Source organism: Rhizobium sp. YJ-22 (assembly GCF_029601685.1).
In the GTDB taxonomy this organism is placed as follows: Bacteria; Pseudomonadota; Alphaproteobacteria; order Rhizobiales; family Rhizobiaceae; genus Metarhizobium.
Window position 1 is genome coordinate 118,438 of the sequence record NZ_JARRIR010000006.1, and the last position, 112,442, is coordinate 230,879.

Annotated in this window: 104 protein-coding genes, 3 pseudogenes and 3 riboswitches (1 of these 110 running past the window's edge); of the genes and pseudogenes, 54 read left to right on the forward strand and 53 right to left on the reverse strand. The window is 64.3% G+C overall.

The genetic code is table 11. The annotated features are described in order from the left end of the window. Positions 1–146 precede the first annotated feature (146 nt). The 11 genes and pseudogenes from P7F60_RS15520 (at position 147) to P7F60_RS15570 (ending at position 9,794) form a co-directional block, all read left to right on the forward strand. On the forward strand, positions 147–1,181 hold the full coding sequence (locus P7F60_RS15520; protein ID WP_277918644.1) for an ABC transporter substrate-binding protein: 1,035 nt from the start codon (positions 147–149) through the stop codon (positions 1,179–1,181). Then, positions 1,178–2,206: an iron ABC transporter permease gene (locus tag P7F60_RS15525; RefSeq protein WP_277918645.1), complete on the forward strand. Its 1,029-nt coding sequence runs from the start codon at positions 1,178–1,180 to the stop codon at positions 2,204–2,206. The genes P7F60_RS15520 and P7F60_RS15525 overlap by 4 nt, the downstream gene beginning before the upstream one ends. Next, positions 2,203–2,907 (forward strand): annotated as a pseudogene (locus P7F60_RS15530) (ABC transporter ATP-binding protein); the annotation flags it as partial. The gene P7F60_RS15525 and the pseudogene P7F60_RS15530, both read left to right, overlap by 4 nt. Positions 2,908–2,983: 76 nt before the next feature. After that, positions 2,984–3,424 carry a pseudoazurin gene (locus tag P7F60_RS15535; protein ID WP_277918646.1) on the forward strand — a complete coding sequence of 147 codons (441 nt, stop codon included), beginning with the start codon at positions 2,984–2,986 and terminating at the stop codon, positions 3,422–3,424. Beyond that, positions 3,421–4,200: a class I SAM-dependent methyltransferase gene (locus P7F60_RS15540; RefSeq protein WP_277918647.1), complete on the forward strand. Its 780-nt coding sequence runs from the start codon at positions 3,421–3,423 to the stop codon at positions 4,198–4,200. The genes P7F60_RS15535 and P7F60_RS15540 overlap by 4 nt, the downstream gene beginning before the upstream one ends. A 39-nt stretch (positions 4,201–4,239) precedes the next feature. Further along, a complete protein-coding gene (locus P7F60_RS15545) occupies positions 4,240–4,734 on the forward strand; it encodes a hypothetical protein (protein WP_277918648.1) in 495 nt (164 codons plus the stop codon). A 58-nt stretch (positions 4,735–4,792) separates the two neighbouring features. Next, positions 4,793–5,296, forward strand: coding sequence for a copper chaperone PCu(A)C (locus tag P7F60_RS15550; protein WP_277918649.1), 504 nt, complete (start codon positions 4,793–4,795; stop codon positions 5,294–5,296). 209 nt (positions 5,297–5,505) lie between these two features. Next, positions 5,506–6,060 carry a cysteine hydrolase family protein gene (locus P7F60_RS15555; protein ID WP_277918650.1) on the forward strand — a complete coding sequence of 185 codons (555 nt, stop codon included), beginning with the start codon at positions 5,506–5,508 and terminating at the stop codon, positions 6,058–6,060. 79 nt (positions 6,061–6,139) lie between these two features. Further along, on the forward strand, positions 6,140–7,063 hold the full coding sequence (locus tag P7F60_RS15560) for a cation transporter (protein WP_277918651.1): 924 nt from the start codon (positions 6,140–6,142) through the stop codon (positions 7,061–7,063). Positions 7,064–7,157: 94 nt separating this feature from the next. Further along, a riboswitch (cobalamin riboswitch) is annotated at positions 7,158–7,361 on the forward strand. 101 nt (positions 7,362–7,462) lie between these two features. Next, positions 7,463–8,707: an aromatic ring-hydroxylating dioxygenase subunit alpha gene (locus P7F60_RS15565; RefSeq protein ID WP_277918652.1), complete on the forward strand. Its 1,245-nt coding sequence runs from the start codon at positions 7,463–7,465 to the stop codon at positions 8,705–8,707. Between the two features lies 1 nt (position 8,708). Continuing rightward, complete coding sequence (locus P7F60_RS15570) at positions 8,709–9,794, forward strand: hybrid-cluster NAD(P)-dependent oxidoreductase (RefSeq protein WP_277918653.1); 1,086 nt, start codon at positions 8,709–8,711, stop codon at positions 9,792–9,794. A 58-nt stretch (positions 9,795–9,852) separates the two neighbouring features. On the opposite strand, the gene P7F60_RS15575 is transcribed toward P7F60_RS15570, so the two are convergent. The 4 genes from P7F60_RS15575 to P7F60_RS15590 all read right to left on the reverse strand — a co-directional run bounded on the left by P7F60_RS15575 (position 9,853) and on the right by P7F60_RS15590 (position 19,452). Continuing rightward, the gene (locus P7F60_RS15575) at positions 9,853–10,107 is read right to left on the reverse strand and encodes a hypothetical protein (RefSeq protein ID WP_277918654.1); all 255 of its coding nucleotides are present in this window, start codon (positions 10,105–10,107) and stop codon (positions 9,853–9,855) included. Between the two features lie 126 nt (positions 10,108–10,233). Further along, a riboswitch (cobalamin riboswitch) is annotated at positions 10,234–10,444 on the reverse strand. 62 nt (positions 10,445–10,506) lie between these two features. Next, positions 10,507–14,280 (reverse strand): methionine synthase, encoded by a 3,774-nt coding sequence (gene metH / locus P7F60_RS15580; RefSeq protein WP_277918655.1) that lies wholly within the window; start codon positions 14,278–14,280, stop codon positions 10,507–10,509. Between the two features lie 136 nt (positions 14,281–14,416). Then, positions 14,417–18,442: a PAS domain S-box protein gene (locus P7F60_RS15585; RefSeq protein ID WP_277918656.1), complete on the reverse strand. Its 4,026-nt coding sequence runs from the start codon at positions 18,440–18,442 to the stop codon at positions 14,417–14,419. 128 nt (positions 18,443–18,570) lie between these two features. Next, positions 18,571–19,452: a LysR family transcriptional regulator gene (locus P7F60_RS15590; protein ID WP_277918657.1), complete on the reverse strand. Its 882-nt coding sequence runs from the start codon at positions 19,450–19,452 to the stop codon at positions 18,571–18,573. Positions 19,453–19,554: 102 nt separating this feature from the next. On the opposite strand from P7F60_RS15590, the gene P7F60_RS15595 reads away from it, so the two are divergent. Beyond that, on the forward strand, positions 19,555–20,688 hold the full coding sequence (locus tag P7F60_RS15595; protein ID WP_277918658.1) for a TDT family transporter: 1,134 nt from the start codon (positions 19,555–19,557) through the stop codon (positions 20,686–20,688). Here P7F60_RS15595 and P7F60_RS15600 read toward each other — a convergent pair. Together P7F60_RS15600 and P7F60_RS15605 are read right to left on the reverse strand one after the other, a co-directional pair. Then, positions 20,674–22,458 carry a chloride channel protein gene (locus tag P7F60_RS15600; protein WP_277918659.1) on the reverse strand — a complete coding sequence of 595 codons (1,785 nt, stop codon included), beginning with the start codon at positions 22,456–22,458 and terminating at the stop codon, positions 20,674–20,676. The genes P7F60_RS15595 and P7F60_RS15600 overlap by 15 nt on opposite strands. A 212-nt stretch (positions 22,459–22,670) precedes the next feature. Then, positions 22,671–24,254, reverse strand: a complete 1,584-nt coding sequence (locus tag P7F60_RS15605; RefSeq protein ID WP_277918660.1) for a peptide chain release factor 3 — start codon at positions 24,252–24,254, stop codon at positions 22,671–22,673. A gap of 90 nt (positions 24,255–24,344) precedes the next feature. Between P7F60_RS15605 and dut the strand changes: the two genes are divergently transcribed. Beyond that, positions 24,345–24,809, forward strand: a complete 465-nt coding sequence (gene dut, locus P7F60_RS15610; protein ID WP_277918661.1) for a dUTP diphosphatase — start codon at positions 24,345–24,347, stop codon at positions 24,807–24,809. After that, positions 24,806–25,705 carry a GNAT family N-acetyltransferase gene (locus P7F60_RS15615; protein ID WP_277918662.1) on the forward strand — a complete coding sequence of 300 codons (900 nt, stop codon included), beginning with the start codon at positions 24,806–24,808 and terminating at the stop codon, positions 25,703–25,705. Before dut ends, P7F60_RS15615 begins: the two co-directional genes overlap by 4 nt. A 369-nt stretch (positions 25,706–26,074) precedes the next feature. Here P7F60_RS15615 and P7F60_RS15620 read toward each other — a convergent pair whose 3' ends face one another. The 11 genes and pseudogenes from P7F60_RS15620 to P7F60_RS15670 form a co-directional block, all read right to left on the reverse strand. After that, positions 26,075–26,221 (reverse strand): DUF1127 domain-containing protein, encoded by a 147-nt coding sequence (locus P7F60_RS15620; RefSeq protein WP_277918663.1) that lies wholly within the window; start codon positions 26,219–26,221, stop codon positions 26,075–26,077. A gap of 208 nt (positions 26,222–26,429) precedes the next feature. Beyond that, the gene (locus P7F60_RS15625) at positions 26,430–26,588 is read right to left on the reverse strand and encodes a DUF2934 domain-containing protein (RefSeq protein WP_277918855.1); all 159 of its coding nucleotides are present in this window, start codon (positions 26,586–26,588) and stop codon (positions 26,430–26,432) included. Between the two features lie 27 nt (positions 26,589–26,615). After that, positions 26,616–26,813: pseudogene (locus tag P7F60_RS15630) on the reverse strand (hypothetical protein); the annotation flags it as partial. Between the two features lie 51 nt (positions 26,814–26,864). Next, positions 26,865–27,758 (reverse strand): 3-hydroxyisobutyrate dehydrogenase, encoded by an 894-nt coding sequence (gene mmsB, locus P7F60_RS15635; protein WP_277918664.1) that lies wholly within the window; start codon positions 27,756–27,758, stop codon positions 26,865–26,867. Positions 27,759–27,775: 17 nt separating this feature from the next. Beyond that, positions 27,776–28,840, reverse strand: coding sequence for an enoyl-CoA hydratase/isomerase family protein (locus P7F60_RS15640; RefSeq protein WP_277918665.1), 1,065 nt, complete (start codon positions 28,838–28,840; stop codon positions 27,776–27,778). Next, a pseudogene (gene lpdA / locus P7F60_RS15645) lies at positions 28,824–30,213 on the reverse strand (dihydrolipoyl dehydrogenase). The gene P7F60_RS15640 and the pseudogene lpdA overlap by 17 nt, the downstream one beginning before the upstream one ends. A 9-nt stretch (positions 30,214–30,222) precedes the next feature. Then, entirely contained in the window at positions 30,223–31,479 is a 1,257-nt protein-coding gene (locus P7F60_RS15650; protein WP_277918666.1) for a dihydrolipoamide acetyltransferase family protein, read from the reverse strand. A 2-nt stretch (positions 31,480–31,481) separates the two neighbouring features. Next, positions 31,482–32,495, reverse strand: coding sequence for an alpha-ketoacid dehydrogenase subunit beta (locus P7F60_RS15655; protein WP_277918667.1), 1,014 nt, complete (start codon positions 32,493–32,495; stop codon positions 31,482–31,484). 2 nt (positions 32,496–32,497) lie between these two features. After that, a complete protein-coding gene (locus P7F60_RS15660; RefSeq protein ID WP_277918668.1) occupies positions 32,498–33,730 on the reverse strand; it encodes a 3-methyl-2-oxobutanoate dehydrogenase (2-methylpropanoyl-transferring) subunit alpha in 1,233 nt (410 codons plus the stop codon). Positions 33,731–33,760: 30 nt separating this feature from the next. Then, positions 33,761–34,888, reverse strand: a complete 1,128-nt coding sequence (locus tag P7F60_RS15665) for an acyl-CoA dehydrogenase family protein (RefSeq protein WP_277918669.1) — start codon at positions 34,886–34,888, stop codon at positions 33,761–33,763. After that, positions 34,885–36,066 (reverse strand): acetyl-CoA C-acyltransferase, encoded by a 1,182-nt coding sequence (locus P7F60_RS15670; RefSeq protein WP_277918670.1) that lies wholly within the window; start codon positions 36,064–36,066, stop codon positions 34,885–34,887. Before P7F60_RS15670 ends, P7F60_RS15665 begins: the two co-directional genes overlap by 4 nt. 221 nt (positions 36,067–36,287) lie before the next feature. Between P7F60_RS15670 and P7F60_RS15675 the strand changes: the two genes are divergently transcribed. The 7 genes from P7F60_RS15675 to P7F60_RS15705 all read left to right on the forward strand — a co-directional run bounded on the left by P7F60_RS15675 (position 36,288) and on the right by P7F60_RS15705 (position 44,946). Then, entirely contained in the window at positions 36,288–36,761 is a 474-nt protein-coding gene (locus tag P7F60_RS15675; protein ID WP_277918671.1) for an Lrp/AsnC family transcriptional regulator, read from the forward strand. A 131-nt stretch (positions 36,762–36,892) separates the two neighbouring features. Further along, positions 36,893–38,077, forward strand: a complete 1,185-nt coding sequence (locus P7F60_RS15680) for an isovaleryl-CoA dehydrogenase (protein WP_277918672.1) — start codon at positions 36,893–36,895, stop codon at positions 38,075–38,077. Next, positions 38,074–39,675, forward strand: coding sequence for a carboxyl transferase domain-containing protein (locus P7F60_RS15685; protein WP_277918673.1), 1,602 nt, complete (start codon positions 38,074–38,076; stop codon positions 39,673–39,675). Before P7F60_RS15680 ends, P7F60_RS15685 begins: the two co-directional genes overlap by 4 nt. Before the next feature lie 10 nt (positions 39,676–39,685). Beyond that, positions 39,686–41,683 carry an acetyl/propionyl/methylcrotonyl-CoA carboxylase subunit alpha gene (locus tag P7F60_RS15690; RefSeq protein WP_277918674.1) on the forward strand — a complete coding sequence of 666 codons (1,998 nt, stop codon included), beginning with the start codon at positions 39,686–39,688 and terminating at the stop codon, positions 41,681–41,683. 1 nt (position 41,684) lies between these two features. Continuing rightward, entirely contained in the window at positions 41,685–42,605 is a 921-nt protein-coding gene (locus P7F60_RS15695) for a hydroxymethylglutaryl-CoA lyase (protein WP_277918856.1), read from the forward strand. Continuing rightward, positions 42,602–43,372: an enoyl-CoA hydratase-related protein gene (locus tag P7F60_RS15700; protein ID WP_277918675.1), complete on the forward strand. Its 771-nt coding sequence runs from the start codon at positions 42,602–42,604 to the stop codon at positions 43,370–43,372. Before P7F60_RS15695 ends, P7F60_RS15700 begins: the two co-directional genes overlap by 4 nt. Positions 43,373–43,488: 116 nt before the next feature. Further along, positions 43,489–44,946, forward strand: coding sequence for a sensor domain-containing diguanylate cyclase (locus P7F60_RS15705; RefSeq protein ID WP_277918676.1), 1,458 nt, complete (start codon positions 43,489–43,491; stop codon positions 44,944–44,946). 6 nt (positions 44,947–44,952) lie between these two features. Here the strand turns inward: P7F60_RS15705 and P7F60_RS15710 are convergent, their stop codons facing one another. The 7 genes from P7F60_RS15710 to pobA form a co-directional block, all read right to left on the reverse strand. Next, positions 44,953–45,345 carry a RidA family protein gene (locus tag P7F60_RS15710; RefSeq protein ID WP_277918677.1) on the reverse strand — a complete coding sequence of 131 codons (393 nt, stop codon included), beginning with the start codon at positions 45,343–45,345 and terminating at the stop codon, positions 44,953–44,955. A 99-nt stretch (positions 45,346–45,444) separates the two neighbouring features. Continuing rightward, complete coding sequence (locus P7F60_RS15715; protein WP_277918678.1) at positions 45,445–46,491, reverse strand: 3-carboxy-cis,cis-muconate cycloisomerase; 1,047 nt, start codon at positions 46,489–46,491, stop codon at positions 45,445–45,447. A gap of 8 nt (positions 46,492–46,499) precedes the next feature. Next, the gene (pcaG, locus tag P7F60_RS15720) at positions 46,500–47,120 is read right to left on the reverse strand and encodes a protocatechuate 3,4-dioxygenase subunit alpha (RefSeq protein ID WP_277918679.1); all 621 of its coding nucleotides are present in this window, start codon (positions 47,118–47,120) and stop codon (positions 46,500–46,502) included. Next, entirely contained in the window at positions 47,120–47,860 is a 741-nt protein-coding gene (gene pcaH, locus P7F60_RS15725) for a protocatechuate 3,4-dioxygenase subunit beta (protein WP_347276871.1), read from the reverse strand. The genes pcaG and pcaH overlap by 1 nt, the downstream gene beginning before the upstream one ends. Continuing rightward, complete coding sequence (gene pcaC, locus P7F60_RS15735; RefSeq protein ID WP_277918680.1) at positions 47,857–48,309, reverse strand: 4-carboxymuconolactone decarboxylase; 453 nt, start codon at positions 48,307–48,309, stop codon at positions 47,857–47,859. The genes pcaH and pcaC overlap by 4 nt, the downstream gene beginning before the upstream one ends. After that, positions 48,266–49,060, reverse strand: coding sequence for a 3-oxoadipate enol-lactonase (gene pcaD / locus P7F60_RS15740; protein ID WP_277918681.1), 795 nt, complete (start codon positions 49,058–49,060; stop codon positions 48,266–48,268). The genes pcaC and pcaD overlap by 44 nt, the downstream gene beginning before the upstream one ends. Before the next feature lie 46 nt (positions 49,061–49,106). Further along, complete coding sequence (pobA, locus tag P7F60_RS15745; protein WP_277918682.1) at positions 49,107–50,276, reverse strand: 4-hydroxybenzoate 3-monooxygenase; 1,170 nt, start codon at positions 50,274–50,276, stop codon at positions 49,107–49,109. A 116-nt stretch (positions 50,277–50,392) separates the two neighbouring features. Here pobA and P7F60_RS15750 point away from each other — a divergent pair, with 116 nt between their 5' ends. Further along, positions 50,393–51,271 carry a helix-turn-helix domain-containing protein gene (locus P7F60_RS15750; RefSeq protein WP_277918683.1) on the forward strand — a complete coding sequence of 293 codons (879 nt, stop codon included), beginning with the start codon at positions 50,393–50,395 and terminating at the stop codon, positions 51,269–51,271. 58 nt (positions 51,272–51,329) lie between these two features. Here P7F60_RS15750 and P7F60_RS15755 read toward each other — a convergent pair whose 3' ends face one another. From P7F60_RS15755 to P7F60_RS15790, 8 genes are read right to left on the reverse strand one after another with little or no spacing between them, the layout of a single operon-like run. Then, complete coding sequence (locus P7F60_RS15755; protein ID WP_277918684.1) at positions 51,330–52,094, reverse strand: SDR family oxidoreductase; 765 nt, start codon at positions 52,092–52,094, stop codon at positions 51,330–51,332. A 3-nt stretch (positions 52,095–52,097) separates the two neighbouring features. After that, positions 52,098–53,369 (reverse strand): L-fuconate dehydratase, encoded by a 1,272-nt coding sequence (locus P7F60_RS15760; RefSeq protein WP_277918685.1) that lies wholly within the window; start codon positions 53,367–53,369, stop codon positions 52,098–52,100. Further along, positions 53,366–54,208, reverse strand: coding sequence for an ureidoglycolate lyase (locus P7F60_RS15765; RefSeq protein ID WP_277918686.1), 843 nt, complete (start codon positions 54,206–54,208; stop codon positions 53,366–53,368). Before P7F60_RS15765 ends, P7F60_RS15760 begins: the two co-directional genes overlap by 4 nt. A gap of 53 nt (positions 54,209–54,261) precedes the next feature. After that, entirely contained in the window at positions 54,262–55,206 is a 945-nt protein-coding gene (locus P7F60_RS15770; RefSeq protein WP_277918687.1) for an ABC transporter substrate-binding protein, read from the reverse strand. Positions 55,207–55,249: 43 nt separating this feature from the next. Next, the gene (locus P7F60_RS15775; RefSeq protein WP_277918688.1) at positions 55,250–56,263 is read right to left on the reverse strand and encodes an ABC transporter permease; all 1,014 of its coding nucleotides are present in this window, start codon (positions 56,261–56,263) and stop codon (positions 55,250–55,252) included. Positions 56,264–56,288: 25 nt separating this feature from the next. Then, positions 56,289–57,794 (reverse strand): sugar ABC transporter ATP-binding protein, encoded by a 1,506-nt coding sequence (locus P7F60_RS15780; RefSeq protein WP_277918689.1) that lies wholly within the window; start codon positions 57,792–57,794, stop codon positions 56,289–56,291. Further along, entirely contained in the window at positions 57,791–58,621 is an 831-nt protein-coding gene (locus tag P7F60_RS15785) for an amidohydrolase family protein (protein WP_277918690.1), read from the reverse strand. The genes P7F60_RS15780 and P7F60_RS15785 overlap by 4 nt, the downstream gene beginning before the upstream one ends. Before the next feature lie 34 nt (positions 58,622–58,655). Further along, complete coding sequence (locus tag P7F60_RS15790) at positions 58,656–59,393, reverse strand: SDR family oxidoreductase (protein ID WP_277918858.1); 738 nt, start codon at positions 59,391–59,393, stop codon at positions 58,656–58,658. Between the two features lie 132 nt (positions 59,394–59,525). Between P7F60_RS15790 and P7F60_RS15795 the strand changes: the two genes are divergently transcribed. The 8 genes from P7F60_RS15795 (at position 59,526) to P7F60_RS15830 (ending at position 66,799) form a co-directional block, all read left to right on the forward strand. Beyond that, positions 59,526–60,353, forward strand: coding sequence for an IclR family transcriptional regulator (locus P7F60_RS15795; protein ID WP_277918691.1), 828 nt, complete (start codon positions 59,526–59,528; stop codon positions 60,351–60,353). A 54-nt stretch (positions 60,354–60,407) separates the two neighbouring features. Further along, the gene (locus tag P7F60_RS15800) at positions 60,408–60,632 is read left to right on the forward strand and encodes a hypothetical protein (protein ID WP_277918692.1); all 225 of its coding nucleotides are present in this window, start codon (positions 60,408–60,410) and stop codon (positions 60,630–60,632) included. A gap of 61 nt (positions 60,633–60,693) precedes the next feature. Next, a riboswitch (TPP riboswitch) is annotated at positions 60,694–60,806 on the forward strand. Beyond that, positions 60,799–61,407, forward strand: coding sequence for a YkoF family thiamine/hydroxymethylpyrimidine-binding protein (locus P7F60_RS15805; RefSeq protein WP_277918693.1), 609 nt, complete (start codon positions 60,799–60,801; stop codon positions 61,405–61,407). Its footprint overlaps the riboswitch before it by 8 nt. Positions 61,408–61,437: 30 nt before the next feature. Next, positions 61,438–62,247: an ABC transporter permease gene (locus tag P7F60_RS15810; RefSeq protein ID WP_277918694.1), complete on the forward strand. Its 810-nt coding sequence runs from the start codon at positions 61,438–61,440 to the stop codon at positions 62,245–62,247. Further along, on the forward strand, positions 62,244–63,002 hold the full coding sequence (locus P7F60_RS15815; protein WP_277918696.1) for an ABC transporter ATP-binding protein: 759 nt from the start codon (positions 62,244–62,246) through the stop codon (positions 63,000–63,002). Before P7F60_RS15810 ends, P7F60_RS15815 begins: the two co-directional genes overlap by 4 nt. After that, positions 63,002–64,012: an ABC transporter substrate-binding protein gene (locus P7F60_RS15820; protein ID WP_277918697.1), complete on the forward strand. Its 1,011-nt coding sequence runs from the start codon at positions 63,002–63,004 to the stop codon at positions 64,010–64,012. The genes P7F60_RS15815 and P7F60_RS15820 overlap by 1 nt, the downstream gene beginning before the upstream one ends. Positions 64,013–64,083: 71 nt before the next feature. Beyond that, positions 64,084–64,260 carry a hypothetical protein gene (locus P7F60_RS15825; protein WP_277918698.1) on the forward strand — a complete coding sequence of 59 codons (177 nt, stop codon included), beginning with the start codon at positions 64,084–64,086 and terminating at the stop codon, positions 64,258–64,260. Positions 64,261–64,450: 190 nt separating this feature from the next. Next, positions 64,451–66,799: a glucose/quinate/shikimate family membrane-bound PQQ-dependent dehydrogenase gene (locus P7F60_RS15830; RefSeq protein WP_277918699.1), complete on the forward strand. Its 2,349-nt coding sequence runs from the start codon at positions 64,451–64,453 to the stop codon at positions 66,797–66,799. A 246-nt stretch (positions 66,800–67,045) separates the two neighbouring features. Here P7F60_RS15830 and P7F60_RS15835 read toward each other — a convergent pair whose 3' ends face one another. Beyond that, the gene (locus P7F60_RS15835; protein ID WP_277918700.1) at positions 67,046–67,504 is read right to left on the reverse strand and encodes a hypothetical protein; all 459 of its coding nucleotides are present in this window, start codon (positions 67,502–67,504) and stop codon (positions 67,046–67,048) included. A gap of 42 nt (positions 67,505–67,546) precedes the next feature. After that, entirely contained in the window at positions 67,547–67,897 is a 351-nt protein-coding gene (locus tag P7F60_RS15840) for a YidB family protein (protein WP_277918701.1), read from the reverse strand. Positions 67,898–68,084: 187 nt separating this feature from the next. On the opposite strand from P7F60_RS15840, the gene P7F60_RS15845 reads away from it, so the two are divergent. Both P7F60_RS15845 and P7F60_RS15850 read left to right on the forward strand, forming a co-directional pair. Further along, a complete protein-coding gene (locus P7F60_RS15845; RefSeq protein WP_277918702.1) occupies positions 68,085–68,780 on the forward strand; it encodes a GntR family transcriptional regulator in 696 nt (231 codons plus the stop codon). 117 nt (positions 68,781–68,897) lie between these two features. Further along, positions 68,898–69,860 (forward strand): dihydrodipicolinate synthase family protein, encoded by a 963-nt coding sequence (locus P7F60_RS15850; RefSeq protein ID WP_277918703.1) that lies wholly within the window; start codon positions 68,898–68,900, stop codon positions 69,858–69,860. 139 nt (positions 69,861–69,999) lie between these two features. Here P7F60_RS15850 and P7F60_RS15855 read toward each other — a convergent pair whose 3' ends face one another. Beyond that, entirely contained in the window at positions 70,000–70,290 is a 291-nt protein-coding gene (locus P7F60_RS15855) for a hypothetical protein (protein WP_277918704.1), read from the reverse strand. Between the two features lie 247 nt (positions 70,291–70,537). Here P7F60_RS15855 and P7F60_RS15860 point away from each other — a divergent pair, with 247 nt between their 5' ends. Continuing rightward, on the forward strand, positions 70,538–71,704 hold the full coding sequence (locus P7F60_RS15860) for a hypothetical protein (protein ID WP_277918705.1): 1,167 nt from the start codon (positions 70,538–70,540) through the stop codon (positions 71,702–71,704). Positions 71,705–71,746: 42 nt separating this feature from the next. On the opposite strand, the gene P7F60_RS15865 is transcribed toward P7F60_RS15860, so the two are convergent. After that, positions 71,747–72,787 (reverse strand): Ldh family oxidoreductase, encoded by a 1,041-nt coding sequence (locus tag P7F60_RS15865; protein WP_277918706.1) that lies wholly within the window; start codon positions 72,785–72,787, stop codon positions 71,747–71,749. A gap of 144 nt (positions 72,788–72,931) precedes the next feature. Here P7F60_RS15865 and P7F60_RS15870 point away from each other — a divergent pair, with 144 nt between their 5' ends. From P7F60_RS15870 to P7F60_RS15900, 7 genes are all read left to right on the forward strand, one after another. After that, the gene (locus tag P7F60_RS15870) at positions 72,932–74,449 is read left to right on the forward strand and encodes an aldehyde dehydrogenase (NADP(+)) (RefSeq protein ID WP_277918707.1); all 1,518 of its coding nucleotides are present in this window, start codon (positions 72,932–72,934) and stop codon (positions 74,447–74,449) included. A gap of 176 nt (positions 74,450–74,625) precedes the next feature. Continuing rightward, positions 74,626–75,435 carry a transporter substrate-binding domain-containing protein gene (locus P7F60_RS15875; protein WP_277918708.1) on the forward strand — a complete coding sequence of 270 codons (810 nt, stop codon included), beginning with the start codon at positions 74,626–74,628 and terminating at the stop codon, positions 75,433–75,435. Between the two features lie 73 nt (positions 75,436–75,508). Then, positions 75,509–76,174, forward strand: coding sequence for an amino acid ABC transporter permease (locus P7F60_RS15880; RefSeq protein WP_277918709.1), 666 nt, complete (start codon positions 75,509–75,511; stop codon positions 76,172–76,174). A 13-nt stretch (positions 76,175–76,187) separates the two neighbouring features. Further along, positions 76,188–76,838, forward strand: coding sequence for an amino acid ABC transporter permease (locus tag P7F60_RS15885; RefSeq protein WP_277918710.1), 651 nt, complete (start codon positions 76,188–76,190; stop codon positions 76,836–76,838). Further along, positions 76,831–77,553: an amino acid ABC transporter ATP-binding protein gene (locus P7F60_RS15890; RefSeq protein WP_277918711.1), complete on the forward strand. Its 723-nt coding sequence runs from the start codon at positions 76,831–76,833 to the stop codon at positions 77,551–77,553. The genes P7F60_RS15885 and P7F60_RS15890 overlap by 8 nt, the downstream gene beginning before the upstream one ends. Before the next feature lie 7 nt (positions 77,554–77,560). After that, positions 77,561–78,811, forward strand: coding sequence for an FAD-dependent oxidoreductase (locus P7F60_RS15895; RefSeq protein WP_277918859.1), 1,251 nt, complete (start codon positions 77,561–77,563; stop codon positions 78,809–78,811). Positions 78,812–78,827: 16 nt separating this feature from the next. Next, positions 78,828–80,522 (forward strand): aconitase X, encoded by a 1,695-nt coding sequence (locus P7F60_RS15900; protein WP_277918712.1) that lies wholly within the window; start codon positions 78,828–78,830, stop codon positions 80,520–80,522. A 37-nt stretch (positions 80,523–80,559) separates the two neighbouring features. On the opposite strand, the gene P7F60_RS15905 is transcribed toward P7F60_RS15900, so the two are convergent. Together P7F60_RS15905 and P7F60_RS15910 are read right to left on the reverse strand one after the other, a co-directional pair. Beyond that, a complete protein-coding gene (locus tag P7F60_RS15905; RefSeq protein ID WP_277918713.1) occupies positions 80,560–80,985 on the reverse strand; it encodes a glyoxalase superfamily protein in 426 nt (141 codons plus the stop codon). After that, the gene (locus tag P7F60_RS15910) at positions 80,982–82,373 is read right to left on the reverse strand and encodes an MATE family efflux transporter (RefSeq protein ID WP_277918714.1); all 1,392 of its coding nucleotides are present in this window, start codon (positions 82,371–82,373) and stop codon (positions 80,982–80,984) included. Before P7F60_RS15910 ends, P7F60_RS15905 begins: the two co-directional genes overlap by 4 nt. A 254-nt stretch (positions 82,374–82,627) precedes the next feature. Between P7F60_RS15910 and P7F60_RS15915 the strand changes: the two genes are divergently transcribed. Continuing rightward, positions 82,628–83,380 (forward strand): SDR family oxidoreductase, encoded by a 753-nt coding sequence (locus P7F60_RS15915; protein WP_277918715.1) that lies wholly within the window; start codon positions 82,628–82,630, stop codon positions 83,378–83,380. 56 nt (positions 83,381–83,436) lie between these two features. On the opposite strand, the gene P7F60_RS15920 is transcribed toward P7F60_RS15915, so the two are convergent. The 4 genes from P7F60_RS15920 to P7F60_RS15935 all read right to left on the reverse strand — a co-directional run bounded on the left by P7F60_RS15920 (position 83,437) and on the right by P7F60_RS15935 (position 87,105). Next, a complete protein-coding gene (locus P7F60_RS15920; protein WP_277918860.1) occupies positions 83,437–84,360 on the reverse strand; it encodes a sugar-binding protein in 924 nt (307 codons plus the stop codon). Between the two features lie 110 nt (positions 84,361–84,470). Continuing rightward, complete coding sequence (locus P7F60_RS15925) at positions 84,471–85,499, reverse strand: ABC transporter permease (RefSeq protein ID WP_277918716.1); 1,029 nt, start codon at positions 85,497–85,499, stop codon at positions 84,471–84,473. Continuing rightward, entirely contained in the window at positions 85,496–86,236 is a 741-nt protein-coding gene (locus P7F60_RS15930; RefSeq protein WP_277918717.1) for an ATP-binding cassette domain-containing protein, read from the reverse strand. The genes P7F60_RS15925 and P7F60_RS15930 overlap by 4 nt, the downstream gene beginning before the upstream one ends. A 116-nt stretch (positions 86,237–86,352) precedes the next feature. Next, positions 86,353–87,105, reverse strand: a complete 753-nt coding sequence (locus P7F60_RS15935; protein WP_277918718.1) for an FCD domain-containing protein — start codon at positions 87,103–87,105, stop codon at positions 86,353–86,355. Positions 87,106–87,281: 176 nt separating this feature from the next. On the opposite strand from P7F60_RS15935, the gene P7F60_RS15940 reads away from it, so the two are divergent. The 3 genes from P7F60_RS15940 to xylA all read left to right on the forward strand — a co-directional run bounded on the left by P7F60_RS15940 (position 87,282) and on the right by xylA (position 91,288). Beyond that, entirely contained in the window at positions 87,282–88,304 is a 1,023-nt protein-coding gene (locus P7F60_RS15940; protein WP_277918719.1) for a LacI family DNA-binding transcriptional regulator, read from the forward strand. Positions 88,305–88,332: 28 nt separating this feature from the next. After that, positions 88,333–89,787, forward strand: a complete 1,455-nt coding sequence (gene xylB / locus P7F60_RS15945; RefSeq protein ID WP_277918720.1) for a xylulokinase — start codon at positions 88,333–88,335, stop codon at positions 89,785–89,787. Between the two features lie 190 nt (positions 89,788–89,977). Then, positions 89,978–91,288 (forward strand): xylose isomerase, encoded by a 1,311-nt coding sequence (gene xylA / locus P7F60_RS15950; RefSeq protein WP_277918721.1) that lies wholly within the window; start codon positions 89,978–89,980, stop codon positions 91,286–91,288. Positions 91,289–91,319: 31 nt separating this feature from the next. On the opposite strand, the gene P7F60_RS15955 is transcribed toward xylA, so the two are convergent. Then, entirely contained in the window at positions 91,320–92,351 is a 1,032-nt protein-coding gene (locus P7F60_RS15955) for a LacI family DNA-binding transcriptional regulator (protein ID WP_277918861.1), read from the reverse strand. A 171-nt stretch (positions 92,352–92,522) separates the two neighbouring features. Here P7F60_RS15955 and P7F60_RS15960 point away from each other — a divergent pair, with 171 nt between their 5' ends. From P7F60_RS15960 to P7F60_RS15980, 5 genes are all read left to right on the forward strand, one after another. After that, a complete protein-coding gene (locus tag P7F60_RS15960) occupies positions 92,523–94,046 on the forward strand; it encodes a sugar ABC transporter ATP-binding protein (protein ID WP_277918722.1) in 1,524 nt (507 codons plus the stop codon). A gap of 62 nt (positions 94,047–94,108) precedes the next feature. Beyond that, positions 94,109–95,107: an ABC transporter permease gene (locus P7F60_RS15965; protein WP_277918723.1), complete on the forward strand. Its 999-nt coding sequence runs from the start codon at positions 94,109–94,111 to the stop codon at positions 95,105–95,107. Between the two features lie 75 nt (positions 95,108–95,182). Beyond that, on the forward strand, positions 95,183–96,130 hold the full coding sequence (locus P7F60_RS15970) for a substrate-binding domain-containing protein (RefSeq protein ID WP_277918724.1): 948 nt from the start codon (positions 95,183–95,185) through the stop codon (positions 96,128–96,130). A 142-nt stretch (positions 96,131–96,272) separates the two neighbouring features. Beyond that, positions 96,273–97,325: a sugar phosphate isomerase/epimerase gene (locus tag P7F60_RS15975; protein ID WP_277918725.1), complete on the forward strand. Its 1,053-nt coding sequence runs from the start codon at positions 96,273–96,275 to the stop codon at positions 97,323–97,325. A 27-nt stretch (positions 97,326–97,352) separates the two neighbouring features. Beyond that, positions 97,353–98,543 (forward strand): Gfo/Idh/MocA family oxidoreductase, encoded by a 1,191-nt coding sequence (locus P7F60_RS15980; protein WP_277918726.1) that lies wholly within the window; start codon positions 97,353–97,355, stop codon positions 98,541–98,543. 77 nt (positions 98,544–98,620) lie between these two features. Here the strand turns inward: P7F60_RS15980 and P7F60_RS15985 are convergent, their stop codons facing one another. From P7F60_RS15985 to P7F60_RS16015, 7 genes are all read right to left on the reverse strand, one after another. After that, positions 98,621–100,489, reverse strand: coding sequence for a methyl-accepting chemotaxis protein (locus tag P7F60_RS15985; RefSeq protein WP_277918727.1), 1,869 nt, complete (start codon positions 100,487–100,489; stop codon positions 98,621–98,623). Between the two features lie 283 nt (positions 100,490–100,772). Beyond that, positions 100,773–101,837 carry a class II fructose-bisphosphate aldolase gene (gene fba / locus P7F60_RS15990; RefSeq protein WP_277918728.1) on the reverse strand — a complete coding sequence of 355 codons (1,065 nt, stop codon included), beginning with the start codon at positions 101,835–101,837 and terminating at the stop codon, positions 100,773–100,775. Between the two features lie 247 nt (positions 101,838–102,084). Beyond that, positions 102,085–102,345 carry a cell division topological specificity factor MinE gene (gene minE, locus P7F60_RS15995; protein ID WP_277918729.1) on the reverse strand — a complete coding sequence of 87 codons (261 nt, stop codon included), beginning with the start codon at positions 102,343–102,345 and terminating at the stop codon, positions 102,085–102,087. Beyond that, on the reverse strand, positions 102,342–103,157 hold the full coding sequence (minD, locus tag P7F60_RS16000) for a septum site-determining protein MinD (protein ID WP_277918730.1): 816 nt from the start codon (positions 103,155–103,157) through the stop codon (positions 102,342–102,344). The genes minE and minD overlap by 4 nt, the downstream gene beginning before the upstream one ends. Positions 103,158–103,190: 33 nt before the next feature. Next, positions 103,191–103,946 carry a septum site-determining protein MinC gene (minC, locus tag P7F60_RS16005; protein WP_277918731.1) on the reverse strand — a complete coding sequence of 252 codons (756 nt, stop codon included), beginning with the start codon at positions 103,944–103,946 and terminating at the stop codon, positions 103,191–103,193. Between the two features lie 311 nt (positions 103,947–104,257). Next, complete coding sequence (locus P7F60_RS16010) at positions 104,258–104,632, reverse strand: NUDIX domain-containing protein (protein WP_277918732.1); 375 nt, start codon at positions 104,630–104,632, stop codon at positions 104,258–104,260. Positions 104,633–104,874: 242 nt separating this feature from the next. Further along, entirely contained in the window at positions 104,875–105,423 is a 549-nt protein-coding gene (locus tag P7F60_RS16015; protein WP_277918733.1) for a cupin domain-containing protein, read from the reverse strand. 150 nt (positions 105,424–105,573) lie between these two features. On the opposite strand from P7F60_RS16015, the gene P7F60_RS16020 reads away from it, so the two are divergent. Then, positions 105,574–106,908, forward strand: coding sequence for an aspartate aminotransferase family protein (locus P7F60_RS16020; protein WP_277918734.1), 1,335 nt, complete (start codon positions 105,574–105,576; stop codon positions 106,906–106,908). A 245-nt stretch (positions 106,909–107,153) separates the two neighbouring features. Here the strand turns inward: P7F60_RS16020 and P7F60_RS16025 are convergent, their stop codons facing one another. Continuing rightward, positions 107,154–107,618 carry an Lrp/AsnC family transcriptional regulator gene (locus P7F60_RS16025; RefSeq protein ID WP_277918735.1) on the reverse strand — a complete coding sequence of 155 codons (465 nt, stop codon included), beginning with the start codon at positions 107,616–107,618 and terminating at the stop codon, positions 107,154–107,156. A 124-nt stretch (positions 107,619–107,742) separates the two neighbouring features. Here P7F60_RS16025 and alr point away from each other — a divergent pair, with 124 nt between their 5' ends. Beyond that, positions 107,743–108,876, forward strand: a complete 1,134-nt coding sequence (alr, locus tag P7F60_RS16030; protein ID WP_277918736.1) for an alanine racemase — start codon at positions 107,743–107,745, stop codon at positions 108,874–108,876. Between the two features lie 66 nt (positions 108,877–108,942). Continuing rightward, entirely contained in the window at positions 108,943–110,193 is a 1,251-nt protein-coding gene (locus tag P7F60_RS16035) for a D-amino acid dehydrogenase (RefSeq protein ID WP_277918737.1), read from the forward strand. Positions 110,194–110,264: 71 nt separating this feature from the next. On the opposite strand, the gene P7F60_RS16040 is transcribed toward P7F60_RS16035, so the two are convergent. After that, positions 110,265–110,696 (reverse strand): organic hydroperoxide resistance protein, encoded by a 432-nt coding sequence (locus P7F60_RS16040; protein ID WP_277918738.1) that lies wholly within the window; start codon positions 110,694–110,696, stop codon positions 110,265–110,267. 216 nt (positions 110,697–110,912) lie between these two features. Here P7F60_RS16040 and P7F60_RS16045 point away from each other — a divergent pair, with 216 nt between their 5' ends. Both P7F60_RS16045 and P7F60_RS16050 read left to right on the forward strand, forming a co-directional pair. After that, positions 110,913–111,392 carry a pyridoxamine 5'-phosphate oxidase family protein gene (locus tag P7F60_RS16045; protein WP_277918739.1) on the forward strand — a complete coding sequence of 160 codons (480 nt, stop codon included), beginning with the start codon at positions 110,913–110,915 and terminating at the stop codon, positions 111,390–111,392. A gap of 13 nt (positions 111,393–111,405) precedes the next feature. Further along, the gene (locus tag P7F60_RS16050) at positions 111,406–112,263 is read left to right on the forward strand and encodes a glucose 1-dehydrogenase (protein ID WP_277918740.1); all 858 of its coding nucleotides are present in this window, start codon (positions 111,406–111,408) and stop codon (positions 112,261–112,263) included. A gap of 32 nt (positions 112,264–112,295) precedes the next feature. On the opposite strand, the gene P7F60_RS16055 is transcribed toward P7F60_RS16050, so the two are convergent. Continuing rightward, a protein-coding gene (locus tag P7F60_RS16055; RefSeq protein WP_277918741.1) for a zinc-dependent alcohol dehydrogenase family protein crosses the window boundary here: on the reverse strand, positions 112,296–112,442 show its 3' portion. The gene runs 876 nt beyond the window's last position; the window shows 147 of its 1,023 coding nt (coding positions 877–1,023); the start codon falls outside the window, past its right edge; the stop codon is at positions 112,296–112,298.

Here is a 112,442-nt window from a genome sequence, read left to right on the forward strand (position 1 = left end):
AGCCACGCCATGTCTACGCCTCATGCGAGGATATCCTCCTTTTCGCACCCGATTCCCGTCGTGTCCGCGTCGTTGACCGATCCGCGCCCGCTGCCGGCCTGATCGCCGCCTCATCTCATCTCCGAACGAACCGAACGGAATCGTCCATGACCCTTTCCCTTGCATCCACCTTGCGCGCGGGCTTCTGCGCCATCGCGCTCGCCGCCAGCGGCCTTGCCGGCCAGGCAGCCTCCGCCGAGACCAGCTATCCGCTGACGCTGACCAATTGCGGCCGGCAGGTGACATTCACCAAGGCGCCGACCCGCACCGTCTCCATCGGCCAGAGCAGCACCGAGATTCTTTATCTGCTTGGCCTTTCAGACAAGGTGGTCGGCACCGCCGTCTGGCTTGGCCCGGTGCTGAAGGGTTATGAAGAGGTCAACGCCAAAATCGACCGCCTTGCCGACAACGATCCCAGCTTCGAAAGCGTCGTCGCCAAGAAGCCGGATCTGGTGACCGCCCAGTTCCAGTGGCATGTCGGCCCTGAAGGCGTGGTCGCCAAGCCCGGCCAGTTCGAAGAACTCGGCATTCCCGTCTACACCTCGCCCGCCGATTGCATCGGCAAGGACAATACCGGCGGCGGCGACGGCGTGCGCCATTCGGTGTTCACCATGGACCTGATCTACCAGGAAATCCGCGATCTCGCCGCCATCTTCAACGTGCAGGATCGCGGCGAAGCCGTCGTTGCCGATCTGAAGAAGCGCGAAGAGGCCGCCAAGGCAAAAATCGCTTCGGCCGATGGCAAGCTTTCAGCCGTCTTCTGGTTCTCCAGTGCGGAGCTGGACATCGATCCTTATGTCGCCGGCAAAAACGGGGCGCCCGGCTACATCATGTCGGCGCTCGGCATCCGCAACGTGATCGACAGTGAGGAAGAATGGCCGACGGTCGGCTGGGAAACCATCGCCAAGGCCAACCCGACCATGATCGTCGCCGGCAAGATGGAGCGCCGCCGCTTCCCCGCCGATGACATCGCCGTCAAGCATAAGTTCCTCCAGACCGACCCGGTCGCCAGCCTGATGCCTGCCGTCAAGGAGAAGCATGTCTTCGAGATGGACGCACAGGCGATGAACCCGACGATTCGCACGATCGAGGGCATCGAGGCGCTGGCGGATGCGGTTTCCGCCACCGGCCTGGCGAAGTGAACCGGACGCTGACCCGATATGCCGTGCCGGGCGCCGCCTTCGCGGCGCTCGGTATCGTCGTCTTGGCGCTCATGGCGGGCGCCGCGATCGGCGAGACGGCGATCCCCTTCGATGTGGTCGCCAAGACCGTCGCCAACCGTCTGTTCGGCGCGGCCTATGCGCTGGAGCCGCTGGACGAAGGCATCGTCTGGAGCTACCGGCTCAGCCGCGCCGTCGTCGCCGCCTGCTGCGGCGCGGCACTCGCGCTTTCCGGCACGGTGCTGCAGGCGCTGCTGCGCAACCCGCTGGCCGATCCCTATATCCTCGGCATTTCCGCCGGCGCCTCGACCGGCGCAGTCGCGGTCGCCATTCTCGGAATCGGCGCCGGGCTATTCACGCTGCCGGCCGGCGCCTTCGTCGGCGCGCTCGTCGCCTTCGCGCTGGTGACGCTGCTTGCCGCCCGCGCCGGGCGCGGCAACAGCGCCATCATTCTCGCCGGCATCGCCGGTTCGCAGCTCTTCAATGCGATGACATCCTTTATCGTCACCAAGGCGGCCAATGCCGAGCAGGCGCGCGGCATCATGTTCTGGCTGCTCGGCAATCTCTCCGGCATCCGGTGGCCGGATGTCTGGCTGGCGCTGCCGGCGATGCTGGCAGGCCTCGGCGTCTGCCTGTGGTATGCCCGCGCCCTCGACGCCTTCGCCTTCGGCGCGGAATCCGCCGCGGCGCTCGGCATTCCGGTGCGCCGCGTCTATGTCGTGCTGATCGGCACCTGCGCCATGATGACGGCGGCGATGGTGTCGCTGGTCGGCTCCATCGGTTTCATCGGCCTTGTCATTCCGCACGCGGCGCGCATGCTCGTCGGTGTCCGCCACAGCTTGCTGTTGCCGGTCGCAGCGCTCGTCGGCGCCGTCTTCATGATCGGGGCGGATATTCTCTCACGCATCGTCGTGCCGGGCCAGGTATTGCCGATCGGCGTCATCACCGCGCTGTTCGGGGCGCCGGCATTTGCCCTGCTTCTGGGGCAGAAAGGAGCGCGGCCATGAGGATTTCGGCACGCGATCTCGCCTGGTCGGTCGGCGGCATCTCCATCGTCCGCGATATCTCGCTGGAGATTGCCAGCGGCGAATTCATCGGCATCATCGGCCCGAACGGATCGGGCAAGAGTACGCTGCTCTCGATGCTCGCCGGTCTCCGGCGGCCCGACGGGGGCGCGGTGACCATCGACGACGTGGCCCTCGCCACCCTTAGCCGCCGGGCGCTGGCGCAGAAACTCGCCTTCGTCGAGCAGCAGGCGGAAACCACCGAGCGCATGACCGCCCGTCAGGTGGTCGAACTCGGCCGCACGCCCTATCTGGGCCCACTCTCGCCCTGGGCGGCCCATGACGACGCCATGGTGCGAAACGCGCTCGAAAACGTCGACATGGCCGACAAGGCCGGCCGCTTCTGGCATAGCCTTTCCGGCGGCGAGCGCCAGCGGCTGCACATCGCTCGCGCCTTGGCGCAGGAGCCGCGCCTGCTGCTGCTCGACGAACCGACCAACCATCTCGACATCGGCCACCAGATCGGCCTGCTCGATCTGGTGCGCCGCCAGGGCCTGACGGTCATCGCCGCCCTGCACGATCTCAACCACGCCGCCATGTTCTGCGACCGCATCGCCGTGCTCGATCGCGGCCGGCTGGTCGCCATCGGCACACCCGCCGACGTGCTCACGCCCGATTGCATCCGCGCCGTCTTCGGCGTCGAGGCCGCGGTTTCCGCTGACGAGGTCGGGCGCTGCCACATCCGTTTCCTGCCGCCCTCCCATCCGATCAAGGACCGACATGACAATCAGAATCGCTTTCCCGACGATAGCCGCCTGCCTGCTGCTGAGCGTTCCGGCGCTGGCCGAGACCTTCGAGGTGAAGATGCTCAATCGTGGGGAGAAGGGAACGATGGTGTTCGAGCCAGACTATCTCGAACTTGAGCCTGGCGACCGCATCCGCTTCATACCCACTCACAAGAGCCACAATGCCGCGACCATCGATGGCATGATCCCGGACGGCGCCGCCGGCTTCAAGAGCAAGATCAACGAGCCCTTCGAGACCGGCTTCGACAAGGACGGCTTCTACGGCATCAAATGCTCGCCGCATTACGGCATGGGCATGGTGATGCTGGTCAAGGTCGGCAAGGCGAGCCTGCCGGAAAGCTACCGCGCCGTCGACATGCCCGCCCGCGCCAAGCCGCGCCTCGAAGAGCTGTTCCAGCGCGCGTCAAACCCGTGACCGCGAACTACACGCTTAAGGAAGATATCCGTGACTACTGGTCGCGGCGCTCGTTGACCTTCGACCTCGCCTTCGGCCATCGCATTCCGCCCGGGCCGGAGCTCGAGGCCTGGGGCGACGCGGTGACGCGGGCGCTGGGGGACAGGCCACTCTCGGTTCTCGAACTCGCCTGCGGCACCGGCGAGGTCTCGAACGTGTTGATGTCGCGCGGCCATAGGGTGACTGCGCTGGATTTCTCCGAGGCGATGCTGAGTGTCGCCCGCGCCAAGCATGCCGGCCGTGACCAGGTGCGTTTCATCCTTGCCGATGCCGAAAACACCATGGAGCCGGATGGACTTTACGACGCCGTCGTCTGCCGGCATCTGGTCTGGACACTCACCCGGCCGGAAGAGGCCTTCGCCGACTGGTTCCGGGTGCTGAAGCCCGGCGGCAGGCTGCTGGTCTTCGACGGCGACTGGGCCAACCCGACACGCCTTGGCCGCTTGGCCGGCATGACCATCAAGATCATAGACCGCCTCAAAGGCGAAGACCCGCATTATGACGGCGCAATGGGCGACCGCCACCGAAGCATCATGTCGCGGTTGCCCTTCGGCCATGGCCTGACGGCCGGCGAACTGGCGGCGCTTCTTCGCCGCACGGGTTTCGTCGGGCTCGACATCGCCTCGCACGCACCGATCGCCGCCGCGCAGCGCAGAACGGCGGATCTGCGCAACTGCCTGCGCACCCTGCTTTATCGCCGTTTCATTCTCTCCTGCCGCAAGCCGGATGCGGGCTGATGCAGATCGGTGAAAATTCCTTGAGGACCACCGGCAAAATTGCGCCAGGACAAAGAGGTATTCTCGCAAATAGCGAAAAACTCCTCCCCAGGCGGCCGCTTTGCAAGCCGGCCACCGGCTGATAAGACGACGCAAACGAAAGGCAGCAAAATGCATCGAACGGCGGGAAACAGACGGATCGGCGTGGCGCTTGCCGCCGCGATCGTCCTGTTCCTGCAAGGCCTGTTCGGTGCCTATGCCAACGCCGCATTCGTCGCCACCGCGCCGCTGGATGTCTTCGGCAATCCGCTCTGCGTCACGATGCCGGACGAAACCGGCCTGCCCGGCAAGCATGATCCCGCAGCCATGCCCGGCTGCTGCACGCTGGCCTGCCAACCCGCCGCGTCGCTGCTTCCAACGGAACCGGCCGGAGAGATGCTCGCCGTCTCCGGGGCGTGGATTGCCATCGGCCCGCTACTGCCGCGCGCGCTCGCGCTTCCCCGCCATGCCAGCCATGCACCCGGGAATCCCCGCGCGCCGCCGCTTTGCGCATGAAACAGGCCGTCATGGCCATCATTCCATTTTCATGCAGACCATTTTCGGGGAGTTACCCATGTCCATTCCGTTCGTCCGTTCCGCCGCCCTGCGTGGCGCCATTGCCGGCCTTGCGCTGATCGCCGCCATGCCGGCCGCCATCGCTCATGAATTCAAGGTCGGCGATATCGAGATCGTCCATCCGTGGTCGCGCGCCACCCCGCCCGGCGCAAAGGTCGCGGCCGGCTATGCCACCATCACCAACAACGGCTCGATGCCGGACAAGCTGGTCGCCGTCACCGGCGAGATCAGCGAAAAGGGCGAAATCCACGAGATGGCCGTCGACGGTAATGGCGTCATGACCATGCGCCCGGTCGAGGGCGGCATAGAGATTCCCGCCGGCGGCACCGTCGAATTGAAGCCCGGCGCCTTCCACATCATGTTCAAGGAACTCAAGCGCCTGCCCAAGCAAGGTGAAAAATTCAAGGGCACCATGACCTTCGAAAAGGCCGGCGAGGTTGCCGTCGAATATGCCGTCGACAAGATGGGCGGCGACAACAGCCATAACGACCATAAGAACTGATCGCCGCGTTCGCGCGGTCAGTTGCCGATGGTTCTGGCGCATCGAGGCTTTCGAACGGCGCCTCGACATTGATTGAGGAAACGACGGCTGTAACAGAAAATTGCAGCCGTCATCTCGCAATCACCTTGCATCGATCGCGAAAATTGGATGATCTCCAGAGCATCCAGACCGGCGTGAACGGCATGCCGGTCTTCTTTTATGGAGCGAACATGCGCAAGACGGCCCTGATCATCGTCGACCTGCAGAACGATTATTTCGATGGCGGCAAGTTTCCGCTGGTCGGCACGGCGGCAGCAGCCGGCAACGCGGCGCGCCTTCTCGACGCCGCCCGCGCGCGCGGCGATCTCGTCGTGCATATACGCCACGAATCGGCGGAGGCAGATGCTCCGTTCTTCGCTCCCGGGACGGAAGGGGCCGCAATCAATGCGGCCGTCGCCCCCGCGCCTGGCGAGACGGTTGTCGTCAAGAAGGCGATCAATGCCTTCCAGGGCACCGGCCTCAAGGACGTCCTCGATGCCAACGGCGTCAGCGACGTCGCCATCGCCGGCGCGATGAGCCATATGTGTATCGACGCCGTCACCCGTGCTGCCGTCGACTACGGCTATCCGGCGACCGTCGTTCACGATGCGGTCGCCACCCGCGATCTCGAATTCGGCGGCAGGATCGTTGCCGCCGCCGATGTCCACGCCGCCTTCATGTCGGCGCTGGCCTTCGGATACGCCAATCTCGTCTCCACGGACGACTATCTCCAGGGCAGCGCCTGACGGGCGGCGGCGATGGCGTTTTCCGCAGGGATCTGCGACAGTCGCGCCGATCGAACGGAAAACGCCTGCCGGACCCCGCATGACCGAGCAATTCGTCCTGAAATTCTCCATCGTCGCCACCGTCCTGCTCGCGGTCTTCGGCATCGTTATCGGCCTCGTTTCCGGCTCCTTCGCCATTGTTTTCGACGGTTTCTATTCGCTGACCGATGCCTTCATGACCGTGCTGGCACTGCTGGTCTCGCGGCTGATCGCCAGTTCGGCAACGGTGCCGCCCGTCAAGGGGCGGCTGATCGAACGCTTCACCATGGGCTTCTGGCATCTGGAGCCGATGGTGCTCGGTCTCAATGGCACGCTGTTGATGGGAGCGGCGATCTATGCCTTCATCAATGCCGTCGACAGCCTGCTGACCGGCGGACGGCCGGTGGAATTCGGTCCGGCCATCGCCTTCACGCTGGTGACGATGTCGGTCGCCTGCGGCATGGCGGTGTTCGCGCAGCGGGCGAACCGGACGATCCGCTCCAATTTCATCGCACTCGACGCCAAGGCCTGGATGATGTCGGCAGCGCTGACCTCGGCGCTGCTGATCGCATTCCTGATCGGCTACGGCGTCGAGGGCACGCGCTTCGCCTGGACCGCGCCCTATATCGACCCGGCCGTGCTCGCCGCCATCTGCCTGTTCATCGTTCCCGCACCGCTCGCCAACGTCAAGCAGGCGCTGGCCGATATCCTGCTGGTCACGCCGGCCGAGTTGAAGAGCCATGTCGATGCCGTGGCGAGCGACGTCGTCTCCCGATTCGGCTTTCTTTCCTATCGCTCCTATGTCGCCCGCGTCGGGCGCGGCAAGCAGATCGAGCTGTTCTTCATCGTCCCCCGCGACTGGCCGGCCAAGCGCCTGGAAGAATGGGACGCGCTGCGAGACGAGATCGGCGAGGCGCTGGGCGACGAAGGCCCGGATCGCTGGCTGACCATCGTCTTCACCACCGATCCCGAATGGGCCGACTGAACCCCCTGACACCGCCTGTTTCATCAACGCCACAATGTTCCGTTTGCGCCGCAGGAATGTCGCAGGTCAAGAGCCGCGAAACAGAGGTTTCTCCTAGTGTAAGTCCATCCTTGGTGCTGCATCGCGCGGATTGCGATGCGGATAATTGGGAAGCCGGTCAAAGTCCGGCGCTGCCCCCGCAACGGTAGCGGAGCCAAACCGTCGACAACAGGCCACTGGATTATTCCGGGAAGGCGTCGACGAAGTCCGAAAGGACGGCTCCGGAGCCCGGAAACCAGCCTGGGATGGAACGAAACGACTGATTGCGGTGGGCGATCGGGCGACGGGACCATCGCGGAAGAGCCGCGCTGGCCTGCGCGCGACGCATCTCTCCCCAATCCCATCAAAGGGATAATGAGAATGAACGTTCGTGGTGACATGCTTCGCCAGCTTCAGGCCCGCAGGGACGGCTTCAGCCTGCAGCAACCCTTCTACATCGACCCAGACTATTTCCGGGTCGACATGGAGGAAATCTGGTATCGCGACTGGCTGTTCATCGGCCATGATTGCGAAATCCCCCGCGCCGGCAATTACTTCACCGCCCAGATCGGCGATTATCCGCTCGTTGTCGTGCGCGGCCGCGACGGCGTCATCCGCGCCTTCCACAACACCTGCCGCCATCGCGGCCACCGCGTTTGCACGCAGGAGCGCGGCGCCGCCGCCAAGCTCGTCTGCCCCTATCACCAGTGGACCTACGATCTCGACGGCTCGCTGGTCTTCGCCCGCCAGATGGGGGCCGAATTCGACAAGGCGGATTTCGGCATGAAGCCGGTGCCCTGCGAGACCGTCGCCGGTTACATCTTCATCTGCCTCGCCGCCGAGCCCGCCGATTTCGCGCCCATGCGCGCCTCGATCGAGCCCTATATGAAGCCGCACCGGCTCTCCGAGGCCAAGGTCGCGCATCGCACCACGATCATCGAGAAGGGCAACTGGAAGCTGGTCTGGGAAAATAACCGCGAATGTTATCACTGTGCCGGCAACCATCCCGAACTCTGCCGCACCTATCCGGAAGCGCCGACCGCGACCGGCGTGCAGGGCGCAAAGGACGATCCGGTCATCGTCGAACACTGGCAGCATTGCGAGGCGGCCGGCTTGCCCAGTGAATTCCGCATGGATCCCTCCGGCCAGTTCCGCGTCGCCCGCATGCCGCTGATCCAGGGCGCCGAAAGCTACACGATGACCGGCCAGCCGGCGGTGCGCAAGCCGCTTTCGCCCGATGTCGCCACCTCGCAGATCGGGACGCTGCTGCTGTTCCATTATCCGACGACCTGGAACCACATCCTGATCGACCATGCGATATCCTTCCGCGTGCTGCCGCTCGGGCCGGAGGAAACGGCCGTCACCACCACCTGGCTGGTCAACAAGGATGCGGTCGAGGGCGTCGACTACGATGTCGAAGAACTGACGCATGTCTGGAACATGACCAACGACCAGGACCGGGCCATTGTCGAGGAAAATGCCTTCGGCATCCGCTCGCCCGTCTATGAGCCCGGCCCTTATTCGGTCGAGCACGAGGGCGGCGTCATGCAGTTCGTCGAATGGTATGCGAATTTCATGACCGGCCGCCTCAAGGGCGAACCGATGCCGCTGTCGGCGGTGGCCTGAGATGAGCGCCGCCTCGCCCGCCTATCGCCATGTCGACGAGATGCGTCCGTGGTCCGACCGGGAGCATCGCCTCGAATGCGTCGCCGTCACGCCGGAAGCCCCCGACGTGATGACCTTCACCTTTCGGCCGGATAATCCCGGCCACTGGTTCCGCTATCTGCCCGGCCAGTTCGTGACGCTGGAAATTCCCGCGACCCCGGAGCCGGTGATGCGCACCTATACACTGTCGTCGAGCCCGTCGCGGCCTTATACGGTGGCGGTCACCGTCAAGGCGCAGGCGGGCTCGATCGGCACGCGCTGGATGTTCGACAACCTGCGCCCCGGCATGCGGCTCAAGGCGATCGGTCCGCTCGGGGATTTTTCCTATGCCAGGCATCCCGGCCGGAAATACCTGTTCATCTCGGCCGGCTCCGGCATCACCCCGATGATGTCGATGACGCGTGACATGAGCGACCGCACACCGGATAGCGACATCACCTTCATCCATTGCGCCCGCTCGCCCGACGACATCATCTTCCGCTGGGAGTTGGAGGCGCGCGCCCGCGAGATGGCGAATTTCACGCTCGGCTTCATCATCGAGGAGATCGGCCGCGGCCAGCTCTGGGCCGGTTTGCGCGGCCGCATCGACAAGGCCAAGATCGCCCTGCTCGCCCATGATTTCCTGGAGCGCACCGTGTTCTGCTGCGGGCCGGAGCCGTTTATGGCGACGGTGCGCGACACCCTGTCGGGTGCCGGTTTCGACATGGCGAATTATCATGAAGAGGCCTTCCAGCCGCGTGCGCCGGAACTGCCGGTGGTGGTCGCCGATCACTCCGACGGCGCGAAAGCAACCAAGGTCATCTTTACGATGTCCGGCAAGACCGGCCTGTGCGAGCCCGGCCACACCGTGCTGCAGGCGGCGCGCGCCAGCGGCGTGCGCATCGGCGCGGCCTGCGAATCCGGGCTGTGCGGCACATGCAAGGTGATGAAACTCGCTGGCGACGTCGAGATGGAACACAATGGCGGCATCCTCGACGAGGAAATCGACGAGGGCTATATCCTCGCCTGCTGCTCCCGCCCTAAGGGCGAAATCGAGATCGAGGCCTGAAACCACGTCCTCTCGAAACAAGGGCTTCCGGCCGCCAAGCCGGGAGCCCTTTCGCGTTTCAGTGGCGGATACGGCGCTGGCGGCGCATGGCCGGTTGCAGCGAGCCGGCGGTGACCTGCTGGAACAGGCGGCGCAGATGCAGAAGCCTGGAGCAATCGCGGCCGGCGCCGTCGATGCGGGCGATCTCGGCGCGCGCCGCCCGCGGCAGGTCTGCGCCGGCGGGCAGGTTCAGCATCCAGGCGAAAAACACGTCCTCGGGGGACGGCAGACGCCCGGCCATATCGGCGGCAGCGGCAGAAAGGTAGAATTCCATGGTCGGTCCTCGTGGCTGCAAGGACTGGGCATGGTGGATCGAGGGAAACGCCGGAGATGGTGCCGCAAGCGTCATGACGCCGCCGCGGCCAGCCCGGAACGCCTCTTGATCGCCCACCGCGATCAGTCGAGTTCATCGATCCGTGGCTGGTTTCCGGGCTCCAGAGCCATCCGGTTTTCCGGATCGGGCGACACCTTCCCAGGCCGTCCGGCCCAGTGGTTCTCGTCACCCGTTTCGCTCTGCTACCGTTGCGGGGGCAGCGCCGGCTTCAAACCGGCTTCCCAATTCTCCGACCGATTCTTTCGAAACGGCCGGCACCTCGGACAGGCAGATATGACCACAGCCCGCCGCCCCGCACAACCCGATTCGTGGCGGCGCCTGAGGGAAATCACCGCTTTTTCAGGCGGCCGCTTCCGATCGCGGCACGTAGTTGAGCACCGGGCCGAGCCAGCGCTCGACCTCGGAAACCGCCATGTCCTTGCGCCGGGCATAATCCTCGACCTGATCGCGCTCCACCTTGGCGACGCCGAAATAATAGCTTTCGGGCGAGGCGATATAGAGGCCAGAGACGGAAGAGCCGGGCCACATGGCATAGCTCTCGGTCAAGGTCACGCCGATTTCCTTTTCCGCGTCGAGCAGGCGAAACAGCGTCGTCTTTTCGGTATGATCCGGCTGGGCCGGGTAACCGGGCGCGGGGCGGATGCCGGCATAGGGCTCGCCGATCAGGTCGGTCGGGCCGAAGGTCTCGTCGGGCGCGTACCCCCAGAGTTCGCGGCGCACATATTCATGCATGCGCTCGGCGAATGCTTCGGCGAAACGATCGGCCAGCGCCTTGACGAGGATTGAGGAATAATCGTCGTTTGCCCGCTCGAAACGCTCGGCAATGGCGATTTCACCGATGCCGGCGGTGACCACGAAGCCGCCGAGATAATCCCGCTTGCCGCTTTCCAGCGGCGCGACGAAATCCGAGAGCGCCACATTGGGCCGGCCGTCGCGCTTGGAAAGCTGCTGGCGCAACGTGAAGAACGTCGCGAGTTCGCCATCGCGCGCCTCGTCGGTGAACAGGCGGATGTCATCCCCCACCGCGCTCGCCGGCCAGAAACCGACAACCGCCTTCGGCATGAACCATTTCTCGGCGATGATTTTTTCCAGCATCGCCTGCGCATCGGCAAAGAGCTGGCGGGCGGCCTCGCCCTGCTTCTCGTCCTCGAGGATTTTCGGATAGACGCCCTTCAACTCCCAAGTCTGGAAGAAAGGAGTCCAGTCGATGTAGCGGGCGAGTTCGGCCAGATCCCAATCCTGCCAGACGCGGGTGCCGAGGAAGGATGGCTTCTTCGGCCGATAGGCGGACCAGTCGGCCTTGTAGGCGTTTTCGCGCGCCTTGCCGATCGGCAGACGCTGCTTTTCGGCCTCGCTGCGGGCATGGGCGTCGGCGACCTTGCGGTATTCCGCCCTCACCGTCTCGATATAACCGGGCTTCATCTCCGGGCTCAGCAGGCTGGAAACGACACCGACGGCGCGGCTGGCATCGGTCACGTAGATCGCCTGTCCCGCCTCGTAGCGCGGATGAATTTTCACCGCCGTGTGGACGCGCGAGGTGGTGGCGCCGCCGATCAGCAACGGGATATCGAAACCCTGACGCTCCATCTCGGAGGCCACATGCACCATCTCGTCCAACGACGGGGTGATCAGGCCGGAGAGGCCGATGATATCGACATTTTCGGCGCGCGCGGTTTCGAGGATCTTCGTCGCCGGCACCATGACGCCGAGATCGATGATCTCGTAATTGTTGCAGGCGAGCACCACGCCGACGATGTTCTTGCCGATGTCGTGGACATCGCCCTTGACCGTCGCCATCAGGATCTTGCCGGCCGCCTGCCGCGTGCCGGCCTCGCCATTGGCGCGCTTTTCAGCCTCCATGTGGGGCAGCAGCACGGCGACCGCCTGCTTCATCACGCGGGCGGACTTCACAACTTGCGGCAGGAACATCTTGCCGGCGCCAAAGAGGTCGCCGACCACGTTCATGCCGGCCATCAGCGGCCCTTCGATGACATGCAGCGGCCGTTCGGCGCTCTGGCGCGCCTCCTCCGTGTCGGCCTCGACGAATTCGGTGATGCCGTTGACGAGGGCGTGTTCGAGGCGCTTTTCCACCGGCCAGTCGCGCCAGGCGAGATCGCGCTCCCTGGCCTCCTTGGCGCCGGCGCCCTTGAAGCGTTCGGCGATTTCCAGCATGCGCTCTGTGGCAGTGCCGCCGGCCTTCGGCGCACGGTTCAGCACCACGTCCTCGCAGGCCTCGCGCAGCTCCGGCTCGATCGTATCGTAAACGGCGAGCTGGCCGGCATTGACGATGCCCATGTCCATGCCCGCCTGGATGGCATGGTAGAGGAAGACGGCGTGCATCGCCTCGCGCACCGGCTCGTTGCCGCGGAAGGAGAAGGACAGGTTGGAGACGCCGCCGGAAATATGGACGTGCGGCAGCGTCGCGGTGATCTCGCGCGTCGCCTCGATGAAATCGACGCCGTAATTGTCATGCTCCTCGATACCGGTGGCGACCGCGAAGATGTTGGGATCGAAGACGATATCCTCGGGCGCGAGGCCCGCGACTTCGGTCAGCAGCTTGTAGGCGCGGGTGCAGATTTCCACCTTGCGCGCCCTGGTATCGGCCTGGCCGGTCTCGTCAAAGGCCATGACGACGACGGCCGCGCCATAGGCGCGCACTAATTTCGCATGATGAAGGAAGGCCTCTTCGCCTTCCTTCAGCGAAATGGAATTGACCAGCGGCTTGCCCTGCACGCATTTCAGGCCCGCCTCGATCACCTCCCATTTGGAGCTGTCGATCATCACGGGCACGCGGGCGATATCCGGCTCGGCGGCGATGAGGTTGAGGTATTCCACCATCGCCTTGGCCGAGTCGATCAGGCCCTCGTCCATGTTGATATCGATGACCTGCGCGCCGTTCGCCACCTGGTCGCGGGCGACGTCGAGGGCGGCCGCATAATCGCCCGCGGTGATCAGCTTGCGGAATTTCGCTGAGCCGGTGACGTTGGTGCGCTCGCCGACGTTGACGAAGGGAATGGTCTCGGTCAGCGTGAAGGGCTCGAGGCCGCAGAGTCGCATGTGACGCGGGATATCCGGGATTTCCCGTGGACGATGGCGGGCGGCTGCATCGGCGATAGCGCGGATATGCTCCGGCGTCGAGCCGCAGCAGCCGCCGACGATGTTGACGAGGCCATCACGCATGAAGCCCTCGATCTGCGCGGCCATCTCCTCCGGGGTCTCGTCATACTGACCGAAGGCGTTCGGCAAGCCGGCATTGGGATAGGCGCAGACGAAGGCCTGCGCGACGGAGGAGATTTCCGCCAGATGCGCGCGCATGGCATTGGCGCCCAGCGCGCAATTGAGGCCGATGGAGAAGGGATCGGCGTGGCGCACCGAATTCCAGAACGCCTCCGGTGTCTGGCCGGAGAGCGTGCGGCCGGAAAGGTCGGTGATCGTGCCCGAGATCATGATCGGCAGGTCGACGCCCTTTTCCTCGAACACCTCGCGGGTGGCGAAGATCGCCGCCTTGGCGTTGAGCGTATCGAAGATGGTTTCGATCAGGATGATGTCGGAGCCGCCATCGATCAAGCCGCGCACCTGCTCGGCATAGGCAATCCGCAGATCGTCGAAGGTGACGGCGCGGTAGCCGGGATTGTTGACATCGGGGGAAATCGAGGCGGTGCGGTTGGTCGGCCCGAGCGCACCGGCGACGAAACGGCGCTTGCCGTCGATCGCCTCGGCACGGCGCAGCGCCCGCTTGGCGAGGCGCGCGCCGTCGCGGTTCAGCTCATAGACCATGTCTTCCATGGCATAGTCGGCCTGGGCGATGGAGGTCGAGGAGAAGGTATTCGTCTCGACGATATCGGCGCCGGCCATGGCATAGCGAAAATGGATTTCCTCGATCGCCGCCGGCTGGGTCAGGGTCAGCAGGTCGTTGTTGCCCTGCTGGTGGCAGGCGCAGCCGCCGAAACGGTCGCCGCGAAAATGATCCTCCCCGAAGCCGAGCCCCTGGATCTGCGTGCCCATGGCCCCATCGAGGATGAGGATACGCTGACGCGCCGCCTCCATCAGCGCCGCGCGCGGCGACGCAGGGTCGGGCTGGACGGCACCGAAGAGCCGGTCGAAAGCATTCATCGCACTACTTCCATAATCGCATAAAGATATCTTTATATTGTAATGCGGTTGAGAACGTAATGCAAGCGAGGAACAACACCGTTCGAGCCCTGCGGCTCGAACGGTCCGTGTGTCTGCGAACGGCGGGACGGGATCGTCAGTTCACGTCGGCGGGGCTGCGCGGCCGGTCTGCGACGCGGCGCAGCGCGGCATCGAGTTCGGTAACGCCGAAGGGTTTTCCGAGCCAGGTGGCTGGCGACGGGCCGGGCAGGGTCGGCGCGGCGTCGCTGCCGGTGGCGAAGACGATGGCGACTGCCGGCCATGTCTGCCGCACCTGCCGGGCCAAAGTCTCGCCATCCATGCCGGGCAGGCCTAAATCGGTCAGCAACACGTCGACGCTGTTGCTTTCCAGAAGCTTCAGCGCCTCGTCGCCCGAAGCGGCCTCAAGACAGGCATGGCCGAGATCGGCCAGCATGTCGGCGGTGTTCATGCGGATCAGCGCATCGTCCTCGACGACCAGCACCCGCAGGCCCGAGACTGGCGGCGGCCCCGCCTGCTCAGGCGCTGGCGGCTTCGGTTTGGCCAATCTCTGCTTGTTGGCATCGAGCACATGGCGGATCTTGCGCGCCAGGGCCTCACGCGTGTAGGGCTTGGAGAGGAGCTGCACATCCGGGTCCAGCCGCCCGCCATGGACGATGGAATTTTCCGTATAGCCCGAGGTGAACAGCACCGCCATCTGCGGCTGGCGCTCCCGCGCCTTGCGGGCAAGGTCGGCGCTCTTCAGGCTGCCGGGCATGACGACGTCGGTGAACAGCAGGTCGATGGTCAGGCCGCTCTCGACGATGCTGAGCGCGGCGGCCGCATCCGATGCCTTCAAAACCCGGTAGCCCAGATCCTGCAGCATCTCGACGACGGTGGCGCGCACGCCGGCATCGTCCTCCGCCACCAGGATGATCTCGGCGCCGCCTTCGATCGGCGCATCCAGCCGCTGCACTTCGACGTCCTCCACCTGCAGCGAGCGCGGCAGGTAGATCTTTACGGTCGTCCCATGGCCAACTTCGCTGTAGAGTTTGACATGGCCGCCGGATTGCTTGACGAAGCCATAGACCATCGACAGGCCGAGCCCGGTGCCCTTGCCTTCCGGCTTGGTGGAGAAGAACGGCTCGAACACCTTTTCGACAATATCGGCCGACATGCCGCTGCCGGTATCGGTCACCGACAGCACGACATACTGACCGGGTTGGACATCGTCGTTCAACCGCGCATAAGCGTCGTCGAGATAGGCATTGCCGGCCTCGATGGTCAGCTTGCCGAAACCGTCCATGGCGTCACGGGCGTTGATCGCCAAGTTTAGCAGGGCGTTTTCGAGTTGCATCGGGTCGATCAGCGTGTTCCACAGGCCGCCGGAGACGATGGTTTCGATTTCGACACCTTCGCCGATGGTCCGACGCAGCATCTCGTCCATGCCGCGGATGAGGCGGCCGATGCTGACGACGCGCGGATCGAGCGCCTGGCGCCGGCCGAAGGCCAGCAGTTGCGCCGCCAGTTTCGAACCGCGACTGACGCCTTCCAGCGCGCTCGTGATGCGCCGCGCCGCCCGCTCGTTACCGGAGACGTCCTTCGACAGGAGTTGCAGATTGCCGGCTATGACCTGCAGCAAATTGTTGAAATCATGGGCGACACCGCCGGTCAGGTTGCCGATGGCTTCCATCTTCTGCGCCTGCTGCAGCGCCGCTTCCGTGCGGCGCAGGGTTTCGGCCGCCGCCCGCTCCTCCGTCACATCGCGGCCGACGGCGTGAATGAAACCTTCGTCCGGCACGGCTGTCCAGGAAATCATCCGATAGCTGCCGTCCTTGCAGCGATAACGGTTTTCGAACAGAAAGGTCGTCAGGCCACTGCCGAGCTTTGAAACTTCGTGCAACGTCGCCTGGTAGTCGTCGGGATGAATCATGTCCATGAAGGACTGACCGATAAGATCGCCCTCCTCCCAGCCGAGCACGGCTTTCCAGGCCGGATTGATGGCGGTGATGCGCGAATCGAAGGCGGCGACCAGCATGATATCGGTGGAGAGCCGCCACATGCGGTCGCGATCGGCCGTGCGTTCGGCCACCCGCTGCTCCAGCGTCCGGTTCAGCGCCTCCAGCTTTTCGCGCGTGGCGCGCAATTCGCCGATATCGGTGTTGGTGCCGATCCAGCGGACGATGCGGCCCTCCTCGGCACGAATCGGCACGGCGCGCGCGATATGCCAGCGATAGCCGCCATGGCGGTCCCGCAGGCGAAATTCCGCCTGGTAGACCTCGCCGGAGCGCAGGCAGGCCTGCCAACGCTCCTCCGCCGCCGCGCTATCGTCGGGGTGCATGACGCGAGCCCAGCCATCCTCGATCAGTTCTTCCGCCTTGCAGCCGGTGTAATTGTAGACACGCTCGTTGAACCAATCGGCCTTGCCGTCGGGCCGGGCGGTCCAGACATGGTTGGGGATCGCCTGGGTCAGGGCGCGAAACCGCGCCTCGCTCTCGCGCAACTCCTGCTGGGCGCGGCGCTGCTCGGTGACGTCCTGCACGACGCCGACGAAACGTACCAGATTTCCCTGCTCGTCCCGTTCGAATTCGCCCTTGCGGGCGATGACGCGCTTCTGGCCGTTATCGGCGCGGCGGATGCGGTATTCGACGTTGAGTGGCGAGTGGCCGTCGCGTCGGCTGTCGCTGTTGGAGGCAATGTCGCGGTCACTGGGAAAAACCAGTTCCTCGATGACCGAAATCGGCAGGGCTTCGGCATAGGGCACACCGTAGATCTTGCAGAATTCCGGCGTGGGAACGAGGATGCTGGTTTCGAGGTTTAGCGAAAACAGACCGACGCCGCCCGCCTCCTGCGCCCGCCGCAACCGGGCCTCCAGCTCACGCATGGCGCTGGCGGCGAGATGTTCGGCGGTATGATCGCGCAACACCTTCACGAGACCGATCGGCTTGCCGGCGCCGTCCAGGATCGGGCTGATCTCGCCGCTCGCCCAGAAGGCTTCGCCGTTCTTGCGCAGATGCCAGCGTTCGTGATGGGCGGTGCCGAGCCGCATGGCGGCGTCCATCGCCTCCTGGGGCTTGCCGCTCAACCGATCCTCCGGCGTGAACAGCATTTCCCAGTGGCGACCGAGAACATCCTCCTCGGCCCAGCCGAAGATGCGATGCGCACCCTCGTTCCAGCGCAGCACGATGCCATCGAGCGACAGCGCGAGAATGACGTAGTCGACGGCGCCATCGAGAATCTGGCGGCTCTGCTGCTCGCTGGCGCGCAACGCCTCCTCGGCCGCGACCCGCTCCGTGACGTCGGTGCCCTGCACGAAGATGCCGATGACCACGCCGTCCTGATCGGTGACCGGCTGGTAGACGAGATCGACGAATTTGGTTTCCGTCGGCCCACCGGAAGCCGGCGCCAGATGAACCGGCATGGCGATGGCGGAATGGGGCTCGCCGCTGGCATAGACCCGGTCGAGCAGCTCGTAGAAATCCTGACCGCGCAAATCCGACAGCGCCTCGCGCACAGGCTTGCCGATGACCTCGCGGTGCTCGACGAGTTGCAGATAGGCCTGGTTGACGAGGTCGAAGACATGGTCGGGGCCACGCATCATGGCGATGAAGCCCGGCGCCTGCTCGAACATCTGGCGCAGGCGCTCCTGCTCGCCCTTGCGCCATCTTTCAGCCCGCACCTTGCCGGTGGTTTCGACGACGATGGCCATGACGCCGACCGGCCTGCCGTCCGCCCCCATGATCGGCGAATAATCGAGATTGAGCCAGGCCTGATGCGACCGCCCTTCGCGATAAAGCGTCAACTCCTGGTCGCGATAGGCGAGCGTTCCACCGGCGAGCCCGACGCGCATGACATTGTCGTTGAAATCCGCGACCTCTTCCCAGCCCTCGCGCACCTTGGAACCGAGAAGCGCGGGATGCCGCGCACCGGCGAATTCCGAATAGGCATCGTTATAGAGCATGATGCCGTCCTCGCCCCAGAGCGTGACGATCGGCACCGGCGACTGCAGGATGAGTGCGATGGTGGATTTCAAAACCTGCGGCCATTGCGCCGGAACCCCCAAGGGGGTCCCCGACCAGTCGAACGCCGCGATCAGGCGGGCCATTTCGCCGCGGTGCGCCAGAAAGTCGAAATTGGAGGGTGTCACGCCATCTCGCGGTGTCATGGAGCCGAAGCCCTCGCAGCAAAAATCATGGTCAGCGAAAAAGTCATTCGATCAATCATTTGAGGCCGGAACCGCCGGGAATGGCAATCCGCGCGCAAACCGCGGATCTGAGGGAGAAAGATGGCAGGTCATGCCTTATTTTCAAGGAGTCGTTCAAAGGCTTCCGCCGATTTGCTGCGATAACGCTCCGGGTGCCGCAGCAGGAAATAGGGACGCGGTAGCGGAGCGACTGGCGCAAGCGCCAGGCGGCCGTATTGCAGCGGCGCCGCGACCACGCTGCGCGACACCAGAGTGGCGGTCAATCCATTCTCAACGGCACCGATCACCGCCTCGTTTCCGGGCAGTTCCAGCTCGATATCGATGGCATCGAGCGATAGCCCGGCGGCCTCGAGCAGCCGCACAAACGCCTGTCGCGTGCCCGATCCCGCCTCGCGCAGGATCCAGGCGCTGTCGCGAAGATCGTCGACGACCGCGCCCGGCCGCGCCCAGGGATGGAGGGGCGAGACGACGACGATCATCTCGTCCTCGGCGATCTGTCGCGAAAGGAGGCCGCGGGGCGCGTCCGTGCCTTCGGTGAGGCCGAGTTCGGCGCGGCCTTCCAGAACGGCCTGCGTCACCTCCGTGGTATTGCCGAGCGACACTTGCAGGCGGATGCCGGGAAACCGCTGGCGGAAAGCCGCAAGGCACCCCGGAAGCCAGTAGGCGCCAACCGTCTGGCTCGCCATGATCGTCAGCGCGCCACGCCCGAGGCCGGAAAGATCGTTCAGCACCGCCTCCGCCGCTTGCGCCGCCGCCAGCACTTTTTGCGCCTCCTCGAGAAATTGCTGGCCGGCCCCGTTGAGCAGGATGGAGCGGCCGATGCGGTCGAAAAGCTTGACGCCGTGACGGACTTCCAGCGCCGCAATGGCCGCGCTCACCGCCGATTGCGTCATGTTCAGGCGTTCCGCTGCCCGCGTGACGTGCTGGCAGGCGGCGACGGCGGTGAAAATCCGGAGCTGCTCCAGCGTCATGACAGCCTTCAATCGTTCGTTTTTATCGATTATTTTGACCTATATTATTCGTTGGAACTTGTCATTGGCAAGGCATAACCAGATTGGCGAAGGAGTTTTGCCATGCCTGCCGTTCCCCGCACTGCCGCCCGTCGCCTCGCCGCTCAGGCGAAAAACCATCCGCTACTCCATTTCACGCCCAACTGGTTTGCCATGACCATGGGCACGGGCATCGTCGCCATCGCTCTCGGCCAGTTTTCACAGGCCCCGCTTCTGCATGAAGCCGGGGCGATGCTGTGGCTCTTCAATATCGGGCTGTTCGGCCTCTGCACATTCGCTTATGTGGCCAAGTGGGTGCTGTATCCGCGCGCCGCACGGGCGCTTTTCTCACATCCGGTCGCGTCGATGTTCCTCGGTTGCATCCCGATGGGGCTGGCGACGATCGTCAATGGGCTGCTGTCCTATGGCATGGTACTGTTCGGGCCGGGCGCCGTCTCGCTCGCCATATATGTGTGGATCGTCGATGCGCTGCTTTCGGTGGTGATCGGTCTCGCCGTACCGTTCATGATGTTTACGCGACAGGACCATGTCATCCAGGAGATGAGCGCGGTCTGGTTGCTGCCAGTGGTCGCCTGCGAGGTCGCGGCCGTCAGCGCCTGTCTTTTGATGCCGCATGTGGCGGATGCGGGAACGCAGCTTTGCCTGCTGGTCGCCGGCATGGTGCTCTGGGCCTGCTCCGTGCCGTTGGCGCTCGGTATTCTGGTCATCCTGTTCCTGCGCCTCGTGCTGCACAAGCTGCCGCCGTCCGGCATGGCCGCCACCAGCTGGCTGGCGCTGGGTCCGATCGGCACGGGGGCGCTCGCTCTGGCGCTGATGGCCGGCGAGGCCGAGGCCGTGCTGGCCGCCAATGGCCTTTCGGCCTATGGCAACGGTCTGGCCGCCGGCAGCCTGCTCGGCGCCATCCTGCTCTGGGGCTATGGCCTGTGGTGGATGGCAATGGCTATCGCCTTGACCTTGCGTTACCTGCGCCAGGGGATGCCCTTCAACATGAGCTGGTGGGGCTTCACTTTCCCGCTCGGCGTCTACACCGTCGCAACGTTGAAGCTTGCCGCCCTGCTCGGCCTGGCCCCGCTTGCCCGCTTCGGCGAAGGCCTGACGGTGGCGCTGGTGCTGATCTGGATGCTGGTCATTGTCCGCACCCTGCGCGGCGCTTTCAGCCTGACCCTATTCGAAGACCCGTCGCTAAAGCTCGCCTGAAAGCTCCCGCCTGCTCTTGTCCAGCTCTTCGCTGTAACGCCGCAAGGTATGGGCTTCGCTGAGCTGGCCGATCACGCGGCGCTCGATGAGATCGCTGACCACGGCCAGCGCTTCGCTTTCGGTCGCATCGAACAGGGCGGCGGCCTGCCGGGCATTCATCGTCGGCAACAAGACGTCGTTCTCATAGCGGCGGAAGGCGAGGACGCCCTTTTCGTCCTCCGGCGTTTCGACGGCCGCGCCATAGACTTCCGGCACCAGCACCAGCCCGGCATAACGGCCGTTCGTATCGGTGAGAATGACGCGCTGGGCCGAACCGATCGGGAATTTCTTCTTGAAATCCTCAAGGCTGATATCCGCCCAGGCGGTGCGCACGTCAGCACGCATCATCTTGTCGACCGTCAGGTTGCGGATCCAGCCGACGTCATGGGCGCTGCGGATGGTTTCGCCGCGCAAATGGAAACGCCAAGTGGCGAAGGAATAACCGAAGGTCGAACGCACGAAAAAGGAAGACGCGATCACGGCCGCCAGCACCAGCACCGTAATCGGAAAATCGCCGGTCGTCTCCAGCGCCAGGAAGGTCATGGTCAAGGGGCCACCGATGACGGCGACCGCCAGCGAACTCATGCCGACGACCGCGTAGATGACCGGCGTCAGCGTCGCATCGCCGAAATAGGGAGCGCTATAGGCAAAAATCTTGCCGAGCAGCGCCCCCATGAACAGCGAGGCGAAAAACAAGCCGCCGCGGAAGCCCGAGCCGATGGAAATCGCCGAGGCCACGGCCTTGAGCAGCAGAATGGTCACGAGGCCGGAGATCGTCACCTCGGTCGCCAGGTTGAGATGCATCGCGCCGTGCCCGCCCGATAGTACCTGCGGCGAGACGAAAGCCAGCAGCCCGACGGCGATGCCCCCCAGCAGCGGCCGCACGGTCGGCGCGATTGCGCTCTGGCGCGCCACCTCCTCGATGAAGGCGACGCCCTTCATGAGCAGGATGCCCGCGCCGCCGCAGACAAGGCCGAGCGCCAGCGCCGGTATGTAATCCGCCGGCACGACCGCGCCGAAATGCCCGACATCGATCTCGAAGCTGCTGGCCGAAAACAGCCGTGCGACGAGATTGGCGATCAGCGCCGAGACGACGACCGGCGTCAGCGAGGCGATGGTATAGGCCCCGACGATCAGCTCGAAGGCATAGAAGGCGCCGGTCAGCGGCGCATTGAAGGCGGCGGCGATGGCGCCCGACGCGCCGCAGCCGACGAGGATGCGCATGTCCGAACGGCGCAGGTTGAGCTTGACGCCGAGTTTCGAGGCAAGGCCTGCCGCAAGCTGCGTATAGCCGGCCTCCATGCCGACCGACGCCCCGAACCCGTTCGACAGGATGTTCTGCACCGCGACGAGAATGCTGTCGGTCAGCGACAACCGGCCGCCATGCAGGGCATTGGCCTCGATCGGGTCGATCAGCGGCCGCTTGCGCCGGCGCGCCAGGACGAGCAGCAACAGCCCCAGCAACGCCCCACCGCAGACCGGCGCCGAAAGCAGCACAAGCTTGTCCTCGATCAACGAGGCGCTAAGGCGTTCGGACGGATCGATCTTGAACACCGCCTGGTGCATGGCCGCGGCGATCATGCTCATCGCCGTCACCGTCAGGCCGGCGGCGACGCCTACCAGCATGGCGGCAAGCACGAGTCCCAGTTCGCTGCGCCGCGTCAGCAGCCGGAAGCCGGCCGGCGAAAACAGGCCGCGAAGGGAACGCAACTCGACGGGCAGGACGTTCATTCGCCCGAAAAATTTAGGAAATTGCATATCTGACGCGCCAGAAACTGCAGCAGCCCATCGGGCCTTTAAAACGGCCCGCCACGGATGGCATAGCCGCAATGCGAGCGCAAGCCTAAACCATGTGCCTCGCGCCCATCCGTCCGCCCGCGCCACCTGCGCCCTTCAAGGCGACGCACGGGGCAGACGGGAGGGGCAGCATGCCCCTCACCCGCTCACGCCGCCTTGACGACGTGATACTCCTTGATGGCGACCATCTTGATCGCCGGATAGCGCTCCGCCTCGTAGCGCAGCGAAAACGCATCCTGCGCCAGGAACACAGGGTCGCCATCGAGATCGCGGGCGATGTCGCCACGGCGCTGGGTGACGAATTTTTCGAGATCCGCCGGCTGATCGGCGGAAATCCAGCGGCAGACCGAGAAGCGCGACATTTCGAAGGAGACCGGCAGGCCGTATTCGGCCATCAGCCGCTCCTTCAACACGTCGAGCTGCAGCGCGCCGACGACGCCGACGATGGCCGGCGAGCCGTCTTCCGGCGAGAAGAGCTGCACGACGCCCTCTTCCGCCATCTGGTGCAGGGCTTCCTTCAGCTTCTTCGCCTTCATCGCATCCTCCAGCCGCACGCGGCGCAGGATTTCCGGCGAGAAGTTCGGCACGCCCTGGAAGACCAGCGCCTCTCCCTCGGTCAGCGTATCGCCGATGCGCAGCGTGCCGTGGTTGGGAATGCCAACCACGTCGCCGGCATAGGCGGTATCGGCCAACTGGCGCTGCGAGGCGAAGAAGAATTGCGGCGCCGTCAGGCCCATCTGCTTGCCGGTGCGCGCCAGCCGGGCCTTCATGCCGCGCTCCAGCTTGCCGGAGCAAACGCGGGCAAAGGCGATGCGGTCGCGATGGTTCGGATCCATGTTGGCCTGGATCTTGAAGACGAAGGCGGTCATCTTGTCTTCGGCGGCATGGACGGTGCGGATATCCGCCACCTGGTCACGCGGCGGCGGCGCGAAATCGCCGAGCGCATTGATGAGGTCGCGGACCCCGAAATTGCGCAGCGCCGAGCCGAAGAACACCGGCGTCATATGGCCTTCGAGGAAGGCCTTGCGGTTGAACGGGCGGCAGGCCTCGATGGCGAGCGACGTTTCCTCGATGAAATCGGCGCGCTCGTTTTCCGGCAAGCGGTTGGAGGCGCTTTCCGGACCGTTGACCGGCGTGCGCTTCTCCTCGGTGTCCGACCCGCGCACCGAATTGCTGGCAAGGTGATAGGAGCCGCAAAACGTCTTCGAACGGCCGATCGGCCAGGTGATCGGCGCAGTGTCCAGCGCCAGCTTTTCCTCGACCTCATCCAGGATCTCGAAGGGGTCGCGGCTTTCGCGGTCCATCTTGTTGATGAAGGTGATGATCGGGATGTCGCGCATGCGGCAGACTTCGAACAGTTTCAGCGTCCGCGGCTCGATACCCTTGGCGGCGTCGATGACCATGACGGCGGCATCGACCGCTGTCAGCGTGCGATAGGTGTCGTCGGCGAAGTCTTCGTGACCGGGCGTATCGAGGATGTTGAAGACATGGCCGTCATATTCGAAGGTCATCACCGAGGTGACGACCGAGATGCCGCGTTCGCGCTCGATCTTCATCCAGTCCGAGCGGGTCTGCATGCGGTCCTTCTTCGCCTTGACTTCGCCGGCGAGCTGGATGGCGCCGCCGAACAGCAGCAGCTTTTCGGTCAGTGTCGTCTTGCCCGCATCCGGGTGGGCGATAATAGCGAAGGTGCGGCGGCGGGAGACCGCCTCGGCAAGGGTTTCGGCCATGGTTTTCCAGGAATTCCTTGATGAGTTGGCGACTATCTAGCGTCTCGGGCGCCAATATGCAATTGACAGGGAAGCAACAGGGAGCCATCCATGCAAGAGATCCTCGGGCCGACACTGGCCCTCATCCGCCTTCCCCATGGCGCGGGCATCGCCCTGCCGGCCTATGAAAGCGCCGGCGCCGCCGGCATGGACCTGCGCGCCGCCGTGCCGCAGGATGCACCGCTTTCGTTGGCGCCCGGCGAGCGCACATTGGCGCCGACCGGCTTCATCTTTGAAATCCCTGCCGGTTTCGAAGGCCAGGTGCGGCCGCGCTCCGGCCTTGCCTTCAAGAACGGCATCACCTGCCTCAACACCCCCGGCACCATCGACAGCGATTATCGCGGCGAGGTCAAGGTGCTGCTGGTCAATCTCGGCACCGAGACCTTCGTCATCGAGCGCGGCATGCGCATTGCCCAGATGCTGGTGTCGCCGGTGGTGCAAGCACGGATCATCGAGGCCACAAGCGCCAGCGAGACCGGGCGCGGTGGCGGCGGCTTCGGCTCGACCGGCGTATGAGCGCGCCGCTCGCCTTCCCCGACCTCACCTTCCGGCAGGATTATTTCGACGATCCCGCCGGCTGGAAGGCCATCGGCGATCTCTTGAAGACGGTGTTCGGCGTCGATATCGGCCCGCTCGACGCGCTCGGCGGGCATGATCGCTCCAACATGCCCTCGGCCTATTTCGATGCCGGGGGACGCTGCGTCGCCAATTTCGCCGCCTTCTCCATGCCGCTGGTCATCGATGGCCGCCGGGTGCGGGCCGCCGCCTGGCAATCCGGCGCGGTGCTTCCCGACTATCGCGGGCGCGGGCTGTTTCGCGAGTTGATCCGCATCACGCTGGAGCGCTGCGAACAGGCGGGTTTCGAGGTAATCGTGCTCTATACCGACAAGCCGGCGCTCTACGAGCCCTATGGCTTCGTGACATTCCGGGAGCAATCCTTCACCGGCCCCGCGCCTGCAGCGGGCAACGCATTCGCGACGGCACGCAGGCTGTCGGTCGAAAACCCCGTCGATCTCGCCCTGCTGCGCGAAACGCTTGCCCGCCGCACGCCGGTTTCGAACCGGATCGCTGTCTGCGACCAGAGCCTGATGTTCCTGCTGAACGCCTATCTGCTGGAGGACGTGACACTGTCTTGGCTGGAGGCCGAGCAGGCGGTCATTGCCTGGCGCCAACCGCAGGCCGACCGTTTCGAGCTGCTGGATATCGTCGCGGCCGACATTCCGGCGCTGGACACCATCATCGCCGGTCTTGGTCTCGCGCCAACAATCGTGACCGTGCAGTTTCCGCCGGATCGTCTCGGCTGGGAGGAGACGGCAAGCGCGGTCGACGGCGATCTGGTGTTCATGATGCGCGGGCCGCAGGCGCTGATGCCGCAGGCGCCGTTCCGGCTGTCGCCAATGGCGGAGTTCTGATCGGGAAAAACCTCCAAAAACCAAAAAGCCTGCCGCGGGAGGAGGTGCGGCAGGCTTTCTGAAAAGAACCGAACAGCAGCTCAAAGGGAGGAGGAGTGCTGCTGTTCCCTGCAGAGCGCCTTTGGGAGGAGGAGGTGGCACCCTGCAAAATCGAAACACGGGGGAGGAGGTCCGTTGCTTCGATGAAAAGAGTTATAGCTGAGCTTTCGCTCACCGGCCAGGCATTTTATTGCATCGCAGCAATGCGTCTTTCGAATAGCTGCATCACACCGCCGTCACGACCGGAATCAACGGGAATCCCGAAAATGCAAAAGCGCCTGGCGATTGCACAGGCGCTTGCAAAAGACCGGATTATCTCCGGTTTAGGGTTCAGCCGGCGATAGCTGCCTTGGCAACCTGACGGATCTGGCCGCGGGAGATGCCGAGATCGTTGAGCTCGCGCGTGGACATACGGTCGAGTTCTGCAACGGTCTGACGATACTTGCGCCAATTGTTGAATGAACGTGCGATATTCATGATAGCCTCTTTCTTCGGACTTTCGAAGCCAGCGGCCGATCAGCGGCGCTTCATTTGCTTCGATGGCTGTCTTATAACCCACGCCACGTCCGATGAGCAGCGCTAAGCTCTCATCTCACCTATACCGCGTTTGCATAGCTATTTAGCAGTCTGCCTCAATGGCGACCACAAATCGCCTTCTTCCTGAGCATTCGCAGCAAGAGCCCGGTTACAGCCCGGGCTTGACCGAGGGGAATACAGTGCTGCCGTCCGGCTGCTCGGAAGGGCTGACAAGACCCAGTTCCTTCAGTGCCCGGTGCCAATGGGATTCGTGTTGGCCTTCCGGCCGGCCGTCCGCCTCCCAGATTTCATAGGCGCGCTGGCGCACCGGCTCCTCGTCAAAGACGGAGGCATCGTCATCGGCGGTCTTGAAGGCATCGCCGAGATCGCGCTTCTGCGGATCGCTATTGCTCTCGCCGACCGCGTCGCGGGCAGTATCGGGATCGTCCTCGGCTGGCAGATAGCCGCGAGGCCGGTTTTCCTGCGGACCTTCCCAGCGAGGGGATTGTTCCGTGGTACCGGGGGCGCCGGTCTTGGGTGTATTGATCGCCATGATATCTCTCCTCTGTCAAAGAGCTAACCGCCGCCCGGCGGGAAAGTTCCGTCAACCACGCCTGTCGACGCTTTGGGCGCGGATCATGTCTATGATCGCCGAAAAATCGCGGTCCGCACCGCCGCTTTCGCTGAACTGCCGATAAAGGCGCAACGCAGCCCGGCCGAGCGGCGTATCCGCACCGCTCACCTCCGCCGCCGCCTGCGACAAGTCGAGATCCTTCAGCATCAGCGCCGCCGCAAAACCCGGCCGGTAGCCGTTGTTGGAGGGCGCGGTAGGTACGGGGCCGGGCACCGGGCAATAGGTGGTCAGCGACCAGCATTGCCCCGACGACACCGAGGCGACATCGAACAGCGCCTGATGCGCAAGCCCCAGCTTTTCCGCCAGCACGAAGGCCTCGCCGACCGCGATCATCGAAATGCCGAGGATCATGTTGTTGCAGATTTTTGCCGCCTGCCCCATGGACGCGCCGCCGCAATGGATGATGCGCTTGCCCATCGTCTGCAGGATCGGCTCGGCTTTTGCGAAAACCGGCTGCTCGCCGCCGACCATGAAGGCGAGGCCGCCGCTCGCCGCTCCCGCCGTTCCGCCGGAGACCGGGGCATCCAGCGACGGGCAATTATGGGCGGCGGCCATCGCATGCGCCTGTCGGGCGCTGTCGATATCGATGGTCGAGCAATCGATAAGCAGCGTGCGCTCGGGCACCAGCGACACGAGCTGCGACCAGACGTTCAGCACATGCCGGCCGGCCGGCAGCATGGTCAGCACCGTATCGCAGCCAGCGACGGTCTCTTCCAGCGTGTTCGCGACGCGCAAGCCGCTCTGCCGCGCTTGGTCGCAGGCCACGGAGACGACATCGAAGCCGGTGACGTCATGCCCCGCCTTGGCGAGATTGGCCACCATGGGACCGCCCATATGGCCGAGGCCGATGAATCCGATGCTCATCTTCGTCTCCTCCTGCTTTAACCGGAAAACAACCTTTCATGCTCGCTCGGAAAGAAGGCGGCGATATCCGCCTCGCTGACCGCGTCCAAAGTCGCGGGCTGCCAACGCGGGTTGCGATCCTTGTCGATCACCGCCGCGCGCACGCCCTCGTAGAAATCGGGATTGGCGAGCACGGCATCCGTGGCGGCGAATTCCCGCTCCAGGCAATCCTCCAGCCACGCGGCCTGTCGCCCCAGCCGCAATAGCCGCAGGGTGACATGCAGGATGCGTGGCGATTTGGTGTTCAGCGTCGCCAGCGTCTTGCCGGCGAAATCGCTGTCGTCCGCCTCCAGGGCGGTGATGATCGCCTCGATCCTGTCATGTGCGAACAGCCGGTCGATTGTCGCCACGAAGGGCGCAAGCGTTGCGGCCGGGGCCGGCGCGGCAAGCTCCGCAATCGCCGCCGCGACCTGCGCCGCATCGCCGGCTGCCGCCAGCGCCTCGATCAAGGCTTCGCGCCGGTCGGACGGCATGAAATGGTCGGCGAGGCCGAGCGCCATGACATCGCCGGCGCCGACGATCTCGCCCGTCAGGCCGAGATAAGTACCGCCCTCGCCCGGTTGGCGGGTGAGGAACCACGACGCGCCGACATCGGGAAAGAAGCCGATGCCGGTTTCCGGCATGGCGAAGCGCGTCCGCTCGGTGACGATGCGGTGGCGGGCATAGACGGAGAGCCCGACGCCGCCGCCCATGACGATGCCGTCCATCAGCGCGACGGTGGGTTTGGAAAAGCGGGCGATGCGGGCATCGAGGCGATATTCCTCACGCCAGAAACGCGTCGCGAGCCCATCGCCGGCCCGGCCGCTGTCATGCATGGCCCGGATATCGCCGCCGGCGCAGAAACCACGCTCGCCCTCGCCGACGAACAGGACGGCGGCGATGCCGGCATCCGCCTCGAACGCATCCAGCGCGGCGTCGATAGCGCGGACCATGCCAAGCGTCAGGCTGTTCAGCGCCTTCGGGCGGTTGAGCCTGACGAGGCCGAGCGTGCCGTGACGCTCGACCAGTGTTTCCGGGGGGACGGTGTCAGATATGGAGTGCATGGCCAAGCGCCTTGAATGCAGCCTCCTGGAAGGCTTCGCTGCGAGTCGGATGTGCATGGATCGTACCGGCAATATCCTCCAGCCGCGCGCCCATTTCGATGGAAAGCGCAAACGCCGACGAGAGTTCCGAGATTTCCGCCCCGACTGCCTGCACGCCGAGCACCAAATGATTGTCGGCGCGGACGACGATGCGCACGAAGCCCTCCTCCTCCCCGGTCGTCAAGGCCCGGCCATTGGCGGCGAAAGGGAAACGCGCCACCTTGACATCAAGCCCCTGCGCCTGCGCCTCGGCCGGCGACAGGCCGGCACCGACGATCTGCGGATCGGTGAAGCAGACGGCGGGAATGCAGCGTTTGTCCCAGACGCGTTTCGCGCCCGATTTCCGCCACCATCTCGCCCTGTGCCATGGCCCGATGCGCCAGCATCGGTTCGCCGGTGACGTCGCCGATGGCGAAGACGCCGCGCATCGAGGTGCGGCAGCGGTCGTCGATGCGGATGAAGCGGCCGGCGCGGTCGAGATCCAGTTCCTCGATGCCCCAGCCGTCGATGGACGGCCGGCGGCCGACGGTGACGAGAATGCGGTCTGCGGCCAGGTTTTGCGTCTCCTTGTCCGTGCGCACCACAATGCCGGCGCCATCCGGCGCAAGCCCTTCGGCGCTAGCCCCGAGCAGCACGCGGATACTCAGCCTGTCGAGCCGCGCCATTACCGGCTTCACCAGTTCCTCGTCGTACTGCGGCAGAAGCTGCCGCGTCGCCTCGACCACAGTCACCTCGGTACCCAGCTTGGCGAAGGCGGTGCCGAGTTCGAGGCCGATATAGCCGCCGCCGACCACCACCAGCCGGCGCGGCACCTCGTGCAAGGCCAAGGCCTCGGTCGAGGAGATCACCGGCCCGCCAAAAGGCAGCGACGGCAACGCAACGGGCTCCGAGCCGGTGGCAATGACCACGGCCTCGGCGCGAACCATCTGCATGCCGGTCTCGGTCTCGACCTCGACGGTCTTGCCGTCACGAAACCGCGCCGTGCCATGCAGGATTTTGACCCGCGCCCGCTGCAAAAGCCCGGTGACGCCGCCGCTGAGGCGGCCGACGATGCCGTCCTTCCAGTCGATGGCGGCCCCGAGATCGATGTCCGGCGTCTGGACCTTGATGCCTAATAGCCCCTTCCCCTCCGCCATCCTTTTCGCGGCGTGGAAGGTTTCGGCGACATGGATGAGCGCCTTGGAGGGGATACAGCCGACGGTCAGGCAGGTGCCGCCCGGCCTGCGGCGCTCGACGATGACGGTATCGATGCCGAGCTGGCCGGCGCGGATGGCGCAGGCATAGCCGCCGGGGCCGGCGCCGATGACGAGAAGCTTGCAGGTGATCTCTTTCATGGCCGGCCCTCAGGTGTCGATGAAGATCAGCGCCGGCGTTTCGAGAAGCGCCTTGATCCGCTGGATGAAGGTGGCGGCGTCCCAGCCGTCGATAATGCGATGATCGAAGCTGGAGGACAGGTTCATCATCCGCCGCGGCACGAACTGGCTGCCATCCCAGACCGGGCGCATGACGATCTTGTTGACGCCGATGATCGCCACTTCCGGGTGGTTGATCAGCGGCGTCGAGGCGATGCCGCCAAGCGCCCCGAGCGAGCTGATGGTGATGGTCGAGCCGCTGAGTTCATCACGCTGGGCGCTGCCGGTGCGGGCGGCCTCCGCGACGCGGGCAAGCTCGGTCGCGCAATCCCAGATGCCGCGCGCCTCGGCATGGCGCACCACCGGCACCGTCAGCCCCGCCGGTGTCTGGGTGGCGATGCCGATATGCACGGCGCTATAGCGGCTGACGATGCCGGCGGCATCGTCGAAGGTGGCGTTCAGCGCCGGCTGCTCGGCAATGGTGCGCACCAGCGCCCGCATCAGGAAAGGCAGGACGGTCAGTTTCGGCTGGTCCGGCTTGCGCTCCCGGTTCATCGCCGCGCGCAGTTCTTCGAGATCGGTGACATCGACCTCCTCGACATAGGTGATGTGAGGAATGCGCGACACTGATAGCGCCATCTTGTCGGCGATGCGGCGGCGCAGGCCGGTGACCTTGACCGCCTCGACATGGGTTTTTCGCGCCAGGCCGGCGGCGGGCGCGGTGGACGGCGCCCCTTGGGAAAGGAAGAGGTCGAGATCCTCATGGATGATGCGGCCGGCCGGGCCGGTACCGCGCAGCTGCCGCAGGTCGATACCCGCCTCCTGCGCCCGGCGGCGCACGGCGGGCGAGGCCAATGGCTTGGCCGCCGGCTCCGGTTCGGCTCGCGATGCAACGGGCTTTTCCACCGATGCGGGTTTTGCGACAGCGACTGGAGGCGGCTCGACAAGCGGTCCCGCCTGCTTCGCCTCGGCGGGCGCGGCAGCGGTCTGTGGCTCCACCGCCTCCCCTTCGAGCGCGATGCGCACCAGCGGCGCCTTGACGGCGATGCTGTCGCCGATCTCGCCGGCAAGCCAGGTGACGGTGCCGGCGACGGGCGAGGGAATTTCCACCGTCGCCTTGTCGGTCATCACGGCGGCGAGCACCGTGTCCTCGCGCACCACATCACCCGGCTTCACATGCCATTCGACGATTTCCGCTTCGGCGACGCCTTCGCCGACATCGGGCATTCTCAGGACGAAATCGGCCATGGTCACGCCTCCATGACTTCGGTGAGCGCGCGGCCGACGCGCGCGGGGCCAGGAAAATAATCCCATTCCTGCGCATGCGGATAGGGCGTATCCCAGCCCGCGACCCGCACGACCGGCGCTTCCAGATGGTAGAAGCAATGTTCCTGCACCAGCGCCGCCACCTCTGCCCCGAAACCGGAAGTCAGCGTCGCCTCATGCACGACGACGCAGCGCCCAGTCTTCGAGACGGAGCGGACGATGGTATCGAGATCGAGCGGCAGCAGGCTGCGCAGGTCGATGATTTCGGCATCGATGCCGGTTTCCTCGGCCGCCGCCAGCGCCACATGCACCATGGTGCCGTAGGCGATGATGGTGACGCCCTTGCCGGGGCGACGGATTTCCGCCTTACCGATGGGGATGGTGTAATGACCCTCCGGCACCTCGCCCAGCTCGTGCTTCGACCATGGCGTCACCGCCCGGTCGTGATGGCCGTCGAATGGGCCGTTGTAGAGCCGCTTGGGTTCGAGGAACATCACCGGGTCCGGATCTTCGATGGCCGAGATCAGCAGGCCCTTGGCGTCATAGGGGTTGGACGGCACGATCACCTTCAGCCCGCAGACATGGGTGAACAGCGCTTCCGGGCTCTGGCTATGCGTCTGGCCGCCGAAAATGCCGCCGCCGGTCGGCATGCGCAACACGATAGGGCAGGTGAAATCGCCGTTGGAGCGATAGCGGATGCGCGCTGCTTCTTGTGTGATCTGGTCATAGGCCGGATACATGTAATCGGCGAACTGGATTTCGACACAGGGTTTCAGTCCATAGGCCGCCATGCCGATCGCCGTGCCGACGATACCGGATTCGCTGATCGGCGTGTCGAAACAGCGGGTCTTGCCGTATTTCGCCTGAAGCCCCTGCGTGGCGCGAAAGACGCCGCCGAAATAACCGACATCCTCGCCGAAGACCACGACATCGTCGTCGCGCCCCATCGATATATCCATGGCGCTGCGCACCGCTTCGATCATCGTCATCCTGGCCATGGTCAATATCCTGCCTTCTGGCGCTGGCGGCGGATATGCGGCGGCATTTCCGCATAGACGCCTTCGAAAATATCGCGGACGGAGGGTTTGCCGCCGGCATGCAGCGTGCCGTGGCTTTCGGCCTCGCGCTGCGCCTCGATCACCTCGTCCATGATTTCGGCCTCGGCCTGGGCATGCCGCTCCTCTGACCAGACGCCGCGAACAATCAGATGCTTCTTCAGTCGCAGCACGGGATCACCGAGCGGCCATGCCTCGGATTCGGTCTTCGGGCGATAGGCGCCGGGATCGTCGGAGCTGGAATGGGCGCCGACGCGGTAGGTGACATATTCGATCAGCGTCGGCCCGAGATTGCGCCGCGCGCGCTCCGCCGCCCAGCCCGCCACCGCATGGACGGCAAGATAATCATTGCCATCGACGCGCAGCGCCGGAATTCCGAAACCGAGGCCGCGCGCCGCAAACGTTCCCGAACCGCCGCGCGCGATGCCCTGGAATGTCGAGATCGCCCATTGATTGTTGACGATGTTGAGGATGACGGGGGCCTTATAGGTGGAGGCGAAGACCAGCGCCGAGTGAAAATCCGATTCCGCCGTCGAACCGTCGCCGATCCAGGCGGCCGCGATGCGGGTATCGCCCTTGATCGCCGAGGCCATGGCCCAACCGACCGCCTGCACATATTGCGTGGCGAGATTGCCGGAGACGGTGAAGAAGCCGTGTTCCTTCGAGGAATGCAGCACCGGCATCTGCCGGCCATGCAGTGGATCGAGTTCGTTGGAAAAGATCTGGTTCATCATCGTGACCAGTGGATAGTCATCGGCGATCAACAGCCCCGCCTGGCGATAGGTCGGGAAATTCATGTCGCCCTTTTCCAGCGCCTTGCGGAAACCGCAGCTCACCGCCTCTTCGCCCAGATGCTGCATGTAGAAGGAGGTCTTGCCTTGGCGCTGCGCCATCAGCATGCGGGCATCGAAGGCGCGCAGCCGCATCATGTTGCGCAGGCCGGTCAGCAATTGCGCGTCGGTCAGCGACCCGGCCCAGGGGCCGACCGCCTCGCCTTCGCGATTGAGCACGCGGATGATCGAATAGGCGAGGTCGCGGATCGTATCGGGGGCGGCATCGACCTCCGGGCGCGGCACGCTGCCGGCCTTGGGAATTTTCACATTGGAGAAATCCGGCTGTCCGCCCGGCCGTACGGCGGGCTCCGGGACATGCAGGCTCAATCGGGTGGTTTCGGTCATGCCTTCTCACCTCCTTCTAATCCCGCGCGGCTAGAGCGCGCGGGCGATCACCATGCGCTGGATATCGCTGGTCCCTTCGTAAATCTGGCAGATGCGCACATCCCGATAGATGCGCTCGACCGGGTAATCGGCCATGTAGCCATAGCCGCCATGAATCTGGATCGCGTCGGAGCAGACGCGCTCGGCGATCTCCGAGGCGAAGAGTTTGGCCATCGAGGCTTCCGAAAGGCAGGGCTCACCCACTTCCTTCAATGCCGCCGCATGCAGCACAAGCTGGCGCGCCGCCTCGATACGCGTCGCCATGTCGGCGAGGCGAAAGGCGACGGCCTGATGCTCGGCAATCGGCTTGCCGAAGGCGATGCGCTCGCGGGCATAATCCCGCGCCGCCTCGAAGGCCGCCCGCGCCATGCCGACCGCCTGCGCCGCGATGCCGATGCGCCCGCCTTCGAGATGCGCCAGCGCGATTTTATACCCCTCGCCCTCCGCGCCGAGGCGCAGCTCGGCGGGAATGCGCATATTGGTAAAGGCGATCTGGCAGGTATCGGAGGCATGTAGCCCGAGCTTTTCCTCAACGCGCACCACCTCATAGCCGGGCGTCTCGGTCGGCACGATGAAGGCGGTGATGCCCTTCTTGCCGGCCGCCGGATCGGTCAGCGCAAAGACGATGATGACATGGCCGTTCTTGCCCGAGGTGATGAACTGCTTGGCGCCGTCGATGACATACTCGTCACCCTCGCGCCGCGCCCGCGTCTTCAGGTTGGAGGCGTCGGAGCCGGCCTGCGGCTCGGTGAGCGCAAAACCGCCGATCCACTCGCCGCAGCTAAGTTTCGGCAGGAAACGCTGCTTCTGCTCCTCGGTGCCGAAATTCAGGATCGGCAGGCAGCCGACGGAATTGTGGACGCTCATGATCGTCGAGCAGGGGCCGTCGCCTGCGGCGATCTCCTCCAGCGCCAGCGCATAGGCAATGGCGCCGGTCTCGGCCCCGCCATAGGCTTCCGGCACCAGCATGCCGAGAAAACCGAGTTGACCCATCTCCCGCAATTCTTCACGCGGGAAATGGCTTTGACGATCCCGTTCCGCAGCCCCCGGCGCCAGCCGCTCGCGGGCGAAATCGCGGGCCATGTCGCGGATCTGCCGCTGGGCTTCGGTGAGGATCATGACCTCTCCCTTTCCAACGCGATTGCCGTCGCCTCGCCGCCGCCGATGCAGATGGCGGCCATGCCGCGCCGCAGGTCGTATTGCTCCAGCGCCGAAAGCAGCGTCACCAGGATGCGCGCCCCGGACGCGCCGATGGGATGGCCGAGCGCGCAGGCGCCGCCGTGGATATTCACCTTGTCACGGGGCAGGTCGAGATCGTGCATCGCCGCCATCGGCACCACGGCGAAGGCCTCGTTGATTTCGAACAGGTCGACGAAGCCCAGCGGCCAGCCGGTCTTGCCGGACAGCTTTTCCAGCGCCGCGACCGGGGCGGTGGTGAACAGGGCCGGCGCCTGCGCATGGCTGGCATGGCCCGCAATCGTCGCGCGGACGGCCAAGCCCCGGCGCGCGGCCTCGGAGCGGCGCATCAGCACCAGCGCCGCCGCGCCGTCCGAAATCGAGCTGGAATTGGCCGCCGTCACCGTGCCGCCATCGCGGAAGGCCGGCTTCAGGGTGGGGATTTTCTCCATCCGCGCCTTGCCCGGCTGCTCGTCGATCTCGACAGAACCGCCGGCCACCGGCACGGCGACGACCTCCTGCGCAAACCGCCCCTTCGTGATCGCCTCCTGCGCCCGCGTCAGCGAGGCGATGGCATAGGCATCCTGCATTTCGCGGGTGAATTGATAGGCCTCGGCGCAATCCTCGGCGAAGGTGCCCATCAGCCGGCCCTTGTCATAGGCGTCTTCGAGACCGTCGAGGAACATGTGGTCGAGGACGCGGCCATGACCGAGGCGATAGCCGCCACGGGCGCGGTCGAGCAGATAGGGCGCGTTGGTCATGCTTTCCATGCCGCCGGCCAGCGCCACGCCGATGCTGCCGGCCAGGATGGCGTCATGGGCAAGCATGACGGCCTTCATGCCGGAACCGCACATCTTGTTGACGGTAACAGCGCCGATGGACTGGGGAATACCGGCCCCAAGCGCGGCCTGCCGCGCCGGCGCCTGCCCCTGCCCCGCCGGCAGCACGCAGCCGAGCAGCACTTCATCGATATCGGCGGGCGCTACCCCGGCGCGCTGCATCGCACCGCGCGCGGCGACGGAGCCCAGAGCGGGCGCGGTCTCGGATTTGAGATCGCCCTGAAAACCGCCCATCGGCGTGCGGGCGAAACCGACGATGACGACAGGATCATGCACAGCCACTTTCCACCTCCTTGGAAAGAGAAACCGGCCTTCGCATCCCGACCCTCCCGGCCGGGGGCGCAAAGCGCGCATCGCGTGTGGATCGAACGATCCGCCACACCATGCGTTTCGGGAACGATACCACCAAGCAAAACGCAGTTCAAAAGCATTTTGATTTGACAGCTAACGCACAAGAGATATCTTTGATCCACGGATATCGACTATTGTAGATCAAATGATCCATGATTGAGCTGGATAGCTACGACCAGAAGATTTTGCATGTGCTCGGCGAGGATGGGCGGGTGAGCTGGCGCGACCTGTCGTCGCGAATCGGCCTGTCCTTCACCCCGACCTTGCGGCGGGTGCGCAAGCTGGAGGACGAGGGCATCATCCGCGGCTATTCCGCCGTCTTCGACGAGAACCGGCTGCTCGGCACGATGGGCGTTTTCATTTCGGTAACGCTGGAACGGCAGATCAAGGATGTGCTGACGCATTTCGAGCACTGCGTCGCCTCCATTCCCGAAGTCGTCGGCGGCTACCAGACGAGCGGCACGCAGGATTACCTGATCCATGCCATGGTCCGCGACCTGCCGCATTACCAGGAGCTTCTGGATTTCCTGACGACCGTTCCCGGCGTCGCCCGCATCCAGTCGAATTTCGCCATCAAGACATTCGTGCGCCGCTCGGCCTCCTTTCCCGCCGGCACGGAGAGCTGAAAGCAGGCCGCGCTAAAATAGGAAGCGGTTTTGCGATCACGACATGCGATAATGAAGGCGGATCGGAAGCGAGGAGGCTTTGGCGATCCCCAAAAGTTTGCAGCCCTGCTGCCCGGAGGAGGAGTGACGTGATGAACCTCGACCTCGCTGCCCTGTTCGATGCCGATCTCGGCGACGAGATCAGCGCCCTGCGCCAGAGCGTGCGCAAATTCGCCGCCGACCGCATCGACCCCATCGCCATGGAAACCGATCGCGAAGACCGTTTTCCGCGTTCCCTCTGGCCGGAGATGGGCGCGCTCGGCCTGCACGGCATCACCGTTTCGGAGGATTACGGCGGTGCGAACATGGGCTATCTCGCCCATTGCGTCGCCATGGAGGAGGTCAGTCGCGCCTCGGCCTCGGTCGGCCTGTCCTATGGGGCGCATTCCAACCTGTGCATCAACCAGATCCATCGCTGGGGCACGCCGGAACAGAAAAACCGCTATCTGCCGAAGCTCATTACCGGCGAACATGTCGGCGCACTGGCGATGAGCGAGACGGAGGCCGGCTCGGATGTCGTGTCGATGCGGCTGCGCGCCGACCGGCGCGGCGACCATTATGTGCTGAACGGCGCCAAGATGTGGATCACCAACGGCCATGAGGCGGATGTGCTGGTCGTCTATGCCAAGACCGACCCTTCCGCCGGCCCGCGCGGCATCACCGCCTTCCTGATCGAAAAAAGCTTCAAGGGTTTTCGCCCGGCGCAAAAGCTCGACAAGCTCGGCATGCGCGGCTCGCCGACCTCGGAGCTGGTCTTCGAGGATTGCGCGGTGCCGGAGGTCAATATCCTCGGCGAGTTGAACGACGGCGTCGGCGTGCTGATGAGCGGGCTGGATTTCGAGCGGGCGGTGCTCGCCGCAGGCCCGGTCGGCATTATGCAGGCGGCGCTCGACCTGGTGCTGCCCTATGCCGGAGAGCGGCGCCAGTTCGGCCGCCCCATCGGCGAATTCCAGCTGGTCCAGGCCAAGATCGCCGACATGTATGCTTCGATGAACGCCTCGCGCGCTTATGTCTATGCCGTGGCCCGGGCCTGCGATGCCGGGCGGATCACACGGCAGGATGCGGCCGGCGTCATCCTGTTCACCGCCGAGCGGGCGACGCTCGTTGCGCTCGACGCCATCCAGCTTCTCGGCGGCAGCGGCTATGTCAACGAAAGCCCGACCGGCCGCCTGCTGCGCGATGCCAAACTCTACGAGATCGGCGCCGGCACCAGCGAAATCCGCCGGATGCTGATCGGCCGCGAATTGCTGAAGGGCCATATGGGGGCTGGCCGATGAGACTGACTTCCACGCTGGTGCATGATGCCGCCTATGAAGCCAATGCCGCCGTTTTACGCGCCCTCGTCGAGGATTTGCGGGCCACGGTCGCGGAGATTTCCAAAGGCGGCGGCGAGAAGGCGCGCGAGCGCCACATCGCACGCGGCAAGCTTTTGCCGCGCGAGCGCATCGAGGCACTGCTCGATCCCGGCACGCCGTTTCTGGAACTGTCGCAATTCGCCGCCCATGGCGTCTATGACGAGCCGGTGCCGGCCGCCGGCATTCTCACCGGCATCGGCCGCGTGGCGGGACGCGAATGCGTCGTCATCGCCAATGACGCGACCGTCAAGGGCGGCACCTATTATCCGCTGACGGTGAAGAAGCATCTGCGCGCCCAGGAGATCGCCCGCGAAAACCGCCTGCCCTGCCTCTATCTGGTCGATTCCGGCGGCGCCAACCTGCCGAACCAGGACGAGGTCTTTCCCGACCGCGATCATTTCGGCCGCATCTTCTACAATCAGGCGACGCTTTCGGCCGATGGCATCGCCCAGATCGCCGTGGTGATGGGAAGCTGCACCGCCGGCGGCGCCTATGTGCCTGCGATGAGCGACCAGTCGGTGATCGTGCGCAACCAGGGCACCATCTTCCTCGGCGGCCCGCCGCTGGTGAAGGCCGCGACCGGCGAGGTGGTGACGGCGGAAGAGCTCGGCGGCGCCGACGTGCATTCGCGCCAGTCCGGTGTCACCGACCATTATGCCCTCGACGACCGCCATGCCTTGGCGCTGACCCGGCGCATCGTCGCCACGCTCAACCGCCGCAAGCAGGTCGATCTCGATATCCGCGAGCCGGCCGAACCGCTCTATCCTGCGGAAGACCTTTACGGCATCATCCCCACCGACACGCGAAAACCCTTCGAGGTGCGCGAGGTGATCGCCCGGCTGGTCGACGGCTCGGAATTCGACGAGTTCAAGGCGCTCTACGGTACGACGCTGGTCTGCGGCTTCGCGCATCTTTATGGTTATCCCGTCGGCATCGTCGCCAATAACGGCATCCTGTTTTCGGAATCGGCGCTGAAGGGGGCGCATTTCATCGAGCTGTGCTGCCAGCGCGGCATTCCCCTGATCTTCCTGCAGAACATCACCGGCTTCATGGTCGGCCGCGCCTATGAGGCCGGCGGCATCGCCAAGGACGGCGCCAAGCTGGTCACCGCGGTCGCCTGCGCCCGGGTGCCGAAATTCACCGTCATCATCGGCGGCTCCTTCGGTGCCGGCAATTACGGCATGTGCGGCCGGGCTTATTCACCGCGCTTCCTGTGGATGTGGCCAAATGCGCGCATTTCGGTGATGGGCGGCGAGCAGGCGGCCTCGGTGCTGGCGCAGGTGAAGCGCGACGGGCTGGAGGCGCAGGGCAAGAGCTGGCCGGCGGCGGCGGAAGAGGCGTTCAAGACGCCGATCCGCGCCCAATACGAAACCCAGGGGCACCCCTATTATGCCAGCGCAAGGCTCTGGGACGACGGCATCATCGATCCGGCCGAGACGCGGCGCGTGCTGGGGCTCGGGCTTTCGGCGGCGCTGAACGCGCCGGTCGAGCAGACCCGTTTCGGCATTTTCAGGATGTGAGGAGGCGGCGATGTTTGCCAAACTGCTGGTCGCCAATCGCGGCGAAATCGCCTGCCGGATCATCCGCACCGCAAGGCGGATGGGGATATCGACGGTCGCGGTCTATTCGCAGGCGGATCGCGACGCGGCCCATGTCGCCATGGCCGACGAGGCCTATGCCATCGGCCCCGCACCGGCGCGGCAATCCTATCTGGACGGCGACAAGATCATCGAGACGGCGCGGCGCTGCGGCGCTGAAGCCATCCATCCCGGCTATGGTTTTCTCTCGGAAAATGCCGGCTTCGCCGAGGCCTGCGCGGCGGCCGGGCTTATCTTCGTCGGCCCGCCGGCAGCGGCCATCCGCGCCATGGGCGGCAAGAGCGAGGCCAAGGCGTCGATGACGGCGGCGAGCGTGCCCGTCGTTCCCGGCTATCACGGTGCCGAGCAATCTGAAGGCTATCTGGCTGAGCAGGCAGAAGGTATCGGCTATCCCGTGCTGCTCAAGGCTTCCGCCGGCGGCGGCGGCAAGGGCATGCGCATCATCGAGCGCCCGGAGGATTTCGCGGCGGAACTGGCCGGCGCGAAGCGCGAGGCGCTGGCCGCCTTCGGCGACGCGCGGATGCTGATCGAAAAATACCTCATCCGCCCGCGCCATATCGAGGTGCAGGTGTTCGCCGACAATCACGGCCGTTGCGTCGCGCTGTTCGAGCGCGATTGCTCGATCCAGCGCCGCCACCAGAAGGTGATCGAGGAGGCCCCGGCCCCCGGCCTTTCCGCGGAATTGCGGCGGCGCATGCAGGAGGCGGCCGTCGCGGCGGCAAAAAGCATCGGTTATTCCGGCGCCGGCACGATCGAATTCCTGCTCGATGCCGGCGGCGAATTCTACTTCATGGAAATGAACACCCGCCTGCAGGTCGAGCATCCGGTCACCGAATTCATCACTGGCCTCGATCTCGTCGAATGGCAGTTGCGCGTCGCGGCCGGCGAGGCCCTGCCGCAGGCATGGGACAGGCTCGCCATCAATGGCCATGCCATCGAGGCCCGCCTTTATGCCGAGGATCCCGCCCATGATTTCCTGCCCTCCACCGGGCGCATCCGCCATCTCGTGCTGCCGGCGGAAACGGCGGAGCTGCGCATCGACAGCGGCATCCGCGCCGGCGATACCATCACCCCGCATTACGACCCGATGATCGCCAAGCTGATCGTCCACGGCCCGGATCGCGAAACGGCGGTGCGGCGGCTCGGACAGGCGCTGGGGCAAGTGGCGATTGCCGGCGTCAGCGCCAATACCGGCTTTCTGGCGCGGCTCGCCCGCTTGCCGGATTTCCTCCATGCAAACCTCGATACGGGCTTCATCCCCCGCAACGAGGCGGCGCTGTTGATGACGCCCGCGCCGGATGCGGCGGGCATCGGCCTCGCCGCACTCGGGGTCGTCGCGTGGCGCAAGGCGGAGGCGAGGCGGCAGGCGGCACTGACCGCCGATCCGCACAGCCCCTGGGCCAGCACCGATAGTTTTCGTCTCAACGCCCCGGGCCGCGAGACCCTGCGCCTGACAATCTCGGACAGCAGTTTCGCACTTGCCCTCCGACATGATGCCAATGGTATCGATATCGAGACGGAGGGGCAGCCGATCCGGGCCGAAGGCCGGCTCAGCGAAGATGGTCTGCTTTCCGCCCGCATCGGTGGCGCAAAACGAACGGCCCATTTCTTTGCCGAACCCCATGAATTCAGCCTGTTCGTTGACGGCGAGCGTCTGCTTGTCAGTCTGCCCGACGATCTCGAAGCCGGCAGCGGCGTCGCCACCTCCGGCGGGCTGACCGCGCCGATGCCCGGCTTCATCCGCGCCGTGCTGGTCTCTGTCGGCACGGCGGTCGAGCAGGGCCAGGCGCTGGTCGTCATGGAGGCGATGAAGATGGAGCATACCATCCGCGCCCCCTCCGCCGGCACCATCGGCGCGCTGCATGCCGGCGAAGGGGCGATGGTCGAGGCCGGGACGGTGCTGGTCGAATACGAGGCGGAGGGTGGCTGAGATGGACATGCCGCAGGAGGTTCGTCTGGTCGAAGTCGGTCCGCGCGACGGCTTGCAGAACGAAAGCGCCGCCGTCTCCGTCGCCACCAGGATCGAACTGATCGAGCGCCTCGCCGCCGCCGGCCTGCCGGCGGTGGAGGCCGGCGCTTTCGTCTCGCCGAAATGGGTGCCGCAGATGGCGGCATCCGCCGCCGTCTATGCCGGCCTCACCCGGCGGCCGGGCACCGCCTATCCGGCGCTGGTGCCCAACCTGAAAGGGCTGGAAGCCGCACTTGCGGCAAAGGTCACGGAAATCGCCGTCTTCGTCTCGGCCTCCGAAAGTTTCAGCCTGAAAAACATCGCCTGTTCGCGCGCCGAGAGCATCGCCCGGCTTGGCCCGGTCGCCGAACAGGCCCGCGCCCATGGCCTCAGGCTGCGCGGCTATGTCTCCTGCATCGCCGGTTGCCCCTATGAGGGCGATGTCGCGCCGGTCGAGGTGGCGGCAATGGCGCGCGAGTTGATCGGCCTCGGGGCCTATGAAATCTCGCTCGGCGACACCATCGGCGTCGGCACACCCCGGCACATCCGCACCGTCATCGAAACCGTGGCCGCCAATCTCCCGCGCGAACAAATCGCCATGCATTTCCACGATACCTATGGGCAGGGCGTCGCCAATGTCTTCGCCAGCCTGCAGGAGGGGATCGCCGTTTTCGACAGTTCCGTCGCCGGCCTCGGCGGCTGCCCCTACGCGCCCGGCGCCAGCGGCAATGTCGCGACGGAGGACGTGATGTATCTGCTGCACGGGCTCGGTATCCGCACCGGTGCCGATCTCCATGCGGTCGCCGAAATCGGAGACTGGATCAGCGCCACGCTAGGTCGCACAAATGCCAGCCGCGCCGGCCGGGCGCTGCTCGCCAAAAAAATCAAGGAGGCCGCGCCATGACCGATCTGCTTCTCCAGGAGCGGCGCGACAGCGTGTTGTGGCTGACCCTCAACCGCCCCGAGGTTCACAATGCGCTGAACGCCGCGCTGACCCATGCTCTGACCGTAGCGCTTCAAAAGGCTTCGCAGGATGAAGCGTTGCGCGCCGTGGTGTTGACCGGCGCAGGCGAGCGCAGCTTCTGCGCCGGTGCCGATCTCAAGGAAAGCGCCGGTGGCATGTTCCAGTCCGAAAACGGCGCCAATCCGATCGCCAATGTGCTGCGCGCCATCGAGTCCTGCAGCAAGCCGGTCGTCGCGCGCGTCAACGGCGCGGCATTGGCCGGCGGCGTGGGCCTCGTCGCGGCATGCGACCTGGCCATCGCCGCTGACCACGCCAAGTTCGGCCTGCCGGAGCTGCGCGTCGGCCTGTTTCCGATGATGGTGGCGGCCTTGTTGTTGGAGCGGATCCCGCGGCGGCGGCTGCAGGCCATGGCCTATCTCGGCGAGACCCTGAGCGCCGCCGAAGCCGCCGACTGCGCACTGATCGACCGCGTCGCGCCGGCCGCCGGCCTCGATACAGCCACAGAGGAGATTTTGACCATCCTCAAACGCAATTCGCCGGCGGCGATGCGGGTCGGCAAGGCGGCGCTGCAGGCGATGGGGGCCCTGGCGCCGCAGGACCGCCTCGCCTTCGCCGAACGCCAAATCGCCGAACTCGGCAAAAGCGAGGATGCGCGCGAGGGCCGGGCGGCATTTGCCGAAAAACGCCGACCAAGCTGGATGACGTAAAGTCCAGACTTCTAAAACAAGAGCAAACGCGAGCTTGAAGATTCTGTTAAAATTTAGAAAATGAACACCTTTTCCGCCTACGCTGCCTGAACCTGCATCTGATACGAGACGCCGCCATGGCCCCCGACGATCACGACATCCAATTGTTCGACCTGGCCCCCATTGCCATGTGGATCGAGGATTTCAGCGGTGTTAAGGCGATTTTCGACAATTGGTGCGCGGAGGGCGTGGAGGATATCGCCGCTTATCTGCATGCGGATGTGTCGCGCGTCGCCACCTGCTCGCAGGCCATCCGCCTGCTTGGCGTCAACCGCAAGACACTCGACCTGTTCGAGGCCGATGACCGGGATCATCTGGTCGCCAATCTTGACCGTGTCTTCCGCGACGACATGCTTGCCAGCCATATCAACGAGTTGACGCAGCTCTTCAACGGCAAACGCGAATTCGCCAGCAACACTGTCAACTACACGCTCAGCGGCCGGCGCCTCGATATCCAGCTCCGCGGTACGGTATTGCCGGGATATGAGGAGAGCCTCGGCCGCGTGCTGCTGACCACCGAGGATGTGACCGAACGGGAAGAGGCCCGCCGCCGCGAGCAGCAGCAGCGCCGCTATGCCGAAGGCATTTTCGAGCATTCGCCCGTTTCGCTCTGGGTGGAGGATTTCAGCCGCGTCAAGATATTGCTTGAGGACATCCGCAATCGCGGCATCGAGGATCTGCGCGTTTTTACCGACGTCCACCCCGAATTCGTGCGCCAGTGCATGAGCGAAATCCGGGTCATCGACGTCAACCAGGCAACGCTCGACCTGTTTCGCGCGCCCGATCGCCACACGCTGCTGCAACGCCTCTCCGACATCCTTCGCGACGACATGGAAGCGCATTTTCGCGAGCAACTCATCGAACTCTGGCACGGCAAGCTGCTGCAGCACCGCGAGGTGGTGAATTATGCGCTCGACGGGTCCGAGCGGCATGTGCTTTTGCAGTTCTCCGTCTTCCCCGGATACGAGGCGGACTGGTCACTGGTGCAGGTGGCGCTGACCGACATCACCGCGCGCAAGAAGGCGGAGGCCTATCTCGAATATCTCGGCAAGCACGATGTGCTGACCAAACTGCACAACCGCGCCTTCTATACCGATGAACTGAACCGACTGGAGCGCAAGTCGCTGCGGCCGGTCTCAATCATCGTCGCCGATCTCAACGGCCTCAAGGATGCCAACGATCAACTTGGCCACGATGCCGGCGACAGCCTGCTGCGCCGCCTCGGCGAGGTGTTGGGCGAAGCCGTGGCGCAGCCCAATTGCGCCGCCCGCATCGGCGGCGACGAATTCGCCATCCTGATGCCGGGCAGCGGCCGCGCCGATGTCGAGGCTATGATCGAGAATATCCATCGGCTGATGGCGATGAACAACCAGTATTATTCCAACCTGCCGCTCAGCATCGCACTTGGCGCCGCGACCAGCGAGCCCGGCGAGACAATGGAAGCCGTGGTCCGCCGTGCCGATCTCACTATGTATGCGGAAAAGGAAAAGCACTATGCGGTGCAGCAGGCGCGAGCGGCCGCCCGCCGCGCCTGATCGGGGTTATGATACCGCCTTGCGGGCCGCCATCGCCGTCACCTCGACCCGCATGCTCGCGTCTGCCAGCGCGCTGACGCCGACGGCGCAACGCACCGGATAAGGCGGCTTGAAGTAGCGGGTATAGACTGCGTTGAAGCCCGGCCGGTCGGCCATGTCGGTGAGATAGATCGTCAGGTGCAGGACATGGTCGAGGCCGCTGCCGGCCTTTTCCAACGCTGTCTTCAGCCATTCCAGCGTGCATTCGGCCTGCGCCGTGATATCGCCTGTCTCCAGAGAGCCGTCCGCGCGCAGCGGAATCTGCGTCGTCACCAGCAGATTGCCGAGGCCGGCCACATCGGAAGAGATCGCTTCCGGGTCGGTATCGTCAGGAATGAAAAGCGGCGTCGCGTCGGCCATAATCCGGTCTCCCTTATGATTTCGAAAACGAGCATAGCGGAAACCGCGCCGCGCCTTCACCCCCTCGCCGGCGATATCCCGCGGACAATTTTGCCGCCGTCACGGTTTTCCGATGTCATCGATATGCCCGATCAGCTCGGCGGCAGCGCCGAGCGCCCGGCCGGTCGCCATCAGCATCGGTGGCAGCAGCATCCATTCCAGCATCCAGGCGGCGCCCGAACGTTCCTGCTCATGCACCAGCGCCTGGTGCAGGCCGGAAAGCTGCACGGCATTGAAACGGGCGAGCGTGACGAGCAATTCGGCCGTGACCGGGTTCTGCTTGTGGGCCATGGCCGACGAGCCGCCGCCGCCGGACAGACGGATTTCGGTGCCTATTTCGGCCATCAGGGCGATGTCCTGACCGAATTTGCCGAGACTGCCTGATATCAGCGACAGCAGTCCGGCCAAGCCGGCGATGCCGTCGCGCTGGCTTTGCCATTGCGGCCTGTCGGCCAGATCGAGGCGGCGGGCAAGCTCGGCCCTGACGGTCGGGCCCCGGTCTCCCAACGCATCGAGCGTGCCGGCCGCACCTCCGAATTGCACCGCGAATTCCTGCATCGAGAGGCGGGCGCAGTCACGGACGAGCGGGTCGCGCCATGCGCGGATCCGGTCGGTAACGGTGATCGGGATCGCCGCCTGCATCCGGGTAAAACCGGTCAGCGACCGGCCGCCATGCGCCGCCTCCAGACCGGCAAAGGCCGAGAGACAATTTTCCAGCCGGGCACCGAGGATCCGGCCGATGGATTTCAGGCGCAACATCAGCGCGGTATCGATGACATCCTGGCTGGTCGCGCCGAAATGCACCTTCGCCGCCGCCGGTTCGCCGACCGCGTGGCGCAATTGCCGGACAAGCTCCGGCACGACAACGCCATCCTTGCCAGTCGCCGTCCGCAGCGCGGCCATATCGGGCGTGAAGCCGGCGATGGCGGCGATTATCACCCCTGCCGTTTCGGCCGGAACAATGCCGACAGCCGCTTGCGCCGCCGCCAGTTCCGCCTCGAAACGCAGCATGGCGACGATCTCGGCTTCGGTGGACAACAGGGCGGCGATCTCGGCATCACCGAACAGACCGGAGAGGAAAAGATGCTCAAAGGGCGTCAGGCTCATGGGCACCCTCAGATATCGAAGAAGACGGTTTCGCCCTCACCCTGCAGGCGGATATCGAAACGATAGAGGCCCTCGCCCTCCTTACGTGCAACCAGCGTCGGCACGCGGTTGCGGTGCTCGATGCGCAGCAGCACCGGATCAGCGGCATTGGCCTCGACTTCTTCCGGGAAATACATGCGCGTATGCAGGCCGAGATTGATGCCGCGCGCCACGATCCAGAAGGTGATGTGCGGCGCCATCAGCCGCCCATCGCGGAAGGGAACGCGGCCGGGCTTGATGGTTTCGAACAGGAACTCGCCGGTCTCCATATCGCCCGGAGAGCGACCCCAGCCGCGAAAATGCGGATCGGCGGTTCCACGCGTCTCGCTCGGGCTGTTGTGCAGCCCGTCCGCATCCGCTTGCCATATTTCCACCAGCGCATCCTTCAGCGGGTTGCCGCCGCCATCGATGACCATTCCGTTGACGGCAATGCGCTCGCCTCGCGCCTTTTCGTCATAAAGCGGCCCGGCACCGAGATCCTGCTCGAAAATGCCGTGGATGCCGGCGAAATTCGGTGTGCAGCCGATATGCACATAAGGGCCGGCGGTCTGCGAAGGGCTTTCCTTGAGATATCCGAGCGGCTGTACCATCAGTTACCCTCCTTGCGATTTTCGAACAGCGTCGAACGCCGACCACGCAGTACGATATCGAACTTGTAGGCGCGCATGTCCATGGGAATGGTGGCGTTCATGTCCAGCGGCGCGATCAGCCGGCTGATCGCAGCGGGGTCGGGGATCGTGCGAACGATGGGACACAGCGGGATCAGGGGATCGCCCTCGAAATACATCTGCGTGATCAACCGCTGCGCGAAACCATGGCCGAAGATCGAAAAATGGATATGCGCCGGGCGCCAGTCGTTGACGCCGTTCGGCCAGGGATAGGGGCCGGGCATGATCGTCTTGAACCAGTAATATCCCTCCGCATCGGTGATCGTACGGCCGACGCCGCCGAAATTCGGATCGAGCGGCGCGAGATAGGTTTCCTTCTTGTGGCGATAGCGCCCACCGGCATTGGCCTGCCACATCTCGACCAGCGCGCCATCGACGCCGCACCCGCGCTCGTCCATCACCCGGCCATGCACGAGGATGCGCGGACCGATCGGCATCAGGCCGGGCCGGGCGTAATTGAGGATCAGGTCGTTGTCGAATTCGTTGAGCCGCGAATGGCCGAAGACCGGGCCGGTGATTTCGCTCGCCGTCCCCTCCAGCGAGATCAGCGCCCGTTGCGGCGAGCGCAGCACGCTGGTCTTGTACCAGGGCGTGTAGGCCGGGGGATGCTGGTCGCGGTCGCGGGCAAAAAAGGGAGAGGTTTCGGGCCGTTCGTTCTTCACTTTTTCTCCTCCTTGGCGGCATCGGCGGGCGCCTGCATGGCCGCCAGCGTTTGCTTGGCGATCTTGAAGGCATGGTTGGCGGCGGGCACGCCGGCATAGATGGCGACATGCATCAGCGCCTCGCGAATATCCTCGGGGCTGGCGCCGGTATTGACGGTGGCGCGGATGTGCATGGCCAGTTCCTCGTCCTGGCCGAGGGCTGCCAGCAGCGCGATGGTCACCATCGAGCGCTCGCGCCGCGTCCACTGCTCGCCGGACCAGACGGTGCCCCAAGCGGTTTCGGTGATCATCTGCTGGAAGGGCTGGTCGAAGGCGGTTGCCTGCGCGGTGGCGCGATCGACATGCGCATCGCCCAGCACGCCTCGGCGCGTCGCCATCCCTTGCGAAAATCGGTCGGTCACGGATTTACGTCTCCAGGGTTTCGAGGAAGCCGCGCGCGGTCGCGGCATAGACGGCCGGCTGTTCCAGGCAAGGGATATGGCCGCAGGCGGGCACTACGACGAAACGGCTGCCCGGCACCAGATCGGCCAGGCCGCGCACCAGATCGGGCGGCGTCGAGCCATCGCCATCACCGGCGACGCAGAGCGTCGGGACCGTGATGCGGCGGGCGGCCTCGGTATAATCGGCATCGCGGATCGCGGCGCAGGTGCCTGCATAGCCGTCCGCCGGTTGGCGGGCCAGCATGTTGCACGCGCCGGCAAACAGCGCATTGTCGGAACGGCGGAAGGCGGGCGTGAACCAGCGTTCCATCACCGGTCCCACCAGGGTCGCCATGCCTTCGGCAGCAATTTTGTCGATGCGGGCGTTCCAGAGCTCGTCGGTGCCGATCTTGTGCGCGGTATTGCTGAGCACCAGCGCCCGCACCAGATCCGGCCGCCGCGCCTGCAGGCCGAGCGAGATCAACCCGCCGACCGAGAGGCCCCAGATCACTACCTTGCCGAGCTTCAGGTGATCGAGCAGCGCGATCAGGTCGTCGACATGATCCTCCATGGCATAGGGCGGCGCGCCGACATCCGAAAGGCCGTGGCCGCGCTTGTCATGCAGCACATAGGCGTAGTCGTCGCCGAGTTCGGCGATCAGCATATCCCAGATACGGAAATCCGTTCCCAGCGAATTGATGAACGCGATGACCGGCCGACCCGTGCCAAGCCCTTGGGTGCGATAGTGAATCGTCCTGTCGTCGATACGCAGAAAATCCATGTGCGGCTCCTCCTCGGGTAGAGTGTGTCAGGCGACGCAAGGCCGCTCAATAGGGGAGACCGACATAGTTTTCCGCAAGTGCGGTGGCGGCGGCGCGGGAATGGATGAGATAATCCAGTTCCGCCTCCTGAATGCGCTGACCGAAGGCACCACCGTCGGGGAAGCGGTGCAGCATCGTCGTCATCGACCAGGAGAAGCGCACCGCCTTCCAGACGCGGGCCAGCGCCCGCGCCGAATAGGCATCGATCCCGGCCATCGATTTCTCGGTATAGAATTCACGCAGGGCGTCGCTCAGGTAATGCACGTCGCTGGCGGCAAGGTTGAGCCCTTTCGCGCCGGTCGGCGGCACGATATGGGCGGCGTCGCCGGCGAGAAACAGCCGGCCGAAGCGCATCGGCTCGGCGACGAAGGAGCGCAGCGGTGCAATCGATTTTTCGAAGGACGGCCCGGTGACCAGCGCTTCGGCATGGGCGACCGGCAGGCGCCGCCGCAACTCGTCCCAGAAGCGGTCGTCGCTCCACGCCTCGACCCTGTCTTCAAGCGTACATTGCACATAATAGCGGCTGCGGGTCGCCGAGCGCATCGAACAGAGCGCAAAGCCCCGCGGATGGTTGGCGTAGATCAACTCATGGCTGACCGGCGGCACCTCTGCCAGGAGGCCGAGCCAGCCGAAGGGATAGACGCGCTCGAATTCGCGAATCGCATCCTGCGGCACGGATTTGCGACTGACCCCATGGAAACCATCGCAGCCGGCGATGAAGTCGCAATCGATGCGATGGGTGACGCCGTCCTTTTCATAAGTGACGAACGGGTTTTCCCCGTCGAAATCCTGGGGCTGGACGTTTGCGGCTTCATAGATCGAGACGGCGCCGATGGCGTCTCGCGCCTCCATCAGGTCGCGCGTCACCTCGGTCTGACCGTAGACGGTGACGCGACTGCCGGTGAGTCCGAACAGGTCGATGCGGTGGTCGCGACCGTCGAAAGCGAGGGAAAACCCGTCATGCGGCAGTCCTTCGCGATGCAGCCGCGATGCCGCGCCCGCCTCGTCCAGCAGGCGCACCGCTCCCTGTTCCAGCACACCGGCGCGCACGCGGCCGAGCACGTATTCGCTGCTGGCGCGTTCGAGAATGACGGTTTCGATGCCGGCGCGCGCCAGAAGCTGGCCGAGCAGCAGCCCTGCCGGACCCGCCCCGATAATGACGACCTGAGTGCGCATCGTTTCCTCCCACGCTGACAACTTGCGCGAAGATTGGCGGGAGGGTAGTCGCTTCTCAATGGATTATTCGCGCCAAAAATTGCACTATCCGAACATCGATCTTTCAAGGCATGCAGATGCGAAACGTTCCGACATACCAGCTTTACGGCGAAGATAATGGTACAACCGTTGATTTCTGGTTGCATTGTGAAACGCTTTATTCCCGTTCCAGCTTGCATCATTTCGACATCGGTCGGCACCGGCACGAGAGTTTCCTGCAGATCTTGTACATTCGCAATGGTTTCGGCGATGCGACCTTCGAGGCCGGGCCGGAGCCGATCACCACGCCAGCGGTCATTCTCGTGCCGCCGGGCTTCGCGCATGGTTTCCGCTTTTCCCGCGATGTCACCGGCACGGTCATCACCGTGCTGCCGGCGGCGCTGTCCGGCTCGGTGCAGGCGCTGATTCGCCAGAGTTTCGGCCACGCAATGCTGCTGCCGCTTGCCGATTGCGCCGATCTCGACACCATCGACGCCGCCATGACCCGCATCGGCGACGAACAAGCGGTAAGCGATTCCTGTCGCACCGTGCTGCTGGAAGGACAAATCGCGACCGTCATCGCGCTGCTGGCGCGTGTCGCCCGCCCGACCCCGCCTTTCGCCCACGATATCAGCGCTTTGCGGCTGGAAAAACTGATGGCATTGATATCCGCTCATATTCGCGAACAGCCGCAGGCGGATTTCTATGCCCGCCAGATCGGCCTGTCGCCGACACATCTCAACCGCATCGTCAAGGCCGGCACGGGGCTGACATTGCAGGGGCTGATCGCGGCGCGGCAGATCGACATCGCTAAGCAGGAGTTGATCTTCACCGCCTCGTCGGTGCAGTTCATCGCCAGCAGCCTCGGTTTTGCCGATCCCGCCTATTTCAACCGCTTCTTCCGGCGCGCGACCGGCATGACGCCGCGCGCCTGGCGTCTGGCCGAGAGGAAGAAGCTGGAAGCCTTGCCCGTTTAGAGTTCGTCAGGGAAAAGCGGTAACCGGTTTTCCCGAAAAGACAAACGTCACAAGGCCCCTATCGCCCGATGGCGCGGTCAAGATGGGTGTAGCCGCCATCCGGGAACAGCCATTGGCCGGTGGTGTGGCTCGCCCGATCAGAGAGCAGGAAGGCGCAGGTGTCGGCGATTTCCCGCGCCGTGGTCATGCGTTTGCCGAGCGGAATGCGCTCGGTGATCTCGGCCAGAGCCGCATCGCCGTCCGGCAGCGTATCCAGCCAGCGGCGATAAAGCGGCGTCATCACCTCGGCCACGACGATGGCGTTGACGCGGATGCCGTCGGGCAGAAACTCCACCGCCCATTCGCGCGTCAGGCCGAGCTGCGCCGCCTTGGCGGCGATATAGGCCGAGGTGCCGCCCTGCCCCGTCAGCGCCGTCTTGGAACTGATATTGACGATGGCTCCCTTGGTGGCGCGGAGATCCTCGCGCAGCAGATGGACCATCGTGTAGTAATGCACGAGGTTCTGGTTGAGGCTGGCGCGAAAGGCATCCGGCCCCTTGTCGAGGCCGACGCCGTCATTGGCGCCGGCATTGTTGACGAGGCCGTGGATCGCACCGTGGCGGGCGCGCACCGTTTCCACCGCCGCCCGGCAGGCCGCATCGTCGGAGAGCTCGGCCTGCACGAAATCCGCCCCCATGCGGGCAAGCCAGTCGGCATCTGGCGGCCGGCGGGCGACCACCACCGGCCGCGCGCCCTCCTCCGCCAGCACCTCGGTGATGCCGGCGCCGATGCCCGAGCCGCCGCCGGTGACGATAACCGTCTTGCCTTGCAGGTGCAGGTCCACCGCTTAGCCCCGGAAACGATAGGTTTCGATGCTGTCCGGCTTCATTTCGATGGAAAAGCCCGGCAGTTCCGGCGGCATATAGGCGGCATTGTGGATGATGCAGGGATCGACGAAATGCTCGTGCAGATGGTCGACATACTCGATCACCCGACCCTCGCGCGTGCCGGCGATGCACAGATAATCGATCATGCTGAGATGCTGGACATATTCGCACAGACCGACGCCGCCGGCATGCGGGCAGACCTTGAGACCGTATTTCGCGGCCATCAGCATCACGGCGAGGATCTCGTTGACGCCGCCGAGGCGGCAGGCGTCGATCTGCACCACATCGATGGCGCCACGCATGATCAACTGCTTGAAGATGATGCGATTCTGGCACATCTCGCCGGTCGCGACCTGCACCGGGGCGACGCCCTCGCGAATCTTGCGATGGCCCTCGATATCGTCGGGGCTGGTCGGCTCCTCGATGAACCACGGCTTGACGAAGGAGAGCTTCTTCACCCAGCCGATGGCCTCGTCGACTTCCCAGACCTGGTTGGCATCGATCATCAGGTTGACGTCCGGACCGACCTCGTCGCGGGCGATGGTCAGGCGGCGAATATCGTCGTCGAGATCGCGGCCGACCTTCATCTTGATGTAACGGAAACCGGCATCGACCGCCTCGCGGCACAGGCGCCGCAGCTTGGCGTCGTCATAGCCGAGCCAGCCAGCGGACGTCGTGTAGCAGGGATAACCTTCCGCCCGCAGCGTCGCGATGCGTTCGGCCTTGCCTTCCGCCTGCTTGGTCAAAAATTCCAGCGCCCATTCCGGGGTAATGCAATCGGTGAGGTAGCGGAAGTCGATGCAGCGCACCAACTCTTCCGGCGACATGTCGGCGACCAGATGCCAGACCGGCTTGCCCTCGATCTTCGCCCACAGATCCCAGACCGCATTGACGACGGCGCCGGTGGCGAGGTGGATCGCGCCCTTGTCCGGGCCGATCCAGCGCAACTGGCTGTCGGAGGTGACGTGCCGCCAGAAGCGGCCCATGTCGGCCGCCACCCACTCCATGTCGAGGCCGACGACCAGCGGGCGCAACGCCTCGATGGCGGCAACGCAGATCTCGTTGCCGCGGCCGATGGTGAAGGTCAGGCCATGGCCTTCCAGCCCGCCATCGGTTTCGAGCACGACATAGGCGGCCGAATAATCCGGATCAGGGTTCATCGCATCCGAGCCGTCGAGATGCTGGCTGGTGGGGAAACGCACATCCGCCGTGCGCAGGCCGGTGATCTTCATGCCCTGATGACCTTCTGGGTTTGTTCGCCGAGCCCTTCGATGCCGAGGCGCATGACCTCGCCGCCCTTGAGATAGACCGGCGGCTTCTGGCCGAGGCCGACGCCCGGCGGCGTGCCGGTGGAAATCACGTCGCCCGGCTGCAGCGACAGGAAACGGGAGAGATAGCTGATGATATGGGCGACGCCGAAAATCATCGTCGCGGTCGAGCCGTTCTGGTAGCGATGGCCGTCGACGTCAAGCCACATCTTGAGATTGCCGACGTCGGCGATCTCGTCCGGCGTCACCAGCCAGGGGCCGATGGGGCCGAAGGTGTCGCAACCCTTGCCCTTGTCCCAGGTGCCGCCGCGCTCGATCTGCCATTCGCGCTCGGAGACGTCGTTGATGACGCAATAGCCGGCGACATGCGACAGCGCATCCGCTTCTTCGATATAACGGCCGCCCTTGCCGATGACGATGCCGAGTTCCACTTCCCAGTCGGTCTTGACCGAGCCGCGCGGGATTTCGATGTCGTCGTCGGGGCCGCAGATGGCGCTGGTCCACTTGTTGAAGACGATCGGCTCCTTGGGGATCTCGGCGCCGGTTTCGGCGGCGTGATCGGCATAGTTGAGGCCGATGCAGATGAACTTGCCGACCCGGCCGACACAGGCGCCGATGCGCGGATCGCCGTCGATTGGCGGCAGAGTGGCGGGATCGACGGTCGCCAGCCGCGCGAGGCCCTCGGGCGTCAGCACATTGCCGGCAATGTCGTTCACTTCACCGGAAAGATCGCGAATTCGGCCTTCGGCATCCAGAAGACCCGGTTTTTCCTGTCCCGTAGGACCGTAGCGCAGCAGTTTCATCCTAGCCTCGTTTAAAAAGGCCGAGGGTGGCGGGCACCCCCGGCAAAGGAAGATCAATCGTAGAGAACGGCCGAAATTTCGGGCGCGTCGATATTGGTCTTGTCGTACCAGAAGAAGCCGGTGTCGATATTCTTCTCCACCTTTTCGCCCTTGGAGGCGGCAACCGCAGCCTTGACGGTCTCGTAGCCGATGCCGACCGGGTTCTGGGTGATGGCGCCGGCCATGGTGCCGTCGCGGATGGCGTCCTTCTGGGCCTTGCCGGAATCATAGCCGACAACCACGACCTTGGCGCCGGATTCCTTGACGCCGTTGACGACGCCGATGGCCGAGCCTTCGTTTGTGCCGAAAATGCCCTTGATATCCGGATTGGCGGTCAGGATCGCCTTGGTGATCTCCGTCGACTTCAGATGGTCGCCGCCGCCATATTCGATGGTGACGATCTCGACGTTCGGATGGGCTTCCTTCATGCGGTTGACGAAGCCGTCGCGGCGGTCGACGCCGGTGCGCGAGGTCTGGTCATGGGCGACCACGGCGACCTTCCCGGCATCGCCGATCAGCGAGGCCATCTTGTCGGCGGCAAGGGCTGCGGCGGCGATATTGTCGGTCGAGGCGGTGGCGACCGGGATATCGCTGTCGACGCCGGAGTCGAAGGCGATGACCGGGATCTTGGCGTCCTGCGCCTGCTTCAGCAGCGGGATCGCCGCCTGGCTGTCCAGTGCTGCAAAGCCGATGGCCGCCGGCTTCTTGGCAAGGGCTGCCGCCAGCATGTCGATCTGCTTGTCGACCTGGCTTTCATTGTCCGGGCCTTCGAAGGTGACCTCGACGCCGAGTTCGGCACCGGCCTTGTCGGCGCCCGCCTTCACGGCCTGCCAGAACTGGTGCTGAAAACCCTTGGAAATCAGCGGCACGTAGAGCTTGTCCGCGGCGCCCGCGCCGGTGGCGCCGGCGAGCAACGAAACGGCGGCAACTGCGCCGAGCAAAGTCCGTCTTGTGAACATGGTCTCCTCCTTATTGTTCACGGATGGTTCATGCGATGAAGTGTCAGGCCTTGCCGCGCCGCCGCATCTGGTCGGCATAGACGGCGAAGATGATGATCACGCCGGTGACGACCGTCTGCCATTCCGGCGCGACCGAAAGCACCCGCAAGCCGTTGGTCAGCACCGACATGATCAGCGCCCCGATCAGCGTGCCGAGAATGGTGCCGCGCCCGCCCGAGAGGCTGGTGCCGCCGATCACCACCGCTGCGATGGCTTCCAGCTCGTAGCCGAGGCCGAGCGCCGGTTGCGCCGAGTTCAGGCGGCTGGCGATCAGCAGGCCGGCAATGCCGCAGATGGCGCCGGACAGCGTGTAGATGGCGATCTTCCAGAAATCGGTATTGACGCCGGAGAGCCGCACCGCCTCCTCGTTCGAGCCGAGCGCGAAGGTGTAGCGGCCGAGCACGGTGCGCCCCAGCGTCCAGGCGGCGGCGGCAGCGACGATGAACAGCACCAGCACGCCATTCGGCACCGGGAAGGCCGGGACGATCTGGCCGATCAGCGACCCTTGCGCGATGGTGGTGAAGCCCGGCGTATCGTTGAAATAGATCGGCTTGGTGCCGGTGACGATCAGCGACAGGCCCTTCAGCACCAGCATCATACCGAGCGTGGCGATGAAGGGCGGAATGCGCATGCGCGCCACCAGACTGCCGGACACTAGCCCGCAAGCCGCCCCCGTTCCCAGCGCCGCCAGCACGCCGAACGGCAGCGGCAAGCCGCCCCAGGTCAGCACCACGCCGGTCATCACGGCGCAGAAGGTCATCAGCGTGCCGATCGACAGGTCGATGCCGCCGGTGATGATGATCAGCGTCACGCCGACCGCCAGCACGCCGTTGACCGAGGTCGCCTGCAGGATGGCCATGATATTGGACACCTGGAAGAAATTCGGGCTCGCCAGCGAGAAGCCGATCACCAGCACGATCAGGCTGGCGAAGGCCAGCAGCTTCTGCTGCGCGCCGCCGCTCGGGGTCAGCCTTGCGCTTATCGTCTTGCCTTTCGCGGATATGTCCGTCGAAGCCATGCCCTTAACCCCTTCGTTTCCGCCCTCAAGCCGCCGCCTTGCCGTCGCGCTGCGTCGCGAGCGCCATGATGTCTTCCTGATCGGCGCCGCCCGGCAGGATGCCGGTCAGCCGCCCCTCGCACATGACAGCGATGCGATGCGACAGGCGCAACACCTCGGGCAGCTCGCTGGAAATGACGATGATCGCCTTGCCCTGCCCTGCCAAACCGTTGAGCAGCCGATAGATTTCCGCCTTGGCGCCGACATCGATGCCGCGCGTCGGCTCGTCGAAGATCAGCACGTCGCAATCGCGCAGCAGCCATTTGGCGATGACCACCTTCTGCTGGTTGCCGCCCGACAAGAGCCGCACCTCTTGGCCGTCGCCCGGCGTGCGGATGTTCAGCTTGGCGATGTAATCCTCGGCGATGCGTTCGAGCGCCGGCTCGTCGATGCGGCCGATGGCGTCGGCGTAACGCGGCAGGCTCGCCATGGCGATGTTGGCGCGCACATCCATGCCGAGCGCCAGCCCGAAATGTTTTCGGTCTTCCGAGAGATAGCCGATGCCGGCCCGCACCGCATCGGCCGGGCTTGCAATCCGCACCGGCTTGCCCCGCACGAGGATTTCACCGGCATCGATGGGCTCCGCACCGAAAATGGCGCGGGCAAGCTCGGTGCGGCCGGCGCCCATCAGCCCGGCAAAGCCGAGGATCTCGCCCTTTTTCAGGCTGAAGCCGATATCCTTCAATTCCTTGCCGCGCCGGATGCCGTGCACCTCCAGCGCCGTTTCGGCGGCGGAGAGATCGGGGATGACGACCGCCTCGTCCTGCAATTCGCGCCCGACCATCATCGAGATGATCTTCGAAATCGGCGTTTCCTCGGCCTGGACCGTTCCGACATAGGCCCCGTCGCGCATGACGGTGACGCGGTCGGAGATGCGTTTGATCTCGTCCATCTTGTGGCTGATATAGACGATGCCCACCCCTTCCGCCTTGAGGCGGCGGATGATGGTGAAGAGTTCAGCGATCTCGGCATCGTTCAGCGCCGCGGTCGGCTCGTCCATGATCAGCACGCGCGAGCGGTAGCTCAGCGCCTTGGCGATCTCGACCATCTGCTGCCTGGCAATCGTCAGCCCGCCGACGACGGTGCGCGGATCGATGGCGATGTTCATGCCGGCAAAGATCGCCGCCGCATCGGCATTCAGCTTCGCCTCGTCGAGGCGGCCGAAGGTGAGGCGCGGCTCGCGGCCGATAAAAATGTTCTGGGCGACCGTCAGGTCGCGCATCAGCGCCAGTTCTTGATGAATGATGCCGAGTCCGAGCGCCTGCGCCGCCCGCGGCGTCGGCAGCGTCACCTCCTGCCCCTCGACGAGGATGCGACCGCCATCCGGGTGATAGACGCCGGAGAGGATCTTCATCAGCGTCGACTTGCCGGCGCCGTTTTCGCCCATCAGCGCATGGACTTCGCCGGCCCGCAGGTCGAAGCCGACGGATTTCAGCGCATGCACGCCCGGAAAATGCTTGTCGATGGCTTCCATCCGCACCAGATCGGTCATGGCGTCACCCCATAGAAGCGCGCGGCATTGCCGCCCATGATCGCCGCCTGCTCGGCCGGCGAAAGCTCGCGCAAGGCCTCCGCCGTCAGGTCGCGCCAGCGGTCGTAATCCGCCGCCAGCGTCAGCACCGGCCAGTCGCTGCCCCAAATCAGCCGCTCCGGCCCGAACCAGTCGAGCAGCCGCGACAGGATCGCCTTGATCTCGTCGGCCGGGCGGGCCAGCATCTTCAGCGAAAATTCGGTGAGCAGGCCGGAAAGCTTGCAAAAGGCATTGGTGTTTTCGCCAAGCCGCCTCAGCCCCGCCTCCCAGCCGGCGCGGCCTTCCGGCTGCGGCTTGGCGGCATGATCGATGACGACGGGCAGATCGGGGTGGCGCTCGACGAAGCGCAGCAGGTTCGGCAGGTGTCGCTGCGTCACCAGCGCATCGAAACGCAGGCCGAGCGAGGTGACGGCAGCCAGCACCGCCGGCAAAGGCGCTCTCAGCAGCCAGTCGGTATCGTCAATATCCTGCAACATCGGGCGGATGCCCTTGAATTTTTGATCCGTCGCCAGACGCTGCAAGGTTTCTACCGCGCCGGGGTCGGTCAGGTCCACCCAGCCGACCACACCGGCAATCCGGGGTTCTTCGGCGGCAAGCGCCAGCAGGAATTCCGTTTCCGCCACGGTCGGCGCCGCCTGCACCGCGATCAGACGCGGTGCCTCCGCAGGATAGTCACGGGGCAAAAAGTCGCGCCGGATCGGCGCCAGCGACCCGCCTTCGCCGGCAAGCCAACCATAATCGCCGCGCGCCAACCGCCAGAAATGGCAATGTGCATCGATGATCTGCATCGCCACCCTCCCCGGTCGCGTTCAGAAGCTATGCTCAGATGGTGACTCCGCCATCGACCAGCATGGCTTGGCCGGAGACGAAACGGCTCTCATCCGACAAGAGGAAAACGACCATCGGCGTGATGTCGTCGACCGTCGCCAGCCGTCCCATCGGCTGACGGGCAATAAAGTCTTTCTCCGCCTGCACAGGATCGGGCGAGGCTGCGATGCGGCCGCGCAGCGACGGCGTATCCACCGTTCCCGGGCAGAGCGCATTGCAACGGATGCCCTGTTTGACGAAATCGGCGGCGATGCCCTTGGTCAAGCCGATCACCGCCGCCTTGCTGGCGCCATAGACGGTGCGGTTGACGAAGCCTTTGATCGACGAGGCCATCGAGGCCATGTTGAGGATCGAGGCCGTACCGGTCACCGCCGCCCGTTCCAGCATGCCCGGCAGGGAGGCGCGTGTCAGGCGCATCATGGCGGTGACGTTGAGATCGAAGCTGAAGGCCCAGTCGGCATCGCTGACATCGAGAATGGTGCCGTGATGGACGAAGCCGGCGCAATTGAACAAGCCATCGAGCGGCCCGACCTCGGCGGCGATATCCCGGATCGCCTGAGGATCGGTGACGTCGAGCACTTTCGTGCGGATGCCGTCCAGCCCTGCCAGCAATGCCCCGTTCACATCGGTTGCGATGACGTTGGCGCCCTCGGCCTGGCAGGCCAGCGCGCTGGCGCGTCCGATACCCTGACCGGCGGCCGTTACCAGAATGGTTTTCCCTTGCAGTCGCACGAGGCCCTCCCGAACCGTCACGCTTCATTCTTATATGAACAAGCTATTCACATATAAAATTCTTTGCAACAGAAATCTTGCGCAGCCGCCGCGAGACCGCTAACTCGAAAAGAAACGCGAGGGGGAATGCCGATGAGCGACATATGGCCGGAGGAAGAAGCCGAGGAAGACAGCGCCAGCAGCGCCAGCCGCTACCGCGCGCCCGCCCTCGACAAGGGGCTGGATATCCTTGAAATCCTTGCCGAACAGCGCGGCGGCCTGACCCGCACCGAGATCGTCCGTGAGATGGGGCTGAGCCCCTCGCAGATTTTCCGCATGCTCGAACGGCTGGTGGCGCGCGGCTATGTCATGCGCCTCGACGGCGGCGATCGTTATGCACTGACGATGAAACTCTTCCTCGTCGCCAACCGCCATCCGCCGCTGAGGCGACTCGTCGCCCAGGCGCAGCCGCTGATGGACGATTTCGCCCGCGAGATGGGCCAGTCCTGCCATCTCGTCGTGCCGGAATTCGGCACCGGCGTCATCGTCGCCCAGGCCAGCCCCGGCGGCCACTGGGAATTCCGCGCCCGCATCGGCGGCCAGGTCGACCTGTTCACCACCGGCTCGGGGCTGGCGCTGCTCGCCTTCCAGCGCCCCGAACGGCTGACGGAAACGCTCGGCCTCTGGGGCATCGCCGATGCCGAAGCGCAGTTGAAGACACTCGGCCCCAAGCTGGAGGAAGCCCGCCGCGATGGCGTTCGCGTCGCCCCCTCCGGCCAGCTCGTCGGCGTCACCGATTTGAGCGCCCCGGTCTACGACCCCGGCGGCGAGGCCGTCGCGGTGCTGACTTGCGCCTATATCGAGCATCCCGGCGATGCCGGCGATGAGGACCGCTTGAAAACATTGGCGAAATTACGCCAGGTCACCGAAGCCCTGTCCTTCACCGATGCCGGCGAGGCACTAAGCCGAATTATCCGATAGGGAACAACTGCGCGCGCAGTCTGTTGGGATCCGGACCCACAAGGAGCCCGGATCATGCCCAAGCACCACCCCAACCCCAAAAACGACGCCCGCGGCCAGTTCGCTCCCTCGCAGGCCGACCGCAAGGCCGATGGCGTCGCCAGCGCCAAACCGACCGTCATCACCGGCTCGGAAGACGCCACCATCCACAAATATCCGCCTGGCACCAAAAAGCCGCCGAAGGACTGGGATCTGAATTACGACCCCGCCGACGAAAACGAAGGTGAATTTCGCGGCTGAGAGCGACTTTCACATTCGCCGAGATTGGGGCTTGCAAGGCTCGGCCTTTCCGGTCTATCAAATGCGCATCACAGGGGTGCTCCGTAATGCCGGGGCTGAGATGCGGTCGACAAGATTGCGGACCCTTTAGCTGATCTGGATAATGCCAGCGGAGCGAGGTTGAGCGATGTTTTCCGGCGCGCAGATTTCCCTGTATCCCATGACCGACGATTTTGTCGGCGTCATCATGTCCGCGCTTGGCGCGCTCGATCCCTATCGGGAACGGCTGCGCATCGAGACGGACGATATTTCGACGCTGCTGGTCGGCACGCCCGATGTGGTGTTCGCGGCCATGCGCGATCTGTTCGTCGCGGCGGCGAAAAGCGGCGAGCATTGCGTGCTGCACGCGACGATCTCGCGCGGTTGCCCCGGCGAGCCGGACGATCCGATCTGCCAGACGCCTGAGCTTTCCGGCCCGCTGGCGCCGATGGACGAGCGCAAGGCCGAGGCGCTCGCCGCGATTGCGGCGGCACCCGTGAGCGGCCAGATCGCGGCGGCACAGTTCTCGCTCTATACGCTCGGCATCGACCGGCACATGGACGAAATCTACGGCTGCATCGACGTTGTCAAATCCTCCGGCACCTTCGAGAAATCCAAGAATTTCTGCACGAAGCTGCGCGGCGATGCCGGCGCCGTCTTCGCGACGGTGGGCGAGGCCTTTTTGCGCTTCGGCCCGCCGGCCGGGCATGTGACGGTGGATCTGACCGTTTCGGGCAACAGTCCGAGCGCCGTCTGACGCCAACCCTTTCCTGAATCCGAGTTTTCGATGACCGAACCTTCGTCCGGCACGCGAGCGCGCGCGCCCTTGCGCCATGCCGTCCGCCAATATCTTCCCGCAACCATCGCCTTTGTGGCGCTGCTCGGGCTGTGGGAAGCCTATGCGCGGCTCTCCGGCATCGCGCCGATGACGCTGCCGCCGCCATCGCAGGTGCTGCTCTCGGGCTGGCGCAATCGCGAGGGGCTGTGGGACAATATCCTGCCGACGCTGCGCGCCACGCTGTTCGGCTTTGCCTTTTCGCTGGTCACGGCCTTTGTCCTGTCCGTGCTGGTTGATTTCTTCCAGCCGCTGCGCCGGGCGCTGTTTCCGCTGTTCATTGTCAGCCAGACGCTTCCGCTGGTGGCGATCGCGCCGCTCGTTGTCCTCTGGTTCGGCTTCGGCCTACTGCCGAAAATCCTGCTGGTGGCGCTGGTCACCTTCTTTCCGATGCTGGTAGCGCTGACCGAGGGCTATCGCTCGGTGCCGGAGGAAATCGAGGCGCTTCTGGCCTCGATGGGTGCCGGAAAGGCGAAACTTTTCTTGCTGGCGCGGCTGCCCTCGGCGCTGCCTTATTTCTTCGCGGGGCTTCGCATCTCCATCACCTATGCCGTCGTCGGAGCAATCTTTGCTGAATATGCCGGGGCGGCCAAGGGACTCGGCATCTATATCCTCAACGCCAAGAACAACTTTCGCGCCGATCTGGTGCTGGCCGCCGTCGTCGCCAGCGCGGTGCTGACGCTGGTGCTGTTCGGCGCGACGCTCGTCATTCAGCGCCTCGCCATGCCCTGGGCAAGGACTGGGGAAGGAAACAGGCCGTGACGCCGCCGCGCCTGCAACTCTCCGGCGTCTCCTGCGGTTACGACAGGCTGGCCGTGCTCGACGATCTCTCGCTCACTGTCAATCCCGGCGAATTCGTCTCGATTCTCGGCCCCTCCGGCGCCGGCAAGTCGACGCTTTTCCGGATGCTGACGGGGGCCTTGCAGCCGCAAAGCGGCACGATCTTCTTCGATGGCGCACCGCTGTCGCAGACCGCGCGCCCCTTCGCCTTCATGCCGCAGCGCGATGCGCTGATGCCGTGGCGGCGGATCATCGACAATGCCACGCTCGGGCTGGAGGTGCAGGGCATGAGCCGGCAGGCGGCACGAAGCAAGGTGCGGCCGCTGTTTGCCGAATTTGGTCTTGCCGGTTTCGAGGAACATTATCCAGCGGCACTTTCCGGCGGCATGCGCCAGCGTGCGGCGCTGCTGCGCACCGTCGTACAGGAGCGGCCGATGCTGCTGCTCGATGAACCCTTCGGCGCGCTCGATGCGCTGACCCGCAGCCGGATGCAGATCTGGCTTTCCGAGATGTGGCGGCGACATCGCTGGACGGTGCTGCTCGTCACCCATGACGTGCGCGAGGCCGTCCTCCTTTCGGATCGCATCCACCTGCTCTCGCCGCGCCCGGCGCGGGTGATCCGCGACATCGATATCGATCTTCCCCGCCCCCGCTTCGATGGCGCGACCGTTGCGACCGCCGCCGCGCTTGAAACCGATATTCTCAAAACCCTGTTCCAGACCGAGGAGACATTCTGATGCAAATTTTCCTGTCGCGCCGAAGCCTGCTGACCGCGCTCGCCGCCCTGCCGATCACCGCCCTGCCGCTGCGCGCCGAGGAGCGGCAGAAGGTCAGCGTCGCGCTCGACTGGACGCCGAACACCAATCACATCGGCCTGTTCGTCGCCCGCGACAAAGGATTTTACCGCGAAGCCGGCCTCGACGTGGATATCCTGCCCTATACCGATACCTCGGCCGCGACGCTGGTCGCCAATCATGTCGCCGATTTCGGCATTCTCGGCTCCATCGGACTGATCACCCAGCGCAGCGCCGGGGCCGATTTGGTCGCCGCCTATGCCGTCACCCAGACGGAAACCGGCCGGCTCGTCTTCAAGGCGGATCGCAAGGACATCCAGCGCCCGCGCGATCTCGACGGCCTCACGTATGGCGGATTCGGCAGCGCCTGGGAAAACGCGCTGATCGGCTCGATCATCCGCCATGACGGCGGCAAGGGAGACTTCGAGACGATCACGCTCGGAACCTCCGCCTATCAGGCGCTCGACAGCGGCGCGGTGGATTTCACCCTCGAAGTCTATACCTGGGAAGGGGTGAAGGCGAAGCTCGACGGCCTCGCCCAACGCGCCTTCCGTTATGCCGACTACGGCGTGCCGGACGAGCATACGGCCCTGATCGGCTCCAGCAGCGCGTTTCTCGCCAAAAAACCGCAGGCGGCGAGCGCCTTCCTGCAGGCGACACGCCGGGGATACGATTTTGCCGTCGACCATCCCGACGAGGCGACCGACCTGCTGGTCGCGGCCAACAAGGATGCGCTGACCGACCGGAAACTGGTGCGCGCCTCGCTGCAGGCCCTCATCGACGGCCATTACCTGCGCACCGCCGAGGGTATTTCCGGCCGCTTCGACCCGCAAAAGATGACGGCCATCGGCAATTATCTGTTCGAGGCCGGCATCCTCAAGGATGGCAATGGCGAAAAGCTTGCCGTGCGGCCGGATTTTTCCGCCTATTTCACCAACGACCTGCTCGGGTGAACGCGCGGCAAACGGAACTATCGGCCTCTTTCCCGGTTGACCCTCATTCACACGGGAATTGGAGACCGATCATGGATACGATCTGGTTGTTGACGACGGGCGGCGGCGCATTGCTGCTCGCCTGCGCCATCGCATATGCCATGCTGCGCCAGCGCCGCCTGACATCCGGCGAAAAGCAGGCGCAAGATGCCAGCGTGCATCAGCTTTATCGCGACGAACAGGAGGGGCCGCCGCGTCCACTGCGCTGAACCCCGCCGCCGGCGTGGAAAGCGCCGTATTTGCATAACCCCGATGGAACTTTTCCGGCAGTTTTGCGTTGCAACTCGGCAGCGCCGACAGGCGTCCCGCCTGCTGTTCAATTCCTGGCCCAAAGAGACTTTAGAATTTTGCAGTAGTATTTATAGAGTTATTTCAACTTATCGGCGAAAGGGCTCCGATATGGCGATCCGAGTAACGGCGGCACTCCTGGCATTGATCGGCCTCGTGCTGCTGGCCGGCGGCGGCTGGCTTCTCTCCTTGGGCGGTAGCGCCTATTATCTCCTGGCCGGTCTCGGCTTTCTCATCACCGCAATCCTGCTCTTCCAGAAAAACGCCCATGCGCTGAGCGTCTATGCGGTGGTCATCGTCGCATCGCTTGCCTGGGCGCTGTGGGAGGTCGGGCTCGATTGGTGGCAGCTCGGCCCGCGCGGCGGCGTCATCATCCTGATCGGCATCTGGCTGCTGACACCCTGGATCCGCGTGCCGCTCGGCTTCGCCAGCCCGACGGGCTATCGCTACGGCGTCAGTGCGACGCCGCTCGCCATCGCCGTCGTCCTCTCCATCGTCGTCGCCGTCGTATCGATGTTCTTCGATCCTTACGATCAGGCCGGCGAACTGCCGCAACAGCAGGCGGCCGCTGACCCGGCGTTCGGCGGCAATGTGCCGGCAGGCGAATGGCATCAATATGGCCGCACGCCCTATGGCCAGCGCTATTCGCCGCTCGACCAGATTTCAGTGAAGAACGTCAAGGATTTGCAGGAGGTCTGGCGGTATCAGACCGGCGACGTCAAACGTCCTGACGACGTCGGCGAAACCACGTACCAGGTGACGCCGTTGAAGGTCGGCAATTCGCTGTATCTCTGCACGCCGCACAATTGGGCGATTGCGCTGGATGCCGCCACCGGCAAGGAAAAATGGAAATACGACGCCAATGCCGGGATGAACCCCGACCGTCAGCACCAGACCTGCCGCGGCGTAAGCTATTACAAGGACGAGGCCGCGACGCCCGGAAGCGCCTGCGCCGAGCGCGTCTACCTGCCGACCTCGGATGCACGGCTGATCGCGCTCGATGCCGCGAACGGCCAGGTTTGCACCTCCTTCGCCGACAAGGGCGTGCTGCATCTGGAAACCGGCATGAAATACAATCCGGCCGGCTATTATTATTCGACCTCGCCGCCAGCAATCGCCGCCGGCAAGATCATCATCGGCGGCGCGGTGAACGACAATTATTCGACCGAGGAGCAGTCCGGTGTTATCCGCGCCTACGACGTCAATACCGGGCAATTGCTGTGGAACTGGGATTCCGGCAACCCGACCGCGACCGCCCCGCTGAAGCCCGGCGAGACCTATACGACCAATTCGCCGAACAGCTGGTCGGTCTTCAGCGTCGATGAAGCGCTCGGCCTCGTCTACGTGCCGCTCGGCAACCAGGTGCCAGACCAGCTCGGCATGGGCCGCAGCGAGAATGTCGAGAAATATTCCTCTTCGATCGTCGCACTCGACATCAATTCAGGCGCCGATCGCTGGGTGCGCCAGACGGTTCATCATGACCTCTGGGATATGGACGTTCCGGCGCAGCCGGTGCTGCTCGACATCACCAAGGCGGACAACACCACCGTGCCGGCGCTGGTCGGCGCCACCAAGCAGGGCGATATCTACGTGCTCGACCGGCGCACCGGCGAGCCGCTGCTGCCGGTGACCGAGGAGCCGGCGCCGGGCGGCGCCATACCCGAGGACTTCACCGCCCCGACCCAGCCGACCTCGGCACTCTCCTTCAAGCCGAAGCCGCTGCAGGAAAAGGACATGTGGGGTGTCTCCATGTTCGACCAGATGGCCTGCCGCATCCGCTTCCACGAGATGATGTACGAGGGGCGCTACACGCCGCCGTCGTTAAAGGGCAGCATCATCTATCCCGGCAACTTCGGCACCTTCAACTGGGGCAGCGTCGCCGTCGATCCCGAGCGGCAGGTAATGTTCGGCATGCCGACCTATCTCGCCTTCACCTCGCGGCTGGTGCCGCGCGCCGAAGTGCCGCCGAAGGGGCAGGACGAGAAGGGCAGCGAACAGGGCCTGAACCGCAATGACGGCGCACCCTACGGCGTGTTCATGGGGCCGTTCCTCGGGCCACTGCAGATCCCCTGCCAGGCGCCGCCATGGGGCTATGTGGCCGCTGCCGACCTGCGCACCGGCAAGATCGCCTACAAGCATCGCAACGGCACCGTCTACGACATGACGCCGCTGCCCCTGCCCTTCAAGGTCGGCGTGCCCGGCATCGGCGGCCCTATGATCACCAAGGGCGGCGTCGCTTTCCTCGGGGCTGCGGTGGACAATTATCTGCGCGCCTACGACCTGAACAATGGCAAGGAGCTGTGGAAGGCACGCCTGCCGGCTGGCGGCCAGGCGACCCCGATGACCTACACGACCGACGACGGCCGCCAGTTCGTGGTCATGGTCGCCGGCGGCCATGGCTCGGTGGGCACGAAACCGGGGGATTACGTCATCGCCTATGCCCTGCCGTCGGGGAAATGAGGCGCTTGCCGTCAAGCGCCTCGGCTTTCCGACGCCTGTGTCCCGCACTCGACGTCATCCTCGGGCTCGTCCCGAGGATCGGCCTCCGCTTTCCAGGCCATCGACGACAAAGAATTGTCTGGCTTGAGAAGATGCTCGGGGCAAGCCCGAGCATGACGATGGAGACGGGCGAAGAATTGTCAGAAAGCGAAAACGCCGGGCGGATCCGCCCGGCGTTTGCTTTGATGAATATTCGCTGAAAACCGCTCAGCCGCCTGCCTTGATGGCTGCGGTGCAGAGGCTCCAGTAGCCGCCGCCCTTCTGGATCCATTTCAGATCGTTGAGCGTGCCGGCCTCCTTGTTGGCACGGTAGGAATCGACGCAAGTGTGCAGGCGACCCTTGCCGGGGGTTTCGCTGGCATATTTCTTGTCGACGGCCTTGGGGAAGGTCACGCCCTTGGGCGCCTTCATCGTCGGTTTGGCCGGCTCCTTGTTATCGGCGGTCGCCGTGATATCCTTTTCGTCGGCGGCATCGGCTGCGGCGGCGTCGGCGCCGCAGAACTTTGCGCGGAAGTCGTTCCACTTGACGTCCTTGGCGCTGCCATCGGCCTTGGCGGCCTTATACTTTGCGCTGCATTCCTTCATGGTCAGCGCCGAGGCCGGCGCCGTGAAGGCCAGCGTGGCGAAAAGCGCACCGGTGACGGCAAAGATCAGTTTCTTGGACATGGCATGCCTCTGTGGGGGGTGGGAAAATGCTGGGAGGGAACGTCAGGAGGACGGCAGAACGCCATCCGGGCTGGCCTGATCGACGGCCTGCGGAAGATGCTGCGCCAAGAGCGGCGCGAGCTGGTCAATATCGATGCCGAACCTCTGCGCAATCTGCTGAAGCTGCTCAGACGAAAGGGCACTTTTGATCTGGTCGGCCGAAATCGGCATGTTGGAGCCGGTGCCGATCCAGGATTTTACCTGATCGCCAAGCCCTGCCTGCTCAAGCTGGGCAAGAATGCCGTTCATACCGCCGACATTGTTGAAAATCTGCCCCGCCACCGCGAGGAAATCAACCTGCTTGCCGCTCATCACGTCGCCAAGCACATTTCCCAGTCCGTCGAGCAATCCCATCGGTCTCTCCGATTCCCGGCTGCGGTATTGGCAATATTATAACGCCAGGACCTGTCGCTGTCATCAGCCAAACGCCGAGAGCCCGGCCGCCGCGCAAGAAAATAATCGTCCGCGCCATTCGCACAGTTGCCTGGCGTCCATACGCTAAGTATTTATCTTGTCGACAAAGCAGGGAGAATTCAACCGCATGGACGACAACGCAGTTCCCGAACGCAAGCGCGGCTCCGGCGTCAAGATGGTCTACGACCTCTTGCGCGACGAGATCCTCGACCTGAAGCTTGCCCCCGGCAGCCCGATCGACGAGGTGCAACTGGCCGATCGCTTCAAGATGTCGCGCACCCCGATCCGCGAAGCGCTGGTGCGCCTTGCCGGCGAAGGCCTGATCGAGACGCTGCCGAACCGCTCGACCATGGTCTCGAACATCGATTTCCTCAACCTGCACACCTTCTTCGATGCGCTGGTCCTGATGTATCGTGTCACGACGCGGCTGGCGGCGCAATATCACCGCCCCGAGGATCTGGCGACGATCCGCACCTTCCACGAGGAGTATGCGGCCGCGGTGAAGGCGCAGGATGCGCTGGCGATGATCGCCACCAACGCCGCCTTTCATTCTGCTATCGCCGATGCAGGGCGCAACCCCTATTTCTCCAGCCTGTTCCGCCGACTGCTGGACGAAGGGCGACGCATCCTGCGGCTCTACTACCAGTCCTATGAGGGCCAGTTGCCGCAACGTTTCGTCGACGAGCACCAGGAGATGATCGACGTTATCGCCGCCCGCGACGTCGAGGCCGCAGACCGCATCGGCCGCGAACACGCGGAACAGATCGTCGCGCAGGTGCAGCGGCTTTTCACCCGCAACGAGCGCCTCGATATTCAGCTTTGAGTTTTTGTATTTTTCTTGTCGACAAGAAAAATTCTATGTGTATTATAAAGATCAAGGACGCCGCCTGACGATTGTTCGGGACCGCGCCACCAGCCACACCAGATTGAGGAGCTAGACATGAAGGCCCAGATTTTCTCCGGCGTTATCCCGGCCCTGATGACCCCCTGCAAGGCAGACCGTACCCCCGATTTCGATGCGCTGGTGCGCAAGGGCAAGGAGCTGATCGAGAAGGGCATGTCTGCCGTCGTCTATTGCGGCTCGATGGGTGACTGGCCGCTGCTGACCGACGAACAGCGCATGGAAGGCGTCGAGCGCCTGGTCAAGGCCGGCGTTCCGGTCATCGTCGGCACCGGCGCCGTCAACACCGCTTCGGCCGTTGCCCACGCCGCCCATGCCGCCAAGGTCGGCGCGCAGGGCCTGATGGTCATCCCGCGCGTCCTGTCGCGCGGCTCGGTCGTCGCCGCCCAGAAGAACCACTTCAAGGCGATCCTCTCGGCCGCGCCGAACATTCCGGCCGTCATCTACAACAGCCCCTATTACGGCTTCGCCACCCGCGCCGACCTGTTCTTCGCCCTGCGCGCCGAGCATCCGAACCTCGTCGGTTTCAAGGAATTCGGCGGCGCCGCCGACATGCGTTATGCGGCCGAGAACATCACCAGCCGCGACGATGACGTCACCTTGATGATCGGCGTCGATACCTGCGTCTTCACCGGCTTCGTCGATTGCGGCGCCGTCGGCGCGATCACCGGCATCGGCTGCGTGCTGCCGAAGGAAGTCATCCACATGTGCAACCTCGCCAAGGCGGCCGCCAAGGGCGACCCGGATGCCCGCGCCCGCGCGCTGGAACTGGAATCGGCGCTCGCCGTGCTCTCCTCCTTTGACGAAGGCCCGGATCTTGTCCTGTTCTTCAAGCACATGATGGTGCTGAAGGGTGACAAGGAATACACGCTGCACTTCAACGAAACCGATGCGCTCACCGACAGCCAGCGTGGCTATGTCGAAACCCAGCTCAAGCTGTTCGATACCTGGTACGCGCAGTGGAGCAAGCTGCCGGGCGCCGTGCAGTCCTGCAAGCCCTGATCGGCCCGGCCTAAGGACAATTCGCACATCACAAAAGGCCCTCCGCAAGGAAGGGCCTTTTGCCTGCCGCATGCCCGGTGGAGGCGGCCGGGACGGAGACCCGGAAGCTGGAGCGCTTCCGGATCCCGCGAGCAAGGACTTAGTGGCGTTTCGACTTCTTGCAGCCGCAATCGCTGCCGCCGTTGGTATTGAGAATGCCGTTGCCGTTGAGGACGCCGTTCAGCGTGCCATTGAGGTTTCCGGTGAGGACGCCGACGCCGTTGAGAATATTGTTTCCGTTGTTGCCGCTGAGGACCGGGCCCAGGCCGATGCTCGGGGCAACGGTGATGTTGCCGTTCTGGCCGCCGATGCCGAGCAGACCGGCGGACGCATGGCCGGCGCCGGCGAAGGCGACGAGGGCAGCGATGCAGATGGCTTTGGTCTTGATCATGATCTCTCTCCTTGTGGTTGAGCGCCTCAGTGCGCGCAATCAGAAGTAATATATCGAGCCATTTCTGCAACCGGAAAGCCCAACTATAGCAAATAGTTAACCATAACATCTACAATTTTAGCGATAGAACGCCACCCACATCCAGAAATAGAAGAAACCGACAACTTTCCTTGTTTTTCTACCATAGGAAGAAAATTAACCATGTAAGTCCATGATCGCGCATCGTTGGAAGCAAGGGGCGGGCGCGATGCGTTATCTTGGCGGGGTGATATCGGCGGTTCTGGCGCTCACAAGCCACGATCCGGCTTTCGGCGATTCAACCGTGGATTACAGTGCCGGCATCGGCCGAAGCTCGAACATTTTTCAGGACACGAGCGAACTTCCGGCAAGTTTCAGCGAAAGCCGGCTCGGCCTGCGCGGCAGTCTCGACCTGGAAAGCTCGCATCTGACCTACCGGCTGGCGGCGGGCGCACGGCGCGTCGGCGCCTATCGTTTCGCCGACCGCAAGAGCGTCGGCGGCGAGGTCGGCTATGCCATTGATCTTTCGCCGGCCGCAAAACTGACGCTCAAGGCCGGCGTCGAGGCCCAGCGCGACGGCGACCTGTTCCTCGCGCTGCCCGGCACGCTGATCGGTTACAGCAAGACCGATCTTGCCGCCAATGCCAGCGCCGGGCTCAGTATCGAGCACAATGGCGGCCGCAGCCACCTGACGGCAAGCCTCGCCGGCCTGCAGCATGGCAAGGCGCATTTCACCCTGCCCGGCCTCAACCCCACCCGCCTCGACGCCGACGACACGCTGCTCGACCTGACGGGTGGCCATATCCGGCCGCTGTTCGGCGGCGAGGCGGGACTTACCCTGCAATATCGCGACAATCAGGTGCCGAAGGAGGACCGGGAAACGCTGGAAAGCTTTCCGGCGCGAGCGCTGCGCGGCTCCGTCGCCTACGGAAGGCGCTTTGGAGACAGCGTGACGATGTTGGCGGAGCTTGGCCTCGTCCATGTCGACAGCCCCTATCTCGGCGACAGCGTCCGCCGTTTTCGACCCTATATGAAGGGGCAACTTGCCTGGCAACCGCAGGACGGGCTGACGCTCACCGCCAGGCTGGCGCAGGATATCCGCCTTGCCGATATAGACGATCCCCTTGGCGAGGATGTGCGCACACTCGGCCTGTCGGTGGAAAAGGCGCTGACGGATCGCCTCAAGATCGGCTTTGGTTACGGGCAGGACTACAGCGACTGGCTGTACTACGATTACCGCACCCGCACCCATGCCCTGTCAGCCTCGATGACCGTCGGCATCAACCAGCGCCATGCCTTCGTTCTTGATTTCAGCCGGTTGCTGCGCCGCGAGAGTGATCCTGACGAGAATTTCTCGACCAGTGTCGTCGCCGCCCGGATCACCGGGGCTTTCTGATCGAGATGCGCGGCGGGCTTGCCCCGCGCATCTCGAAAAGCATCAGAGCGCGACGGCGTCGAGACCCTGGTCGAGAAGGCGATCGAGTTGCCCGATCTCGGCCGCGGTGAGCGCGATGCCCTCCGCCTTCGATTTTGTCCGCGCGGCAAAGCGGCGCTGCGAAGGCAGGCGCGCGCCCTGGCCGACGATGGTCTCGAACAGCACTTCGGCCCGCGCGAAGGGATCGCCGGGGCGGCCCTTCGAAAACGCTTCCGGCGAGAAAGCAAGGATCAGCTCGCCATGGAAGGGCGCGAGCGTCGTCGTGCCGAGATAGTCGAGCACTTCCGGGCTGGTCAGGTCGCCGATCATGATGCCCGCCAGCAGTTCGATCATCGTGCCGATGGCCGAACCCTTGTGACCGCCGAAGGGCAGCATGGCGCCGGCCAGCGCCGCTTCCGGATCGGTGGTCGGGTTGCCCTCGGCATCGATCGCCCAGCCCGGCGGCAATTGCTTGCCTGCGCGGCGATGCAGCTCGATCTCGCCGCGCGCGGCAACCGAGGTGGCGAAATCGAAGACGTAGGGAGCGCCGGTCTTGCGCGGCCAGCCGAAGGCGAAGGGGTTGGTGCCGAGCAGCGGCTTGTTGCCGCCTGTCGGCGCGACCGTGGCATAGCTGGGGCACATGACCATCGCCGCCAGCCCCTGGTCGGTGATCGCCTCGACTTCCGGCCACAGCGCCGAGAAATGGGTGCAGTCATTGATGACCAACGCGGCAAGGCCGAGTTTGCGGGCACGCTCGGCCAGCACCGGCACGCCGAGTTCGAAGGCCGGATTGGCAAATCCACCTTTTGCGTCCACCTTGACGATCGCCGAACCCTCGGTTTCCAGCAATTGCGGAATGGCGGCCGGCTTCACCTTGCCGGCCTTGACGGTGCGCAACGCGCCCTCGATGCGGTAAACGCCGTGCGACTTGCAGGCATCGCGTTCTCCGGCGACGATGACCCGTGCCAGCGCGCCCGCCTGCACATCGTTCAGCCCGCCTTTGCGAAAGATCGCGGCGACGCGCTCTTCCAAAGCGGCGACGGTCAGAATAGTGGTGTCGGTCATCGTCTATCTCTCCCTGCTGGGGCCGAACGGCATGGTAGGCGGTTGAAGTCCTGCATACATAGTGTATACAAATATTCGACAAGGGCAATTCGCCCGTATCGCTTTTGCCACGACATATCACGCTTCTTGAGAAAGGAACGTCACATGGCCTTTATCCCCAAGGGAAAACATCTCATCGCCGGCCAATGGCTGGATGGCGCGGGCACGTTTCCGTCGCAGCCGGCCCATGGCCCGGTGCATGAATTCGCCGCCGGCAGCGTTGAGCTCGTAAACCGCGCCTGCGAAGCCGCCGAGGAAGCCTTCTGGGTCTATGGCTATGCCTCGCGCGCCGAGCGCGCCGCCTTTCTGCGCGCCATCGCCGACGAGATCGAGGCCCGTGCCGAAGAGATCACCGAGATCGGCACCCAGGAAACCGGCCTGCCGGTCGCCCGCCTGCAGGGCGAGCGCGGCCGCACCACAGGCCAGCTCCGTCTGTTCGCCGATCATATCGAGAAGGGCGAGTTCCTCGACCGTCGCTTCGACGCCGCCGTGCCGGATCGCCAGCCCGCGCCGCGCCCGGAAATCCGTCTGATCCAGCGCCCCATCGGCCCGGTCGCCGTCTTCGGCGCCTCGAACTTCCCGCTGGCCTTCTCGACCGCCGGCGGTGATACCGCCGCGGCCCTGGCCGCCGGCTGCCCCGTCGTCGTCAAGGGCCATTCCGCCCATCCCGGCACCGGCGAGATCATCGCCCAGGCGATCGACGCCGCCATCAAGAAGACCGGCATGCATCCCGGCGTCTTCTCGCTGATCCAGGGCGGCAACCGCCAGGTCGGCGAAGCCCTCGTTCAGCATCCGCTGATCAAGGCGGTCGGCTTCACCGGTTCGCTCGGCGGCGGCCGCGCTCTGTTCAACCTTTGCGCCGCCCGTCCCGAGCCGATCCCGTTCTTCGGCGAACTCGGCTCGGTCAACCCCATGTTCCTGCTGCCGGAAGCGCTCAAAGCCCGCGCCGAAACGCTTGGGCAGGGCTGGGCCGGCTCACTGACCATGGGTGCCGGCCAATTCTGCACCAATCCCGGCATCGCCGTGGTGATCGAAGGCGGCGACGCCGACCGTTTCGTCGCCTCCGCGAAGGAAAACCTCGAAAAGGTCGCGCCGCAGACCATGCTGACCGACGGCATCGCCAAGACCTATCGTGACGGCCAGGCCCGCTTTGAAAGCCGCAACGCCGTCAAGCCGGTTCTGGTGACCGAATCCAGCGCGCGCCAGGCCTCGCCGAACCTGTTCGAGACCACGGGCGAGCAGTTCATGGGCGACCATGCGTTGTCGGAAGAAGTGTTCGGTCCGCTCGGCCTCGTTGTGCGCGTCAGCTCGTTGGACGAAATGGAAACGCTTGCCCGCAGCTTCGAAGGCCAGCTCACCACCACCATCCATATGGATGCAAACGATCTCGACGCGGCCAAGCGCCTGCGTCCGGTCCTGGAACGCAAGGCCGGCCGCGTGCTGGTCAACGGCTTCCCGACCGGCGTCGAGGTGGTCGATTCCATGGTCCATGGCGGTCCCTACCCGGCTTCGACCAATTTCGGCGCCACCAGTGTCGGCACCATGTCGATTCGTCGCTTCCTGCGTCCGGTTTCCTACCAGAACATGCCGGAAGGCCTGCTGCCGGACGATTTTTTCGGCTAATATAGGCTTGGGGACAGGGAAAGGGCGCCGCGACAGATGAAGGGGCGCCTTTTCCCGGACAGCAGCGCGTCGCAGAATACTTTTTGTATATTCATTGTATTTTGCAATTGATTTCTGCCGCGCGCCGTGGAATAGCCAGCCAGGCTTGATTTTCACCGCCTACAAGGGAGAGAGAAATGACGAAATCTGCAGTCTTCGCCCTCGGCCTCGCCGCCGCGACCGCCCTCACCACCCCGGCCTTCGCCGACAAGCTCGACGACGTGATCGCTTCCGGCACGCTGCGTTGCGCGGTCGTGCTCGACTTCCCGCCGATGGGCTCGCGCGACGAGAACAACAACCCGATCGGCTTCGACGTCGACTACTGCAACGACCTGGCCAAGGCGCTGGGCGTTACCGCGGAAATCGTCGAAACGCCGTTCCCGGAACGCATCCCGGCCCTGATGTCCGGCCGCGTCGACGTCGGCGTCGCCTCGACCTCGGATACGCTGGAACGCGCCAAGACCGTCGGGATGACCATTCCCTACTTCGCCTTCGAAATGGCCGTCACCGCCAATGACAAGTCGGGCATCAAGTCCTTCGAGGACATGAAGGGCAAGACCGTCGGCGCCACCGCCGGCACCTTCGAGGCCATCGCGCTCGAAAAGTCGGTCAAGGAATGGGGCACCGGCGAGTTCCGTCCCTACCAGACGCAGGCGGACGTCTTCCTGGCGCTGAGCCAGGGCCAGATCGACGCCACGGTCTCGACCTCGACGGTTGCCCAGTCGAACGTCAAGAGCGGCAAGTTCGCCGGCATCTCGGTCGTCGGCAAGGCGCCTTACGACATCGACTACGTCGCCCTCTTCACCAACCGCGAAGAGTACGGCTTCATCAACTACCTGAATCTGTTCGTAAACCAGCAGGTTCGCACCGGTCGTTACAAGGAACTCTACGAAAAGTGGGTTGGCGGCCCGGCCCCCGACCTCTCGGTCCCCGGCGTCTATCGCTGATCTGACCGTTCTTTGACGGCGCGGGAGCTGACGCTTCCGCGCCGTTACTCCTTTTCGAGAGGTGAGACGGCAAATGTTCAATTACAGTTTTCACTGGAATCAGGCCTTCAAGGCTCTGCCGCAGATGCTGGACGGCGCGCTCGTCACGCTGCAGATCGCCATCCTGTCGATGATCATCGGCATGGCGCTCGCCATCGCGCTGACGCTGTTCCGGCTGTCGGGCAATCGCATCCTCGGCGGTCTGGCGACCGGCTGGGTCGAGATCGCGCGCAACACGCCGGCCCTGTTCCAGATTTATATGGCCCATTTCGGCCTTGGCAGTTTCGGCATCCACCTCAGTCCCTTCACGTCGCTGCTGGTCGGTATCGCCTTCAACAATGCCGGTTATCTCGCGGAAAACTTTCGTGGAGCGCTAAAAGCGATTCCGGAAACCCAGACCCGCGCCGCCCGCTCGCTCGGCATGAGCCCGATGCAGGCCTTCCGTTATGTCGTCATGCCGCAGATGCTGCGCATCGCCTTCCTGCCCGCCACCAACCAGATGGTCTGGGCGATCCTGATGACCTCGCTTGGCGTCACCGTCGGCATGAATACCGATCTCGCCGGCGTAACCCAGGCACTGAACGCGGTGTCCTTCCGCACCTTCGAATTCTTCGCGCTCGCTGCGGTGATCTATTACGTCATCGCCAAGGTCGTCACCCTGGCCGCCCGCTTGTTTGCGGCGCGTATGTTCCGTTACTGAGAGAGGGGCAACCATGTTCAACACCGCTCTCACCTGGCCCGACCTCGTCTTCCTCGCCCAGGGCGCGGCGATGACGCTGGCGGTCACGGCCGTCTCAGTCGCCTTCGGCACCGTGCTCGGCATCATCTTCGGCGTCGTCCGTTTCCAGCTCGGCGCCAAGTGGTCGATCCCGCTGACCTTCGTGCTCGACATCTTCCGTTCGGTGCCGCTGCTGATCCAGCTCGTGCTCGCCAATGCCTTCCAGTCGATCGCCCGTCTCGGTTGGCCGCCGTTCACCACCTCCTGCGTGGTGCTGTCGCTCTATACGGCAGCCTATTGCACCGAAATCGTGCGCGGCGGCATCGGCGCCGTGCCGCCGACCACCCGCCGCGCGGCGCGTTCGCTTGGCCTGACCTGGTGGCAGGACATGCGCTATATCGTCTTCCCGCTCGCCACCCGCGTGTCGCTGCCGGCCTGGATCGGCCTGACGCTCGGCGTGATGAAGGATTCGGCGCTCGTCCTCTGGCTCGGCCTCATCGAATTGCTCCGCGCCTCACAGATTCTCGTCACCCGCCTGCAGGAACCGCTGTTCATCCTGATGATCTGCGGCGCCTTCTACTTCATCATCAGCTTCCCCATCGCCCGGTTCGGCGGCTATCTCGAAAAACGGTGGTCCAATGATTGAGATCGAAAATGTCCGCAAATCCTTCGGCTCGCTCGAAGTCCTCAAAGGCATCGACCTCACCGTCCAGAAGGGCGAGGTGCTGACCATCATCGGCGGCTCCGGTTCCGGCAAGTCGACGCTGCTGACCTGCATCAACGGGCTGGAACCCATCGACAGCGGCCGCATCGTCGTCGACGGCACCGACGTCCATGCCAAGGGCACCGACCTCAACAAGCTGCGCCGCAAGCTTGGCATCGTCTTCCAGCAGTTCAACGCCTTCCCACACCTGACGGTGCTGGAAAACGTCATGCTCGCACCGGTCAAGGTTCTCGGCCGGTCCAAGGCCGAGGCCGAGGCCGAAGCGGTCAAGCAGCTCAGCCATGTCGGGCTCGGCGACAAGCTGAAGGTCTATCCGAACCGCATGTCCGGCGGCCAGCAGCAGCGCATGGCGATTGCCCGGGCGCTTGCCATGTCGCCGGCCTACATGCTGTTCGACGAAGTGACCTCGGCGCTCGATCCGCAGCTCGTCGGCGAAGTGCTGGATACGCTGCGGCTGCTGGCCTCCGAAGGCATGACGATGATCTGCGTCACCCATGAAATGAAGTTCGCCCGCGAAGTCTCCGACCGCGTCGCCTTCTTCCACAAGGGCGTGATGGCCGAGATCGCCCCGCCGGAAGCCCTGTTCGGGGCACCGAAAGATCCGGAACTGCAGAAATTCCTCGCCGCCACGCATTGAGGCCATGATGAAACCCGAAAACCAGCCCGACGTCGTCGTCATCGGCGCCGGCGTCGTCGGCCTGTCGGCGGCGATTGCCGCCCAGGCGCGCGGCCTCGCCGTCACCGTTCTCGACAGGGAAGGCCCGGCCGCCGGCGCCTCCGCCGGCAATGCCGGCGCCTTCGCCTTTACCGACATCCTGCCGCTCGCTTCGCCCGGCATCCTGAAAAAGGCGCCGAAATGGCTGCTCGATCCGCTCGGGCCACTCTCGGTGCCGCCGGCCTATGCGCTGAAGATCGCGCCTTGGATGTTCCGCTTCTGGCGGGCCTGCCAGCCCTCGCGCGTCGCCCATTCCACGGCGGCGCAGACGGCGCTGATGGACCTCTCCAAGGCCGAGCTGGAGCCTTTCCTTTCCGCGACCGGCACGCTGCCGATGCTGCGCAAGGACGGTAACCTGCAGGTCTACGAAAGCGAGGCGGAACTGCAAGCCTCGCTGCCCGGCTGGAAGGTGCGCGAAAAGCACGGCATCGAATTCCGCCATCTCGAAGCCGCCGACATGGCCGACATCCAGCCCGGCCTCGCGCCGCGCTTCACCCACGCCACCTTCACGCCCGGCTGGTATTCGATTGCCGATCCCAAGCTCTACACGCTGGCGCTCGCCGATCATTTTCGCAGCCAGGGCGGTGTCATCGAACGCGCCGAGGTTTCGGGCTTGCGCCCCGTCGAAGGCGGCGTCGAGATCGCCGTGAAGAACGGCCCGGCCCGGCGCGCGTCAAAAGTCGTGCTGGCGGCCGGCGCCTTCTCGCATCGCATCGCCCGCTCGCTCGGCGAAAGCATTCCGCTGGAGACCGAACGTGGCTACAATACCACGTTGCCATCGGATGCCTTCGACCTGCGCACCCAGGTCACCTTCGGCGGCCATGGCTTTGTCGTCACGCGGCTGTCGGCCGGTATCCGCGTCGGCGGCGCGGTGGAACTGGGCGGGCTGGAATTGCCGCCGAATTTCCGCCGCTCCGAGGCGATGCTGAAGAAGGCGCAGGCCTTCCTGCCGGGCCTGAAATCGCAGGGCGGCCAGCAATGGATGGGTTTTCGCCCGTCCTTGCCGGATAGCCTGCCGGCCATCGGCCGGGCCAAGGCGACGGCGAATGTCGTCTATGCCTTCGGCCACGGCCATCTCGGCCTGACGCAATCGGCCGGCACCGCGCGCATCGTCGCCGACCTGCTGACCGGCAAGGCGACGCCGATCGACATGGCGGCCTTCTCCCCGCAACGTTTCTGACAAAGGATTCTGGCTCATGACCGTCTCTCCTGCCGCACGCAGCATTCTTGCCGGATCGGCGAAAGGGCCGGTCATAGCCTCCCCGGAAGCGCTCAGCTTCTGGGGCGGGGTCGATCCCGCCACCGGCAAGGTCATCGACGTGCATCACCCGCTGCACGGGCGCTGTCTCACCGGCGGCATCCTGATGATGCCGTCAAGCCGTGGTTCCTGCACCGGTTCGGGCGTATTGCTCGACCTCATCCTCACCGGCCGCGCGCCGGCGGCGCTGGTGTTTTCCGAGGCCGAGGACGTGCTCACCCTCGGCGCACTGATCGCCGCCGAGATGTTCGGCAAGCCGCTGCCGGTCCTGCGCCTCTCGCCCGAGAGTTTTGCCGCGCTGTCCGAGGCGCAAACGCTTGAGATCGACGAGACGCGCATTGTCGCCGATGGCGGCGCGCCGATCCCGGTCGCCCCGCCGGCAACCGCAGCCCTTGTCCTGACCGATAACGACCGGGCGATGCTTTCCGGCGACAAGGGCATCGCGGTGTCGCAGGCGATGCGCATCATCTCCGCCATGGCCGCCCAGCAGGGCGCGACGACGCTGGTCGACGTCACCCAAGGCCATATCGACGGCTGCATCTATGCCAGCCCCGCCAACCTGACCTTCGCGGAAAAGATGGCGGATATGGGCACGACAGTCTGCGTGCCGACGACGATGAACGCCATTTCCGTCGACCGCGCCAATTGGGAAAAACAGGGCATCCCCGCCGATTTCGGCGATCCCGCCGCAAGGCTTGCCGATGCCTATGTGCGCATGGGCTGTCGCCCGACCTTCACCTGTTCGCCCTACCTGCTCGACAGCGCCCCGCGCATGGGCGAATCCATCGCCTGGGCGGAATCGAATGCGGTGATCTTCGCCAATACCGTGCTCGGCGCCCGCACCGCCAAGCATCCGGATTTCCTCGATCTCTGCATTGCGCTAACCGGCCGCGCGCCGCTCTCCGGCGTCTATCTGGAAGAGAACCGCAAGGCCGAGCGAATCGTCGAAATCGAGGTGCCGGAACAGATCGACGACAGCTTCTGGCCGCTGATCGGCTATCTCGCCGGCAAGGCGGCCCCGGATCGCATCCCGCTGCTCAAAGGCCTTGCCGACCGCAAGCCTGATCGTGACGACCTCAAGGCGCTGTGCGCCGCCTTCGGCACCACCTCGGCAGCCCCCATGCTGCATATCGAGGGCGTCACCCCCGAGGCGCATCTCGGCGCCGAGGACGATGCCGACCGGGTGACCATCACCCGCGCCGACCTGAAAGACGGCTGGACGCTGCTCAACGAAGGGCCGGACGAGGTGGAACTCGTCGCCATCGGCAGCCCGCATGCCTCGCTCACGGAATGCCAGGCCTTTGCCGCGGCACTCGATGGCGGCAAGCGGCGCGACGACGTGGCGGTTATCGTCACCGCCGGCCATGACGTCATCACCGCGGCCAAGGGCGACGGCACGCTGGCGGCGCTTCAGGCAAGCGGCGTGCAGGTTCTGCCCGATCTCTGCTGGTGCTCGATCAGCGAGCCGCTGTTTCCGACCCGCACCCGCGCCGTGATGACCAATTCCGGCAAATATGCCCATTACGGCCCGGGCCTTTCCGGCCGCGCCGTGCGTTTCGGCAGCCTAGCGGATTGCGTTACCGCCGCGCTGACCGGCCGCGTGCCGGCCCGCCTGCCCGACTGGCTGGCCTGATTGCAAAAAGGGGCGGCGCAGCACGCGCCGCCCCTTTTCAGTTCATATCCAGAACCACATGCGGCTCGCCGTTCGAGGTTTTCTGCGGCGAGATGCCGGCGCGGTCTACCTTGCAGCGGATCTGCCGGCGCAGCGCCGAAAAGCTCGCGAAGGTCACGACGTCGACGGGTTCGTCGAAGCGGATCGTCAGGTCGAAGAACCGGTCTCCCGCCGCCGAGACGGAGAGAAGCCGGCCGGTGAAGCGCTGGCCGAGATAGCGGCCGCTCAACACCTGGCCCACATGGAACAGCGGTTTTTCCGCTTTCGCCAGCAGCGCATGCAACGTGTTCCAGTCGCGCGCGCCGTTCTGCCGCGCCACCAGTTCCAGCGCCTGCGCGTGGCTGATGGCATGGCCCTGGGCGGCGAGATCGGCCCGCAGGCTTTTTGCCCGGGCTTTTGCCTGAGGCAGAGTCAGTTCGGTCATGCCCGTACCTCCCGCATCGCGGGCGAAAAACCGAAGCCCGGTGTCGGCCCGCGCAATTTCAGGAACAGGAGGACGGCGATCACGGCGACGACCAGATCGGCCATCGGCACCGCGATCCAGATGCCCGGTTCGCCGAAGATCGTTGACAGCAGCACGATCAGGACCGGCTGCAGCAGGAAAGGCTTGGCGAGCGTCAGCAGGCCCGTGCGTTTCGGCTGGCCGATGGTCTGGAAATAGAGGGCGAAGATCAGCACCGGGCCGGTGACGAGATAAAGCGCCGTCATGCGCGGCAGGATGCGCCCGACTTCCGCCGCCACCGCGGCATCCGGCACGAACCAGCCGCCGATCACCGAAGCCCCGGCCAGGAACACGATCTCGACGCCGGCGCAATAGACCAGCACCGAGACGAGCGCGATGCGCAGCACGGCATCGGAGCGCTGCAACAGCCCGGCGCCGACATTGTTGCCGACGACGCTCTGCATCGCCAGCGCCATGCCCATCATCGGCAGCCAGGCAAAGCCGATCAGCCGGATGACGATGCCATAGGCTGCGACCGTCTGCAGATAGGCCGGCCCGGCATAGGCCGAGAGCGCCGAAAGCACGCAGGTCGAAACGAAGGCGATGCCGATGAAACTGAGACTGACCGGCGCACCGAGGCCGAGGATACGCCCCCAGCCGCCGACCCAGCTATGGCGCATAAGCGCGACAAGCGGCACGCGACCGGCCCTCGCCCGCAAGGCGAGCACGATGGCAAAGGCCAGCACCTGCGCCATCGCCGTGCCCAGCGCCGAACCGGCGACGCCGAGATCGGCATGGACGATCAGCAGGTAGTTCAGGGCAATATTGGCCAGTGTCGTGCCGACCGAGAGCGGCGCGAGGATCGCGGCCTTGCCTTCGTTGCGCAGCGCATCGACATGAAGGCCGAGCAGGAATTGCACCGGCGTCGAAAGCGCCGCGATGCGCAGGAAAGTCAGGGCCATCGCCGCGACCTCGGCGTCGCCGCCGGCGGCGAGCGTCACCAGCGGCTTTGCCGTGAGGCCGATCAGCAGGATCACGATCACGGCGACCGTCAGCGCCAGCCCATGGGCCGAGGCGAAAACGGAAGCGGCGGCGGACGCCTCCCCCGCCCCGAGGCGGCGGGCATAGAGGCTGGACATGCCGGAGCCGACCAGCGTCGACAAAGCGATGAACAGCATCAGCGCCGGAAAGATGAGCCCGATGGCGGCCACCGCGCGCGGGCCGACATAGAGGCCGAGAAAAGCCGCGTCGATGATGGACAGCAGCCCGGACATGACCATCACGAAGACGATCGGCGCGGCATTGGACAGGAACAACCGGCCGGGCGGCGCGGTCAGGAACGGATTGTCGGGCGTGTGCCTTGAAGGCATCGCTCACTCCTCTCAAGAGGCATTCCGAATATGGATGGGGGCCTGCATTGCCCACCGCCGAAATGCTTCGAGGGTGAGGGTATTTTACTCTACGGGGCTTCACCGTGACTTTCGTCCGCAGGCGGCAGGTGCCCGTCACCTTGGATCACATCGATAGTCGCCCGCGCTTTCCCTGTCAATCGTCAGGAATCGGGTGGCTGGCGGCCGGCGTCCCGAGCAGATTGCGCCGCGAACCACAACCAAGGAGATATTTCATGGGACAACTCGACGGAAAGATCGCCATCGTCACCGGCGCAAGCTCGGGCATCGGCTATGAGGCGGCAAAGCTGTTCGCGGCCGAGGGCGCGAAACTCGTGCTCGTTGCCCGCCGGCGCACGGAACTGGAAAAACTGGCCGCCGAGATTGGCGGCGCAGCCGTCATCGACGGCGACGTGGCGGCGGAAGCGACGGCCATCGCCGCCGTCGAAGCGGCCCAAAGCCGGTTCGGCGGCCTCGACATCGCCTTCAACAATGCCGGCACCATGGGCGCGAGCGCGCCGGTGCCCGATCTCAGCGAGGAAAACTGGCGCGCCGTGCTCGACATCAACCTGACCAGCGGCTTCTTCGCAGCAAAACACCAGATCCCCGCCATGCTGGCGCGGGGCGGCGGTTCGTTGATCTTCACTTCCACCTTTGTCGGCCACACCGTCGGCTTTCCCGGCATGGGCGCCTATGCCGCCAGCAAGGCCGGGCTGATCGGCTTGATGCAGGTGATTTCAGCCGAATTCGGCGCGCGCGGTATCCGCGCCAATGCCCTGCTGCCCGGCGGCACCGACACGCCGATGGGACGCGAGGCAGCCGCCACGCCGGAAGCCCGCAGCTTCGTCGAAGGCCTGCATGCGCTGAAGCGGCTGGCAACGCCGGCCGAAATCGCCCGCTCGGCGCTCTACCTCGCCTCGGATGCCTCCAGCTTCGTCACCGGCACGGCGCTGCGCGTCGATGGCGGCATCTCCGTCGTCCGCACCTAAGCCTGAAACTCACCGATGCCGCCGGGAGAGACGGCGGCATCGGCCAAAAGCCGACCTTACTTCATCAGCTGGTCGACATTGTCCTTGGTCACCCGGTCGAGGCCGGTATAGATGATCTCGTCGACCTTCTCGCCCTTCTTCAGCTTGAGCAGGGTCTGCATGGCGACGACGCCCATTTCATGCGGACGCTGGCCGACCAGCACATGCACATAACCGGCCTTGAGAAGGTCGAGTTCCACCGGCAGCGTATCGGCAGCGACCAGCGCCAGCTTCTTGGAATCGACGTCTGCCTTGAGGGGCTCGACGAAGTTCTTCCAGCCATCCGGCGCAAACAGCGGCCAGCCGCCGACCGGGACGATGGCGCCGATATCCGGGTTCGCCGTCTTCAGGTCGCCGGCCTGCTGCACGGCGAGCGCAATATCGTCGTTGCAGAAGGTGGGCGAGCCCTGCACTTCCGTCCATTTCGAGCCTTTCAGCGCCTCGCGCACGCCATCGACGCGCAATGCCAGGTTGGGCGCGGCCGCGCCGCCGGAAATCATGCCATAGGTGCCGCCCTCCGGCTTGAGCTTCAGCAGTTCCTCGCCCAGCGCCTTGCCGAATTCCTTGTTGTCGGTGCCGACATAGGCGGAGCGCTTGGAATCGGGTGCATCCGAATCGAAGGTGATGACCGAAACGCCGGCGGCGACCGCCTTGTCGATCACCGTCGTCGCGGCTGCGGCATCGGAGACCGAGATCGCCAGCCCGTCCACCCCTTGCGTCAGCAGATCCTCGATGATCTGCGCCTGGGTGGCCGGCTCATGCTCCACCGGGCCTTGATAGATGCATTCGACATTGCCGAGCTTCTTGGCCTCTTCCATGCAGCCGTCACGCGTCAGGTCGAAGAAGGGATTGTTCATCGCCTTCGGCACGACGGCGAACTTGTAGCTGTCGGCGGCAGAAGCGCCGCCGACAAAGGCCACGGACGCGAGCGCCGCGAGCATGAGCACTTTCAGAGATTTCATGTTGCATCCTCCACTTTATCTGCCTGGAAGAGCCAGGCTCCCCTTTCCGAGGCGGCCGAAAACCGCCCGTTTCGCTTCGTCAACGCTCCTCAGCCGTTGCGAAGGGATCTGAACCTGTCGACAAGGACGGCGGCGACGATGATGCAGCCCACCAGCGTCTGCTGCCAGTAGGGGTCGACGCGCGCCAGCACCAGGCCGTTGCGGATGACCTCGATCAGCACGCAGCCGATGATTGCGCCCGCCGCGCCGCCGATGCCGCCGGCAAGATTGGCCCCGCCGATGACGGCGGCGGCGATGATCGTCAGCTCGTAGCCGGTGGCGAGATTGGCCGGCGCCGAGCCGAGCCAGCCGGAAATGATGATGCCATTGAGGCCGGCGGCCATGGCGCAGAGCATGTAGACCTGGATTTTCACCCGGTCGACCGGCACGCCTGTCAGCCGTCCCGCCGCCTCGTTGCCGCCGATGGCATAGACATGCCGGCCCCAGGCGGTGTGGTTCAGCACCACCCAGACCAGCGCGGCGATGACGATGAGATAGATGAAGGCGACCGGAACGCCGCCGAGATGACCCGCGGTCAGCGCCATGAACAATTCCTTGTCCGGCCCCGCCGGCCCGGTGCCGCGCCCGTACGTCGCGACATAGGTGAGGCCGCGCACGATGGAGAGCGTGCCGAGCGTCGTCACGAAGGGTGAGAGCTTGAGCTTCGCCACCGCAAAGCCGTTGACGAAACCGACCAGCGCCGCCACCGCCAGTCCCGCCAGCACCGACAGGATCAGCGCAGAGCCCGGAAAGGGATGAAAGCCCGCCTTGTCGAGCCAGACCATGGTCAGCGACGTCATCGTCGCCGTCAGCGCGATGGTCGAGCCGACCGAGAGATCGATGCCGCCGGTGACGATGACCAGCGTGATGCCGATGGTGGCGATGGCGATGAACGAGAAATTGCGGACGATATTGCCGATATTGCCCGGCGTCAGGAAATTCGCCGAGGCGAAACTCATGACCAGGATGAGCACCAGCAGCGCCGCCAGCACGTAGGCCGACTGGCTGGAGAGAAAGCCGCGCTGCCAGAAGCGCGTGTGCCGCACATTGGAAAAACCCTGGACGGTGTTGGTCATCATGCTGCCTCCAGCGCGCCGGTGATCAGGGCGGTGACTTCTTCAGGCGAGGTCGCGGCGATGCGCTTGTCGGCGACCTTGGTGCCGCGCCGCATGACCACCACCCGCTCGCAGACCGCAAACACATCCGGCATGCGGTGGGAAATCAGGATGACGGCGATGCCGGAATCGCGCAGGCGATGGATGAGGTTCAGCACCTCCGCCACCTGGCGCACGGAGATCGCTGCCGTCGGCTCGTCCATCAGGATCAGCCGGGCATCGGAAAGGCGCGTGCGGGCGATCGCCACCGCCTGGCGCTGGCCACCCGACATCTGCCGCACCAGATCGTCGGCGCGGGTTTCAGATTTCAGCTCCTGGAACAGCTCCACCGCCCGCGCCCGCATGGCGTTGTGGCGCAGGAAGCGGAACGGCCCGACCTTGAACTTCAGCTCGCGGCCGAGAAAGATATTGGCGGCGGCCGAAAGATTGTCGGCCAGCGCCAGATCCTGATAGACGGTCTCGATGCCGAGCCGCCTCGCCTCGCCCGGCGAATGGATATGCGCGGTCTCTCCGCCGAAGCGCAGTTCTCCCTCCGTCGGCTGGTAAATGCCGGAGATGATCTTGACCAGCGTCGACTTGCCGGCGCCGTTGTCACCCATCAGGCCGACGATCTCGCCGGGCTCGACGGTGAAGCTGACACGGTCCAGCGCGCGGATCGCGCCGAAATCCCGGGTCACGTTGTTGAGTTCGAGTAACGCCAATCCTTCCTCCCAATTGTCGTTCGTCGATGCAGTTTGAGGTACGTACCCGGAAATTGAACCGCGATGTACCTTCCTTCCAAACACCTGCTTTTCTTCTCTTAAAGCCTGCCTTCGACTTATTTCGCCCGGGCCTCCGCCCGTTCGAAGCCTTCCCAGATGACCGCTTGCATCGCCTCGCGGGCGGCCTGCGCATTCCCGTCGCGGATCGCCTGCGCGATCCTGCGGTGCCGTTCGACGGTCACCCGCTTCGATGCGGGATCTTCCACCGGCGAACTCATGGTGAAGGCCGCCGCAAGCGCCACCCGCACTAGGGCATTGATCGATGCCATGAACGGATTGGCCGAGGCATCGGCGACCAAGCTGTGGAATTCCAGGTCGGCGGCGGCGAACAACTCGGTCGTTTCCGCGCTTCCCATGTCCCCTACGGCCATCATCATGCGCTCGACCTGCTCGTCCGTCCGCCGTATAGCGGCCAGGGCCGCCGCCTCCAGCTCGACGCAGACGCGGATTTCCGCCAGGCTGCGCAGGAAGGCGGCATCCGGCCCGGCTGCGAAATGCCAGGCCAATACATCGGCATCGAACAGCGTCCAGTATTGGCGCGGCAGCACCCGCGTTCCCGTGCGGGCCCGCGCCTCCACCAGCCCCTTGGCCGCCAGCGCATTCACCGCCTCGCGGATAATCGTGCGCGAGGCGCCGAAGCGGGCGGGTATGTCCGTTTCCACCGGCAGGATCGCCTGTTCCGGATAGCGTCCCGAAACGATGTCCATGCCAAGTTCATGCAATATCCGGTCGCGCAATCCACGAAGCGGTGCGCGGCGCACCAGGGTGGCAACGCCGCCGGTGGCGCTCTTCCTCGCGTGTGCACGCATCGGCCTGCCTCCCTGACGTTGTGGTCATGAAACCACTCCTCGAAAAATAATACAATATGATTTTTCGAAATTTTTGCCATCAGGCCGCAGGCGTGCGCTTGACCTTTGAGATCATAGCAAAAATCTGATTTACGTACATCAAAATTTCCGCTAGATCACCCGGCAGGGGAGAAATCATGCGGCCGACCGTTCACGATATCGCCGATCACGCGGGCGTCAGCCTCGCCACCGTCGACCGTGTTTTGAACCGGCGGCCGGGGGTGCGGGCCGCGACGCGGGCGCGCGTCGAGGCGGCCATCGAGACGCTGGGTTATGTCCGCGACGTCGCCGCCGCCAATCTCGCCAAGGGCCGGGTCTATCCCTTCACCTTCATCCTGCCCTCCAGCGACAATTCCTTCATGCACGGTCTGCATGACGAACTGCGCTATGCCATGGCCCGCAGCGCCAGCGAACGCACCAATATCCGCATCGTCGAAGTGCCCGCTTTCGAGCCTACCGCGCTGATTGCGGCGCTTGCCGAAGCGCGGGACACGCAACCGGCCGGCATCGCGCTGGTCGCGGTGGAGGACGAGGGCGTGCGCGCGGCGATCGATGCCATCGCCGCCGAGGGCATTCCGGTGGTGACGCTGGTTTCGGACCTGCCGGGCTCACGCCGCGCCCATTATGCCGGCGTCGACAACATCGCCGCGGGGCGCACCGCCGGCGGGCTGATCGGCCGCTTCCTGCGCGGCCGCGCCGGAAAAATCGGCGTACTCGCCGGCTCGATGCTGGTGCGCGACCATCGCGAGCGGCTCGAAGGCTTTTCGGCCGTCCTGGCCGCCGATTATCCCGGTCTCGCCATCCTGCCGGTGCGCGAGGGGCGCGACGATCCCGACGTCGCCCGCGCCGCCGTCGCCGGCTTGATGGCGGAGCATCCTGGCCTGCTCGGAATCTACAGCTTGGGCGCCGGCAATCGCGGGCTGATCGCGGCGCTGAAGGCGCGGCCGGATATCAGGCCGGTGGTGATCGCCCACGAACTGACCGCCTTTACCCGCGCCGCGCTGAGCGAGGGCCTGATCGACGCCGTGCTCAACCAGGATGCCGGCCATGAAATCCGCAGCGCCATTCGCGTGCTGAAGGCCAAGGCGGACGGCGTGCCGGTGATCGCCGCGCAGGAGCGCATCCGCATCGACATATTCCTGAAGGACAACCTGCCGTGACACGCGACGCGGCCAAGGAGGCATGAGCATGTATCTTGGGCTTGATCTGGGAACCTCGGGCGTCAAGGCCCTGCTGATCGATGGCGACCAGCGCATCATCGGTTCCGCCAATGGCGGGCTCGACGTCTCGCGGCCGCATGCCGGCTGGTCCGAGCAGAACCCGGCCGACTGGATCCGCGCCTGCGAGGATGCCATCGCCGGCCTGAAGGCCGCCCATCCGGCAGAGCTTGCCGACGTCAAAGGCATCGGCCTCTCCGGCCAGATGCATGGCGCGACGCTGGTCGATGCCGCCAACAAGGTGTTGCGCCCCTGCATCCTCTGGAACGACACTCGCAGTTTCGCGGAGGCCGCCGCTCTCGACGCCGATCCGCGTTTCCGGGCGATCACCGGCAATATCGTCTTTCCCGGCTTCACTGCCCCGAAACTCGTCTGGGTCGCGAAGAACGAGCCGGAAATCTTTGCGAAAGTCGCCAAGGTTCTGCTGCCCAAGGATTATCTGCGGCTGTGGCTGACCGGCGAGCATATTTCGGAAATGTCGGATTCGGCCGGCACCTCCTGGCTCGACACCGGCAAGCGCGCCTGGTCCACGGCTTTGCTGGACGCCACCGGCATGCGCGGTGAGCAGATGCCCTCGCTCGTCGAGGGCACCGAGCCCGGCGGCGAATTGCGCCGCGAGCTGGCCGCCGCCTGGGGCATCTCCGGCCCGGTCACCGTTGCCGGCGGCGCCGGTGACAATGCGGCTTCCGCCTGCGGCATGGGCACGGTCTCGGCAGGCGCGGCCTTCGTCTCGCTCGGCACCTCAGGCGTGCTGTTTGCCGCCAATGCCGCCTATCTGCCGAAGCCGGAAAGCGCCGTGCATGCCTTTTGCCATGCCCTGCCCGACACCTGGCACCAGATGGGTGTCATCCTTTCGGCGACCGATGCGCTCAACTGGCATAGCCACGTCACCGGCCGCTCGGCGGCGGAGTTGACGGCCGAACTCGGCGAAACGCTGAAAGCGCCCAGCGGCGTTATCTTCCTGCCCTATCTCTCCGGCGAGCGCACCCCGCACAACGACGCCGCCATTCGCGGCGCGTTTACCGGCCTTGCCCATAACAGCGACCGCCCGGCCCTGACCCAGGCCGTCCTCGAAGGCGTCAGCTTCGCTATCCGCGACAGCCTCGAAGCCCTGCGTTCCGCCGGCACGACGATCGAACGCGTTACAGCGATCGGCGGCGGCTCGCGTTCGCGCTACTGGCTGGCCTCGATCGCCACCGCGCTCGGCATTCCCGTCGATATTCCCGCCGACGGTGATTTCGGAGCCGCCTTCGGCGCCGCCCGCCTCGGCCTGATCGCCGCCACCGGCGCAGACCCGGTTTCCGTCTGCACCGCACCGGCGACGGCAGAGACGATCCAGCCGGTTGGCGCGCTGACGGCGGCTTATGACGATGCATATCAGCGCTATCGTGCGCTTTATCCGGCCCTGAAGAGGCTGGCCGGCTGAGGTAAAGTTTATTGGCCATTTGCAATAGAAGCAATGAAGGGAAAACGTTGCCCTAGAGCCCCTTCTCCCTCGGGGAGAAGGGCGGCAGCACCGGTTTGCTTTGGACGATTGCCCCGCAATTTGCGGGGAGAAGTAAATGACGCCCTCATTGAGGTACGTAAATCAAAGCTCGATAAACAGGAGAAACACCATGAGCACAGGCTTTTTCGGCGATATCGCCAAGATCAAATATGAAGGACCGGACAGCGACAATCCTCTCGCCTTCCGCCACTATCAGCCCGACGAAATCGTGCTCGGCAAGCGCATGGAGGATCACCTGCGCTTCGCCGTCGCCTATTGGCATACGTTTACCTGGCCGGGCGGCGATCCCTTCGGCGGCCAGACCTTCCTCCGTCCCTGGTTTCAGGACGGCATGCAGGCGGCCAAGCTCAAGGCCGATGTCGCCTTCGAATTCTTCTCGCTGCTTGGCGCGCCCTTCTATTGCTTCCACGACGCCGACGTTCGCCCCGAAGGCAACAGCTTTGCCGAAAGCACCCGCAACCTGAACGACATCGTCGATTATTTTGCCGAAAAGCAGGCCGCGACCGGCGTCAAGCTGCTCTGGGGCACGGCGAACCTGTTCTCGCATCGCCGCTTCATGTCGGGCGCTGCCACCAACCCGGACCCGGATGTCTTCGCCTACTCGGCCGCGACCGTCAAAACATGCCTCGACGCCACCCAAAAGCTCGGCGGCGAGAATTACGTGCTGTGGGGCGGGCGCGAGGGTTACGAGACGCTGCTCAACACCGACCTGAAACGCGAGCTCGACCAGATGGGCCGCTTCCTCAACCTGGTGGTCGAATACAAGTACAAGATCGGTTACAAGGGCACGATCCTGATCGAGCCCAAACCGCAGGAGCCGACCAAGCACCAGTACGACTACGACGTCGCCACCGTCTATGCCTTCCTCAAGAATCATGGGCTGGAAAACGAGGTAAAGCTCAACATCGAGCAGGGCCACGCCATCCTCGCCGGCCATACTTTCGAGCACGAACTGGCGCTCGCCAATGCGCTCGGCATCTTCGGCTCCATCGACATGAACCGCAATGACTACCAGTCCGGCTGGGACACCGACCAGTTCCCCAACAATGTACCGGAAATGGCGCTGGCCTATTACCAGGTGCTGCTTGCCGGCGGCTTCACCACCGGCGGGACGAACTTCGACGCCAAGCTGCGCCGCCAGTCGCTCGATCCGCAGGATCTGCTGATTGGCCATATTGGCGGCATGGACTGCTGCGCGCGCGGCCTGAAGGCCGCCGCCCGCATGCTGGAAGACGGAGCATTGTCGAAACCGCTGGAGGCACGTTATGCCGGCTGGGACTCTCCCGAAGCACAAAAGATGCTGCGCGGCGAATACAAGCTGGACGATATCGCCGCTGCCGTCGAGCGCGACAACATCAATCCCGAACCGCGCTCGGGCCGCCAGGAACTTTTGGAAAACATCGTCAACCGCTACGTCTGATACCGGTCGACGCCGCCGCCTTGCGGCGGCGTCACCACTTGTTGCGGTTTCGTGGCGGCGGGCCAACGGAGTTGCGCACGATCAGATCGGGGCGCAACAGGATCTCGGTCTCCGCCGGCTGCCCGTCCGAGAGCAATTCCAGCAGCAGCGCCATGGCCTGCTTGCCGATGGCGGTGCGCGGCTGGCGGATGGTGGTCAGCGACGGCGACATGAAGCCGGCCTGCGGAATATCGTCGAAACCGGTCACCGAAAAATCGCGCGGGATATCGTAGCCGCGCGCGCCCAGCCCGATCATCACGCCGGTCGCCGTCTGGTCGTTGACGCACATGAAGGCACTCGGCAGCGTATCGCGCATGAAAAGCTGCTCGACCGCATGGCGCCCGCTCTCGATGGTGCCGTCGCCTTCGACGACAATGCGTTGATCGCGCGCCACGCCCGCTGCATCCAGCCCCGCCTCATAACCTTGCCGGCGGCGGGAATAGGCAAGCCGCGTGCGCGAATCGCCGATGAAGGCGATCTTGCGATGGCCTTCGGCGAGCAGCAGATCGACGGCTTTTCGCGCCCCTTCGGTATCGTCGACGCCGACATAGGAGATGCCGCCGTTGAAGACCGGCTCGAAGACGCCGACGCTGGGCGGCAGGCGCGCCGTCATCGTCTGGTGGCCGAAGGGCAGGATGCCGGTGAACAGGATCAGCCCGGCCGCCTGGTTCGAACTGAAGAATTTCAGATATTCGAGGCCGCGCTGGGCGTCATTCTGCGTATGGCCGATCAGCACGCCGTAACCATGTGCGCGCGCCTCGTTTTCCAGACCGATGAGAATATTGGAAAAATTCGGGTCGCCGATGTCAGGCGCCACCACCAGAATCATGTTGGAGCGGCCAAGCCGCAGGCTGCGCGCCATGGCATTGGTGGTGTAGCCGGTCATGGCGATCGCCTGATTGACCTTCAGGCGCGTCGAATTGGCCACCTTCTCCGGCGTATGGATCGCGCGCGACACGGTCGCGATGGAAACCTCGGCGATCCGGGCGACGTCTTCGATCGTTGCGGGCGTGGAATTCGACACGGGGGTCTCTGCCATGGGCTGTCTTCGCCGCGAAACTACACAGACTTGCCGATCCGTCAACGCGACCGTGCGACCAAATTGTGTATGTGACGAATGTAAACCTTTACATCATTCATGTAAAGGTTTACATCGTTGTTGAAGGCGGTGGAGGCCGCAGGGAGGGATCTGGATATGACGGTCGAGAGTGTCGACGCCGCGCCGGTGGTGTTGTCCGGCAGACGTATCTGCAAGTCGTTCAACGGCGTGCAGGTTTTGTTCAGCGTCGATTTCGATCTCCGGGCCGGTGAAGTGCATGCGCTCATGGGCGAGAATGGTGCCGGCAAATCCACGCTCGTCAAGGTTCTCTCCGGGTTCGAACAGCCGACATCGGGCGAGATCCTGCTCGACGGCAAGCCCATCGTGCTGCCCTCGAACGGCGGCGCCGAAGCGCTCGGCATAGTCATCATCCACCAGGAATTCAATCTCGCCGACCACCTGACGGTGACCGAAAGCCTGTTCCTCGGGCGTGAGGTGATGCATTTCGGCATTCTCGACCGCAAGTTCATGCGCGCCGAAACCCGGCGTGTGCTCGACATGCTGGGTTCGCATATCGACGAGAACGCGCTGATCAATACGCTCTCCGTGGCCGACAAGCAGATGGTCGAGATCGCCAAGGCGATCAGCCGTGATGCCCGCGTCGTCTTCATGGACGAGCCGACGGCCGTGCTGTCGCGTGATGAAACCGCCATTCTTTTCGAGCAGGTGCGCCGGCTGCGCGACAAGGGCACCAGCTTCGTCTTCGTCTCGCACAAGCTGGACGAGGTGATGGAAATCACCGACCGGGTCACCGTGCTGCGCGACGGCCAGTGGATCAAGACGGCCCCGACCGCGATCCTCGACGGCGAATCCATCGCGCAATTGATGGTCGGACGCGAGTTGTCCAGCCTCTATCCGAAAAAGGTCGAGCCGGATGTGGACGAGGCGGTGGTGCTCTCCGTTTCCGGCCTGACGACCGGCTATGTCCGCGACGCCAGTTTCGATCTGCGCAAGGGGGAGGTTCTCGGCTTTTCCGGCCTGATCGGCTCCGGCCGCACCGAACTCATGGAAGCCATCGCCGGCCTGCGCGCCCGCGTCTCCGGCGACGTGACCATCAATGGCGAACACGCGCCCTCTGGCGACGTTCACACCGCCAATCGTCTTGGCCTCGCCTATATGACCAAGGACCGCAAGGGCAAGGGCCTGTTGCTGCGCTCAGACATGGCGACCAATCTGACGCTGCAATCGCTGGAGCGGCATGTTAGCCACGGCTACCTCAGCCCGGCCAGCGAGGCGCAGGCGCTGGCCAAAGCGCGGCGGCGTTTCGATATCCGCGTGCGCGACGCCAGCATCGTGGCGGGACGCATGTCGGGCGGCAACCAGCAAAAACTGCTGCTCGCCAAGGTGATGGAAACCGAGCCTCAGATCATCATCATCGATGAGCCGACGCGCGGCATCGATGTCGGCACCAAGCAGCAGATCTATCATTTCATCTCGGCGCTCGCCCGCGACGGGCGCTCGATCATCGTCGTTTCCTCGGAAATGCCCGAAGTCATCGGCCTTTGCACCCGCGTCGCGGTGATGCGCGAGGGCCGGATCGTCGGTGTTTTGGAAGGTGACGAAATCTCGGAACAGGAAATCGTGCGTTACGCGGCCGGCCTGAAGAACAAGGCCGCCTGAGCGCGAAACGACAAAACAAAATACCCGGAAACGGGCGGGGAGGCCGTGAAGTGGACACAAGCATGAACGAGGAGACGAAAGGCAGTCGCCGGCGCCTCTGGCGCGACATCGATCTCAGAGCCGTTGCGCCGTTTGCGGCGCTGATCCTGCTGCTGATCGTCGGCGCGCTGGTCAATCCGAATTTCATCGGCATCACCAATCTCGCCAATGTCGCGACGCGTTGCGCCTTCATCGCCATCATCGCGGTCGGCGCCACCTTTGTGATTTCGGCCGGCGATCTCGATCTTTCGGTCGGCTCGATGGTCGCCTTCGTCGCCAGCCTGATGATCCTGCTGATGAATTCCGGCGTGATCGCCGATCCGACCCTGATGCTGCTCGCGGCCGTGTTCTTCACCGTCATCGTCGGTGCGCTGTGCGGCCTTGCCAACGGGCTAATCACCACCGTCGGCAGAATCGAACCCTTCATCGCCACGCTCGGCACCATGGGCATCTTTCGCGGGTTGACGACCTGGCTGTCACAGGGCGGCGCGATCACGCTGCGCTCGACGGAGATCCAGACGATCTATCGCCCGGCGTATTTCGGCTCGGTCTTCGGCGTTCCCGTGCCGATCCTCGTCATCCTGCTGGTCACCGCTGTTGCCGCATTCGTCCTCTACCGCACCCGTTACGGACGGCATGTGGTCGCGGTCGGGTCGAACAGCGATGTCGCCCGCTATTCCGGCATCGCCGTCAACCGCGTGCGCGCCATCGCCTTCGTCATCCAGGGCCTGTGCGTGGCGATTGCCGTGCTGCTCTACGTGCCGCGCCTCGGCTCGACCTCTGCAACGACCGGCATTCTCTGGGAATTGCAGGCGATCACTGCGGTCGTCGTCGGCGGCACGGCCCTAAAAGGCGGCGCGGGGCGCGTCTGGGGCACGATCTGCGGCGCCTTCATTCTCGAGCTCGTCGGCAACATCATGCTCTTGTCGAATTTCATCAGCGAATACCTGATCGGCGCGATCCAGGGCGCGATCATCATCATCGCCATGCTGGTGCAGCGCTCGCTGGTCCGTAAAGGCTAGGAACTTAAAGTTTCGGCCGGGATGGCAGGGCGCCCGGCCCATACTGCAAGACCCTGAAAACGTTGGGAGGAAATCATGCGCAAACTCTTGCTCGGTCTTGCGACCGTCGCTCTTACCCTTGCCGGCACGGCCTATGCTCAGGACAAGAACTACACGATCGGCGTCTCGATCCCGGCCGCCGACCACGGCTGGACGTCCGGCGTCGTCTTCCATGCCGAGCGCGTCGCCAAGAAGCTGATGGCCGAGCATCCGGGCCTGAACGTCATCGTCAAGACCTCGCCGGATCCGGCCTCGCAGGCCAATGCCGTGCAGGATCTGGAAACGCAGGGGATCGACGCCCTCGTCATCCTGCCAACCGACCCCGATCCGCTGGTCAACGCCATCAAGGAAGTCAAGAGCAAGGGCAAGTTCGTCGCCCTCGTGGATCGCGCCCCGTCCAGCAACGACGATTCCGTGCGCGATCTCTATGTCGCCGGCAACAACCCGGCGCTCGGCGAAGTCGCCGGCAAATATATCGCCAAGGAAACGCCGGACGCCGAAGTGGTCATCATCCGCGGTCTGCCGATCCCGATCGACCAGCAGCGCCAGGACGGTTTCGACAAGGGCATCGCTGGCTCGAACGTCAAGGTCCTCGACCGCCAGTATGGCAACTGGAACCGTGACGACGCCTTCAAGGTCATGCAGGACTATCTGACGAAATATCCGAAGATCGACGTGGTCTGGTGCCAGGATGACGACATGGCCGTCGGCGTACTCCAGGCCATCGACCAGGCCAAGCGCACCGACATCAAGTATGTCGTCGCCGGCGCCGGCTCCAAGGACATGATCAAGAAGGTCATGGACGGCGACAAGATGATCCCGGTCGACGTGCTGTATCCGCCGGCAATGGTCGGCACCGCCATGGAACTGACGGCCGCTGGCCTCATCGACCAGGTTCCGGTTCACGGCAACTACATCCTCGACGCCACGCTCGTCACCAAGGACAATGCCCAGAACTTCTACTTCCCGGATTCGCCGTTCTGATCCATCGCATTTGCTTCAGCGCCCCTTCCCCGTGGAGGGGCGCTTTTTACCGCCTGTCGAGCATTTCACCTTGTTTCGGGCAAAAATTGCATGTTATCAAGACACCTGTAACGTTGCAGGAAGATCGCGAGGAGAGGTTTTCATGAAGACGATCAAGGGACCGGGCATTTTTCTCGGACAATTCGCGGGCGATGCCGCGCCATTCAATTCCTGGGACGCCATCACCAAATGGGCAGCCGAAAAGGGTTATGTCGGGGTACAGGTTCCGACCTGGGCCGGCCAGCTCATCGACCTGAAAAAAGCCGCCACCTCCAAGGATTACTGCGACGAACTCGCCGGTGTCGCGCGCCAGAACGGCGTCGAGATCACCGAACTTTCCACCCACCTCCAGGGCCAGCTCGTCGCCGTCAATCCGGTCTATGACGACGCCTTCGACGGCTTCGCCGCCCCCGAAGTGCGCGGCAATCCCAAGGCAAGACAGGAATGGGCGGTGGAGCAGGTGAAGATGGCGCTCAGCGCCTCGCGCCATCTCGGCCTCAAGGCGCACGCCACCTTTTCCGGCGCGCTCGCCTGGCCCTTCATCTATCCCTGGCCGCAGCGCCCGGCCGGTCTGGTCGAGACCGCCTTCGACGAGTTGGCGCGGCGCTGGACGCCGATCCTCGACCACGCCGACGCGTGCGGCGTCGACATTTGCTACGAGATCCATCCCGGCGAAGACCTGCATGACGGCGTCACCTTCGAGATGTTCCTGGAACGCGTCGGCAACCATGCCCGCGCCAACATGCTCTACGATCCCTCGCATTACGTGCTGCAATGCCTCGATTACCTCGACAACATCGACATCTACAAGGACCGGATCAAGATGTTCCACGTCAAGGACGCGGAATTCAACCCGACGGGCCGGCAGGGCGTCTACGGCGGCTATCAGGGCTGGGTGAACCGCGCCGGCCGCTTCCGCTCGCCGGGCGATGGGCAGGTGGATTTCGGCGCGGTGTTTTCCAAGCTCACGGCGAACGATTTCGATGGCTGGGCCGTTGTCGAATGGGAATGTGCGCTGAAGAATTCCGAGGACGGCGCACGCGAGGGAGCTGAATTCGTCAGCGCGCATATCATCCGCGTCACCGAAAAGGCCTTCGACGATTTCGCCGGCGCCGGCACCGACGATGCCGCCAACCGGCGCATGCTCGGGCTTTGAGACGACACGACAAGGGAGACTGACCTTATGGCCATCGAAGGCTCCAAGGACGAAAGCCGCAGCCCCCGCATCCGCATCGGCATGGTCGGCGGTGGCAGCGGCGCCTTTATCGGCGCGGTGCATCGCATCGCCATGCGCATCGACGACCAGTTCGATCTGGTCGCCGGCGCGCTGTCGTCGACGGCGGAAAAAGCGCGGGCCTCCGGCCGCGAACTGGGACTCGACCCGTCGCGCACCTATGCCAGCTACAAGGAGATGGCGATCCGCGAGGCGAAGCTGAAGAACGGCATCGAAGCCGTCGCCATCGTCACGCCGAACCATGTGCATTACGAAGCGGCCAAGGAATTCCTGAAACGCGGCATTCACGTCATCTGCGACAAGCCGCTGACCTCGAACCTCGCCGATGCCAAGAAGCTGAAGAAGGTGGCCGACGAGAGCGGCGCGCTGTTCATCCTCACCCACAATTATACCGGCTATCCGATGATCCGGCAGGCGCGGGAAATGGTGGCGGAAGGACTGCTCGGCGATCTGCGCGTCGTTCAAGCGGAGTATCCACAGGACTGGCTGACCGAGCCGGTGGAACAGACCGGCCAGAAACAGGCCGCTTGGCGCACCGATCCGGCCCGCTCCGGCGCCGGCGGCTCGACCGGCGATATCGGCACTCATGCCTTCAACCTCGCCTCCTTCGTCACCGGCTTGGAACTCGATAGCCTTGCCGCCGACCTCGACAGTTTCGTCGAGGGACGGGCGCTGGATGACAATGCCCATGTCATGCTGCGCTTCCAGCCGAAGAACGGCGGCAGGCCGGCCAAGGGAATGCTGTGGTGCAGCCAGGTGGCTCCCGGCCATGAAAACGGCCTGAAGTTGCGCGTCTACGGCTCCAAGGGCGGGCTGGAATGGGTGCAGGCCGATCCGAACTATCTGTGGTTCACGCCCTTCGGCGAGCAGAAGCGGCTGATCACCCGCGGCGGCGCGGGCGCAAACGCGGCGGCATCACGCGTCACGCGCATTCCCTCAGGCCACCCGGAAGGCTATCTCGAAGCCTTCGCCACCATTTATGCCGAAGCTGCGCGTGCCATCAATGCCCGCAAGACGGGTGCAGATCTCGATCCGGCGGTCATCTATCCGACCGTCGATGACGGCGTGAAAGGCGTTGCCTTCGTCGAAGCCTGCGTTGCCTCCTCGAAACGCAACGGCGCCTGGGTCAAACTCGGCTGATCAGGCGAGTGTGAAAACAAAACCCCGGATCGCGTGGCGATCCGGGGTTTTTCGTTGATGACGGGAACGGCTTGGCGTCAGGCCGCGCGAACCCGCGGAGCGCCGTAGCGCCGGTTTCCAGCCTCGGCAGCGGCGGAGCCCGGCTCGCGGATCGCATTGCGCCGGTTGAGCTTGAAGCGCTTGACGAGGCTATCCAGAACACTCGCCTCCTCCGCCAGCGTATGGCTGATAGCAGTGGTTTCCTCGACCATGGCAGCATTCTTCTGGGTCATCTCGTCGATGCTGTTGACGGCAGCGCTGATCTGCTGGAGGCCTGCCGATTGCTCGGAGGCGGCGGTGGCGATGGCATCGACATTCTCATCGATGGCAGAGACGTAATCACCGATCTGTTCCAGCGCCTTGCCGGTGTCGCTGACGAGTTGCACGCCGGCCGAGACCTGCGAGGCGGAGTTGACAATCAGCTCCTTGATCTCCTTGGCCGCCTTGGCGGAGCGTTGCGCCAGTTCACGCACTTCCTGCGCCACGACGGCGAAGCCCTTGCCCGCCTCACCGGCGCGCGCGGCCTCGACGCCGGCATTCAAGGCCAGCAGATTGGTCTGGAAGGCGATGGCGTCGATAACGACGATGATCTGGTTGATCTCGTTGGAGGCGCTTTCGATGCGATGCATCGCCTTGACCGCATCACGCACGACATCGCCGGAAGACTGGGCGCAGCTTCGCGCTTCCCGCACGAGCTGGCGCGTCTGCTGGGTGCGCTCGGCCGAGGAATTGACGGTGGCCGCCACTTCGACCAGCGCCGCGGACGTTTGCTCCAGGGCGGCCGCCTGCTGTTCGGTGCGCCGGGCGAGATTGTCGGAGGCTTCGCGCATTTCGTCGCCATTGGCCTGCAGTGCCTGTGTCTGGTGCAGAACCTCGACCAGCGTTGCCTGGAAGGCGGCGATGGAGGTGTTGAAGTCCAGGCGCAGCGGCTCGAAGTCGCCGGGGAAAGGCTGGTCGATAGTCATGCGGATATTGCATTCCGCAAGCCGGGCGAGGCCAGCGCCCAGTTCGGTGATCACGGTCTGCAGGTTATCGGAATGAGCGGCGCGCAGGCGCTCGGCCTCAGCCTTTTCCGCATCCAGAAGCCGGCTCTGGGCTTCGGCATGGGCAAGCCGCATCTGCACGCGGTCATTGACCGAATTGCGCAACGCATCCAATGTGCGTGCCATTTCGCCCACTTCGTCGGCGCGGCCGACATCCGGAACCTCGGCCGAAAAATCTTCTTCCGCGATAAGGCCCATCGCCCGACGCAGCCGACCGATCGGCCCGACGACGGAGCGGATGATCGACAGCGCCGCCCCCACCATGAACACGGTGCCGAACCCGCCGACGGCCAGCACCAGATATGCGCTCGACCAGAATTTTTCCGCGAGATCGTCGATATAGACGCCGTTGCCGACCACCCAGCCCCAGGGTTCGAACAGTACGACATGCGACAGCTTCGCCACAGGCTCCTCGACACCTGGCTTCGGCCACATGTAATCGACGAAACCGCTCTTTTCCGCCTTGGCAACGCGGGAAAACTCCACGAACAGGGCCTTGCCGTTCGGATCCTTGATGCCGCTTGCATCCTTGCCGTCAAGTTCCGGCTTCAGCGGATGCATCAGCACGACACTGTTGAGATCGTTGACCCAGACATAACCGTTTTCGCCGTAGCGAATGGCCGCCAATTCCTCGAGCGCGGCCGCCTTGGCTTGCTCTTCCGACAAGGCGCCGGATTGCAGCAGGGCATATTTCTGCGCGACGATCGTCAGCGCCACGTCGTCGACGGTCTGGAGAAGGGCCTTTCGTTCGTCGTTGAGCTGGCGGCTGCTGGACAGCAGGCTGACGGCCATGGAAGCCGTGAGAACCGCAAGAGACAGAAGAATGAGCAAATAGAGTTTGGTCGAAATGCGTAGGCGGAACATGAATGGCTCCGGGCGGGGCGGGAAAAAAATCGCCGCTCGGCACGGGCAAACCACCCGCAACCGGCGACACCAGATGACAGAGAACGTTTATTCAGAATATACTTAAGAAGGGTAAATACGCCCGAATTTCAAAGGCCTAGCTTCTAAAAAGCACGAAATGCCATTGAAATTTCCCACAATCCGGGATGGGCGCGCCCAGTGGTTGTACATGCCGCAACGGGACACGGAACCAATGAAGGCCCGGGGCATGCCCCGGGTCTTCGAATGCTTGGAACGGATCGCCTCAGGCGATCTTCGGCGCCAGGGTGCCGGCGCGATAGCGCTTGGCCATCTCAGCAGTCGTGATCGGCTTCAGCTTGTCAGCATGACCGGCGGTGCCGAAGGCTTCGAAACGTTCGATGCAGAGCTTCTTCATCGCCGCCATGGCCGGGGCCAGATATTTGCGCGGGTCGAACTCCGAGGGGTTCTCCGTCAGCACCTTGCGGATCGCGCCGGTCATCGCCATGCGGTTGTCGGTGTCGATGTTGATCTTGCGTACGCCGTGGCGGATGCCGCGCTGGATCTCCTCCACCGGCACGCCCCAGGTCGGCTTCATCTGGCCACCATACTTGTTGATGATCTCCTGCAGTTCTTCCGGCACGGATGACGAGCCGTGCATGACGAGATGCGTATCGGGCAGACGGGCGTGGATTTTCTCGATGACGGCCATGGCCAGCACGTCGCCGTCCGGACGGCGGGTGAACTTGTAGGCGCCGTGGCTGGTGCCCATGGCGACGGCGAGCGCATCGACCTGCGTGTCGCGCACGAACTGGGCCGCCTGGTCCGGGTCGGTGAGCAGTTGGTCGTGGCTGAGAACGCCTTCGGCGCCATGACCGTCTTCCTGCTCGCCCTCGCCCGATTCCAGCGAGCCGAGGACGCCGATTTCGCCTTCAACCGACACCCCACCCCAATGGGCCATGTCGACGACGCGGCGGGTGATTCCGGCATTGTAGTCGTAGTCGGCGGGCGTCTTGCCGTCTTCCTTGAGCGAGCCGTCCATCATGACAGAGGTGAAGCCATGCTGGATGGCGGTCATGCAGGTGGCTTCGTTGTTGCCGTGGTCGAGATGCATGCAGACGGGGATATCGGGATGCAGTTCGACAAGCGCATCGATCAGCTTGGCAAGAACGACGTCATTGGCATAGGCGCGAGCGCCGCGGCTGGCCTGAAGGATGACCGGCGAGCGTGTCGCGGCAGCGGCTTCCATGATGGCCAGCCCCTGCTCCATGTTGTTGATGTTGAATGCCGGAACGCCGTAGCTGTATTCAGCGGCGTGATCCAGCAATTGCCTGAGTGTGATGCGTGCCAATCAACTCTCCCTTGGTATCGTCAGGCGTATATCCGCCCCTGAGAGTGAGATAACCGCTTCTCGGCGATGCGCAAGTTGCTCAATCGGTTTAAAGATTGAAGCCTGTCATTTTTCTTTAGATCGATGCACCCAAAGGCAAAAAATGCGAAAATCGGTGCCTTTCGACACCGATTTTTGCCAATCGAATGAATAATTGCTCGAATTCTTGTCCTGACAACCTCTCCGGGCGAAAAACCCGGCCATGCTGTCAGGCTGCCTTGACGACCGCATCCAGCGGGATCTCGACATCGATCTCGAGGACCGAGACCCGTTCGTCCCGCTCCATCTTCACCTGCACGCAATCATTGTCGAGTTGCACATGCTTGGCGATGACGGCGAGGATTTCCTCACGCAGGATGCCGACGAGATCGCAACTGAGCGACGAGCGCTCATGGGCGAGAAGAACCTGCAGCCGTTCACGCGCGGTCGGCGCCGACTGCCGTTTTGCGAAAAAGCGGAATATGCTCACGCGGCCCTCCGTCCGAAGATTTTCCCGAACAAACCCTGCTTCTGCCCCGGAACGGTGACCGGGAAGGTTTCACCGTTCAGGCGGCGCGCAGCGTCGAAATAGGCCATGGCCGGGGCGCTGCGGGCATCGGCCAGCGTCACCGGGGCGCCGACGTTTGAGGCACGCAGCACGTCGGCGCTTTCCGGGATGATGCCGAGCAGCGGGATCGACAGAATTTCGAGAACGTCGTCCACTTTGAGCATGTCGCCGCGCTCGGCGCGCAAGGCGTCGTAGCGGGTCAGCAGCAGATGCTTCTCGACGCGTTCGCCGCGCTCGGCGCGCAGCGTCTTGGAATCGAGCATGCCGATGATGCGATCGCTATCGCGCACCGACGAGACTTCCGGATTGGTGACGACGACGGCGATATCGGCATGACGCATGGCCAGCGTCGCGCCGCGCTCGATGCCGGCCGGGCTGTCGCAGATGATCCAGTCGAAGTATTTCTTCAACTCGTTGATGACCTGATCGACGCCGTCCTGGGTCAGGCTGTCCTTATCGCGGGTCTGCGAGGCCGGCAGCAGGAACAGGGTTTCCAGCCGCTTGTCGCGGATCAGTGCCTGCGGCAGCTTGGCATCGCCCTGGATGACGTTGACGATATCGTAGACCACACGCCGCTCGGCGCCCATCACCAGGTCGAGATTGCGCAACCCGACATCGAAATCCACGACGACGGTCTTTTCGTTCCGTTGCGCCAGCGCGGCGCCCAGAGCGGCGGTCGAGGTGGTCTTGCCAACCCCACCCTTGCCGGATGTCACTACGATTACTTTAGCCATCTTGCCCTCTTTTGAAATCTGGCCCCGAACGGCTCAGGAAAGTATTTCCGCCATGATTACGTCGCCTTCCAGCCAAAGCTGCACGGCCTGCCCGCGAAAGCCGGGATCCATGTCCTCGGCCATGATGTAGATGCCGTCGATCGCCAGCATCTCCGCCTCCAGCTTGCGGCAGAAGATGCGCGCCGAGCGGTTGCCGAGCGAGCCCGCCAGCACGCGACCGCGCACCGTCCCGTAGATATGCACCGAGCCGCCGGCGACGACTTCCGCTCCGGACGCGACCGAGCCGATGACGGTGACATCGCCCTCCGGGAACATGATCGACTGTCCCGAGCGCACCGGCTCGTGAATGATCGTGCTTTGCAGCACGGGGCGGATTTCCGGCACCGGCAGCGCCTTGCGCTCCCCGGCGTCAGCACCCTCGTCCGACTGCTGCGTCTCGAACATCGGCTCTTTCGCCGTCACCTCGACATCGGAAGCCGGGCGGCCGCCCTTGAGGCCAGGCGGCATGCCGGGGCCGAGCAGCGAAGGACGCGCGCCTTCGACACCCATGATGCTGACCCTGCGCTTGCCGAGTTCCTCGATAAGATGCTGGAGATCGGCGCGGTCGATATCGAGATCGGCGACATCGAGCACGACCGGTCGGCCGAGAAAGAAGCCGGCGGAACGCGCCGCCAGATCGTCCAGCCGCGCCAGCCAATGGTCGAACGGCAGGTCCGGAGACAAAACGACCGCGAGGAAGGAGCGGCCCTTGATCCTGATCGAACGGGAGTCTGTTAGCACGTCGGTCATCTTCGTTAACAAATCGTTTATGATTTGTAGGGTTGAAATGGTTAACAAAGGGTTAACACCGGTGCCTTTCGCCGGCCTTGCGGTAAGGATCCGATACGGCGGAAATTGGCGGCAGGCGGACCGTCCACGTCTTGCGGTATCGGCATAAGATGCTGTTTTAGAAGGGAATTCTTCAGGCAGGAATTATTCCATGCGCAAATGGAATCGCCGATAGGCGCCTGCGATTGCTGTCGCACGCGAAGAAAGCGATCTTCGATGGTCGCGACAGGCAAACCAGCGGGATTTCTTAACAAATCCCATGGCCAGGCGCGTCAGGAGACGTTCGGCAGCGCGTGGGGGAAAAAGCTCTCGATGATCGGCAGAGCGGAACGGAGAACGAATTTCAGTTCGACATTTGAGACCGACGTCGACGCTTCGGCGACAGGCGCCCAGCGCATCCGGCGATGGCGCTCCATTTCGTCGGGCTCGCCCTGAACCTGGACCCGCAGCGCGTGGACATGCACCTCGTAGAGCCTTTCCGGCTCACCCTTACTGTAGAAATATCGGCCGATGCAGGCATTGGAGACCTGGCCGGTGACGCCGGCTTCCTCCTGCGCTTCGCGCAACGCAGCGGTCGCAGCCGATTCCCCCGCCTCGATCGTGCCTTTGGGAATGCCCCACAGGCCCGTCCGCCGGCTGGTGATCAACAGTATTTCGGGTACGAGACTCAGGGCATTCAGCCGAAAACAGACGGCGCCGGCCTGCTGGATCGACGAAACGCTGCTCGTGCCAGAAATGACATCTCCGCACGGTACTGAACGCATAGGATTCTTCGATATGTCCGGGCGCGGGCCTAAGGCCCCGCGCTGCTTGAGCCTGTGCCTTTCATGACACATTTGTGACACGGCTTCAACCCGCGGCGTCTTGGACCAATGGCGGGCTTGCCTTCTCAGAAGGTCGGCGGAGTGCAGGCGCTGATGACCTCGCAGGGCACAGGCCCGACGCAACGGAAACGGTGCGGACGCCGGCTTTCGAAATAATAGGCATCGCCCGGGCCGAGAATGCGCCGCTCGCCATCCACCGTCACCTCGATGCGGCCGGAGAGCACGATGCCCCCCTCCTCGCCCTCATGCACCAGCGGCACCTTGCCGGTATCGGCGCCTGGCTGGTAGCACTCCTTCAGGATCTGCAGGCTGCGGCCGAACAGGCTGTCGCCGATCTGGCGGTAGGAAATCGGTCCCTTGCCGATCTCGACCAGTTCCTCGGCGGCATAGAAGGCCTTGCGCGGCTTTTCCGGCTCGAAGGCGAAGAATTCGGCAAGCCCGATGGGGATACCGTCGAGGATGCGCTTGAGCGCCCCGACGGAGGGATTGGAGGCATTCGATTCGATCAGCGAAATCGTCGAATTGGTCACTCCGGCGCGTTTTGCCAGCTCGCGCTGCGACAGGTTGTGCGCCATGCGAAGATGGCGCAGGCGACTGCCGATATCCACCGTCATCAGAACCTCTCCCGGACTGTTTCCGCTGTTCGAAATAACACAAACACTGGCATAGGCCTATAATGATTTCAATGGTTTAATTTCGCACAGAAAAGGACTTGTTCGGCACACGAAAATCGCTCACTCCATGCAGACCCAAAGGAGGCCGTCATGGACCAGATGAGCAAGACCAACACGCCCGTACTCGACAATTTCTGGATGCCGTTCACCGCGAACCGGCAATACAAGGCCGCACCGCGCCTGCTGGCAGCGGCGGAAGGCATGTATTACACCGATGTCGACGGCAAGAAGGTGCTGGACGGCACTGCCGGCCTCTGGTGCTGCAATGCCGGCCACGCGCGCCGCCGCATCACCCAGGCCGTGGAACGCCAGCTTTCGACGCTGGATTTCGCCCCGACCTTCCAGATGGGCCATCCGGTCGCCTTCGATTTCGCCGCCAAGCTCGCCGAAAACCCGCCGGGCGGCCCGGATGCCAAGCTCGACCGCGTGTTCTTCACCGGCTCCGGCTCGGAATCGGTCGATACGGCGCTGAAGATCGCCATCGCCTATCAGCGCGCCATCGGCCAGGGCACCCGCACCCGCATCATCGGCCGTGAAAAGGGTTATCACGGCGTCGGCTTTGGCGGAATTTCCGTCGGCGGCCTGGTCAACAACCGCCGCGTCTTCCCGCAGATCCCGGCCGACCATATGCGTCATACGCTCGATCTCGACCGCAACGCCTTCTCGCGCGGCCTGCCGGAGTATGGCGTCGAACTCGCCGAGGATCTGGAGCGCCTCGTCGGCCTGCATGGCGCCGAAACCATCGCCGCCGTCATCGTCGAGCCGATGTCCGGTTCGGCTGGCGTCATCCTGCCGCCCAAGGGGTACCTGGAGCGCATCCGCGCCATCGCCGACAAATATGGCATCCTGGTCATCTTCGACGAAGTCATCACCGGTTTCGGCCGACTCGGCACGCCCTTCGCGGTCGATTATTTCGGCGTCGTGCCCGATCTCGTCACCACCGCCAAGGGCCTGACCAATGGCGCCGTGCCGATGGGCGCGGTCTTTGCCAGCCGCAAGGTCTATGACGGGCTGATGACCGGGCCGGAAAACGCCATCGAGCTGTTCCACGGCTATACCTATTCCGGCCATCCCGTCGCCTGCGCCGCCGGCCTCGCCACCATGGAAATCTACGCCGAAGAGGGCCTGCTGACCCGCGCCGCCGATCTCGCCCAGGATTGGGAAGACGCGCTGCATTCGCTGAAGGGCCTGCCGCATGTCGCAGACGTCCGCAACCTCGGCCTCGTCGGCGCGGTCGAACTGACCTCGCGCGACGGCGCGCCCGGCACCCGCGCCTATGACGTCTTCGTCGATTGCTTCCAGAAGGGCCTGCTGATCCGCGTCACCGGTGACATCATCGCGCTGTCGCCGCCGCTGATCATCGAGCGCCAGCAGATCGGCGATATCGTCTCGATCCTCGGCGACGCGCTGAAGCGCGCTGCCTGAGGCAAGACACAAGCGATGCAACGGGCGCGACAAGCGCCCGTCAGACTGCTGACAAAGTTCCAAACCTCCCCACCGTCATGCTCGGCCTTGTGCCGAGCATCTAAGCGCGCAAAATAAATCCAATTCCGTCAACGACTTGGTGAGCATAAGCAGATCCTTGGGACAAGCCCAAGGATGACGGCAGAGAGTGGACAAGGTTTGTCAGCAATCTCACCGGCGCAAAAAGCGCCCGTTTTCATGTCCGCTCAACGCCGTCCCTTCGGCCGCGTCGCCAGCACGTTGCGGATCGCGAAGCTGGAATGGATGCGCGACACCCCCGGCATGGCCGAGAGGATCTCCTTGTGGATGCGTTCGAACTCGCCGGCATTGGCGACCTCGACACGCAGCAGGTAATCCGAGCCGCCGGTCATCAAAAAACATTCGCGGATTTCCGGGTGCTTGCGCACCGCCGCCTCGAAGCGATCGAGATGGTCTTCCGTCTGCCGTTCCAGCGTGATGTTGATGATCACGGCGATGGTCGCCTCGACGCCGGACGTATCCACCAGCGCCGTATAGCCCCTGATGACACCGCCCTGTTCCATGATCTTGATGCGCCTCAGACAGGCCGAGGGCGACAGCCCGACTTCGGCCGCCAGCGCGGCATTGCTCATGCGCGCATCGAGCCGCAGGAGGCGTAAAATGTTGCGGTCGATCGCATCCAGAGCGGCCATGGCAGATCGTTCCAAAAATTCGTCGTTTCTTTTAAAAATCATGAAATCACGCAACAATCAATCACTGATTGATGGGTAATTTCACGATCCTTTCAATAGGGTCGCGCTACCAAGGGAGACCGATATGGACAGCGCGATTTTGGATCACCAGCCCCGCCACGCAAGCACCACGGACGGCGCTTCCGGCTATCTGACCATCGATCTCGGCGCTCTCGCCCGCAACTACGAAAAGCTCTCGGCGGAGGTCGCCCCAGCCCGCGCGGCAGCGGTTGTGAAGGCCGATGGCTATGGGCTCGGCGCCGACAAGGTCGCCGCAAAACTCTATGGCCATGGCTGCCGCCATTTCTTCGTCGCCCAGTTCGTCGAGGCGCAACGCCTGCGGCCACTGCTCGCCCGCGATGCGCAGGTCTTCGTTCTCAACGGCTTGCAGCCCGGCAATGAGATCGCCTGCGCCGAAGGCAATATCGTCCCGGTCATCAATTCGCTGAACCAGCTTCGGCAATGGGCCGTCGCCGCCGAGCGCCTGAAGCGCCGCCTGCCGGCCGTGCTGCAATTCGACACCGGCATGTCGCGCCTCGGCGTGCCGCCGGAAGAGCGCGCGGCGCTGGCCGAACTGCTGAAGACCTGCGGCATGGTCGAGGTTCTGTTCATCATGAGCCATCTCGCCTCCGCCGACGATGCCGACAGCGAACAGAATGGCGACCAGCTGGCCGAATTGGGCAACATCGCCGAAGAGTTTTCCGAATTCGACGTCTGCTTCGCCAATTCCGGCGGCATTTTTCTCGGCGACGCCTATCACGGCGTGCTCGCCCGCCCCGGCATCGCGCTGTATGGCGGCGCGCCGACGGGCGGCCTGCCGAACCCGATGGAGCCGGTCGTGCGCCTCGATGTCGCCGTGGTGCAGACCCGCACCGTGCCGGCCGGCGCCCGCGTCGGCTATAGCGGCGCCCATGTGACGGGTGGCGAAACCCGCCTCGCCACCATCGCCGCCGGTTATGCAGATGGCCTGCTGCGCAGCCTCAGCGGCAAGGGCTCGGTCTTCTGCGACGGCATCCGCCTGCCGATCGTCGGCCGCGTCTCGATGGACAGCATCACCATCGACATCACCGCCCTGCCGGAGGGCCGCCTGAGCCTCGGCAGCCTCGTCGAGGTCATCGGCCCGCACCAGACGCTCGAAGATATCGCGCATGATGCCGGTACGATTTCCTATGAAATCCTGACGGGTCTCGGGGACCGTTACCAGCGGCGCTATCGCTGACCATTTTTCCATTTCTTTGACCCGCGATTCCGCTTAGCTTGGCCGGAATTGCCTTGTGAGGATATTATGAAAGTCATCGTTCTCGGCGCCGGCATTATCGGCGTAACGTCCGCCTACCAGCTCGCCAAGGCCGGACACGAGGTCACCGTCATCGATCGCCAGCAGGGCCCGGCGCTGGAAACCAGCTTCGCCAATGCCGGCGAAGTCTCGTTCGGCTATTGCTCGCCCTGGGCCGCGCCCGGCATTCCCATGAAGGCGATGAAGTGGCTGTTCATGCAGCATGCGCCGCTGATCCTGCGCCCCAAGGTCGATGGCGCCATGCTGTCCTGGCTGGTGAAGATGCTGTCGAACTGCACGTCCGAGCGCTATGCGATCAACAAGAGCCGCATGTTGCGTCTGGCCGATTACAGTCGCATTTCCATCGCGGCGCTGCGCGAGGAAACCGGCATCGCCTATGACGAGCGCATGCAGGGCACGCTGCAGCTTTTCCGCACGCAGGCGCAGCTCGATGCCTCGGCCAAGGACGTCAAGGCGCTGGCCGCCGATGGCGTGCCTTACGAAGTGCTCGATCCCGCCGGCTGCATCCGCGTCGAGCCGGCGCTCAAGCATGTGCGCGAAAAGATCGTCGGCGGCTTGCTGACGCCGAAGGACGAGACCGGCGACTGCTTCAAGTTCACCAATGCGCTGGCGAAGAAGGCCGAGGAGCTTGGCGTCCGCTTCCAGTGGGGCACGGATATCAAGGGGCTGGATGTCGAGGGCGGCCGCGTGCGCGGTGTCGTCACCAATCGCGACAAGCTTTCCGCCGATGCCGTGGTCGTGGCGCTCGGCAGCTATTCGCCGCTGCTGCTGAAGCCCTACGGCTTCTCGCTGCCGGTCTATCCGGTCAAGGGTTACTCGCTGACCATTCCGATCACCGACGCCTCGCGCGCGCCGGAATCGACGGTCATGGACGAGACCTACAAGATCGCCATCACCCGTCTCGGCGACCGTATCCGTGTCGGCGGCATGGCGGAAATTTCCGGCTATACCAACGATCTCGGCCAGGCGCGCCGCCGCACGCTGGAACATTCTGTCATGGACCTGTTCCCCGGCGGCGATGCCAGCAAGGGCTCGTTCTGGTCAGGCCTGCGTCCGATGACGCCGGATGGCACGCCTGTCATCGGCGCGACCAAGATCGCCGGCCTGTTCCTCAACACCGGCCACGGCACGCTCGGCTGGACGATGAGCTCCGGCTCGGCCCGCGTCATCGCCGACCTTGTTTCCGGCAAGAAGCCGGATATCGATGCGACCGACCTGGCGATCAGCCGCTACGCATAAGCAAAACCCATTCACGCAAAAACGGCGCAGGAAATGTTTCCCGCGCCGTTTTTCGTTTCAGGCCTGCCCGATCAGCCGCGCGTGGTCGTCTTGACGTCGACGCTGGCCTTGATGGCGTTGGAATAGGGGCAAATGCCATGGGTGACATCCATCAGCTTGGCGGCTTCGTCCTCAGCCATGCCGGGGAGATAGACATCCAGCTCGGCGGTGATGCCGAAGCCGCCTTCGGAGCGCGGGCCGATGCCGATCGTCGCCGTCACGGTCGAGCCGTCCGGCACCTTGGTCTTCAGCTGGCCGGCGGCAACGCGCATGGCGCCGAGGAAGCAGGCGGAATAACCGAGCGCAAACAGCTTTTCCGGGTTGGCGCCATCGCCGCCGGGGCCGCCGAGTTCCTTCGGCACCACGAGCTGGAGATCGAGCGTGCCGTCGGCAAGCGTCGTCCGGCCGTCGCGACCGCCGCCGCTGGCCGTTGCTGTCGTCTTGTATTTGGCTTCGGTAGGCATGGTGTTCTCCTGTTGGCTTGCTGAAAAATGAAATCTCTTCGGCGAATAAAACGAAACGGGCATGCGCCGGCGATGCCAGCCACAATATAGGCCAGAGCGCGGCGCTTCCAATGCCGCGGGTGCAAAGACGCACCGATTTCGCGCCCCTTCGCCACTCCTTCCGGGGGAACAGAACCGGGTTCGGCTCGTTTGAACGTTTTCACGAAGGAGACGAACATGGCTGAATATGATGACGCAACCAAGACATGGGATCTGGTCGAAAAGATCGGCTTCTGCATGCTGACGACCCAGACCGGACGCGACCTGCGCGCCCGCCCGATGGCCGCCTATGTCGAGCGCATGGAAAACGCGGTCTATTTTCTCACCGATGTCGAAAGCCACAAGGACGACGAGATTGCCCGCAGCCCCAATGTCTGCCTCGCCTTCGCCGATCCCAAGGGGCAGAAATACGTCTCCCTCTCCGGTACGGCCGAGGTGCTGAACGATCGCGCCCGCATCAAGGAACTCTGGGGCACGCCGGCCAAGGCCTGGTGGGACAGCCCGGACGACCCCTCGATCCGGATTCTCAAGGTGACACCGTCGTTCGCCGAATATTGGGACAGCCCCGGCACGATCATCAGCTATGTGAAGATGGCGGCAGCGGCGGTTTCCAACGCCAAGCCCGACATGGGCGACAACGCCAAGGTCAAACTGTGAACGGAGGCCCCGAATGACCAACTATCCGAAACCGCCTTTCGACACGCCGAAGCAGCCTATGCCTGGCAAGACCGCCGCCATGTCGCCGGTGCCGGACCATGGCGAGCATAGCTATCGCGGCTCCGGCCGTCTCTCGGGCAAGAAGGCGATCATCACCGGCGGCGACAGCGGCATCGGCCGCGCCGTCGCCATTGCCTATGCCCGCGAGGGCGCCGACGTGCTGATCGCCTATCTCGACGAACACGAGGACGCCAAGGAAACCAAAAAATGGGTCGAGAAGGCCGGCCGCAAGGCCGTTCTCGTCGCCGGCGACATCCAGAATCCGGATCATTGCTGCCATATCGTCGATACGGCGCTTAGCCAGTTCGGCGGCATCGACATCCTCGTCAACAATGCCGCCCATCAGGCGAGCTTCGACGATATTGCCGATATTTCCGACCGCGAATGGGAACTGACCTTCAAGGTCAATATCCACGCCATGTTCTACCTGTCGAAGGCGGCGGTGGCGCATATGAAGGCGGGCGCGGCCATCGTCAACACCGCCTCGATCAATGCCGATGCGCCGAGTCCGCATCTGCTGGCCTACGCCACCACCAAGGGCGCGATCCAGAATTTCACCGCCGGCCTGGCGCAGATGCTGGCGGAACGGGAAATCCGGGTCAATGCCGTCGCACCCGGCCCGATCTGGACGCCGCTCATCCCCTCGACCATGCCGGAGGAAGCGGTGCGCAATTTCGGCAAGCAGGTGCCGATGCAGCGTCCAGGCCAGCCGGCGGAATTGGCGACTGCCTATGTGATGCTCGCCGATCCGCTGTCGAGCTACGTTTCCGGCGCGACGATCGCCGTTACCGGCGGCAAACCGATGCTTTGAAAGCGGGGCCGCGCATTTGCGGCCCCTCCCCCTCAGTTCGGAACCACAAGCACGCGGATCTCACCCTTTCGCGGCGGGTTGGCGATGACGTCGACGGCTTCATCCAGTGACACCGTGCGACTGATCAGCCTGTCGACGCGCACCGCGCCGGTGGCGATCAGGTCGGCGGCGCGGCGGTG

What these genes read in the sequence shown, in the direction of transcription:
- P7F60_RS15520 (WP_277918644.1), top strand. Translation starts at nt 147, where the DNA reads ATGACCCTTTCCCTTGCATCCACCTTGCGCGCGGGCTTCTGCGCCATC.
- P7F60_RS15535 (WP_277918646.1), top strand. Translation starts at nt 2,984, where the DNA reads ATGACAATCAGAATCGCTTTCCCGACGATAGCCGCCTGCCTGCTGCTG.
- P7F60_RS15550 (WP_277918649.1), top strand. Translation starts at nt 4,793, where the DNA reads ATGTCCATTCCGTTCGTCCGTTCCGCCGCCCTGCGTGGCGCCATTGCC.
- P7F60_RS15555 (WP_277918650.1), top strand. Translation starts at nt 5,506, where the DNA reads ATGCGCAAGACGGCCCTGATCATCGTCGACCTGCAGAACGATTATTTC.
- P7F60_RS15560 (WP_277918651.1), top strand. Translation starts at nt 6,140, where the DNA reads ATGACCGAGCAATTCGTCCTGAAATTCTCCATCGTCGCCACCGTCCTG.
- P7F60_RS15565 (WP_277918652.1), top strand. Translation starts at nt 7,463, where the DNA reads ATGAACGTTCGTGGTGACATGCTTCGCCAGCTTCAGGCCCGCAGGGAC.
- P7F60_RS15570 (WP_277918653.1), top strand. Translation starts at nt 8,709, where the DNA reads ATGAGCGCCGCCTCGCCCGCCTATCGCCATGTCGACGAGATGCGTCCG.
- P7F60_RS15575 (WP_277918654.1), bottom strand. Translation starts at nt 10,107, where the DNA reads ATGGAATTCTACCTTTCTGCCGCTGCCGCCGATATGGCCGGGCGTCTG.
- metH (WP_277918655.1), bottom strand. Translation starts at nt 14,280, where the DNA reads ATGAATGCTTTCGACCGGCTCTTCGGTGCCGTCCAGCCCGACCCTGCG.
- P7F60_RS15585 (WP_277918656.1), bottom strand. Translation starts at nt 18,442, where the DNA reads ATGACACCGCGAGATGGCGTGACACCCTCCAATTTCGACTTTCTGGCG.
- P7F60_RS15590 (WP_277918657.1), bottom strand. Translation starts at nt 19,452, where the DNA reads ATGACGCTGGAGCAGCTCCGGATTTTCACCGCCGTCGCCGCCTGCCAG.
- P7F60_RS15595 (WP_277918658.1), top strand. Translation starts at nt 19,555, where the DNA reads ATGCCTGCCGTTCCCCGCACTGCCGCCCGTCGCCTCGCCGCTCAGGCG.
- P7F60_RS15600 (WP_277918659.1), bottom strand. Translation starts at nt 22,458, where the DNA reads ATGAACGTCCTGCCCGTCGAGTTGCGTTCCCTTCGCGGCCTGTTTTCG.
- P7F60_RS15605 (WP_277918660.1), bottom strand. Translation starts at nt 24,254, where the DNA reads ATGGCCGAAACCCTTGCCGAGGCGGTCTCCCGCCGCCGCACCTTCGCT.
- dut (WP_277918661.1), top strand. Translation starts at nt 24,345, where the DNA reads ATGCAAGAGATCCTCGGGCCGACACTGGCCCTCATCCGCCTTCCCCAT.
- P7F60_RS15615 (WP_277918662.1), top strand. Translation starts at nt 24,806, where the DNA reads ATGAGCGCGCCGCTCGCCTTCCCCGACCTCACCTTCCGGCAGGATTAT.
- P7F60_RS15620 (WP_277918663.1), bottom strand. Translation starts at nt 26,221, where the DNA reads ATGAATATCGCACGTTCATTCAACAATTGGCGCAAGTATCGTCAGACC.
- mmsB (WP_277918664.1), bottom strand. Translation starts at nt 27,758, where the DNA reads ATGAGCATCGGATTCATCGGCCTCGGCCATATGGGCGGTCCCATGGTG.
- P7F60_RS15640 (WP_277918665.1), bottom strand. Translation starts at nt 28,840, where the DNA reads ATGCACTCCATATCTGACACCGTCCCCCCGGAAACACTGGTCGAGCGT.
- P7F60_RS15650 (WP_277918666.1), bottom strand. Translation starts at nt 31,479, where the DNA reads ATGGCCGATTTCGTCCTGAGAATGCCCGATGTCGGCGAAGGCGTCGCC.
- P7F60_RS15655 (WP_277918667.1), bottom strand. Translation starts at nt 32,495, where the DNA reads ATGGCCAGGATGACGATGATCGAAGCGGTGCGCAGCGCCATGGATATA.
- P7F60_RS15660 (WP_277918668.1), bottom strand. Translation starts at nt 33,730, where the DNA reads ATGACCGAAACCACCCGATTGAGCCTGCATGTCCCGGAGCCCGCCGTA.
- P7F60_RS15665 (WP_277918669.1), bottom strand. Translation starts at nt 34,888, where the DNA reads ATGATCCTCACCGAAGCCCAGCGGCAGATCCGCGACATGGCCCGCGAT.
- P7F60_RS15675 (WP_277918671.1), top strand. Translation starts at nt 36,288, where the DNA reads ATGATTGAGCTGGATAGCTACGACCAGAAGATTTTGCATGTGCTCGGC.
- P7F60_RS15680 (WP_277918672.1), top strand. Translation starts at nt 36,893, where the DNA reads ATGAACCTCGACCTCGCTGCCCTGTTCGATGCCGATCTCGGCGACGAG.
- P7F60_RS15685 (WP_277918673.1), top strand. Translation starts at nt 38,074, where the DNA reads ATGAGACTGACTTCCACGCTGGTGCATGATGCCGCCTATGAAGCCAAT.
- P7F60_RS15690 (WP_277918674.1), top strand. Translation starts at nt 39,686, where the DNA reads ATGTTTGCCAAACTGCTGGTCGCCAATCGCGGCGAAATCGCCTGCCGG.
- P7F60_RS15695 (WP_277918856.1), top strand. Translation starts at nt 41,685, where the DNA reads ATGGACATGCCGCAGGAGGTTCGTCTGGTCGAAGTCGGTCCGCGCGAC.
- P7F60_RS15700 (WP_277918675.1), top strand. Translation starts at nt 42,602, where the DNA reads ATGACCGATCTGCTTCTCCAGGAGCGGCGCGACAGCGTGTTGTGGCTG.
- P7F60_RS15705 (WP_277918676.1), top strand. Translation starts at nt 43,489, where the DNA reads ATGGCCCCCGACGATCACGACATCCAATTGTTCGACCTGGCCCCCATT.
- P7F60_RS15710 (WP_277918677.1), bottom strand. Translation starts at nt 45,345, where the DNA reads ATGGCCGACGCGACGCCGCTTTTCATTCCTGACGATACCGACCCGGAA.
- P7F60_RS15715 (WP_277918678.1), bottom strand. Translation starts at nt 46,491, where the DNA reads ATGAGCCTGACGCCCTTTGAGCATCTTTTCCTCTCCGGTCTGTTCGGT.
- pcaG (WP_277918679.1), bottom strand. Translation starts at nt 47,120, where the DNA reads ATGGTACAGCCGCTCGGATATCTCAAGGAAAGCCCTTCGCAGACCGCC.
- pcaC (WP_277918680.1), bottom strand. Translation starts at nt 48,309, where the DNA reads ATGCCGCGACCGCGCGCGGCTTCCTCGAAACCCTGGAGACGTAAATCC.
- pcaD (WP_277918681.1), bottom strand. Translation starts at nt 49,060, where the DNA reads ATGGATTTTCTGCGTATCGACGACAGGACGATTCACTATCGCACCCAA.
- pobA (WP_277918682.1), bottom strand. Translation starts at nt 50,276, where the DNA reads ATGCGCACTCAGGTCGTCATTATCGGGGCGGGTCCGGCAGGGCTGCTG.
- P7F60_RS15750 (WP_277918683.1), top strand. Translation starts at nt 50,393, where the DNA reads ATGCGAAACGTTCCGACATACCAGCTTTACGGCGAAGATAATGGTACA.
- P7F60_RS15760 (WP_277918685.1), bottom strand. Translation starts at nt 53,369, where the DNA reads ATGAAGATCACCGGCCTGCGCACGGCGGATGTGCGTTTCCCCACCAGC.
- P7F60_RS15765 (WP_277918686.1), bottom strand. Translation starts at nt 54,208, where the DNA reads ATGAAACTGCTGCGCTACGGTCCTACGGGACAGGAAAAACCGGGTCTT.
- P7F60_RS15770 (WP_277918687.1), bottom strand. Translation starts at nt 55,206, where the DNA reads ATGTTCACAAGACGGACTTTGCTCGGCGCAGTTGCCGCCGTTTCGTTG.
- P7F60_RS15775 (WP_277918688.1), bottom strand. Translation starts at nt 56,263, where the DNA reads ATGGCTTCGACGGACATATCCGCGAAAGGCAAGACGATAAGCGCAAGG.
- P7F60_RS15780 (WP_277918689.1), bottom strand. Translation starts at nt 57,794, where the DNA reads ATGACCGATCTGGTGCGGATGGAAGCCATCGACAAGCATTTTCCGGGC.
- P7F60_RS15785 (WP_277918690.1), bottom strand. Translation starts at nt 58,621, where the DNA reads ATGCAGATCATCGATGCACATTGCCATTTCTGGCGGTTGGCGCGCGGC.
- P7F60_RS15795 (WP_277918691.1), top strand. Translation starts at nt 59,526, where the DNA reads ATGAGCGACATATGGCCGGAGGAAGAAGCCGAGGAAGACAGCGCCAGC.
- P7F60_RS15800 (WP_277918692.1), top strand. Translation starts at nt 60,408, where the DNA reads ATGCCCAAGCACCACCCCAACCCCAAAAACGACGCCCGCGGCCAGTTC.
- P7F60_RS15805 (WP_277918693.1), top strand. Translation starts at nt 60,799, where the DNA reads ATGTTTTCCGGCGCGCAGATTTCCCTGTATCCCATGACCGACGATTTT.
- P7F60_RS15810 (WP_277918694.1), top strand. Translation starts at nt 61,438, where the DNA reads ATGACCGAACCTTCGTCCGGCACGCGAGCGCGCGCGCCCTTGCGCCAT.
- P7F60_RS15820 (WP_277918697.1), top strand. Translation starts at nt 63,002, where the DNA reads ATGCAAATTTTCCTGTCGCGCCGAAGCCTGCTGACCGCGCTCGCCGCC.
- P7F60_RS15825 (WP_277918698.1), top strand. Translation starts at nt 64,084, where the DNA reads ATGGATACGATCTGGTTGTTGACGACGGGCGGCGGCGCATTGCTGCTC.
- P7F60_RS15830 (WP_277918699.1), top strand. Translation starts at nt 64,451, where the DNA reads ATGGCGATCCGAGTAACGGCGGCACTCCTGGCATTGATCGGCCTCGTG.
- P7F60_RS15835 (WP_277918700.1), bottom strand. Translation starts at nt 67,504, where the DNA reads ATGTCCAAGAAACTGATCTTTGCCGTCACCGGTGCGCTTTTCGCCACG.
- P7F60_RS15840 (WP_277918701.1), bottom strand. Translation starts at nt 67,897, where the DNA reads ATGGGATTGCTCGACGGACTGGGAAATGTGCTTGGCGACGTGATGAGC.
- P7F60_RS15845 (WP_277918702.1), top strand. Translation starts at nt 68,085, where the DNA reads ATGGACGACAACGCAGTTCCCGAACGCAAGCGCGGCTCCGGCGTCAAG.
- P7F60_RS15850 (WP_277918703.1), top strand. Translation starts at nt 68,898, where the DNA reads ATGAAGGCCCAGATTTTCTCCGGCGTTATCCCGGCCCTGATGACCCCC.
- P7F60_RS15855 (WP_277918704.1), bottom strand. Translation starts at nt 70,290, where the DNA reads ATGATCAAGACCAAAGCCATCTGCATCGCTGCCCTCGTCGCCTTCGCC.
- P7F60_RS15860 (WP_277918705.1), top strand. Translation starts at nt 70,538, where the DNA reads ATGCGTTATCTTGGCGGGGTGATATCGGCGGTTCTGGCGCTCACAAGC.
- P7F60_RS15865 (WP_277918706.1), bottom strand. Translation starts at nt 72,787, where the DNA reads ATGACCGACACCACTATTCTGACCGTCGCCGCTTTGGAAGAGCGCGTC.
- P7F60_RS15870 (WP_277918707.1), top strand. Translation starts at nt 72,932, where the DNA reads ATGGCCTTTATCCCCAAGGGAAAACATCTCATCGCCGGCCAATGGCTG.
- P7F60_RS15875 (WP_277918708.1), top strand. Translation starts at nt 74,626, where the DNA reads ATGACGAAATCTGCAGTCTTCGCCCTCGGCCTCGCCGCCGCGACCGCC.
- P7F60_RS15880 (WP_277918709.1), top strand. Translation starts at nt 75,509, where the DNA reads ATGTTCAATTACAGTTTTCACTGGAATCAGGCCTTCAAGGCTCTGCCG.
- P7F60_RS15885 (WP_277918710.1), top strand. Translation starts at nt 76,188, where the DNA reads ATGTTCAACACCGCTCTCACCTGGCCCGACCTCGTCTTCCTCGCCCAG.
- P7F60_RS15890 (WP_277918711.1), top strand. Translation starts at nt 76,831, where the DNA reads ATGATTGAGATCGAAAATGTCCGCAAATCCTTCGGCTCGCTCGAAGTC.
- P7F60_RS15895 (WP_277918859.1), top strand. Translation starts at nt 77,561, where the DNA reads ATGAAACCCGAAAACCAGCCCGACGTCGTCGTCATCGGCGCCGGCGTC.
- P7F60_RS15900 (WP_277918712.1), top strand. Translation starts at nt 78,828, where the DNA reads ATGACCGTCTCTCCTGCCGCACGCAGCATTCTTGCCGGATCGGCGAAA.
- P7F60_RS15905 (WP_277918713.1), bottom strand. Translation starts at nt 80,985, where the DNA reads ATGACCGAACTGACTCTGCCTCAGGCAAAAGCCCGGGCAAAAAGCCTG.
- P7F60_RS15910 (WP_277918714.1), bottom strand. Translation starts at nt 82,373, where the DNA reads ATGCCTTCAAGGCACACGCCCGACAATCCGTTCCTGACCGCGCCGCCC.
- P7F60_RS15915 (WP_277918715.1), top strand. Translation starts at nt 82,628, where the DNA reads ATGGGACAACTCGACGGAAAGATCGCCATCGTCACCGGCGCAAGCTCG.
- P7F60_RS15920 (WP_277918860.1), bottom strand. Translation starts at nt 84,360, where the DNA reads ATGCTCGCGGCGCTCGCGTCCGTGGCCTTTGTCGGCGGCGCTTCTGCC.
- P7F60_RS15925 (WP_277918716.1), bottom strand. Translation starts at nt 85,499, where the DNA reads ATGATGACCAACACCGTCCAGGGTTTTTCCAATGTGCGGCACACGCGC.
- P7F60_RS15935 (WP_277918718.1), bottom strand. Translation starts at nt 87,105, where the DNA reads ATGCGTGCACACGCGAGGAAGAGCGCCACCGGCGGCGTTGCCACCCTG.
- P7F60_RS15940 (WP_277918719.1), top strand. Translation starts at nt 87,282, where the DNA reads ATGCGGCCGACCGTTCACGATATCGCCGATCACGCGGGCGTCAGCCTC.
- xylB (WP_277918720.1), top strand. Translation starts at nt 88,333, where the DNA reads ATGTATCTTGGGCTTGATCTGGGAACCTCGGGCGTCAAGGCCCTGCTG.
- xylA (WP_277918721.1), top strand. Translation starts at nt 89,978, where the DNA reads ATGAGCACAGGCTTTTTCGGCGATATCGCCAAGATCAAATATGAAGGA.
- P7F60_RS15960 (WP_277918722.1), top strand. Translation starts at nt 92,523, where the DNA reads ATGACGGTCGAGAGTGTCGACGCCGCGCCGGTGGTGTTGTCCGGCAGA.
- P7F60_RS15965 (WP_277918723.1), top strand. Translation starts at nt 94,109, where the DNA reads ATGAACGAGGAGACGAAAGGCAGTCGCCGGCGCCTCTGGCGCGACATC.
- P7F60_RS15970 (WP_277918724.1), top strand. Translation starts at nt 95,183, where the DNA reads ATGCGCAAACTCTTGCTCGGTCTTGCGACCGTCGCTCTTACCCTTGCC.
- P7F60_RS15975 (WP_277918725.1), top strand. Translation starts at nt 96,273, where the DNA reads ATGAAGACGATCAAGGGACCGGGCATTTTTCTCGGACAATTCGCGGGC.
- P7F60_RS15980 (WP_277918726.1), top strand. Translation starts at nt 97,353, where the DNA reads ATGGCCATCGAAGGCTCCAAGGACGAAAGCCGCAGCCCCCGCATCCGC.
- P7F60_RS15985 (WP_277918727.1), bottom strand. Translation starts at nt 100,489, where the DNA reads ATGTTCCGCCTACGCATTTCGACCAAACTCTATTTGCTCATTCTTCTG.
- minD (WP_277918730.1), bottom strand. Translation starts at nt 103,157, where the DNA reads ATGGCTAAAGTAATCGTAGTGACATCCGGCAAGGGTGGGGTTGGCAAG.
- minC (WP_277918731.1), bottom strand. Translation starts at nt 103,946, where the DNA reads ATGACCGACGTGCTAACAGACTCCCGTTCGATCAGGATCAAGGGCCGC.
- P7F60_RS16015 (WP_277918733.1), bottom strand. Translation starts at nt 105,423, where the DNA reads ATGACGGTGGATATCGGCAGTCGCCTGCGCCATCTTCGCATGGCGCAC.
- P7F60_RS16020 (WP_277918734.1), top strand. Translation starts at nt 105,574, where the DNA reads ATGGACCAGATGAGCAAGACCAACACGCCCGTACTCGACAATTTCTGG.
- P7F60_RS16025 (WP_277918735.1), bottom strand. Translation starts at nt 107,618, where the DNA reads ATGGCCGCTCTGGATGCGATCGACCGCAACATTTTACGCCTCCTGCGG.
- alr (WP_277918736.1), top strand. Translation starts at nt 107,743, where the DNA reads ATGGACAGCGCGATTTTGGATCACCAGCCCCGCCACGCAAGCACCACG.
- P7F60_RS16035 (WP_277918737.1), top strand. Translation starts at nt 108,943, where the DNA reads ATGAAAGTCATCGTTCTCGGCGCCGGCATTATCGGCGTAACGTCCGCC.
- P7F60_RS16040 (WP_277918738.1), bottom strand. Translation starts at nt 110,696, where the DNA reads ATGCCTACCGAAGCCAAATACAAGACGACAGCAACGGCCAGCGGCGGC.
- P7F60_RS16045 (WP_277918739.1), top strand. Translation starts at nt 110,913, where the DNA reads ATGGCTGAATATGATGACGCAACCAAGACATGGGATCTGGTCGAAAAG.
- P7F60_RS16050 (WP_277918740.1), top strand. Translation starts at nt 111,406, where the DNA reads ATGACCAACTATCCGAAACCGCCTTTCGACACGCCGAAGCAGCCTATG.